This window comes from Microbacterium azadirachtae (genome assembly GCF_000956545.1).
In the GTDB taxonomy this organism is placed as follows: Bacteria; Actinomycetota; Actinomycetes; order Actinomycetales; family Microbacteriaceae; genus Microbacterium; species Microbacterium azadirachtae.
In genome coordinates this window covers 1-112,720 of record NZ_JYIT01000083.1, presented here as the reverse complement: position 1 = coordinate 112,720, position 112,720 = coordinate 1, and the positions used below count along the sequence as shown (strand labels likewise).

The window sequence follows — 112,720 nt, the reverse complement described above, 5'->3', positions numbered from 1 at the left end:
CATCGTCAGCCGACGAGGACACGGTCGCCCGCGGTGGCCGGGGTGCGCACGGCAAGGAACGTGGTGTGCCGGCGCAGCGTGAAGCCCAGTCGCTCGTAGACGCGGATGGCGCCGACGTTCGTCGCCGCCGCGTGCAGCAGCGCCCTGTCGCCGCGCCGCTGGATGTGGAACGCGACGTCGAGGACGAGACGCGAGGCGAGACCCTGACCCCGGTGCTCGACATCCGTCGAGACCGCGCTGATCTCGGTCCAGCCCTGCGGATGCAGCCGCTCCCCCGCCATCGCGATGAGGCGGCCGTCGCGCCGGATCCCGATGTAGCGGCCCAGCTCGACGGTGCGCGGCCGGAAGGGCCCCGGCTGGTTCCGTTCGACGAGGGCGAGCATCTCGGGCACGTCGGCGGCTCCCAGCTCGATCGCCTCGTCGAACGGCACGGGCTGCAGCGCATCGGTCTGCACCAGCTGCACCCCCTCGCCGCGGCCGAGCTCCTCCCATCCCTCCGGGAGGTCGGGGTCGGCGCCGGAGAGGCCGATCTCCTGCCCGGGTCCGACGAGGTCGACGAGGGCCTGCCACACGCCGGGGTCGTCCCAGGTGCGCACCGCCACGAAGGGGGCGACGTCGGCCGGATACCGGCGCACCAGGTCGCCCCCGAGCGCGAACGACGCGTGCGGGCCGGTCAGTGCATGCCACGCCGGGTTGTCGAGGACATCGTCGGTCGGGGATGTGGACGCCATGATGCGAACCCCTCTCGTCTCTCTGGGATGCGGACCGGGACACCTCACGCTACGGACTGCGCCGGCGCTCCGGGCGAGGGGCGGCGCGGACTGTGTCCTCCGGTGACACGGTGCGACGCCACGTGACGGAGCACGACGCTTCTTGACCGTCTGCATCAGCGCATGACCCCTGCCCGCGATCCCGGTCGCCGCCGATGGGAGCATCGCTCGAACGGAGCCCCTCGGGCACCGCGGAATCCCCCGATCCGTGCCGCGAAGAGCGAAAGGAGCACCCCATGTCGATGACGGACGCGTCTCGATCCCGCATCGCGCGCTACCTCGCGTCGAGGCTCGGCCAGGCGGTGATCGTGCTGTGGGCCGCGTACACGGTGTCGTTCCTCGTGCTCTACGCGCTGCCCAGCGATCCGGTGGCCCTCAAGACCGGCGGCGATGCCAGCGACGTCACCCCGGAGCAGCTCGCCGTCCTGAAGGCGAAGTACGGCCTGGACCAGCCCCTCCTCGTGCAGTACGTCCTGCGCCTGGGCGGCGTGCTCACCGGCGATCTCGGCACGTCGATCGACACCGGACGCCCGGTGTCGCAGGTGATCGGCGAGGCGATCCCCCCGACGCTCCTGCTCGCGGGCTTCGGCCTCCTGATCGCGGTGCTCACCGGCACCGCGCTCGCGGTCGTCGCGACGTACGTGCGCAGCCGCGCGCTCTCGACCTTCCTGCTCGGGCTCCCGCCGCTCGGCGTGGCGATCCCCTCCTTCTGGTTCGGGCTGATCCTCATCCAGCTGCTCTCGTTCCAGCTGCCGCTGTTCCCCGCGATGGGCGACCGCGGGTTCCCATCGCTCGTCCTCCCCGCCGTCGCCCTGGCGCTGCCGACCGGGGCGATGATCGCCCAGCTGCTGTCGAAGAGCCTCGCCGCCGCGCTGCGCGAGCCCTACATCGACACCGCTCTCGCCAAGGGTGCGGGCCGCGTGCGGATCCACCTGCGCCACGCGCTGCGCAACGCCGCGCTGCCCGCCCTGACGGTGACCGGGCTCATCGTCGGCCAGCTGCTCAGCGGCACGGTCGTCACCGAGACGGTCTTCTCCCGTCCGGGGATCGGCCGCGTCACGGCCACGGCCGTGCAGCAGCAGGACATCCCCGTGGTCCAGGGGGTCGTGCTCTTCGCCGCCCTCGTCTTCGTCGTCGTCAACCTCGCCGTAGATCTCGTCTATCCGCTCCTGGACCCGCGGATCGATCTGACCGCGACACCGCGGCCCCCGCGGCCCTCACGTCGCCCGCGCTCTGTGGACCGTACGGCGGTCCCGGCGCACGCGGACACCCCGCCCGTGATCGATGCCGTCCTGGAGGATGCCCGATGAGCGACACGATCGCCCTGCTGCCCGACGGCACGCAGCATCCCGCGGACGGCTTCGGCGGGACCGCCGCGAACCGCTTCGACGACGCGGTCGCCGAGCGGGCGTCGCGTCGCGAGCGCGACGCCCCCGCTCCCCGCGCGGTGACCTGGCTCGCACGACGGCCGGCGGCCGCCGTCTCCCTGATCTGGCTCGTCGTCGTGATCGTCGCCGCGCTCGCCCCGACCCTGCTCGCTCCCGGCGACCCGCTCGCGGGCGTGCCCGCCGAGCACCTGCAGGGGCCCTCCGCCGCGCACTGGTTCGGCACCGACCAGATCGGGCGCGACCTCTACACGAGGATCGTGCACGGCACCTCGCTGACGATCAGCGCCGCCTCGCTGGCCGTGGCCGTGGGCGTGATCGCGGGTTCCGCGATCGGCCTGCTGAGCGGATTCGCCGGTGGGCGGACCGACGCCGTCCTGATGCGGATCGCCGACGTGCTCCTGGCGATCCCGAGCCTGCTGCTCTCGCTCGCCGTCATCACCGCCCTGGGCTTCGGCACCGTGAACGTCGCGATCGCCGTCGGCACCGCCAGCGTCGCCTCCGTGTCGCGCATCATGCGCGCCGAGGTCATCAAGGTGCGCAGCTCCGCCTACGTCGAGGCCGCGCGCGCCTCGGGGAACAGCTGGATCCGGGTGCTCCTGCGGCACGTGCTGCCGAACTCGACCGGACCGGGCATCGCCCTCGGCGTGCTCGAGCTCGGGGGCGCGATCCTCGCCGTCTCCGCGCTGAGCTTCCTCGGTTACGGCGCGCCCGCGCCCGCCCCCGAATGGGGCGCCCTGGTGTCGGGCGGCCGCGACTTCCTCCGCAACGCCTGGTGGCTCACCACCTTCCCGGGGCTCGTGATCGCCCTGACCGTGCTGGCCGCGAACCGGCTCGCCCGGGCGCTCGACACCGAACGGACGGATGCCTCATGACCGCGCAGGCGCCTCTGCTCGAGATCGAGTCCCTCTCCGTGGCGTACCGCACGGCACGGGGCCGCGTGGACGCGGTGCGCGACGCGAGCCTGTCCGTCGCGCCCGGCGAGACCGTCGCGATCGTCGGCGAATCGGGATCCGGCAAGTCGACGACCGTGCACGCGGTGATCCGGCTGCTGCCGGGTGCGGCGCAGATCGCCTCGGGCGCCATCCGCTTCGACGGGATCGACCTGGCCACCGCGTCGACCTCCGCTCTGCGGTCGGTGCGCGGGCGCCGGATCGGGTTCGTGCCGCAGGACCCCACCGTGAGCCTCAACCCTGTGCAGCGGATCGGCACGCAGGTGGCAGAGGTGCTGCGCGTGCACGGGCTCGCCGACCGGCGCGACGCGGCACAGCGCGCCGTGCAGGCGCTGGAGCGCGCCGGCCTGCCGGACGCCGCCCTGCGCGCCCGGCAATATCCGCATGAGCTGTCCGGCGGGATGCGTCAGCGCGTCCTCATCGCGATCGCGATCGCCGCCGATCCGCAGCTGATCATCGCCGACGAGCCGACGAGCGCGCTCGACGTGACCGTGCAGCGGCAGATCCTGGACCATCTCGACGAGCTCAAGCGCGAACGCGGCGCGAGCCTCCTGCTCATCACGCACGACCTGGGCGTCGCCGCGGACCGGGCCGACCGCATCGTCGTGATGTCCCAGGGCCGGATCGTCGAGCAGGGCACGCCGGATCAGGTGCTACTCACCCCCGAGCACCCCTACACCCGCCAGCTCATCGCGGCCGCGCCCGGTCTGAACGCGCGCCACGAGCCGCTGGTCGCCGACACGTCGTCGCCGATCGTGCTGCGCGGGCGTCCCGGCGATCCGTTCGCTCCCCGCGACGTGGCCGCGCCTCCCGCCCCCGGCGACCCCGTCCTGGAGGTCGACGCGCTGGTGAAGGAGTTCGCGCTGCCCGGTTCGGGCGGCGCCGTCCAGCGCGCCGTCGACGGCGTCGGCTTCCGGATCGAGCGCGGCCGGACGCTCGCCCTCGTCGGCGAGTCGGGCTCGGGCAAGACGACCACCGCCCGGCTGGCGCTGCGCCTCACCGACCCGACCTCCGGCACCGTGCGATTCGACGGCGCCGACGTCACCGCCCTCCACGGCGCGGAGCTGCGACAGCTGCGCCGCCGGGTGCAGCTCGTGCAGCAGAACCCCTATGCCGCGCTGAACCCGCGGCTGACGATCGAGCAGATCATCAGCGACCCGCTCGTCGCCTACCGGCTCGGCGACCGGACGCGGCGCCGCGCCCGCGCCGCCGAGCTGACCGACGTCGTCGCGCTCCCGTCCTCGGTGCTGCAGCGCAGGCCGTCGGAGCTCTCCGGCGGGCAGCGGCAGCGCGTCGCGATCGCCCGCGCCCTCGCGATCTCGCCCGAGCTCATCGTGCTCGACGAGCCGGTCTCCGCCCTCGACGTGTCGATCCAGCACCAGATCCTCACCCTGCTCGGCACCATCCAGTGCGAGTTCGGCGTCAGCTACCTCTTCATCTCCCACGACCTCGCCGTGGTCCGCCAGATCGCGCACACCGTGGGCGTGATGCAGCGCGGTCGCCTCGTCGAGTCCGGCAGCGCCCAGGAGATCTTCGACCATCCGCGCACCGAGTACACCCGCACCCTGCTCGACGCGATCCCCGGCGGCCTGCGGATCCCCCGCTGACCGTCTCCTCTTCCCGAACCCCTTCCGTCCTGCACCGGACCGCACCCCCACCAAGGAGCCACCATGAACCCGACCCGAACGGCGTCGCGCCCCCGCGCCGCCCTGCGCCTGCGAACCACGGCGCTCGCCTCGATCGCCGTCGTCGCCGGCCTCGCCCTGAGCGCCTGCTCGGCCCCCGCGCCCGCGGGAGCCCCGACCGGCGACTCCGCGAAGCCCGTCGACGGCGGCGCGCTCACGTTCGCGATCGCCAACGACCCGATCTCGCTGAACCCGTCCGGGATCGGCTCCGGCAACGACACCTGGTACGTCACGCGGCAGCTGGTCGACTCCCTGCTCTACCAGGACCCCGACACCGGGAAGCTGGAGCCCTGGCTCGCCACCTCGTACAAGAGCAACGCCGACGCCACGTCGTTCACCTTCGAGCTGCGCCACGGCGTCACCTTCTCCGACGGCACGCCGTTCACCGCCGCCAACGTCAAGGCCACCTTCGACGACATCCAGACCGCGGGGGCGCTGACGCAGACCACCAGCAACTTCGTCGGGTACAAGGAGACCAAGGTCATCGACGACGACACCGTCGAGGTCGACTTCAGCACCCCGAACGCCGCGTTCCCCAACTCGACCGCGAGCGTCGGCCTCGGCATCGTCGGCAACGCCACCCTCGCCGTGCCGTTCGCGAACCGCGCCGACGGCAAGGCCATCGTCGGCACCGGCCCGTTCACGCTCGACAGCTACACCAAGAACGTCTCGACCGTGCTCGCCGCCCGCAAGAACTACGCCTGGGCGCCCCAGCCGCTCGGGAACACCGGGCGCGCCCACCTGGACACCGTGACCTTCCAGGTGGCGCCCGAGGCGGGCGTGCGCACCGGAAGCCTGACCAGCGGTCAGGTCGACGTCATCGGCGGCGTCCAGCCCACCGACGTGCAGACGCTTCAGGACGCGGGCTACCCCCTGATCTCCCGCGGCAATCCGGGCATCAGCTTCGGCCTCTCGTTCAACCTCGCCCGCCCCATCGTCTCGGACATCGCCGTGCGGGAGGCGATCGCCGCCGCGATCGACCCGACCGTCGTGCGGGACACGTCCCTGAACAAGCTCTTCGCGGTCGCCACGAGCACGCTGGCGAAGAACACGCCCTCCTGGGCCGACGAGAGCAAGCACTTCTCCTACGACCCGAAGCACGCCGCGGCGATCCTCGACAAGGCGGGCTGGACCAAGGGCTCCGACGGGATCCGCACGAAGGGCGGCACTCCGCTGACCCTGCAGCTGGCGTGGATCACGAACTTCGGGCCGAACCAGACCTCGCTCGAGCTGATCCAGCAGCAGCTCAAGCAGGTCGGGATCGGCGTGGTGCTCTCCGGCAGCACCGTACCCGAGTTCCTCGCGAAGCAGGCCTCGGGCGACTTCGACATCGTGTGGGGCAACCTCTCGCGCGCCGACGGAGACGTGCTGCGCACCCAGTACTCGAAGGCCACCACGAAGCTGCACATCGACGACCCCGAGCTCGAGACCCTGCTGCAGGGCCAGCTGGCCGCGGGGAACCCGGCCGCGCGCGACAAGATCCTCGCCGAGGCGCAGGCGCGCATCGCGGCGCAGTACTACCAGATCCCGGTGCACGAGCTGACGTCGATCCTCTCGACCCAGTCCACCGTGCACGGCATCAGGCTCGGCGCCGACTCGCGCCTGGACTCGCTGGTCTCCGCCTGGAAGGACGCCCGCTGATGAGCACCGCGACCATCGCCTCCGCCGGCTTCACCCTGGCCGGCAACTACCCGGAGACCGACCCCGCGGCGGGTCTGGAGGACACGCTGCGGCTGTTCGAGTTCGCCGAGGAGATCGGGCTCCAGGTGGCCGGGATCCGCCAGCGCCATCTCGAGCGCGGCGTCTCGTCGGCGCTAACCTTCCTCGCCGCGGCCACGCAGCGCACCCGGAGCATCCGCCTGGAGACGGCGGTGGTGCCGCTCGGCTACGAGACGCCGTTCCGCCTGGCCGAGGACTTCGGCACGGTCGACGCCCTCTCCGGCGGCCGGCTCAACGTCGGGATCAGCTCGTCGGCGCCGCACGGAGCGCTGCTGCGGGACCTCGGCCGGGTCGAGGACGGCGACATCGACCCCTACGTCCTGATCGGGCGCTTCCTGGAAGCCCTGGAGGGCCGCAGCCTCGGTGCGGACATCCCCACGCCCTACGGCCCGCAGACGCCACGGGTGCAGCCGCACATCGCCGGCCTCCGGGACAGGGTGTGGCTCGGCGGCGGCTCCGCCCGCTCGGTGCGCTGGGCCGCCGGCCAGGGGCTCAAGCTCCTGCTCGGGAACATCACCGCCGCGGCGGGAGCCGCCTCCTTCGAGGACGCGCAGCGCGCCCACATCGACGACTACCACGCGCACTTCGCCGGTCCCGGCACGGGATCGGTCGGCGTCGAGCGGGTGATCCTGCCGGTCGACAGCGCCACGGCCGACCAGCGCGCGCGGTACACGGCGTTCGCGGAGAGCAGGCAGGCGCGCACCGAGCAGCCCACGAACGGGCACGTGTTCCAGCGGGATCTGTTCGGCACCGCCGAGGAGATCGTCGAACGGCTCGCCTCCGACCCCGCGATCGACGGCCTCACCGAGCTGCGCATCGCCCTGCCGTACGCGCTGTCGCTCGACGACTACCGCCAGATCCTCTCCGACATCCGCCACGCGGTCCTGCCCCGCCTCGGCTGGGTGCCGGCAGCGGGAGCACTCGCCCCTGCCGCCGCCTAGCGGATCCCCTCGACCGTCCGCCTCGACCGCCCCAGACACATCGACCGTCCCAGACAAGGAGCACATCATGAGTTCACGACTTCGCGTCGGCGTCGCCCTCGAGGGCGCCGGCTGGCATCCTGCCGCATGGCGGGAGCCGTCCTCACGGCCCGCCGAGCTGTTCACCGCCCTGTACTGGACCGACCTCGTCCGCACGGCGGAGGAGGGGCTCCTCGACTTCGTCACCATCGAGGACTCGCTCGCGCTGCAGTCCTCGGATCCCGTCCGCGGGGACGATCGCACCGACGAGGTGCGCGGGCGCCTGGATGCGCTGCTGATCGCCTCCCGTGTGGCGCCGGTCACCTCCCGCATCGGGCTGATCCCGACGGTGACGACGACGCACACGGAGCCCTTCCACGTGTCCACCGGCATCGCGACGCTCGACTACACGAGCGAAGGACGAGCCGGGTGGCAGGTGAAGGTCTCGGGACGGGCCGATGAGGCCGCCCACTTCGGACGCCGGGCCCACCCCGGCGACCAGGTCGGCTGGGGCGATCCGGCCTTCGCCGCCCTGGTCGACGATCTCTTCGACGAGGCCGCCGACGCCGTCGAGGTCGTTCGCCGGCTCTGGGACAGCTGGGAGGACGACGCCGAGATCCGCGACGTCGCCACCGACAGGTTCCTCGACGCGGACAAGGTGCACGAGATCGACTTCGAGGGTCGCTGGTTCAGCGTCCGGGGCCCGTCGATCACGCCGCGCCCGCCCCAGGGCCAGCCGGTCGTCGCCGCCCTCGCGCACGCCGAGGTGCCCTACCGGCTCGCGGCCCGCTCGGCGGATCTCGTCTTCGTCACCCCGGCCGACGCCGTGCAGGCGGAGCGGATCCTGACCGACGTCGCCGACGCGGCGGAGGAGCGCGAGGGCGCCCCTCTGCAGGTCTTCGCCGACCTCGTCGTCTTCCTCGACGACCCGGACGGCGAGCGCGCGGCCGATCGGCTCCGACGTCTCGACGACCTCGGCCGGCCGCTCGTGAGCGATGCCCGCGTGTTCACCGGCTCCGCCTCCGAGCTCGCAGACCTCGTCGCCGAGCTCGGAGCCCTCGGATACGCCGGGGTGCGCCTGCGCCCCGGGGTGCTGACCGACGACCTGCCCCGCATCGCGGGCGCGTTCGCCGCCGAGCTGCGCGCCCGAGGCCTCTTCCACGACGCCTACGAGGCGGACACACTGCGCGGGCTGCTCGGCCTGCCGGAGCACGTTCCCAGTCGCTACGCCGGCGTCTGACCGATCTGAGGAGAACACCATGACCACGAGAGCACGCAAGCAGATCATCCTCGCCGCGTACGTCGGCGGAGTCAACGAGCACACGCTCTGGGAGCACCCGGATGCGGGCAGCCAGATCGACTTCTCCACCTTCCGTCACGTCGCGCAGACCGCCGAGCGCGGGCGCTTCGACTACTTCTTCCTCGCCGAGGGCCTCGCCCTGCGCGCCCGGGCCGGCCGGATCTTCGACCACGACATCGCCGGCCGCCCCGACACGCTAGCCGTGCTGGCCTCACTGGCCGCGGTGACCGACCACCTCGGCCTGGTGGGCACGCTGAACGCCACGTTCAACGAGCCGTACGAGCTCGCCCGTCAGATCGCCAGCCTGGACCACCTCTCCGGAGGCCGGGCGGGGTGGAACGTCGTCACCTCGTTCGACGCGTTCACCGGGGCGAACTTCCGCCGCGGCGGCTTCCTTCCGCACAGCGAGCGCTACGTGCGCGCCGAGGAGACCGTCGCGGCCGTCCGCCGGCTGTGGGACTCGTGGGCCGAGGAGGCGATCGTCGCGGACAAGGCGGCGGGGGTCTTCCGCGCCGACGCCGACGCCGGCGCGTTCGCCCAGTCCACCACGCAGTTCGACATCGCGGGCCGCTTCACCGTGCCGCGCAGCCCGCAGGGCCGCCCGGTCATCGTGCAGGCGGGGGTCTCCCCGCAGGGCCGCGACTTCGCGGCCGCGACCGCGGATGCGATCTTCTCGCCCTACTCGTCGCTGCCCGAGGGCAAGGCCTTCTCCGCGGACATCCGGGAGCGCGCCGCGCGCTTCGGTCGCGGACCGGACGAGATCAAGATCCTGCCGGCGGCGGGATTCGTGATCGGGGACTCGGCGAAGGACGCGGAGGAGAAGGCGCGCCACATCCTCGAGCAGCAGCTGACCGACAAGACCATCCAGGTGACGTTCGAGCAGGTGTGGAACCGCGACCTGTCGGCCTACGACCTCGACGGACCGGTTCCGGACGTGGATCCGGACCCCGAAGCGCCCTCGATCATCCAGGGTCGCGCGTTCGTGTTCCAGGACCGGTTCGAGACGGTGCGCACCTGGCGCGAACTCGCCGACGAGCGCGGTCTCACGTTCCGCGGGCTCGCGCGTGAGATCAGCCGTGGCCCCGGATACGTCGGCACCGCCGCGGAGATCGCGGATCAGCTCGACACGTTCGTGCAGGAGGACGGCGGCGACGGCGTGGTCCTCGGATCCCACCTCGTCCCCTCCGGCCTCGACGAGTTCGTCGACCAGGTCGTGCCGCTGCTGCAGGAGCGCGGTTCGCTGCGCAGCGAGTACGAGGGCACGACCCTGCGTGAGAACCTGGGCCTGCCCCTGCCGGCGCGTTCCGCGGAGCTCCTCTCCGCGGCGACGGAGACGGGCCGATGACGCTCCCGGCGCCGGTCGTGACGACGGACTCGCCGGCGCAGGATCCGTTCGCGCGCGAGTGGGACCGCTGGCACGACGCGCACGAGGAGCGCCGGGCGGATCCGCACGGCTTCCTCGCCGTCACCGGCCTGTTCTGGCTGACCGCCGAACCGCGCCGCTTCCCGGGACTCCCCGGGGAGTGGTTCACGGGGGTCACCGGGCCGGTCGTGGTGCTCGCGGAGGACGAGGCCCTGACGGTGGACGGCGCCGAGGCGACCGGGACCCATGCCTTCGGGCCCCTCGCCGAACGCGGCGGCGTGACGGTCGGGTTCGAGGGAGGCGTGGTCGAGGTCGCCAAGCGCGGCGGACGGGACCTCCTGCGACCGCGCCGCCCCGACTTCCCGTTCCTGTCGGCCTACACGGGGACGGCCGCGTTCCCACCGGATCCCCGCTGGCGGATCACGGGCCGGTTCGTCCGGTTCGTGGCGCCGCGGGCGATCGAGGTGGGCGCGGCCGTGGACGGCCTCAGCCACGTGTACGACTCCCCCGGCTACGTCGAGTTCGTCCTCGACGACGAGCCGTTCCGGCTGCTCGCGTTCCGCGGGCACGAGCCCGGGGCGCTGTTCGCCCTCTTCACGGATGCGACCAGCGGCGTCACCACGTACGCCGCGAACCGGACCGTGTCGTTCGAAGTGGACGAGGGATCCGATGCGGTGGTGATCGACTTCAACCGCGCGACGAACCTGCCGTGCGCGTACACCGACTTCGCCACCTGCCCGCTGCCGCCCGCGGAGAACCGGCTGGGCATCCCGGTGACGGCCGGGGAGCGCACGCCCGAGCGGCGCGTGCACGCGGAGGTCTCCGCCGAGGGGCTCGTCCCCCGCGCCTGAGGTCGTTGAGCGAGCACGATCGAACGAAACGCGGCATCTCTCAAGAGCGCCGCGTTTCGTCTCGGTCGCGCTGCGCGCGCCTCGCTCAACGACCGAAAGGGCCTCGGCGCCGTCCGCGATCGCGGATACGGCGCCGAGGCCCTTTCGTCGTCGCGCCTACGCCACGAGTGCACCCTCGAGAGACCGCGGCGCGTCGCTCGAGACGCCCCAGGCGTCGGCGAGCAGGGCGAACGAACGCGTGCGGTCCGCGGGGTCGTAGGCGATCGTGGTGAGCAGCAGTTCGTCCGCGCCCGTGACGCGCTGGAGGGTGTCGAGCCGCTCCACGACGGTCTCCGCATCGCCCGCGAAACGCGTGTCGAGGCGGTCGCCGACCACCTCAAGGAGGTCCGCCGGGTACGGTGCGGCGAGGGCGTCGTCGGGGTGCGGATAGGCGATCGCGCCCTGACCCGCGCGGATGCTGTGCACCCATTCGGCGTACCCGCGGCCGATGCGCTCCGCGTCCGCCGCCGTGTCCGCGACCAGCACGTCGGCCGAGACGATCACGTGCGGCTCGGCGAGCGCACCGGGACGGAACGCGCGCCGGTAGGCCTCCACGGCGTCGAGCACGAAGGTCCCCGCGACGTGGAAGTTGGCGCCGAACGGCAGCCCCAGCCGTCCCGCGAGCTCGGCGCTGATCCCCGCCGTGCTGCCGTGCAGCCACACCTGGATGTCCTGGCCTTCGGCCGGCGTCGCGTGGATCGGCACGCCCTCCGGCGCGACGTAGGTGCCCGCGACGAGGGCGAGGATGTCGTGCACGTCCTGCTCGAACCGGTCGGCGTCGCCGGCGGTGCGGCGCAGCAGTCTCGCCTGCGCGGCGAACCGGGCGGAGTCGAAGGCGAACGGCTTCGCGGCGGGCAGCAGGAGACCGTCGACGACCCGGGCCCCCGCCGGGGCCGGCCCGGCGGACGACGACGGACGCGACGTGGATCCGGACCGCCCGATCCCGAGGTCGAAGCGCCCGGGGTGGAGCGCGGCGACGACGCCGGCGGCCTCGACGACCTGGAGGGCGGCGTAGTTGCCGATGATGGTCGCGGCGGTGCCGATCCGGATGCGCTCGGTCGCAGCGGCGATGGCGGCGAGGAGCACGTGCGGGGCGGCGCCGGCGACACCGGGGTTCAGGTGGTGCTCGGCGAGCCAGAAGCGGCGGTAGCCGAGCCGTTCTGCGGTCTGCGCGAGCGCGATCGTGTCCCGGAGCCCCTGGGCCGCTGTCGACCCTTCGGAGAACGGGGAGAGTTCGAGGATGCTGAGCGGTGCACGGTTGGTCATGTGTTCGTCCTTCTCGTGTGCGGATGCGCGGAAGGGCGCGGACCGGCGCTCAGGCCGGCCCGCGCCCCGTGGGTTCAGGACTTGGGCAGTCCCGGCGGATTGATCTCCGAGGTCGTGACCCCCTCCGAGTCGAGCCCCCAGCCCTTGAGCACCTGGGCGTACTTGCCGTTCGCGATCAGTTCGTTCAGGACGATGTTGACCGGCTCGATGAGACCGTTGCCCTTCGCCGTCCCCGCCGCGATCGCCGCCGCCTGCGGCCACCCGCCGGGCACGATGCCGACGAGCTTGGTCGCGCCGGTCTCCCTGGCCGCCCACGCGTAGGCGGCGTTGGGGCCGAAGACCGCGTCGACGCGCCCCGACTGCAGCGCGAGCGTCGCGGCCGCGTTGTCGTCGTAGTACTGCAGGTCGGCCGGCGCCTTCCCCGCGGTCTTGAGCTCGTCGTTCCACTTCAGCAGCACCTGCTCCTGGTTGGTGCCGGATCCGACGACGATCTTCAGACCGGAGATGTCCGCGGCCTTCTCGATCTTGGTGATCCTGCTGTCGGACTTCACGTAGAAGCCGAGCAGATCCTGCCGGTAGCTGGCGAAGTCTAAGAGCTCCTTGCGCGCTTCGGTGACCGTCACGTTCGAGGTGATGAGGTCGTACTTGCCGGACTGGATCCCGAGGGGCCAATCGGCCCAGGCGACGACCACCGGGTTGTACTTCAGGCCCAGCCCCTGTGCGATCAGGCTGCCGATGTTCGGCTCGGTGCCCGCGGGCAGGGTCTTCCCGTCGGGGACGTAGCTGAGCGGCGGCACGAAGGCACCGACCGCGACGGTGAGCTTGCCGGGCTCGACGGGGGTGAAGCCGCTCTTCTTCAGGGCCTCGACCGCCTTCGGCACGACGTCGCCCTCGACCCAGGGGACGCTGTCGGCCGAGATCTTGGCCGCGCTCTTCGTGGGCTTCGGGGTGCTGTCGGCGGCCGTGGCGGCCGCCGGCTGGTTGAGGGCGACGACGGCGCCGACGGCGACGATCGCGGCGATCGCGGCGGCGGTGACGCCGACGACCACGCCCTGCTTCTTGCTGAGTGCCATGCTGTGTCTCTCCTTGTGCGGGTGCGGGCTTGTGCGGGTGCGGGCTTGTGCGGGTGCGGGTGGTGCGGGTGCGGGTGGAACGTGGGGTCAGTTCAGGACCTTGGCCAGGAACTCCCGGGTGCGAGGGTGCTTCGGGTGGTCCAGGACGTCGGCGGGACGTCCTTCCTCGATCACGGTCCCGTGGTCGAGGAAGACGACGCGGTCGGCGACCTGGCGGGCGAAGCCGATCTCGTGGGTGACGATGATGAGCGTGGTGCCGAACCGGGCGAGGTCGCTGATCACCTCGAGCACCTCGCCGACGAGCTCGGGATCCAGCGCGCTGGTCGGCTCGTCGAACAGCAGCACCTTGGGCTTCAGGGCGAGGGCGCGGGCGATCGCCACGCGCTGCTGCTGGCCGCCGGAGAGCTGCCGGGGGTAGGCGTCGGCCTTGTCGGCGAGGCCGACGCGGTCGAGCAGGCCGAGGGCGAGCTCCCTGGCGTCGGAGGCGCCCAGACGCTTGAGCGCGAGCGGCGCCTCGACGATGTTCTCGAGCGCGGTGAGATGCGGGAACAGGTTGAAGTGCTGGAAGACGATCCCCACCTGCGTGCGGCGCCGCAGGATCTCCCGCTCGTGCAGCTCGTGCAGCCTGCCGCCGCGCAGCTCGTAGCCGATCAGCTCGCCGTCGACGGTGACCGATCCGCGATCCACGCTCTCCAGATGGTTGATCGTGCGCAGCAGGGTCGACTTGCCCGAGCCGCTCGGGCCGAGCAGCGCGACGACCTCTCCCGGCTGCACCGTGAGGTCGATGCCGGACAGCACCTCGACCCCGCCGAAGCTCTTGTGGACGTTGTGGATCTCGACGAGTCCGCTGGTCGCGGTCTCTGCGATGACGGTGCTCATGCGCTCGCCTCCCCGGTGGTGCGGACCGCGCCGACGCCCGGTGCGGGATCATCGCCGAGCCGGTTCCATTGCTCCCGCGCCCAGCGCCTGGCGCGCTGCAGCGGGGTGGGCGGCAGCGCCCGTGCGGAGCCGCGGGCGAAGTGCCGCTCGATGTAGAACTGGGCGATGCTGAGGATCGTGGTGATGATCGTGTACCAGACGACCGCGACCAGGAGCAGGGGGATGACGCGGCTGTTGCGGTTGTAGATGACCTGCACCGCGTAGAACAGCTCAGGGATCGCGATCACGAAGACGACGGACGCGCCCTTGACGAGGCCGATGACCTCGTTCGTCGCGTTCGGGACGATCGAGCGCGCCGCCTGCGGGAGGATGATCCGGAACAGTCGCCGGCCCGCCGGGATGCCGAGGGCTGCCGCCGCCTCCGCCTGGCCCTGATCGACCGAGAGCAGGCCGCCGCGGATGATCTCCGCCGAGTACGCGGCCTGGTGCAGTCCGAGGCCCAGGATCGCCGCGGCGAACGCGCTGACCAGCTGGACGGTGGGGAACTCGACGATCCAGAAGTCGGTCGTGAACGGGGTGCCCAGACCCAGCGTCGGGTACAGGTAGCCGAGGTTGTACCAGACGATGATCTGCACGACCAGCGGCACCGAGCGGAAGAACCAGATGTACGCCCACGCGGCCGAGCTCAGCAGCGTCGACTTCGAGAGCCGTCCCAGCGCGATGATCGTGCCGAGCACGAAGCCGACGATCGCCGAGACGGCCGTGATCGCGAGCGTGTAGCCGATGCCGATGAGCACAGGTCCGGAAAAGAAGTACTCCGCGAACGTCCCCCACTCGTAGCGGCTGTTCGTGACGAGGCTCCAGCCGAACTGCGCCACGACGAAGAGGATGAGTGCCGCGAAGGTCCAGCGCCACCAGTGGCGGGTGTGCACCACGGGGACGGCACTGATGTCGACCCTGTTCCGGGCCGGATCCTTCGGACGGTCCGGAACGGTGTCGACCGAGCGGCCGAGAGGCGGTGCGGCGGTGTCGGTCATGATGCTCCCTCGTGATTCCCTCAGCACGGGGCGTGCTGCGTGAAGTCACGGTATGAGCACCCGTCGCGCCCTCCACAGCCGGGCATTCACACGCGGCAACCGGCTGATATGCGACGCAATCGGCTGATACGCGGCGTAACGGAGGGATTCCCCGCGTCACCGATGCACGGACGACGCCGGCGCCGGTCCTGGTCGGATCGGCGCCGGCGTCGTGTGGTCGCTCAGGCGTTCCCGGCGCTCAGGCGTTGCGGAGAATGTGATCCGTGACCCGCGTCGAGAAGTGCAGCGCGTCCACCGGGATGCGCTCGTCGGCGGCGTGGAACTCCCCGAACACGTCGAAGTCCGCGGGAACCCGCAGCGGCACGAAGCCGTACCCGTGGATGCCGAGCTGCGCCAGATGCTTGTTGTCGGTGCTCGCCGGCAGCAGGTAGGGGACGACGAGGCCGTCGGGATCCTCGGTCGTGATCGCGTCCTGGAGCACCTCCAGCAGCGGGGAGTCGATCGGCGACTCGATCGCGGGCACCGGCCGCCCCCATGAGAGGTCGACGTCGTCTCCGACGAGCGCGGCCAGCTCCTCCTGCAGGGAGACGTCCGCTCCCGGCAGCACGCGGATGTCCAGCCGTGCCGTGGCCTCGGCGGGGATCACGTTGGTCTTGCCGCCGGCGCTGAGCACCGTCGGCGAGACGGTGTTGCGCGCGGAGGACGAGACGATCGAGGAGACGAACCCGAGCCCGGCGAGCTGTCCGTCCAGGCCCTCGTCGGTGAACCGGATCCCGCGGTGCTCGCCGAACACCTGCAGGAACCGCGTCAGGGCGGGTGTCGCCACCATGGGGAAGCGGTGGGCGCCCACCGCCGCGACGGCGCGCGACAGGCGCACCACCGCGTTGTCCGGTGTCGGGCGCGAGCCGTGGGCGGCGTGCCCGCGGGCGGTGAGCGTCGCCCACGTGACGCCCTTCTCGGCGGTGGCCACCAGGTAGGCCCGCCGGTCGTCGGTGAGCGGGATGGAGAACCCGCCGACCTCGCTGATCGCCTCCGTGGCACCGGAGAAGAGGTCGGGCCGGTGGCGCACGATCCAGCGCGCTCCCCAGACGCCGCCCGCCTCCTCGTCCGCGAAGAACGCGAAGATGAGGTCCCGGCGGGGCACGACGCCCTCTCGGCGGTACGACCGCGCGAGGGCGAGGATGGTCCCCGCGTAGTTCTTCATGTCGACCGCGCCGCGTCCGTACAGGATCCCGTCGTGGATCTCCGCGCCGAACGGCGGATGGGTCCAGTCCGCCTCCACCACCGGAACGACGTCGAGGTGCGCGTGCACCACGAGCGCCCCGGCCTGCGGATCCGCGCCGGCCAGCCGCGCGACGACGCTCGCACGGCCGGGACGCGGCTCGACGAGGTCGACGCGGTAGCCGACCTCCTCGAGCTTGCGCTTCACGAAGAGCGCCGCGCGGGTCTCGCCGTCGCCGATCGTGGCGTCGTCGCCGGTGTTGACGCTCTCGATGCGGATGAGGTCGCGGATGAGCTCGAGGGCTTCGGCCTCGACGGGTGACGGGGTCGTCACCGCGCGCCCGCGTGCTCGTGCTCGATCCGCGCGTCACCCGCGAGCTTGAACGCGAGCCGGCCGTGCGCATAGCCCCCGCCGGCGCGGATGGCCGTCGCCACCCAGGCGGCCTCCGCGAGCTCCGCCTCGGTGGCGCCGGCGCGCACCGCGTTCTGCGCGTGCGCGTCGATGCAGTACGCGCACTGCGTGGTGATCCCCACCGCCAGGGCGATCAGCTCGCGGAACTTCAGCGGGATGGCACGCCCCTCCGCGGCGAAGACCGCCTGATCGAACGCGGCGAACGCGGCGAGGATGTCGGGCGTCTCGCTCTTGTAGACGCGGGTGAAGGTCTTGTCTGCGGTGCGATCGAAGTAGTCCGACACGTGCTCTCCTCGGAGTCCCGGCCGCGCAGGGGCACGGCGCGCCCTCACGCTAATCGGGGTGCGCGGCCGTTCCGAAGTACGCCGTCATCGGGCGTCTCACGGCGACTTCCACGACGGAATGTTCCGCCGGATGTCGCCGGGTTTCGCTCGCGGTCCCCTCCCTCCCGCGACCGAAGAGACTCGTCGCATGACGCCTCAGACCGCCCCCGGCGCCGCGCGTCGTCCGCCGGTGCTCGAGCAGAACTGGGGGCGGCTGCTGCCCGAGCTGTCCCGCCCCGTCTCCCCCGCGCGCACGCCCGATCCCCGGCTGATCGTGCTGAACGACGAGATCGCCGAAGAGCTCGGCCTCGACGCCGGCTGGCTGCGGTCGGACGACGGCGTGCGCTTCCTCACCGGTGAGCACCGGGCGGCGGGGACGAGCGCCGTGGCGCAGGTCTACGCGGGCCACCAGTGGGGCGAGTTCCGCCCGATCCTCGGCGACGGCCGTGCCGCTCTCCTCGGCGAGGGACGCGACCGCCGGGGCCGCCTGCGCGATGTGCACCTCAAGGGCATCGGGCCGACCTCGATGTCGCGCGTCGACGGCTTCGCCACGCTCGGGCCGATGCTGCGCGAGCATCTGATGGGCGAGGCGATGCAGGCGCTCGACGTGCCCACGACGAGAGCGCTCGCGGTCGTCTCGACCGGTGCCCCTCGCGACCGCGACGGGCAGGTGCTGCCGGGCGCGGTGCTCGCCCGCACCGCCGCGAGCCATGTGCGCTTCGGCTCGTTCGAGTACGCGCGCACGCACGAGGACCCCGGCCTGCTCCGGCGCCTCGCCGACCATGTCATCGCCCGGCACCACCCGCAGGCCGCGCGCGCGGAACATCCCTACCGCGCCCTGCTCGCGGAGATCGTGGAGGCGGTGGCGGCGCTCACCGCGCACTGGATGCAGATCGGCTTCGTCCACGGAGTGCTCAGCACCGACAACGTCCTGGTCTCCGCCGAGACGATCGACTACGGCCCCTGCGCGTTCCTGGACGCCTATGAGCCCGGCGCGCGCTTCAGCTCGCTCGACGCGCTCGGCCGCTACGCCTACGACCGGCAGCCGGCCATCATGCGCTGGAACCTCGAGCGCCTGGCGGAGGCGATCGCACCGCTGCTCGACGCCGACCCGGCGACCGCCGAGCGGACCGGGGCGGAGATCGCCGCCTCCTTCGACGACCGGTACCGCGCACACCGATCCCTGGCGTTCCGCCGCAAGCTCGGCCTCGGCCGCGGCGCCGATCGGGCGGAGGCCGATGAGCTGACCGATGCGGCCCTCGCGCTCCTCGCCGAGCACGCCGTCGACTTCACGGGATTCTGGCGGGATCTCGCGGCTGCCGCGTCCGGCGACGAGCGCCCGGTCCGCAGCCGCTTCCTCGGTACGGTCCCCGGCCTCGACGCCTGGCTGCGCCGCTGGCGCGCCCTCCGACCGGACGAGGACCGGATCCGCGCCACCAGCCCGGTCTACATCGCGCGCAACCACCTCGTGGAGGAGGCGCTCGCCGCCGCGGTCGACGGGGACATCGCGCCGTACACACAGCTGCTCGGCCTGCTCCGGACTCCCTTCGCCGAGCGCGCCGGGCGGGAGAACCGCCGCTTCGCCCTCCCTGCGCCCGGCGGCTCGCCGCGGCATGTCACCTCCTGCGGCACCTGACCGGCCGCCGTCACTCGATCCGGGACGGCTCGCCCAGGGCGTGCCAGGTGCGGCTCACGTAGACCAGCGGCGTTGCCGGCGCCTCGCTCCCGGACGGCTCGGGGAGCGCGGCGTCGAGCGCGTGCACGACCACCAGCGTGGACGTGCCCGCCCGCAGGCGGTGCAGGACGCGCCCGCGGATCCACGTGCGCGCTGCGGGGAAGTAGGGCTCTCCCGTGTCCAGGCGGCTCCAGCTGGCGCGGTCCGCGAACCGGTCGATGCCGCTCGTCGCGCCCAGCTTCGCAAGGCCCAGCTGCGCCGAGGACAGCAGATGGACCACCACCGTGTCGGCGCTGTTGATCGTGGACGACACCGAGGACTGATCGGAGATCGAGAACACCAGGAGCGGCGGATCGGCGCTGACCGACGAGACGCTGGTCGCGGTCAGCGCGACGGGTCCGCGTCCGGCGTCGGCCGTGACCAGAGCGACGCCCGCGGGATGCTCCCGGAACGCGCGGCGGAAGTCGTCGGCGGAGAGGGCCTCTGCCCGATCGAGGTCGCTGCTCTCCCGCCAGGGGCTCTCCACGCCTTTCGGCCGTTCGATCTGCTGAGTCGCCATGACGGATCCCTGCTCCTGCTCGAGTCGATGCGGGGACGCGCGGCGGATGCCGGCGTCGTGGCGCCCAGCCTGCCTCGGTGACGGCGCGCACACGCCTCTGTGTCGCCAGGTGCAGAACTGTTGCGCGCGATGACGTCGGGTGACGACATCCGAGGTGCGGCGCGGGACGGCGTCCTAGCGTCGCGGTGAGAAGAGCGCAGCAGTCGATCGCGGGAGGGGTCATGGTGACCGGTGAATGGTATTCGGAGCTGGCGGACGCCACCTTCGCAGGGCTCTCCTCCGCCTCGATGTCGCCCGATCCGCTGCTCTACGACCTCGGATCCGAGAGCTTCGGCTCGTACGTCTTCGCGCAGGACTGGCAGCGCTGGCACGAGGACCTCGACCAGCGGCGACGGGATCCGCTCGGGCCGCTCGCGTACACCGGGCTGCACTGGCTCGGTGCTCGCGCGCAGCGGGTGCCGAGGGTGCCCGGATCCTTCCGCGTGGTCCGCGGAGCCGTGATCCTCTCCCTCGATCCCGACGAGCGCGCACGTTACACCGGCGTCGAGCTCGCCGGCGAGACCCGCATCGACCCCGCCGAGAACGGCACCCTCGAGTTCGAGGGCGGAGCCGCGGAGTTCGCCCGGCTCGGCGGCCATGCGGTGCTGCGGAGCCGGCTGCGGCCGAGCCCGTTCCTGGAGGCGTTCGTGGGCACGCCCGCCTTCCCGCCGGACGAGGCGTGGGTGGTCCCCGCCGTGTTCCACGCCGATGCGCGCGAGTACGAGGTGGACGCCGCCGTCGGCGACTTCCTGCACCTGCTGCAGTCCCCCGGCACGCTGCGCTTCACCGTCGACGGGCGCGTGCACGAGCTCGCCGTCTTCGAGAGCGTGTCCGGCAACGGCTGGCGCCTGCCGTTCAGCGACGCCACCTCGGGGCGCGAGACCACCGTCTGGGGCCGCGACGTCGTGATCGATCCGGTGTCGGACGGCGAGTCCGTGAGGATCGACTTCACCCGCGCCAGCAATCTGCCCTGCGCCTACAGCGACATGACGACGTGCGCGCTGGCACCGCGCGAGAACCGGATCCGCACGCGGATCCTCGCCGGCGAGAAGACGCCCGGCCTGCGCCTCATCGCGGGGGTGGACGGGCCGGTCGTCGTCGCGCAGGCGTAGGACGGCGGCGTCTGATCCCCCGGGAACGCCGGACGCGACTAACGCCGGACGACGGGATCCGGATCGGGGTCCGCCCCTTCCTCGGACAACACGTCGAGCGCATCGGTGGGCAGCTTGTTGTAGCCGGTGACCGCGTCGTTCTCGTCGAAGGAGGCGACCTTGCGCCGGAAGCCGCGCGTGAGGACGACGAGATACACGATGCCGATGCCCAGCCAGACCGATCCTCCGATGAGGGCGTCGGCGCTGAGGTTGACCCAGAGCAGCCCCGTGAGCGCCATTCCGATCACCGGCATCACGATGTACCGGAACACGTCGCGCGGCGTGTGCCGCAGGTTCTTGCGCCAGGCGAACCAGGCGATCACCGAGATGTTCACGAAGGTGAACGCGATGAGCGCACCGAAGTTGATGAACGAGGCGATCAGATCCAGGCTGAACGACATCGCCAGCAAGCAGATCGCGCCGACCAGCACGACGTTGAAGGTCGGGGTGTGCGTGCGCGGGTTGATGTAGCCGAACACCTTCTTGGGCAGCACGTCGTTGCGCCCCATGACGAGCAGCATGCGCGAGACCGAGGCGTGCGAGGCGAGGCCCGAGGCGACGGTGGCCGCGAATCCGGCCGCGGTCAGGACGATCTGGAACACACGACCGCCGACGACGTCGCCGATCTGGGTCAGAGAACTGTCCGTCAGCGAGGCGTCGTCGAACTGGTGCCAGTCGGGGAACCGCAGCTGGGTGAAGTAGCTGGAGACGAGGAAGATCGCACCGCCCAGGATCACCGTGTAGAGGATCGCCTTGGGCATGATGCTCGGATGCTTCGCCTCCTCGGCGTACATCGTCACGGCGTCGAAGCCGATGAACGAGAAGCAGACGACGGTCGCACCGGCCAGCACGGCGCCGAAGTCGGCGCCGCCGTGGAAGAACGGCGTGACGGACACGACCGTCCCCGCGCCCGCGCCGCCGGCCAGCTGCACCCACACGAGCGCCACGAACGCGATGATCACGATGCCGGCGAACACGATCAGGATCATGTTCAGGTTCGACGTGCCGCGCATGGTCAGGTAGATGATCGACGTCACGACGACGCAGTACAGGATCACCCAGACGCCCGGCCAGATCCCCGGGATCAGCTGCTCCAGGTAGTTGCGGATGATGAGGCAGTTCACCATCGGCAGCAGGATGTAGTCGATGAGCGAGGTCCAGCCGACCAGGAAGCCCAGGTTGGGATGGATCGACTCCCGCACGTAGGTGTAGGCGGATCCGGCGCTCGGGATCGCGCCCGCGATCTTGCCGTAGCTGACCGCCGTGAACATCATCACGACGAGCGCCAGCACGTAGGCCAGCGGCACGAGGTTGTCGGTCTGCTGCGAGACGATGCCGAAGGTGTCGAAGACGATCGTCGGGGTCATGTAGCCGAGGCCGAGGCCGACGATGGCCCACAGCCCCAGAGTGCGTTTCAGCGTGGCGCCGCCCTGCGCGAGCGGTTGTACCTTGGGTGCCACAGTTCTCTCCTTCGGGAACGTTCTCGGGGTTCTCTCAGGATCGGGGGGAAGACAACTAATACCAGGTGCGGCTATGCGGTGCCACCCGCCCGAGCGATCGCTCTCGACCGATGCGTTTCACCCGCCTTCTCAGTGAGCGGGGCGGAGGATCCCCCCGGCTTCACGGATCGTGTAGGCGACGATCACGAGCCCGGCGAGCGGGTCGGCCCACCACCACCCCAGCCAGGTGTTCATCAAGACACCCACCAGCACCGCGCAGGCCAGCAGCCCGTCGATGAACGTCACACGCCCCTCGGTTTTCAGCACCGGATTGCCGAGCGCCTTTCCCGTCCGGGATTTCAGTGCCGCGAGCGTGAACATGCAGACGGCGGTGACGGCGGTCCAGATGATCCCGCCGATGCTTCCCTCCGGCCGGTGCTGAGTGGAGAACGCGAGCACGGACTCAGCCAGGAGATAGAGGGCGAGCAGCAGAAACGCCGCTCCGATGAATCGCAGGGCCCGCTTCTGCCGTTTCGCACCGCTGCCGGAGAGTTCCCACAGCACGACCGCGCTCGCCCCGATCTCGATGAACGAGTCCAGCCCGAACCCTGCCAGCGCCGTCGATGCGGACGTGATCGCCAGGAACGCGAGGACGACGACCCCGACGACGTTCCACGCGAGAGTGATCCACTCCAGCACGAACCCCGTCCGCAGCAACCGATCGTGATCGAGTTCGCTCACCGCAGCATCCCGCCCTCGCTCTGTGCCCGGTCAGTTCCGGACGCTGACGAGGAACTCGTCGACGTTGGGCAGATGCGCACGGACACTGGCCTCGGCCTGCTCCCGGATGCCGGTACGCTCGGCAGTCGCGGTGATGATCGCATCGCCTTCGAGGCGGTGCCCCACCCAGCGCAGCCGAACCCGATCCACGCGATCGATGCCGTCGACATGCGCGAGAGCATGCTCGGCGCGGCCGAGGAGATCCGGTTCGATCGCGTCCATGAGGCGTCGCCCGATGGAGCGGATCGTTCCGAGCAGCAGGATGAAGATCGCGATCGAGATGACGATGCCGACGATCGGGTCCGCGAGCAGGAAGCCGAGCAGGACCCCGGCCCCGCCGATCACGACCGCGAGGGAGGTGAACCCATCGGTTCGGGCATGGACCCCGTCCGCGACGAGAGCCGCGGATCCGATCCGACGACCGATCCGGATCCGATAGATCGCGACGACCTCGTTGCCGGCGAAGCCGATGATGCCTGCGACGATCACCCACCACACGTTCTGCAACGGCTGCGGATGAAGCAGCCTGTCGACGGACTGCCAGGCCGCGACCACCGCGGACAGCAGCACCACGAACACGATGAACAGGCCGGCGAGGTCCTCTGCACGGCCGAACCCGTACGTATACTGGCGGGTCGCAGCGCGACGACCGAGGAGGAACGCCACCCAGAGCGGTATCGCGGTGAGCGCGTCGGAGAAGTTGTGCACCGTGTCTGCCAGCAGGGCCACCGACCCGCTGAGGAAGAACACCACCGCCTGCAGGGTCGTCGTCACGAGCAGGATCACCATGCTGATGATCAGAGCACGCACGCCCTCGTGACTGGCTTCCATCGCATCGTCGATCGAGTCCGCCGCGTCATGGGTATGCGGCACGAACAACCCGTGAAGAAATCCCTTGAACCCGGTCGGATGATCATGATCATGACTATGACCGTGGCCATGTGGGTGGTCGTGGTCGTGAGCACGATGCTCGTGTGGGTGGCTCATCGGGCGTCCTGATCGGCGTGGTGGTGGCGGGGGGTCCCGCCGAGAGAGTGCTCGGCTTGGAAGATCGCGTCGGCGACGAGACGGGAGGCGTGCTCGTTCTCGAGCCGGTAGAACACCCGCTGCCCGTCCTGCCGCGTCGAGACGATCCGGGCCAGGCGCAGCTTCGCCAGGTGCTGCGAGACCGATGTGGGCGACTTGTCCACGATGTCGGCGAGATGATTCACCGACAGCTCCCCCGAATCCTGCAAGGCAAGGACGATCCGCACCCGGGTCGCATCGGCGAGCATCGCGAACACCTCGACCGCGAGCTCCACGTACGGACTCTCGGTCGAATATCCACATTGCTGCTTATCTGCACTCATACGCAGATATGTTACGCGTCCCGGGCCGGCACGCCGCGCTGCTCGCGGATCCGGGTGGATCCTCGTTCGCAACTTGTCTCATGGCAGGTGTCAGGATCGACTCGGCCCGTGCTCGAACACTCCGGAGCAACAACTCATGCTGCCGAGGTTCCCAGACACTCGCATGGTCTCTCGCACGAGCGCGGGCCAGTGCAACGGCGCTGCTCGCACACGCATTCAAGGACGTCCACCGCACCACCATGCGTCGTTGCACGCCCGTACGATGAACGTCCCACCGAACAGGAGCTCAGCCCTGCGTCCCCGGCCCCAAGTTGGTCGAGCTCCTGTCCGGAGTCTACGCGCACTTCACGCGAGAGGGGGGCCGCGCCCGATTCTCCCCTGCGGTTCGCCCCGCGACTCTGTGCACGCCAGGGCTTTCCCGCCCTCGCGGCGCTGCTGCGGCTGGCCGGGCTGCTCGCGGCGCCTGCCGCTGCGATGTGATCACGAGGGTGCGATATCGGGCACGACGACTCCGCCGGGTTCGTCGAGCGTCGACTCGAGGATCGCGAGAAAGCGATGGTCGAGGCTCACGGGGACGTCCGTGCCGAAATCGACGGGAAGTGGTGATGATGCGTCCGAAGGGGCGCTTCGGGTGGGCACGGATCGGGACTCGACTCGCGTTCCAGGGCATCGCGCGACGCTCGGGGTTCACCGGGAACGCTCACCGCACAAGGACCTCGCTCGCGCCCAGAGCCAAAGCACACCGGCAGGGGCCCACATCCTCCTTGGTGAGCTGGATGCCCCCTGGCGTACTCGCCGAGTACGCCAGGTCCTCGAGATACTGGCGGCTCAGCTCCGTCCCATCGGAGTCTTCGAACTCGAACCTCAGCGGGATGCCCGGGTGGAGCCAGATCGTGCTGCGCCCGGGCGGCTCATCGTCGCGATGCGGCCAGGACAGGGTGAAGCTCTCGCCGCGGCGCAGCTTCGTCGTGACCACGACGTGCACGTGGGCGAGAGTACGGCCTTCGATGTGAACGGCGAACGCCGACCCGCCGTAGTAGATCGTTCCCATGCGGGTACCACCTCGCTCCCCTCAACGGGGGCGTGCCCTGTTGCGCCCCCTGCCTGCCTCCGATCGCGCTGCGCACAGCCTCACGATGTCGCAGCGGGCTTCGGATCCGCACGCGATGGTGTGCGCCATACCCGGGAAGGCAGGGGGGTGATGTCGATCTGCTGAGTCCGCGGGAGTGCTATATCTGCGGGGCGGATCGTGGAGGCGTGCACCACGCCCGAGTGAAGGGGCTGCGGAACGTCCATCGGGTCTCCTGGTTCAGCGTCAGTGGACGCTGCCGGGGACTGGAGCAACGCGCCCAGAGTACGCGCACGCGGAGATCTCGGTCAAGACCTCGCGCCCGCGCGAGTGGGGACGAGTAGGGTGAGGGGACGCGTGATGGACGCTGCGCGTGCGATCGGCACGCGCGCAGCGTGCTGACTCCTTGGAGAGCGATGGCGAGCGGTTCATGACGGACGCGTTCTATACGGGGAGCGGCGCTCCCCCGGCGGGTATCCCCGGGTGGGAGTGGGGTGATGACCTCTGTGCGCCCTTCGTCGAGCTGCTGCCGGTCTCCGGTGCATCGATCTCCGTGCTTCGCCGTGACGGCGACGCGACGACGGTGTGCACGAGCGATGCCCTTGCGCAACGTCTCGACGCCATGCAATTCGCCCTCGGTGAGGGCCCGCGCTGGGTCGTGGCGCGCACGGCGAAGCCATCCTTCAGCACAGATGTCGCCCGGGAGAGCCACCCGGACTGGCCTGTCTTCGGCGCCGGCCTCCCGACGCTCGGCGTCGGTGCGTTGTTCGCCTTCCCGATTCTGACCGGCCCGGTGCTGCTGGGGGTCGTCGACCTGTATCGACGGTCACCAGGGGCGCTCGATCGCGATGCGACAGCTCGGGCACTCTCCCTCGCGAGACGCGTCGCGGCCCCGGCGGTGCGGGAGGCGATGCGCGCCGCCGCCGATGAAGGGAGCCCGGAGGCGAAGCGGCATAGCCTGCGCCGCGAGGTGCATCAGGCGGTCGGCATGGTCTTCGTCCAACTGGACGTGACCACGGCCGAGGCTCTCGAGCTTCTGCGGGCGTACGCGTTCTCGACGGGGCGTCCGCTCGAAGACGTCGCCCTCGACGTCGTCGACCGGGCGCTCGACTTCCGCGATCTGCCCGGCTGATCCCCGGCTTACCATGTCAGACAAGGAAGGGCGGCACATGACCAGCGCATCCAGAGAGCACCGTCTCAACGCCGCCTTCGTGATGGTCGCCGACTCGCTCACCGATGACTACGACGTCGTCGACCTGCTTCACACGCTCGTCAGCGAGTGCACGGAGATCGTGAACGTGCAGGCGGGCGGGCTCCTGCTCCTCGATGCCGACGGGGAGCTCCAGGTGGTCGCCTCGACCACGGAGAGCGCCGAACTCGTCGAGGTCCTGCAGCTCGCCGCCGGAGCCGGCCCGTGTCTGGACTGTTTCGCGACGGGCGAGCAGGTCTCCGTGCCCGATGTCGCCGCGGCCGCCCGATGGCCTGCGTTCCAGGAGGAGGCACTGCGGCGCGGCTTCCGTTCCGTGCACGCGATCCCCCTGCGGCTGCGCGGCGACACGATCGGGACGATGAACCTCTTCGGCACGTCGGTCGGCGCGTTGAGCGCCCGTGACGCGAGCGCGGCCCAAGCGCTCGCGGATGTCGCCACCATCAGCATCCTGCAGCAACGCATCTCCGCGCACGCGCAGCTCATCGCTGAACAACTGCAGAGGGCTCTCGACAGCCGGGTCCTCATCGAGCAGGCCAAGGGGGCGGTCGCCCAGGTCAACGGCACGTCCATGGACGAGTCCTTCACACTGCTGCGACGCTACGCCCGCGATCGGAACCTCTCCCTCCACGCCCTCGCGGAGGCGATCACGAACCGTTCCCTCCCGATCTCGGCCCTGACGACATCGCACGAGGACGAGCGTATGAGCTCTCGCCGACCCGCCGCGCGCAAACAGGAGTAGCCTGGGAAGCAGATCCGCTCGAGACCCCGGCGCGACGCCGAGAGGAGCGGGATCATGACAGTCCGGAACGCCGGTCGCCCTGCATCGAGAGTGGGCCCGGTTCGCCAGGCCGGCAACAGCGACTACACCGATCTGGCGCGAATGGTGAAGTCCGCGGGGCTGATGCGCCGCAGATACGGCTACTACTGGACGAAGCTGGTCTGCGTGCCCGTGGCGGTCGCCGCGGCCGTCGTGCTGTTCATCGTGATCGGCGACACCTGGTGGCAGATGTTCACCGGAGTGCTCTTCGCCGTCCTCTTCACGCAGATCGCCTTCCTCGGGCACGATGCCGCGCATCGCCAGATCTTCCGCTCCGGTCGCTGGAACGACTGGGTCAGCGTCATCCTCGGAGACCTGTTCGTCGGAATGAGCTACGGATGGTGGCAGCACAAGCACACCCGGCACCACGCCAACCCGAACATGATCGGATCCGACCCCGACATCGATCTTCCCGTGATCGCCTTCACCCCGGAACAGGCCGCGAGGGAGCGGCCGCCGTTCGCGCGCTGGGTCATCTCCCACCAGGGTGTCTTCTTCTACCCCGTCCTGCTGCTCGAAGGGGTGTCCTTGCATGCCTCGAGCGTGTACCGCGTCTTCCATCGGGAACCGCTCGCGCGGCGCCCGGTCGAGATCGCCCTTCTGTCGATCCGGATCCTGGGATACCTCACGCTCGTCTTCCTCGTGCTCTCTCCGGACAAGGGCGCCGTGTTCCTCGCCGTGCAGCTCGGAGTGTTCGGGTTCTACATGGGCGTCTCCTTCGCCCCGAACCACAAGGGCATGCCGCTCGTGCCGCATGACATGCGTCTCGACTTCCTCCGTCGTCAGGTGATGATGAGCCGGGACATCCGCGGGAACTGGTTCGTCGATGTCGCGATGGGCGGGCTGAACTACCAGATCGAGCACCACCTGTTCCCCTCGATGGCCCGGCCCTATCTGAAGCATGCCGCACCGATCATCGCCGCGTACTGCCGCGGTCACGACGTCCCGTACGTGCAGACGGGACTCTGGGCCTCCTACGGGATCGTCCTGCGTTACATCAACCGGGTGGGCCTCGGAGAGCACGATCCGTTCGCATGCCCCCTCCTGGAAATGAGGCAGAGCATATGACCGTCATCATCCTCCTCGCCGTGATCTGGGCGATCGTCGCGATCGTCGGGTTCGCGTTCAAGGGGCTCCTGTGGCTTGCCATCGTCGGCATCGTCCTCTTCATCGGCACCGTGGCCATCGGCATCACCCGTCGAGTGATCAACCGCAGCCAGAAACGGTGACCGGACGCGGGATCTGGTCGAACCGGTCTTTCTGCGGACCAGAAGTCGTTCGCGGAGGCCTTGGCATAGGTGCGGGCGTGTCGTCGGAGCCATCTCCATGGCGGAACCCGACGCGCAGTTCTCCTGCATCCGCGATCCGTCTCTGTGGACTGCCCTGACGACGAGGCGTGCCCCGGCACGCAAGACAGTCCGCGATGCAGTCAGATCGCGACGAACCGCCGCGCGCCGTCTGTCACGACGATGCGTCCGAAGCGCATCCCGGGAAGGTGCGCTGCGACGAGCAGGTCGCCGGTGACGGCGGCGTCGTCGGCGAGGCGATTGCGGACCGCGGAGGCCGCCTGAGGGTCGACGTCCCAGACGACGGTCCAGTCGGGTTCGCCGAACTGCACCGGCGAATGGACCACGTCGCCGAGCAGCACCGCCCGCTCGGAATCAGACGAGAGCACGAAGACCGTGGTGCCTGGCGTGTGCCCGGCGGCCCAGCGGGCATCGATGCCGGGAGCAACGACATGGTCGCCGTCGAAGAGCTCGAGCTGCTTCCGGAGCGGCGTCAGTTTCTGTGCGGCGGCGCCGACCGCGTGCGCACCTGTGACGAAATGCTCCCAGTCGGCGGCGTGCGCGCGATAGGTCGCGTTCACGAATGTCACCCGGTCCTCGACGGTGGCCCAGCCGATGTGGTCGAAGTGCAGGTGGGTGAAGAGGACGTCGGTGACGTCGGCCGGCGCGACCCCATGACTGCGGAGCTGGACGAGCAGATCGCCGCCACGATAGCCGTCCGCGTCGACGGGGCCCACGCCGGCGTCCACGAGCACGACGCGATCACCGGTGCGGACCAGGAAACCTCCGACGGGAAACTCCCAATGCCCATCGGACCCGAACGATTCCGGGTGACAGCGCCAGGCATCCGGAATGCCGAAGCGAGAGATGATCTCGCTCGCGTCCTCCTGCCCGGTGCCGTCGAAGAGGGGCTCGATGTCGATGTCGCCTATACGCACCGAACCACGCTACCGACGCCCATCGACACGCCGGCCTCATCGGCCGTAGGGAAGCGCCATCCGTTGACGAGCAGGCACGGCCCGACTGCTGGTGCTGTGCCGCCTGAATCGCGCTCGAACGATATCGTCGCACCGCCCCGCGGACAGCACGTCAGGCTCGGCGAGCGCCGCCGGCTCGAGCACGGTCTCCGTCGACTCGGGTCGAGCAGTCACTTTATGAATCCGCCCAGACCGTGACCAAACCGTTGCATTCGTTACCCCGCCGTTATACAGTGATCGCACGATGAAAGTTTGCTGTGGCTCTCATCGCATGTGATTGCAGGACACTCTTGGTGCAAGGGACAAAGGCCGGTCGGAAGCCTCTCCGACCGGCCTTTACTGCACTCGCGCCGGACGTCCCCGCCGGCGGATATCCTGAGGCGATGAGCGATCGGAAGCTTGCCCTCTCGGCATGGGAGAGCCTGTTCCGTGCCCAGCACGAGATCTTCGCCGAGATGTCGAACGACTTCGACGGCGCCGAGCTGTCCGCCGCCGAGTACGACGTGCTGCTCACCGTGACGCGCTGCGCCAGCCACACGGCCCGCCTGCGCGAGGTCACCGCGAACATGCTCATCAGCCAGCCCAGCGTCTCCCGCCTGGTCGACCGGATGGTCGCCCGCGGCCTGCTCGAGAAGTGCCCGGATCCGGAGGACGGCCGCGGCGCCCTCGTGCACGCGACCGAGGCCGGCACGCGCGCCTTCCGCCAGCTCGCCACGGTCCACGGACGCTCGATCGCGCAGCGCATGTCCACGCTCGACGACGACGAGCTGCGCACGCTGACGACCCTCGCGGAGAAGTTGCGCGCACGCTGATCGGCGACGCCGGTCATGCCATTCCTCCCGCCTGATCGGCGACACCGGGCGGCCGTCGGCGGCGCCTGATCCACACATCGGATCGAGGCGAGAACTTCTCCACAGATATCGAATATCTGTACGAATGTCTGCTCGATCCGCCGTAGAGTCGAGGAATGACCGGACATCTCCACCCGCTGCACGAGGCGCTCGAACGCCTCGATGAGGCATGGGGCGATGCCGACGACGCGGGGCAGCTGTCGCGCCGTCAGCTGATCGCGGTCACGGAGGCCCTCGGGCTGCTGCATCGCCGTTCCGGGGCGATGCTCGCGGAGGTCGCGGCGTGCGTCGCGCACGAGTCCCGCACCGAGCTGGGCGCCGCGTCGCTCGCCAAGGAGCAGGGGTTCCGCAACGCCGCGCAGCTGATCGCGACGACGACCGGCGCGACCGCGGGCGATGCGTCGCGATTGGTGAAGGTCGGGGAGGCGACGGCACCGCGGAGGAACCTCCTGGGTGAGGCCACGCCGCCGAAGTACCCCGCAGCGCAGCAGGCTCTCGCCGCAGGCCGGTTGAGCGCCCCGGCGGTCGCGGCGATCATCGCACTGCTCGACCGGGTGCGACTGACGCTCGGTGCGACCGAGACCGCCGAGGCCGAGCGCCTGCTGGTGGAGCGGGCTCAGGGCCTGTCGCTCGATGACGTGCGACGCCTGGTCACCCGCGCCGAGGCCTGGCTCGATCCCGACGGCGTCGCGCCGCGCGAACAGGAGCAGCGCGATCGCACGTCGTTGTCGATCTTCGAGCGCGACGGCCGGATCCATCTCGACGGAGACTTCGATGCCGCGCGCGGAGCCCCGATCGTCGCCGCCGTGAACGGCTACGTGTCGGCGCTGTTCGCCGCACAGAAGGAGCAGATCGATCCGGAAGCGCCCGACGCGGCGCGACGCTCGGTCGCCGCGCTCCGCGCCGAAGCGCTCAGCGTCCTCTGCGCCCACGCGCTCGGCTGCGAGGACGAAGCGCCCGCACTCGCCGGCGCGAGCGTGGTGGTGCGCATCGACGTGAGCGACCTCGCCGACGGCACCGGCTACGCCACGATCGACGGATCGGACCTCCCGATCAGCGTCAGCACCGCTCGCCGGCTCGCCGCCGGCGGAGGCGTCATCCCCTGCGTGCTGGGCACTGATCGCGAGATCCTCGACTACGGACGCGAACGCCGGTTCTTCACCAGGGCGCAGCGTCTCGCCCTCGCCGAACGCGACGGCGGCTGCGCGATGTGCGGCCTCCCGCCCTCGATGACCCGCGCCCATCACATCCGCTGGTGGAAGCGCGACGCGGGGCCGACCGACCTCGAGAACGGCGTGCTGCTGTGCGAGAGCTGTCACCATCGGATCCACGACAACGACTGGGAGATCCGGATCGAGGGCACGGGGCGCCAGAGCCGGGTCTGGTTCATCCCACCCCCGCACGTGGATCCGGACCGGACGCCCCGGCTCGGCGGAAGAGCCCGATACGACGTGGTCGCATGAGCTGCGGCGACCCTCTCGACCGGCCCTCGTCTGAGTCGACCAGAGCGACGGCATCCCCTCGGGGAACCGCACGGCAGACTGGACAGGTGACCTCCGCCGCCTTCGATCTCCGCGCGATCGGCGCAGGACTGTCGTTCGCCGCGGCGCTCGACGACGTCTCCGCCGCACTCGACCGAAGCGGGGCGCTCGTCATCACCGCGCCGCCGGGCACCGGCAAGACGACGCTCGTCCCGCCACTGCTCGCCTCCCGCACGACGGGGCGCGTGATCGTCACGCAGCCGCGCCGGGTCGCCGCCCGCGCCGCCGCACGTCGCCTCGCGCAGCTCGACGGCTCCTCCCTGGGCGACCGGGTCGGCTTCACGGTGCGCGGCGAGCGCGCGGTCGGTCGCGACACCCGCGTCGAGTTCGTGACCGCGGGCGTGCTGCTGCGCCGGATGCTGGACGACCCCGGTCTGGACGGCGTCGACGCGGTCGTCATCGACGAGGTGCACGAGCGCGCCCTCGAGACCGACCTGCTGATCGGCCTCCTCGGCGAGGTCCGAGAGTTGCGCGACGACCTGACCCTGGTCGCGATGTCCGCGACGCTCGACGCCGCGCGGATCGCCGCCGTGCTCGGATCCGCCGATGCGCCGGCGCCGATCATCGAGCACACCGTGCCCGCACACCCGCTGACCGAGCTCTGGGCGCCGAGCCCCGTGCCGCGGCTGGACGAGCGCGGCGTCACGTTCGGCTTCCTCGACCACGTCGCCCGCACAGCCGGATCCGCCGCCCGCGACCTCAGGCGCGACGACCCCTCCGCCGACGTGCTGGTCTTCGCGCCGGGGGCGCGCGAAGTCTCCGAGATCGCCCGACGACTCCGCGACGAGGTGAGCGGGTTCGACGTCCGCGAACTGCACGGGCAGATCCCGGCCCGAGAGCAGGATGCCGTGATCCGTGGCCGGGACGCGCACGACGCCCCTCGCATCATCGTCACCACGTCCCTCGCCGAGTCGTCGCTCACCGTGCCGGGCGTGCGGCTCGTGATCGACAGCGGGCTCTCGCGCCATCCGCAGCGCGACGCCGCGCGTGGCATGAGCGGGCTCGTCACGACCGCCGCCGCCCGATCGTCGGCCGTGCAGCGCGCCGGCCGCGCCACCCGACAGGGCCCGGGAACCGTGATCCGCTGCCTCGACGAGCGCACCTTCGCCGCGGCCCCCGCACGTCCCGCCCCGGAGCTCGCGACGGCGGACCTGGCCGACGCGGCGCTGCTGCTGGCCTGCTGGGGCGCCCCGGGCGGGACGGGTCTCCGGCTGATCGATCCGCTGCCGACCGACGCCCTCGCCGAGGCACGGGCCGTGCTGCACGACCTGGGCGCGATCGACGCCGACGGCCGCGCGACCGCGGAGGGCCGGGCGCTCGCCCGCATACCCGTCGACCCCCGCCTCGCGCGGGCTCTGATCGAAGGCAGCGCGCTCGTCGGATCCCAGCTGGCGGCCGAGGTCGTGGCACTGCTCGGCGGAGACCTGCGTGTCCCCGACGCAGACGTCGCCGCGGCGATCGTCGCGCTGCGCCACGGCCGCGGACCGGACGCGCGCCGGTGGGCGCAGGAGACCGAGCGCCTGCGCCGCTTCACCCCGTCCGCCACGCACTCGGCCCGCGCGGCGAGCGCCGCAGACGACGCGGGTCTCGTGGTCGCCCTCGCCCACCCCTCCCGGATCGCACGTCGGGTCGAGCGGACCGCCGACGGCGCGACGTTCCTGCTCGCCTCCGGCACGCGCGCCGGCGTGCGCGGAACGCTCGCCGGTGCCGAGTGGCTGGCGGTCGCCGACGTGGCGCGCGCCTCCGGCCGCGCGGCTGCGGGATCCGGAGCCGTCATACGCGCGGCCGCCGCGATCACCGAAGCGCAGGTGGAGCGCGCCGCCGATCACCTCGTCACCGACCGTGTCGAGGCCGAGTTCGCGGGCACCCGCGTCACCGCCCGCCGGGAACGCCGCGTCGGGGCGATCGTGCGCTCCTCCGTGCCGGTGCGGCCCACCGCCGAGGAGGGCAGGGACGCGGTGCGGCGGGCGCTGCAGGCGCGCGGGCTCGAGGTGTTCACGTGGTCGGACGCGGCCGACGCGCTGCGCCGCCGGCTCGCGCTGCTGCACCACGCCCTCGGCGCCCCGTGGCCAGATGTGTCGGACGAAGCGTTGACGGCGACGCTCGACGACTGGCTCGCACCGGAGATCGACGCCCTCGCGACGGGGACCTCGACGACGGCGATCGACCTCGCGTCCGCCCTGCGCCGGGTGCTCCCGTGGCCGGCCGCGACGGAGTTCGACGCCCTGGCCCCCGAACGTCTCGAGGTGCCCACCGGCTCACGGATCCGGATCACCTACCCGCCGCACGACGACCCCGCGGCGCGTCCCGTGGTGGCCGTCAAACTGCAGGAGTGCTTCGGCTGGGCCGAGACGCCGCGCCTCGCGGGCGGCCGCGTGCCGGTGCTGTTCCACCTGCTCTCCCCCGCCGGGCGCCCGCTCGCGGTCACCGACGACCTCGCCTCGTTCTGGTCCGGCCCCTACCGGCAGGTGCGCGCCGAGATGCGCGGACGCTACCCGAAGCACCCGTGGCCCGAGGATCCGTGGCAGGCGGCGCCCACCCGGCACACCTCCCGGCGCGCCGCCCGCGACGAGGACGTCTAGGAGTGGCGGCTTATCCGTCAGGCCTGAAGACGACCGTCAGGATTGACTCCTCGACGACGATCTGGGACCGTGCCGTGCCCCTCTGAATCGGTCAGACTGGTCGAGCCAGTACCAGCGATCACGCCATCAGTGGCCGACATTGGTCGCGGTGCACGAAACAACAGCAGCCTGTCCGCTCGCGGTCTGCTCTGAGACGACCTTGCCATCGACCGTGATCTTGCAACTGATGTCGCCGCTCTCGATGCCGCCGACCGCGCTCACCGAGAAGACGTTCACGTCGAGAAGGCCATCTTTCTTGGCCGTCAGTGTCTTGGTCCAGGGCAGCGCCTGACCAGAAGCTGACGCAGACTGTACGTTGCCATTGTCCAACGTCGAGTACGTGACCGTTGCGTCCGGGACCGTGCCGGTGATCTCGTAGACGATCGTCACGTCACCGGCAAGCGGAGCAGCCGGCGTGCTGTCGGCGCTGGACAACGGGGCGGAACTCGGCCCGGCGCTGGCGGCCGCGGACTCCATGGCATCGCTGACTGCGCTGGCGAATGCAGCGGTGTACACCATCGCCAGCACGATCGAGAGAATGATCGCCACACCGGAGATGATCGTCCCCGCGACGGCGACGCCCTTGCGCCGGTTCTTCTGGACAAGAGCAACGATGCCGAGAATAAGGCCGACCAAACCCAAAATCCACGCGACGTAGTTCAGGAAAGGGATGACCGCACCGACCAGCGCGAGGATGCCCAGGATCAGAGCCGCGATACCCAGACCACTACCCGTCTTCTGTGGTGGCTGCGGCACGTAGGGCTGCTGCTCGGGCGTCATGGGCGGCTGAAAAGTCATAGTTCGGCACCGGCTTCCTGTGTGGGGGACCTGTCACGTCTTACGGGAGATTCAAAGAATATTTGACGCTACCACACAGGTTCTAAGTCATCGAGGCACAGAAATCAGGGACGAAAGTCGCTCAGGACGTGCGCCGGCGCAGCGTGAGCGGCGCGAGCACCAGGAACGCCACGGCGAAGGCCGCGACGATCAGCACCGGACGCCAGAGATCCCCGTCCCCGGTCCCCGCCGTGACCGCCTGGATCGCGTCGATCGCGTGGCTGAGGGGGAGCCAGTCCGAGATCGCGTAGAGCACGTCGGGCATCTTGTCGCGCGGCATGAACAGACCGCCGAGGATGATCTGCGGGAACACCAGCAGCGGCATGAACTGCACGGCCTGGAACTCGGTCTGGGCGAAGGCGCTCGCGAGCAGCCCGAGCGAGGTGCCCAGCAGCGCGTCCACGACGGCGACGAGCCCGAGCTGCCCCAGCGGCCCGTCGACGGTCAGGCCGCACACGTACACCGCGAACGCGACTGTCACCACGGCCTGCAGCACCGCCATGACCCCGAACGCCAGCGCGTAGCCGAGCACGAAGTCCGCCTTGCCGAGCGGGGTCGTCATGAGTCGCTCCAGCGTGCCCGAGCGGCGCTCGCGCAGCGTCGTGATCGAGCTCACGAGGAACATCACGATGAACGGGAACAGCGCCAGGATCGCGCCGCCGAAGGTGTCGAACACGCCGCTCGAGTCGGTGAAGAGCCAGGCGAACAGCCCGACCAGCAGGCTCGGCGCGACCACCATGAGCGCGATCGAGCGCGGGTCGTGCCGAAGCTGCGTGAGCACCCGGCCCGCCGTCGCGAACAGCCGTCGCCCGTTCATGATCCGACCTCCTCGCGCCGCGCCCGGCGGGTATGCGGCTGCGCGGCGGCCTCGTCGGCCGCGTCGCGCGCGATGAGCACGAGGAACGCCTGCTCCGGGTCGGTCTTGCCGGTGTCCGCCAGCAGCTCGGCCGGCGTCGTGTCGGACACGATCCGCCCCTCGCGCATCAGCAGCAGCCGATCGCAGCGCAGCGCCTCGTCCATCACGTGACTGGAGACGACCATCGTCGTGCCGGCCTCGGCGATCCGCCGGAAGAGATCCCACAGCTCGGCACGCAGCACCGGATCCAGCCCCACCGTCGGCTCGTCCAGCACGACGAGCTCGGGCGAGCCGAGCAGCGCCACCCCGAGCGACACGCGGTTCGCCTGCCCGCCGCTGAGCGCCGCGACCTCCTGCCCGGCGTACGGCGTCAGCCCGACCTGCTCCATGACGCGGTCGGCATCGGCGCGGCCCACCCCGAGCACCGACGCGAAGTAGCGCAGGTTCTGCCGCACGGTGAGGTCGGAGTAGACCGCCGCGCCCTGCGTGCCGTAGGCGACGCGGTGGCGCAGCGCTGCGGATCCCGCCGGCTCCCCGAGCACCTGGACGGATCCGGACCGGATCCGCTGCACGCCGACGATCGCGCGCATGAGAGTCGTCTTTCCGCAGCCCGAGGGCCCCAGCAGCCCGGTCACCTCGCCCCGGGGGATGCTCAGCGACAGGCCGTCGAACACGTCGTGGCGGCCGCGCCGCACCCGCAGTCCGTCGATCACCACCGCGTTATTCATCATGTGATGAATTATGGATCCGGGAGCGCGACGGGTCAAGGGATCCGTTCCGAGAACGGTCACGACCTCCGGGAGTCAGTCGAACAGGTACCGCTGGAGCGTCGGCCCCACGCGCGCCACGAGCTCCTCGACGGGGGCGTCGGCGATCGGCGGCAGCTTCGCGACGTACCGCGTGACGAGCATGCCCGCGATCTGCGAGGCGACGAGCGTCGCGCGGAGGGCGGCGTCGGGGGTGTCCAGCCGTGCCGTGATCCGCCCGATCAGCTCGCGGGAGAGGAAGCCGACCAGAGGCGGCGACATCACCTTGGAGCCGAGAGCGACCCGGATCATCGTCACGCCGCGCCGGCGCACCTCCGGGCGCTCGAACGCCTCCAGCACGTAGCGCACGACGCGCTCGCCGACCTGGTCGCGCGGCCCTTCGAGGATCGCGGGCACATCGACGTCGGGACGCAGCGGGATGCCGATCACCTCGGCGAACAGATCCGCCTTGGTGCCGAAGTAGTGGTGCACGAGCGCGGAGTCGACGCCCGCGCGGCCCGCGATCGCGCGAATGGTCGCGCCGTCATAGCCGTTCTCGCCGAACTCGTGCTCGGCGGCGGTCACGATCCGGCCGCGTGATCCGGACTCGCCCCTGGGGCGTCCCCTGCGCCGTGTCGTGGTCATGCGCCCATCTCAGCACTCGATGACGTTGACCGCGAGACCGCCCTCGCTCGTCTCCTTGTACTTCGTGGACATGTCGAGACCGGTCTGGCGCATGGTCTCGACGACGGCGTCGAGCGAGACGTAGTGCTCGCCGTCGCCGCGCAGCGCGAGCCGCGCGGCGGTCACCGCGGTCGAGGCGGCGATGGCGTTGCGCTCGATGCACGGGATCTGCACGAGACCGCCGATGGGATCGCAGGTCAGCCCGAGGTGGTGCTCCATCGCGATCTCGGCGGCGTTCTCGATCTGCCGGTTGGTGCCGCCCATCACCGCGGTGAGGCCGCCGGCCGCCATCGCGCACGCGGACCCGACCTCGGCCTGGCAGCCGCCCTCCGCGCCCGAGATCGAGGCATTGGCCTTGAACAGGGATCCGAGCGCGGTCGCCGTGAGCAGGAAGCGGCGGATGCCGCGGCGCCGGTTCGCCTCGCTCAGCGCATCGGGGTCCTCGATCGCGCCGACGGCGACGAGCGAGGCCTCGGCCCCGAAGCCCAGCAGGGCGCTGCCGACCAGCTCGCCGTACGGGGTGACGGCGTTGCCTGCGCCGAGGCCCGAGTCGGCGAGGAACCTCCACCAGTACATCGCCACGGCGGGCAGGATCCCGGCGGCGCCGTTGGTGGGGGCGGTCACGACACGGCCGCCGGCGGCGTTCTCCTCGTTCACGGCGAGCGCGAACGCGCCGAGCCATTCGCCCGGCACGGCGGGGTGCCCCTCGGCCTCGACCTCGTCGAGCTGCGCACGGATCGCCCCCGCACGGCGCTTGACCTTGAGGATCCCGGGCAGGGTGCCCTCCGCGTGCAGACCCGCGTCGACGCAGGCGGCCATGGCGTCCCAGATGGCGTCGAGCCCGGCGGCGACGTCCTCCTCGCTGCGCAGCGCCGTCTCATTGAGGCGCGCGAGCTCGGCGATCGTGAGCCCGTTCTCGTCGCACAGCTCGAGCAGCGACGCCGCGTCGCGGTATGCGAACGGGAAGCCCGCCGTCGCCAGGGTGCGCGTGTCGTCCTCGCCGTCGCGGCGGATGAACCCGCCTCCGATCGAGTAGTACGTCTCCTGTGCGACATGGATTCCGTCGGCGTCGAGAGCGCGCAGCGTCATCGCGTTCGGGTGGCCGGGCAGGCGGGTGCGCGGCTCGAAGGTGATGTCGTCCTTCGCGAAGACCACGTCGTGGGTGCCGTCGATCGCCAGCGCGGAGCCGTCTGTCCAGTCCGCCCAGGCGCGGCGCACATCGGCCGGATCGCACGTCTCCGGGGTGAGCCCGCGCAGGCCCGCGACGACCGCATCGGGCGTGCCGTGGCCGAGACCCGTGGCGCCCAGGGAGCCGTACAGCGAGCAGGTGACGCGAGCGACGCGGTCGAGCACCCCGTCGGCCGCGAGCCGCGCGGCGAAGTCGACGCCGGCGCGCATCGGCCCCACCGTATGCGAACTCGAAGGTCCTACACCGATGGAGAACAGATCGAAGGCCGAGACGTACGCAGTCACCCCTCCAGGGTAGTCCGCACGGAAGGACCGCGCAGGGATCAGGCGGCGGGCAGCGTCACCACGAACGTCGCGCCCGGCCCCGGCGCGACGGCGATCGTGCCGCCGTGCGCTTCGACCACGGCGCGGGCGATCGCCATGCCGAGGCCAGTGCCGCCGCCCTCCCGCGAGCGCGACGTCTCGCCCCGGGCGAAGCGCTCGAACACGGCCTCCCGCACCGCATCGGGAAGGCCCGGGCCGTCATCGGAGACGGTGAGTCGCACGGACCCGACCGTCTCTCCGGTGCGCACCTCGTCGAGCCGCACCCGCACGGTCGTTCCGGCCGGGGTGTGCACGCGGGCGTTGGCGAGGAGGTTGTCGACGACGCGGCGCAGATCCGCCGCGTCGCCGAGCACGAGAGCCGGATCCTCCCCGAGCTCCATGACCCAGACGTGGTCGGGGCCCGCGAGGCGAGCGGCGAGCACCGCCTCGGCGACGAGCAATCGGACGTCGACCTCGTCTCGCGCCAGCTCGGGCAGCGCGTCGAGGCGCGCGAGCAGCAGCAGCTGATCGATGAGCGCACCCATCCGCACCCCCTCGACGTCGATGAGCGCCGCGTTGCCGCGGATCTCCCGCTCCTCGGCGTCCGATCGACCCGAGAGCTGGGCGTACGCGCGGATCGTCGCGAGCGGGGTGCGCAGCTCGTGGCTCGCATCGGCGACGAAGCGCCGCATGGTCGACTCGCTGGCCTCGCGTTGGGCGAGGGCGTCCTCGACGTGGTCGAGCAGGTCGTTCAGGGCGGCACCGACCTGGCCGACCTCGGCGGTCGAGGCGATGTCGCGCGCCTCGACGCGCTCTGCGAGCCGCACCTCGCCCCGGTCCAGCGGCACCGCCGTCACCGCGGCGGCGGTGTGTGCGACGCGACGCAGCGGGCGCAGCGCCCGGCCCATCGCGACCGCCGCGGCGGCGAGCGCGAGCACGATGCAGGCGACCCCCACCAGTGCCACCACGAGCGTCAGCCGCCCGGTCACGGCGGTGACCGATTCCAACGGCAGCGCCGTGACCACGCCCGCGCCGGTCGGCGTGGTGCGCCCGGCCACCCGGTACTCGCCGAGGGAGCCGCCGAGGTCGACGGTGACCGGTGCGGTGCGGTCCGCGGATCCGGTGGGCAGGCGCGTGGCGAGGAGCTTCTTCTGTGCGGCGGTGAGGTCGTGCCGCACGCCGTCCGACCCGATCCAGCCGCCGATCTCGAACGTGCCGTCGCGGAAGATCGCCGTGATCGTGCCGCCGGACTGGCCCGGGGCGCCGACCACGTCGTCGCGGTTGGGGCGCGTGGCCGGCGGCGTCGAGGTGGGCCCTGGGCTGATCTGAGGAGTAGAGCCCGGCGTCGAGCCGGGCCCCCGGCCCCCGGCGATGTCGGCCCCCCGCGCGGCGGCGCCGTTCAGGCGGGCATCCACCTGACCCAGCATGTAGTCGTGCAGCGACAGCACCGCGACCACGCCGACGACGATGCTCACCGCCGCGACCAGGGCAGAGGCGATGAGCACCACTTGCAGACGGAGACTGCGAGGACGTCTCATGCGCCTCCCCCGGAGCCAGATCCAGCGCCGTCCGCCACGCGCATCACATAGCCCACCAGCCGCACCGTCTCGAGGTTCAGCGCCGTCGATGCGGCGAGTTTGCGGCGCAGGCTCGACACGTAGACCTCGACGAGGTTCGACTCGGTACCGAAGTCGTACCCCCAGACCGCCTCGAGGATCTGCGCCCGGCGCAGCACCCGCCCGGCGTTGTTGGCGAGCAGGAGCAGCAGCTCGAACTCGGTGGGCGTCAGCTCGAGCGGCGATCCGGCGAGCTCGGCCGTGGATTCGCCCGTGTCCACCGCGAGGTCGCCGACCCGCAGTCGCGACTCGGCGGGCCGGGCGATCGCCACGGCGGAGCGGGCCAGAACGCGCACCCTCGCCTGCAGCTCGGCGATCGCGAAGGGCTTGGTGAGGTAGTCGTCCCCGCCGGCGCGGAGCCCCGCGATGCGATCGTCGTGGCTGTCCAGCGCCGTGAGGAACAGCACCCGGATCTCCGGCCGGATCGCCCGGATGCGCTCGAGGGTGTCGAGCCCGTCGATGTCGGGCATCATGATGTCGAGCACGACCACGTCGGGCTGGAACTCGCGCACCGCGATGAGCGCACTCCGCCCTCGGTGCTCGATCCGCACCTCCCAGCCGTCGGCCACCAGAGACCCGCCCACCGCCGCGGCGAGCGCCTGCTCATCGTCGACCACCAGCGCCCGCGCCGGTGATCCGTCCGCACGCACCACCGGCGGCAGCCCGAGCGGCATCGGGGCAGCGGCGGATCCGGACTCGGTCGTGGCATCAGCCATGATCTGCTCCCCTCGCCCGTGCCGGTTCAATTCTGCGCCGTCAGGTCGTACACCGTCACGCCGTCGACGGTCTTCGCCGTGAAGTTCGCCTCGACCCACTGCTGGATGCGGGAGGACACGTCGCTGCCGCCGTTCGATCCTCCCATCCGCCCGCCGGCGATGAAGTAGTGGATCCGTCCCGCCGTGACGTAGGCATGGAACTGGGCGAGCGTCGGCGACGGGTCGCTGCCGTTGAATCCGCCGATCGGCATCACGGCCACCCCCGTACCCAGCTGATAGCCGGCCGCGGTCTGCGACCCGATCGTCGCGGCCGCCCAGGTGTAGGTCGAGGCGTCGGCGGTGAGGAGCGTCTTCATGGCGGAACCGACGGTGGAGGCCTCGAGCAGTCCGCCCGCGCCGCCCATCCCGCCACGACCAGCGCCTCCGGCGCCGGTGCCGCGGGGGGTCGCCGCACCGGGCTGGCCTCCGGGGAAGCCGCCGTTCCCGCCGGGCGCGCCGCCGCCGAAGCCTCCGAAGCCGCCGTTTCCACCCGGCGTCCCGCCGGCGAAGCCGCGCCCGCCGAATCCACCCATGCCGCCCTGGACCGTCGGCCCCGCCGTCACGATGGAGCCGGAGTGGGCCGCGCCGACCGTTTCGATCGTGTACGCGGCAGGGGCCAGCAGCGCGCCCACGAGCAGCGCGGACAGGGTCGAGGCGGTGAGGATCCGCGACCGCGGCGGGATGAGGACGAGCAGGGCACCGGCGGCCGAGACGATCAGCACGACGACCTTCAGCCAGGGCAGCCAGGACCCCGCGCGGTCCAGCAGCACCCAGGCCCAGGCGGCCGTGATGACCGCCGACACCGCGAGCAGGACGCGCGCCCACAGCCGTTCCCGGTGCCGGAACAGGACGGCACCGGATGCCCCGAGGAGCCCGGCGAGCGGCGCGGCCAGCGCGACCGTGTAGTACGCGTGGAAGATCCCGGCCATGAAGCTGAACGCGAGCATCGTGACGAGGAGCCAGCTCGCGAACGCGACGATCAGGATGCGGCGAGGATCCCGTCGCGGCGCCCGGCCGATGAGCACGAGGGCGCCGACGCAGAGGATCAGGGCCGCGGGGATCAGCCAGGAGATCTGCCCGCCGATCTCGTTCTCGAAGAGGCGGAACAGGCCCGTGGATCCCCACATCCCGCCACCGCCGGCGGCGGCCGCGCCACCACCTCCGGTGACGCTTCCGGTCTCGTTCCCGGTGAGCCGTCCCAGGCCGTTGTAGCCGAAGGTGAGCTCGAGGAAGCTGTTCGTCTGCGAGCCGCCGATGTAGGGCCGCGCCGATGCCGGCACCAGTTCGACCACGGCGACCCACCAGCCGGCCGAGACGATCACGGCGCCCAGCGCGGCCAGCAGATGCCAGAGCCTCTTCAGGATCGGGACACCCGCGAACGCGGCGTACAGACCGGCGAGCACCGGCAGCACGAGGAACGCCTGCAGCTGCTTGGTCAAGAACCCGAAGCCGACAGCGACCCCGGCGAGCAGCAGCCAGCGCAGCCGATTCCGGTCGATCGCGCGCGAGGTCATCGCCACCGATGCGGTCAGCAGCAGCAGGAGCAGCGCGTCGGGGTTGTTGAACCGGAACATCAGCGCGGCGACGGGGGTCAGCGCGAACACGCCCGTCGAGACCAGCGCCGCGGCCGCGCCGAAACGCCGCCGCACGGTGAACAGGATGATCGCGGCCGTCGCCACGCCCATGAGCGCCTCGGGAACCAGGATGCTCCACGAACTGAGCCCGAAGATCCTCGCCGACAGCTCCATCACCCACAGGCTCGCCGGCGGCTTGTCCACCGTGATGGAGTTGCCGGCGTCGCTGGATCCGTAGAAGAACGCGACCCAGTTCTGCGTGCCGGCCTGCACGGCGGCCGAGTAGAACGCGTTGGCCCAGCCGCTCGCGGCGAGATTCCAGACATACAGGATCCCGGTGAGCAGGAGCGCGCCGGCGAAGGCCGGCGCCTCCCACCGCGCCTTCGGGATCGCGGCTGCGACGGAGTTCGCGGCGGCGGGATCCGGTCCGGTCACCGAAGGGGCGGGCAGGGCGGGCGCGACAGCCACGGATGCGTTCATGATCGGTTCGCCTCCTGAGCGAGCAGGGTGAGGTGGTGACGGGTGGACAGCGGTTCGACGGGCTCGTCGGGCGCGGGTTCGCCCCTGCGGCGCCCGGGATCGCGGAACACCCAGATCTTCAGCAGCGCGAACCGCAGCAGCGTGGCGACGAGGTTCGCGATGGTGAGCACGCCCACCTCCACGAAGGCTCCCGGATGCGGATCCGCCGCGTGCAGGAGGACGAGGGATCCGCTCGTGAGCGCCCAGGCGATCCCGAAGACCACGAGCCCCTGCAGATGGTGCGTCGTGGCGCCCGTTCTGCCTCGGATGCCGAAGGTGAAGCGGCGGTTGGCGGCGGTGTTGGCGATCGCGGTGACCAGCAGTGCCAGGAAGTTCGCGGTCTGCGCCGGCATCACGACCTGGAGCACCAGATAGACCAGCGCATAGGCGATCGTGGACAGCGCGCCGATGACGCCGAAGCGCACGACCTGGGCGATCAGGGGAGTCCGGGGCTGCGCGAACGGGTGCCGCCCGATGTCCCGGTAGAGGTCGTCGACGGGGATCCGCCCGCGCGCGAGGCCCGTGCCGACGCGCACCATGCCCTTGAGATCGGCGGTCGCGGTCGCGACGATGTCGACCGAGCTGTGCGGATCGTCGACCCAGTCGACGGGCACCTCGTGGATGCGCAGCCCCGCGCGCTCCGCGAGGATCAGCAGTTCGGTGTCGAAGAACCACCCGGTGTCCTCGACATACGGCAGCAGGCGGCGGGCCACGTCGGCCCTGATCGCCTTGAACCCGCACTGCGCATCGCTGAACCGCGCGCCGAACGTGCCGCGCAGCAGCGCGTTGTAGGAGCGCGAGACGAACTCGCGCTTGCCGCCGCGCACGATGCGCGAGGCGCTCGCCAGGCGGGATCCGATCGCCAGGTCGGAATGGCCGCTGAGCAACGGCGCGACCAGCGGCTGCAGCGCACGCAGATCCGTGGACAGGTCCTCGTCGAGGTAGACGAGCACCCGGGCCGGCGATGCCGACCAGGCCGCCTTGAGCGCGCGACCCCGCCCCTTCTCCGCCAGGTGCACCACCACCACGCGGTCGAGCCGGGCGGCCAGCCCCTCGGCGATCGCCGCCGTGCCGTCGGTGCTGGCGTTGTCGGCGATCGTGATCCGCCAGGAGCCCGGTGCCTCGGCCCTGAGATGCGCGTGCAGCAGCGCGATGCTCTGCTCGAGCGTCTCGTGCTCGTTGTGCACGGGGACGACGACGTCGAGGTCGAGGTCGGGAGCGGGATCCTGGGTCATGGGATCCATGCTCGGCACCGCCCCGGGACGAGCCCTTTGGCGACCCTATGGACGGGCTAAGACGCGACCGACGGCGCCGTCACGCGCCGGGAGAGTGCGGCGATGTCGGCCGGGCCGAAGCCGCAGCAGCCGCCGATGTAGCGGGCACCGGCGGCGATCCAGGCGTCCACGAGGTCGATGTCGAGCGGTCGCGCGTGCGACCAGGTCTTGGTGGTGCTGTCCCAGACGCCGCCGTGGTTCGGGTAGGCGATCGCGGGAAGCCCGGTCTCCGCCACGGCAGCCTCCACCGCGCCGAGCACGTCGCCCTCATCCGAGCAGTTGACGCCGGCAGCCACCAGCGAGCGGCCGCCGGCGAGCACGGCGAACGCCTCGGCCAGCGGCTGTCCGGCGCAGGTCTCCTCGCCGCGCACGGAATAGCTGAACCACGCCGGAACGCCGAGCTCGTCCAGCAGCGCCGCGATCACCACCGCCTCCTCGAGGTCTGGGATGGTCTCCACGGCGAGCAGATCCGGGCCTGCCTCGGCGAGCGCCTCCAGCCGCGGGCCGTGGAAGTCGCGCAGCCGCGACGGGGCCACTCCGTATCGCCCCCGGTACTCGGAGCCGTCCCCGAGCACAGCGCCGTAGGGGCCCACCGACGCCGCCACGAGCAGCCCCGGCCTCGACGCGGCGCACTCGTCGCGCACCTCCCGCGCGATGGTCACCCCGCGGCCGATGAGCGTCCTCGCCTCGGCGGCGTCCAGGCCCGCCGCGGTGAAGCCGCGCTCGCTCGCCTGGTAGGTGGCGGTGGTCGCGACGTGGGCTCCGGCCTCGAAGAAGGCGCGGTGGGCGCGTGCGATGCGCTCCGGCTCGTCGGCCAGCAGGCGTGCCGTCCACAGCGCGCCGCCCACCTCGATCCCCTGCTGCTCCAGGGCGGTCGACATCCCGCCGTCCAGGATCGTGAGCGGGAGGATCCCGCCCTCCGCGCCCGTCGTCTTCGTCCCGGTCATCGCTCCGCCTTCCCTCCGCCCGAGCCGCCGGACGCGCGCCGGCGGTCGAGTACGCTCATGCCATGCCGTTCGCCGAGGATCCCGACCTGCCCCGGACGAGCATGGGCCGCGGCCTGGACGTGCTCTCGGAGCTCGCGGCGCTGTCGGCCGCTGCTCCGCACGGCGTGGCGGTCCGGGACGTCGCCCTCGCGCTCGACCGGGAACGCTCGCAGGTGTCCCGCACCCTCTCCGCGCTCGCCGATCGGGGCCTCGTCGTGCGCGGCGACGACCACCGCTACCGCCTCGCGTGGAGCTGGTACGCGACGGCGCAGGAGCTGACGGAGCGACGGCTGCACACCGCCGGACTGCCGGTGCTCGACGCGCTCGCCGAGGCCACAGGCGAGGCGTGCTTCCTCGGAGTCCTGCAGGGCGACAGCACGCTGACCGTCGTGGAGAGCATCCCCGGCGGATCCCGCATGATCGGGTCGTGGGTGGGCCGCGCCTATCCCGCGTTCTGCAGCGACGCGGGGCGTGCGGTGCTGTGGGACGCGTCCGACGAGGAGGTGCGCGCCGTGTTCGCCCGGACCTCGTTCTCGAGCCCGGGACCGAACGCCCCCGCCTCCGTCGACGACTTCCTCGATCGGCTGCGCGCCTCGCGTGCGCTCGGATACGCGGTCGTCGACCAGGAGGCCGAGCCGGAGCTGTACTCGGTCTCGGCGCCGGTCTGGGACTTCCGGGACGAGGTGGCCGCGGGCGTGCAGATCGTCGGCGAGCGACGCGCTCTGCGTCCGCGCACAGCGGAGCTCGCGGAGGCGTGCGTCGCGGCCGCGGAGGCGCTGTCGAAAGCGCTCGGCGCCCCCGAGGAGCGCCGCGGGAGCCACACCGCTCACTGAGCGGTCGCCAGCGCGCTCAGCCGATCGCGGGCCTCCGCCAGCGCCACGCGGGCGGCACGGACGGGCCCTCGGCCGTGGCGTGCACCGCTCAGGGCGATCGAGGCGACGATCCCGTCCCGCCCGCGGATCGGCAGGGCGATCTCGGCCACCCCCTCCGCATACTCGTCGGAGGCCACGATCAGCCCGTCCGCCCGGTCGCGCTCCATGAGGTCGTGCACCTGGCCGGCGGTCCGCGCGGCGGCCGGACCGCCGATGCCGACGAACTGCACCTCCCGCAGCCGCTCCTCCAGCTCCGAGCGGGAGTCGTCCCAGAGCAGGGCCCGGCCGGCGGCCGTGCACCAGATCGGGGCGATGCCGTAGGGCACGGCGACGTCGGTCGACCCCGCTCCCGCCGCGGAGCGCAGCAGCAGTGCGCGCGGGCCGTCCGCCGCGGCGAGGAGGGCGGTCATCCTCAGCGTCGAGGCCAGGATCCGCAGCTCCTGTCGCGCGGCGCGCAGCCAGGGCTGGTCGAGGGCACGCGCCGTGCGGAAGTAGGCATCCCCGGCGCTGAGCACGCCGGCCTCGTCGCGATCGAGGAAGCGCAGCGCCCGCAGTTCGGCGGTCAGCCGCGACACCCTGCTGCGCTCGATCCCGGTCGTCTCCGCGAGCCGGGAGGCGTTGTGCCCGGCACGGCCCGAGCGCTCCCGCTCAGCCGCCGATTCGAGCAGCGTCAGTCCCTGCGACAGGGACGAGGGAGCAGACACCCCGCCTCCCTTCGTCGCCCGGCCGCGGCGCGGCGAGCCGGATCCGGCCAGCCTACCCGGCGCCTGCGCGCTCCTCACGTCGGTCCTCCGCGCCGCGCCAGGCGGGGCAGCAGGCGCCCCCACGCGGTGTAGAGGTCGGCCGCGATCTGGCCTGAGGCGCGCTCCAGATCCTGCATCGTGATCGCGTCGCCGCCCTGGGCGCCCGCGAGCGTCACCTCGTCCCCGACCTGCACGGCGGGGTGGTCGGTCACGTCGACGAGCAGGGTGTTCATCGCGTGCCTGTCGACCACGGGAGCCCGCCGCCCGCCCACCAGCACCTCGGCGCGGCCGCCGAGGACACGGTGGAATCCGTCGGCGTATCCGAGCGGCACGACGGCGAGGCGCGACGTGCGGGCGGTGCGGTGCGTACGGTCGTATCCGGCCGTGCGTCCGGGCGGATAGACGTTGATCGCGGCGACCCGCGAGAGCAGGCGCATCGCGGGCCGGAGGAGCCCGGGCGCGGCGGACGTGTCGCCGTAGAGCGCGGCGCCCACGCGCACGAGGTCGAACCGCGAGGCGGGCACCGACAGCGCCGCGAACGAGGTCGCGCAGTGCCGCTCGAGCCGCCGTCCTACGCCGGCGGCCAGCAGCGCCGCGGCCTCCGCCGACTGGGAGCGGAACTCCTCGGCCCCCTCGGCGACGTCGTGCTCATCCTCGCAGGGGAAGTGCGCGCAGACGCCGATCGCATGCACGCCCGGCAGGGCGCCGACCGCGGCGACCTCCTCGGGGCCGCCCGCACGGCGCAGGTCGATGCCGTCCCGGCTGAGCCCCGTCGCGTTGATCGAGACGTGCGCCCCGATGCGGCGACCGATCGCGCGCGCCGCCGCGTCGACCTCACGCGCGTGGGCGAGTCCGCCGATCCACTCCTCGACGTGCGCCGGGGCCGCGTCCTCGATCTCGTCGCGCAGCGCGGTGCGCACGCGCACGATCCGCCCGCGGAACCCGAGCCGCCTCGCCGCGTGCGCCTCGTCGTTCGCGGTGACGCCGATCATGCCGACCCCCGCCGCCATGAGGACCGGGAGGACGAGGTCGACGCCGTGGCCGTAGGCGTCCGCCTTGACCACTCCGCAGAGCGGCGTGGTGCCGAGCTCTCGCTGCACGGCCGCGACGTTGTGCGCGATGGCGTCGACGTCGACCTCGATCCATCCCGGCCCGCGGGTCATCGTCCGATGCCGGCGATGGGCTCCTCGGCCGCCGGGTCCTCCGCGCGATCGACCGGGGCCTCCTCGGAGACCGTCTGGACGCGTGCGGCGCCGCGCCGTCCGTACCGCCACCAGAAGTACAGGTAGCAGAGGCCTACGAACGGCAGGCCGAAGTACAGCGCGGCGATCTGGTTCGGGTCGAACGCGATCGCGACGACCGAGACCAGCAGCAGCACGAACGCGACGATCGGCACGATCGGGTACAGCGGCGTGCGGTAGGGCAGCGTCGAGACATCCCCGCCCCGGCGCAGGAACGCCCTGCGGTGGAAGAACTGCGCGGCGACGATCGACATCCACACGGCGACGACCGCGAAGCCCGCGATCGACACCAGCGCGAGGTAGACCGTCTCCGCGGCGATCACGCTGGACAGCAGCGAGACGAGCCCCAGCACCATGCTCACGCTGAGGGCGACGATCGGGATGCCGCGGCGGGTGAGCCGGGTGAAGGCCTTCGGCGCATGGCCCTCCTCGGCGAGCGAGAAGAGCATGCGCGCGCACGAGAACAGGCCGCTGTTGCCCGCCGACAGCAGGGCGGTGATGATGACGAAGTTCATGATGTCGGGTGCGAACGGCACGCCGACGTACTGGAACACGTCCACGAACGGGCTGCTCGTCACGCTGGCCTTGTCGTAGGGCAGGATCGCGGCGATCACCGTGATGGATCCCACGAACAGCACCAGCAGGCGCAGCACCGTGGAGCGCAGCGCGCGAGGGATGTTGCGCCCCGGATCCTTCGTCTCGCCGGCGGCGACGCCGATGAGCTCGGATCCGCTGAACGCGTAGAACACGGCGAGCGAGGTCATCAGCACGCCGCCGACCCCGCCGGGGAAGAGCCCGTGCGGCGTCTCGAAGTTGCGGAACAGCAGCGCCGCGGGGTGCTCGTCGGACAGCGGCGTGAAGCCGAAGATGGCGGCGGCGCCGAGCACGATCAGCACGACGATCGCGAGCACCTTGATGAGCGAGAACCAGAACTCGGTCTCACCGAACACGCGTGCGGAGATCGCGTTGATCGAGAACAGCGCGGCCGCGAACACGAGGCACCACACCCACACCGGCACTCCGGGGAACCAGCGCTGCATGAGGATGCCGGCGGCGGTGAACTCGGATCCGAGCGCGACCACCCAGCACAGCCAGTACAGCCAGGCCGTGGTGAAGCCGGTGGCCGGGCCGATCGAACGGGCCGCGTAGATGTGGAAGGCGCCGGAGACCGGGTAGGCCGTGGCGAGTTCGCCGAGGCACGCCATCACGAGGTAGACGACGAGGGCGCCGATCAGGTACGCGATGATCGCGCCCAGCGGTCCCGCCTGGCTGATCGTGTAGCCGGAGCTGAGGAACAGCCCGGATCCGATCACCCCGCCCAGGGCGATCATGATGAGGTGGCGTGCGTCCATCGACCGCTGTAGTCGGCGCAGCGGCACCTGGGTGGCCGTGGTGCGGGGCAGCGCGTTGGGGAGTTCCTTCTCCCCGGGCAATGGGCTCATGAGGTCTCGCATTCAAGGTCGGGAGGGGCTGAGACGAAAGGATCGTGCCATATCACCACACCAGTGTGCTGATGTCGCACGAATTGTTTCCGGACATTACCCGGCGTCCCGGCGCCGCACAAGCGTTCCCGCCCCTCGGATCGGCTCCGGCGGAAGGTCGGGGCACATCGTCACCCGCACTGCCGCATCGGCAGCGCGCACGCCCACTCCGGCAGGCGCGGCCTGCCCGTACGCGCACCGAGGATGGGGGCCGCAGTATCCATCCACTCTCGAAGGAGTCCGCCGTGCATCGTCACGACCTCGCCCTCATCGGCTTCGGCGGCGTCAATCGCGCCCTCGCCGAGATCATCCACTCCCGGGGAACGGCGCTCGCCGACGACCTGGGCTTCGAGCTCCGCGTCGTGGCCATCACCGACCTTCGGCTCGGATCGCTCATGCAGGCAGACGGCATCGATCTCGAAGCGGTGTTCGCGATGGCCGAGGGCGCCACGTTCGCCGGGATGCCGGGAGGCGCCGCCGTTCCGCAGAACGACTTCGTCATCCGCAGCACCACGGCGGACATCGTCGTCGAGGCCACCTTCACCAATCCCGTCGACGGCGAGCCTGCGGTGTCGCACGTGCGCGCGGCGCTGGAGAGCGGCAAGAGCGTGACCACGACCAACAAGGGGCCGGTCGCGCTCGCGGGCGCCGAGCTGCGCCGCATCGCCGAGGAGCACGGCGCGCGCTTCGAGCACGAAGGCGCCGTGATGAGCGGCACGCCCGTGCTGCGCTTCGCCTCCGACATGCTCCGCGGCACCCGGATCTCCGGGGTCGAGGGGATCCTGAACGGCACGAGCAACTTCGTGCTCGGCCGGATGGAGGCCGGCGCCACGCTCGCGGAGGCCGTCGCCGAGGCGCAGGCGCTGGGGTACGCCGAGGCCGACCCGACCGCCGACATCGAAGGCTCCGACGTGCAGCTCAAGGTCGTGATCCTCGCCAACGAGATCCTGGGTGCCGGGATCACGACCGCCGACGTCGTGCGTCGCGGGATCTCCGCCATCTCGCCGGAGGACATCGCCGCCGCCGCGGCGGAGGGACGGCGCTGGAAGCTCATCGGCTCCGCGGTCCGCACGCCCGACGGCGGCGTGGCCGCATCGGTCGAGCCCGTGGCGCTGCCGCTCGCGCACCCGCTGGCCGGCGTGTCCGGTGCCACCAACGCGGTCTCGTTCGACACCGACCTCCTCGGCACGGTGACCGTGTCGGGTCCCGGCGCCGGCCGCATGGAGACGGCGTATGCGCTGCTGTCCGACATCATCGCGATCGACGCGCACCAGCGCGCCGGCGTGGAGGCCGCGCGATGAGCGCTCCCGCCGCGCTGGGTACGGACGCGTCCGCCGACGAGCTGCTCGTCCACGACCCCTACACCGGCCAGGTGATCGGCGCCGTGCCCTGCCGCTCCGCCGAAGACGTCGAGCTCGTCCTCGCGGGCGCCCGGGTGGGCTTCGAGATCGCGCGAGGCCTCACCCGGTTCGAGCGCCACGGCATCCTCGAGCGCGCCGCCGCCCTGCTGCGCGCCCGCGCCGATGAGGCGGCGGGGCTGATCGTGCGCGAGGCGGGCAAGACCATCCGGCAGGCGCGCAAGGAGGTGCGCCGTGCCGTGACGACCCTGTCGCTGTCCGCAGAGGCGGCGCGCTCGAACGCGGGCGAGGTCATCCCGTTCGACGCCTTCGAGGGCTCGGCGAACCGGCGCGGCTGGTTCACCCGCGAGCCGCTCGGCGTGGTCGTCGCGATCACCCCGTACAACGACGCCCTCAACCTCGTCGCCCACAAGCTGGGTCCCGCCGTGGCGGCGGGTGACTCCGTGATCCTCAAGCCCTCTCCGTTCACGCCGCTCACCGCCCGGTTCCTCGTCGAGGTGCTCGTCGACGCCGGGATGCCGCCCGAGATCGTCACCGTCGTGCACGGGGCCCGCGAGCTCGGCCAGCGCCTCGTCGCCGCGCGCGATGTGCGCCTGGTGTCCTTCACGGGCGGCTTCGCCACGGGCGAGGCGATCGCCCGCGGCGCCGGACTCAAGCGGCTCGCGATGGAGCTCGGCGGCAATGCGCCCGTCGTCGTGTTCTCGGACGCCGACATCACCGCCGCCGTCGACGCCTGCGTCTCGGGAGCCTTCTGGGCCGCGGGCCAGAACTGCGTCGGAGCGCAGCGGATCCTGGTCCAACGGGACGTGTACGAGCAGTTCCGGGCGGACTTCACGGCGCGGACTCGCGAGCTCGTCGCCGGGGATCCGTCCGACGAGCGCACCGATGTCGGCCCGATGATCTCGCCCGAGGCCGCCGCACGCGCCGAGAGTCTCGTCGAGGACGCCGTCTCCGCCGGGGCGAGGGTGCTCGCTGGGCACCGCAGGGAGGGCTCGGTGTACTGGCCGACCGTCGTCGAGGACGTGCCCTCCTCCTGCGCGCTGTGGTGCGACGAGGCGTTCGCGCCGATCGCCGTGCTGTCGCCGTTCGACACCGAGGAGGAGGCCGTCGCGCGGGCCAACGAGATCGAGTACGCGCTGCACGCGGGGATCTTCACGTCGGATCTGTCCCGATCGCTGCGGGTGTCGGAGCAGATCGAGGCCGGCGGCGTGATGATCAACGACTCGTCGGACTACCGCATCGACAGCATGCCGTTCGGCGGCGCCAAGTACGGGAGCATGGGCCGCGAGGGCGTGCGCTTCGCGTTCGAGGAGATGACGCAGCCCAAGGTGGTCTGCCTCACCGCCTGACCGTTCGCCGTGGCGACGCGGGGAACCGCGTCGTCACGGGCGGTCGATGACCTGCGCGAGCGACACCGACGTCACCGTGTTCGCCACTCCCGGGAGGGCGGCGATGTGCTCCCAGATCTCGCCGACGCGGTCCATCCCCTCGGCCTGCACGATGGCGAGCAGATCGAACTCCCCGGACAGGACGTCGCAGCGCACGATCTCCGGGATCCGGGAGAGCTCGGTCACCACATGCGCGCCTCGCATGCGGTCCTCCCGGTAGACCAGCACGATCGCGGTCACGCGTCGCGGAGATCCCGCCCCCGAGACGACGGTGTAGCCGCCGATGACGCCGTCGCGCTCCATCCGCTCGATGCGCTGCTTCACCGCGTTGCGGGACAGGTGCACCCGCGCTGCGAGGGTCACCAGCGGCGTGCGCGCGTCCGCCGTCAGTTCGGACAGGATCCTGTGGTCCGTGCCGTCCATCTTGCCCCTGCTCGTGTCGTGCAATATAAACAACTGAAGATGCAGATATAACACACTCGATGCCGCGGACGCCACCGTGCCCGCCCCAGCCCAGGAGGATCCCATGTCCGAACGCCCCGACCGCACCCGGCCCGGCACCCTGTCCGATTCGAGCCTCGCCGTGCACGGCGGGATCCAACTCGACTCGACCCTGGCGCTGCGCACGCCGCTCGTGATGGCGAACTCGTACCAGCTTCCGGACGACCCGAGCGAGATCAGCTGGTCGGCGAATGCGCCGGGGCTCTACACGCGCAACACGGGTGTGAACCAGCAGGCCCTGCAGGAGAAGCTCGCCGCCCTGGACGACGGGGAGGACGCGGTGGCGCTCGCCTCGGGCGTGGCGGCGCTTCACGCCGTGTTCTTCACCTACGTCCACGCCGGAGACCACGTCGTCGTCAGCGACGTCACCTACGAGGCGACGTGGCGTCTGTGGTCGGAGCTGCTGCCCCAGCGCTACGGCATCGAGGCGACGTTCGTCGACATCACCGACCACGACGCGGTCCGCGCGGCCATGCGCCCGAACACCCGCCTGGTGTGCGTCGAGACGATCGCGAACCCCACGACCCAGGTCACCGACGTCGCGGCGATCGCCGCCATCGCGCACGAGGCCGGAGCGATCCTCATGGTCGACTCCACCTACACGCCGCCGCCCGTCTACCGGCCCCTGCGCGACGGCGCCGACCTCGTCGTGCACTCGCTCAGCAAGTACGTCAACGGTCACGGCGATGCGATGGCCGGAGCGGTCGTCGGCAGCCGCGCGCTCATCGACCCGATCAAGGCCGACGCGATGATCGACGTCGGCGGCATCATCTCCCCGTTCAACGCATGGCAGATCCAGCGCGGCTCGGTGACGCTGCCGATGCGCATGCGCCAGCACAGCGAGTCCGCGCAGGCGATCGCCGAGCTCCTGGACGCGGATCCGCGCGTCGCGTACGTCTCCTACCCCGGGCTGCCGTCGCACCCGCAGCATGAGCTGGCCGTGCGCCAGTTCGGCCGCAGCTTCAGCGGGATGATGTCCTTCGCCGTCGACGGCGACCCGGACACGCAGAACCGGTTCGTCGCGAACCTGCGCCTGATCACGTCGGGCTTCTCGCTCGGCCACGACGACTCGCTGATCGTGCACACCGGCACGGAGGGCGGGCGGGTGGCCGCGTACCCGGAGCCGTTCCGCCGGCTCGGGCACCTGCGCCTCTCGGTGGGCCTCGAGGACACGGCGGATCTCCTGGCCGACCTGCGGGCGGCCCTCGACGAGACGTTCGCCTGAGGATCCGGCTCGGCCGGCGCGGGGACCCCGTGCCGGCCGAGCCGCTCGCGCATACCCTCGGAAACAGCGAAACGGCCCGCCGAAGCGGGCCGTTTCTTACTGTCTCAACACAGTGTGCGCCTGGAGGGACTCGAACCCCCAACCTTCTGATCCGTAGTCAGATGCTCTATCCATTGAGCTACAGGCGCATCCGGTCTTTCACAAGACCGCCCGCTCTCGCGGGCCTCGTCAACAATACCCCAGAGGCGGCCCCGAACGCGAATCGAGAGGCCCGCGCGCGGATCCCCCGGGCGTGGCGGAGGTCAGCGCAGCTGCTTGGCGGCGCGCTTCTCCTCACGCTCGGCGGCCTTCGCCGCGGCCTTGTCCGCCTTTTCCGCCGCCTTGTCCGCCTTCTCGCGGTTCTTCTTCCTCGCGCGCTGCTCCGACGCGAGCGCCTGCAGGTCGACCAGACGCAGAGCCTGCATCCGCGCCTCGCGCATGGTGTCGTAGTCGGGATCCTCGTCCGGCCTCATCGCCTCGACGGTGAGCCGGCTCTGCAGGTTGCCCGCCACGTCGCCCCACGCGGCCGCCCGCGCCGCCTCCACGAGGAACCGCAGCGTCTCGGGGTCGTCGGCCATCTCCCGCAGCCGGTCGGCCACGGCGGAGGACTGCTTGGCCCGCTTCTTGAGGTTGCGCACGTCGCGGTCGCGGTAGTCGTGGGTGCCGTGCGGATCGGAGTACCGTCCGTGGGCGCGCTTGCGCAGCTTGTTGGCCAGCTCCGCCGCGTCCTCCGACTCCGCGGCGAGCGCGAGCAGCGCCTCGTGGGCGTCGTTCATGTACTTGGCGACGTCGAAGGAGCCGCCCTGCGCGATCGTGCCCACCAGGATGTGGTTCTTGACGGTCAGTCGGGCGGCCGACGTGGCGATCGCCACGCCCTCGGCGATGGCGTCAGCGCTCTTTCCCACTCCGACCTCCCTCTGCATCGAGCGTACCGGTTCCCGTTCCGCAACAGCAGGGCGATGGGGCAGGATGGGGACCAGCGTTGCGCCCACCCGACGCCCGCGACGACGCGTGCGAGGGCGCAGCCGTAGGAGGAGCGTTGCCCGTTCTCGACGCAGCAGGGCGCAGCAGTGCCATCACCGGTGCCGCCAACGGCATCGGTGCCGAGGTCGCGCGTGCCCTCGCCCGCCGCGGAGCCCGCCTCGCCCTGATCGACCGCGATCGCGCGGGCCTGAACCGGCTCGCCGAGGAGCTGCGCGCATCGGGAGCCGAAGTGACCGTGCACCCCGTCGATCTGCGCGACGACGCCGCCGTGGCGGCCGCCGGGGCCGAGATCGAGGCGGCCCACCCTCAGCTGCAGACGCTCATCACCTGCGCCGGATCCTCGATGCTCGGATCCCTCGATCAGCTCACGATGGAGGAGATGCGCTGGCTGATGGACATCAACCTGTGGGGCACGGTGTCGATCACCAAGGCTCTGCTCCCGTCGCTGCGGCGCTCTCCCGCAGCGCACATCACGCACATCGCCAGCATCTACGCCCTCGCCTCGCCGGGCGGCCGGATCCCCTACGCGATGACGAAGTTCGCGGTGCGCGCCTTCTCGGAAGCGCTCATGCACGAGCTCGAGGGCTCGTCCGTCAGCGTCGGCGCGGTGTATCCCGCCGGGGTGCGCACGGGCATCATCCTGCACGGACGCTACGCGGCGGCGATCGATCCGGGCGTCGCGGGGCGTGCCGCCGCGGCACAGGCCGCGATGTACCACATGGAGCCCTCCGAGGCCGCGGAGCGCATCGTGCGGGCGACCCTCCGGCGTCGCCCCCGCACCCTCATCGGGCGCGAGACCCGCCTGGTCGACGCTCTCGTGCGGCTCGCCCCGGTGCGCTACTGGGGGCCGATGCGCCGACCGCTGCGCGAGGCGATCGACACCACCACTCCGATGTCGCCGCGCCGATCGGAGGCCGTCACTCCCCCGCGACGGGGATCTGCTCCGACGCCGGGATAGACTCGGCGTCCACCCGCTCGGCGACGCCGCGTTCGGCCGCCGCCTGCTCCCGGATCGCCGCCGTCTCCGCGTTGTACTCGGCGAGCTTGCGCAGCGCGTTCTCCGTGCCCGCCCTCAGGTGCCGCTGCACGCGCAGGCGCAGCGTGGCCGTGTCGCGGGCGGCGAACGACTCGAAGATGCGCGCGTGGTCCTCGGCCATCCCGACCAGGTCGTCGTGCTCGCGGAACAGCAGCAGGAGGCGTCCGCGCATCATGCCGAGGATCTCGTTGACGGTCGCGTTCTCGGCGAGCTCCGCCATCACCAGGTGGAACTCCGCGCCCGCCGTGTGCGCCGCAGCCGCGTCGCCCATCCCGGCCGCGGCGAACTCCCGCTTCAGCGCCGCCTCGACCTTGGCCAGGCCTTCCGAGTCGTGACGGACCGCGGCGAGCTCGAAGACGAGGACCTCGAGCACGTCGCGCACCTGGGCGATGTCGCGCACGTCGTCTTCGGTGAACCGCCGCACCACGGCCCACGATCGCGGTCGGGCGGTGAGCAGCCCTTCGCTCAGCAGCTGGCGGATCGCCTCCCGCACCGGCAGCCGGCTCACGGCGAGCTCGTCGGCGATGTCGCGCTCGATCAGGCGATCGCCGGAACGGCGCTGCCCGGAGAGGATGGACTCGCGCAGCAGTCGCACCACCCTCGCCGACTCCAGCTCCACGCTCGCCGCGTTCCCCATGGGGACATTGTGGCACCGTCGCCGGAGGCTGCAACCTGTCGCACCGCGTCCGGCTCCGCGGGGCTGCGGGGCGCCGCGCGTCGGCGGCGCCCCGCGGTGGTCGTCAGCGCCCGGTCGGCGTGCCGTGCGCGTCGAGCCAGTTCAGCACCTGCTGCACCGCTTCCTGGGCGGGCAGGGCCGCATCCACGACGAAGCCCGCCTCGTCGGGTCCGAGCGGCTCCAAGGTCTCCAGCTGCGAGTCCAGCAGCGAGGCCGGCATGAAGTGGCCGAGCCGCCGGCCCAGCCGCTCGGCGAGGTCGTGGCGGGTGCCCTCGAGATGAACGAACTCCACGCCCGGGAGCGCCAGGATCTCGCGGTAGCTGCGCCGCAGCGCGGAGCAGGTGACGATCGCGGACTCGCCGGCGTCGATCCGGGCCGAGATCCAGTCGCGGATCAGTGCGAGCCAGGGCCAGCGGTCCTCGTCGGTGAGCGGGATCCCCGCCTCCATCTTGGCGACGTTCGCCGCCGGGTGCAGGTCGTCCCCCTCCTGCAGCGGCCAGCCCAGCCGGCCGGCCAGCAGGCCGGCGAGCGTGCTCTTGCCCGATCCGGAGACCCCCATGACCACGAGGATCCGGGGCGGCGTCTTCTGCGTCGTCATCGTCCGCTCCCTTCGATCAACCGACGAACACGCCGAGGATCATCGCTCCCGCGAGGCCGACGATCGAGATGAGGCACTCCATGATCGACCACGTCTTCAGCGTCTGCGGGATGCTCAGGCCGAAGTACTCCTTGATGAGCCAGAAGCCGGCGTCGTTGACGTGCGAGAGGAACACGGATCCCGCGCCGATCGCCAGCACCAGCAGGGCGGATCCCGCGGACGAGAGGCCCAGGTCGTGCACGAGCGGCTGCAGGATGCCGGCTGCCGTGATGGTCGCGACGGTGGCGGATCCGGTGGCGACACGGATCAGCACCGCGACGAGCCAGGCGAAGAACAGCACGATGGGCAGCGCGCCGCCGATGCCGGAGATCGCGTGCGCGATGACCGTGCCGATCGTGGAGTCGACGAGCACCTGCTTGAAGCCACCGCCGGCGCCGACGATGAGCAGGATCCCGGCGATCGCGGGCAGCGAGGAGGACACCGAGGCGCCGACCTGCTTCGCGCTCATCCCGCCGCCGCGGCCCAGCACGACCATGCCCACGAGCACGGCGATGAGCAGCGCGATCATCGGCTTGCCGAGGAAGTCGACGATGCCCTTGAGCACCGAGGTGTCGGTGGGCGCGACGATGTCGACGATCGCGGCGAGCAGCATGAGGAACACCGGCAGCAGGATGCTGAAGAGGGTGGCCCCGAAGCCGGGGCGCTTGCGCGCCTGGACCGTCGCGGTCTCACCCGCCTGCGCCGTATCCTCGGCGGTCTGGAACAGGGCCGGGACCGGCACGTCCACCCAGCGCGCAGCGAGGCGGCCGAACAGCGGACCGGCGATGATGACGGTCGGGATCGCGATGAGCACGCCGAAGGCGAGCGTGAGGCCGAGGTTCGCGCCGATCAGGCCGATGGCGGCGAGCGGTCCGGGGTGCGGCGGCACGAGGCCGTGCATGGCGGAGAGTCCGGCGAGCGTCGGGATGGCGATCTTGATGAGCGAGACCCCGGAACGACGGGCGACGAGGATGATCACCGGGACGAGCAGCACGAGGCCGACCTCGAAGAACATCGGCAAGCCGATGAGCGCGCCGACGAGGCCCATCACCCAGGGCAGCGCCGCGGTGCTCGCCTTGGAGATCAGGGTGTCGACGACCCGGTCGGCGCCGCCGGAGTCGGCGAGCAGCTTCCCGTAGATGGCGCCGAGGGCGATGAGCACTCCGACGCCGCCGGCGGTGGAGCCGAACCCGTTGGAGAAGCTCGTGACGGTCTGCGTCGCGGACATCCCGGCGACGAGGCCGGTCACGATCGCGCCGATCACGAGCGAGAGGAACGGATGCAGCTTCACCCAGGTGATGAGCACCACGATCGTCGCGATGCCGATGAGAGCGGCGAGGATCAGCACCCATTCGGGGGCGGTCGTCGTGGGCGGCACCGGATCGGCGGCGGACACGAGCATTCCGGGAACGGAGGCGAGCAGGTTCGACATGGCCATGAGCTTCCTTGGTCTGGCGGAGAGATTTCGCCTCAGCGTAAATCATAAGTAGGACTTAATCAAGATCGAATGTCGGATATGCCTGATGTCCTAAGAGACATCCGAGGTTTTGCCCGACGATCGCCATAATGGACATATGAGTGAGGGAACTCGCGACGCCGCGTCGGCGCAGCATCGACGGCTGCTCGACACGATCGGCATGCGGATCGTCGAGGGCGAGCTCGCGCCCGGGGCACGACTGCTCACCGCCGACGTCGCCGCCGAACTCGGCGCCTCCCGCTCCGCGATGCGCGAGGTGGTGCGCGTGCTCGAGACCATGGGCATGGTCGAGGTGCGCCGCCGCGCCGGCGTGGAGGTGCTGCCCGCCGACCGCTGGAGCGCCTACGCCCCCGAGGTGCTGCGCTGGCGACTGGACGGATCCGGTCGGCTGCACGCGCTGCACGAGCTGAGCCAGCTGCGCTCCGCGATCGAGCCCCTCGCCGCCCGACTGGCCGCCGCCCACGCCACCCCGCAACAACGCGCCGCCCTCGTGAAGGCCGTGCTCGGCATGGTCGAGCACGGCGACTGCGCGGACGAGCCCGAATACCTCCAGCACGACGTCGACTTCCACGCCGCCGTGCTGCGCGGCTCCGGCAATCCCTACCTCGCCGGCCTCGCCGACGCCGTCGCCGCGCTGCTGCACGGCCGGACCGCGCACGCCCTCATGCCGAAGCGCGCCGACGAGACCGCGCTCCGCCTGCACCAGGAGGTCGCCTCCGCGATCACGGCGCGCGACCCCGAAGCCGCCGCCGCCGCGATGGCCGCCATCGTCGCCGAGGCCGACGACGCCGTCGAGGCGATGGCGTCTTCCGCGTCGTCGGATCGCTGAGCCTACGGCCGGCGACGGCTCGCGCGGCCTTTCTTCATCCGGCTGATAGGCGCCCGCCAGCGCCCGCCTACCGGCGCGCGCGCATAATCGAGCCATGAGCAGAGCGACCGGCACCCCGCGTCAGCACGCCCCGAGCGCGCTGCCACGCCTGCTCGCGGCGAGGATCAAGGGCGTCCGCCGTGTGCGACGCCCCGCCTCGCCCACCTCGCCCGCGTTCGATCTCTCGTATGTGCGCAGCGGACCCAGAGCCGCCGTGCCGATCGTCGTGATCCCGGGCGGACCCGGGCTCGGCTCCGTCCTCCCCTACCGGAGGTTCCGGCGCGAGGCAGCGGCGCGCGGACTCGACGTGATCATGATGGAGCACCGCGGCGTCGGCCTGTCCCGCGCCGACCTCGACGGTCGGAGCCTGCCGCTGTCGGCGATGCGCGTGGTCGACGTCGTCGACGATCTCGCCGCCGTGCTGGATCAGGAGGGCGTCGAGCGCGCCTACATCAGCGGCTCCTCGTACGGCAGTTACCTCGCGGCCGCGTTCGGCGCCCGCCACCCCGAGCGCGTCGCCGGCATGCTGCTCGACTCCGCCCTGCAGTCGGTCGCCGATCGCGACGCGGAACGCGCGATGATCCAGGAGCTGTTCGTCGACGCGGACACCCGCATCGCCGCGGCCGTGCGGGAGCTGCTCGAAGAGGGGTCGGATCCGCGCATCCTCCTGGGCGTGCTCCGCGCCGCCTACGAGCTGGGCGGCGAGGATCTGCTGGAGCGCCTCCTGCGCCAGCGACTGCACGACTCGCACCGTTCGACCCACGACGACGGAGCACGCCGGGGCGGATCCCACGGATCGGTGTGGACCGCGCTCGAGGCGTACGTGGACAAGGCGGAGTCCGAGGCGCACGTGCCGGGGTTCTACGAGTTCGACCTCGTCGGCGCGATCGCCTTCCGGGAGCTCGGCTTCGGCCCGGATCCCGACGGCTCGCCGCTCGACCCGTCGCTCACCTACGCCCCGGTGGCCGACCGGTTCCCCCGCTTCGCCGGAGAGTCGTTCGACCTGACCTCCGCGGCCGCCGGTTTCGACTGGCCGATCGTGCTGCTCACCGGCACGAGGGACCTGCGCACTCCCGCCGCGGTCGCGCAGCGGGTGGCGGCGACGGCTCCCGACACCGTGCTCGTCGAGATCGAGAACGGGCACAGCGCCCTCGAGTCGCACCCGCTCGCCCTCCTGCACGCGCTCGAGCGGCTCGCGCACGGGGAGCAGGAACGGCTGCTCGCCGAACGCGATCTGATGAACACGCTGCCCCGACGCGGGCTCGTCGCCGGCCTGCCCCGGCTGCTGCACGCCGGCGCTCGCTGGGAGGCGGCTCTGCGCTCCTGACACGGCCGGGTTGCCCCGCCGGGGCACGGCACGGGACGGCCGGCGCGGAATGGATCCCGTGTCCATGCGGTTGCATATACGGTGAGACTCTCCGCCGACCTCCTCGCCGCCGACACCGCGATGGGCGCGGTCACGCTGCTCGTCGCCGACCTCGACGCCATGACCGCGTACTACCGCGACGCCGTGACGCTGCGGGTGCTGTCCGCCGAGGGCGACCGCGTGGTCCTCGGCCGCGGCACCACCCCCGTCGTGATCCTGCAGCACAGCCCGGAACTGGCGCACGCCGCACCCCGCGCCGCGGGACTGTTCCACACCGCGATCCTCTTCGAGACGCAGGAGGCGCTCGCGGCCGCGCTGTACTCCGTGGCGCGCCGCGCACCCGGGACCTTCACCGGCAGCGCCGATCACCTCGTCAGCCAGGCGTTCTACTTCACCGACCCCGAGGGCAACGGCGTCGAGCTGTACTGGGATCGCGACCGCACGCAGTGGAGCTGGACCCACGGGCGGATCGAGATGGACACGCTGTCCCTGGATCCGAACGCCTTCCTCGCCGAGCACCTCCCCGAGACCGCGGGCGAGGATCCCGTGATCGGCGGAGCGAGTGTGGGACATGTGCACCTCTCGGTGGGGGATGTCGCAACCGCCCGGGAGTTCTACGTGCACCGTCTCGGCTTCGAGACCACGGCCGAGCTCGGCGGATCCGCGCTCTTCGTCAGCGCGGGCGGCTACCACCACCACATGGCGATGAACACCTGGAACAGTGCCGGCGCCGGCCGCCGCAGCCCCGCACTGGGGCTCGGACTCGTCGACATCGTGCTGCCGGGCGCAGACGACCTCGGCGCCGTCGCCGAGCGCATGACGCACTACGGCGTCACCGTGCGCGACGACGGCCGCACGCTCGCGTTCGAGGATCCCTGGGCGAACGCGATCCGCCTGACCGCCGCGGTCTGAGCCCCGGCGCGGCGGATGCGCCGCGCGCCGACGTGCACGCGAGCGCGGGCGCCCCGGCCGCGCTGGCGGGCATGCGCCCTCACGCGAGATGGAAAAGGCTGCTCCGAAGGCACCGCGAGCGACGTTTTCCGTCCCGTGCGATCACGCCGGTCCCCGACGAGATGGATAACGCCGCTCTGCTGACGCTCCGAGCCACGTTTTCCATCTCGCGCCGCTCGGTGAGCCCGCGTCGCGCGGCGCCACGTGCGCAGGCGCCGGAGCCCGGAGCCCTCAGCCGATCCGCACGGTGCTGAGCGCCCCGTCCGGCCAGGTGACCTGGAGGATCGCGACGTCGTCTCGCGTCACGACGACCCGCGACGACGGCGCCTCCTCCGCCCCGCGCCCGAGGCGCACCGCCGCGACCACCACGTCGCCCTCGGCCACCTCCGCGAACTCCAGCCGCGGGATCGCGGTGATCCTCCCGATCGGCGAGACGCCCGTCTCGGTGCGCACCGACGCAGCGATCTCCCCGCCGCCGATGCCCGGCAGGGCGCGCAGCTCGGAGCGCAGCCCGTCGGCCTGGATCGCGACCATGCCGTGCCCCGTCTCCGTCACGGCTTCGGCGTCGTCGGTCAGCGGCCAGCCGCTCACCCGCACCGGCAGCGGATCCGCGACCGTGCCGACACGGGGCAGGCGCCGGGTCGCGCGAACCTCCCACGAGCCGCGCACGACGCTCGCCGTCGCGAGAAGCGGGCCGTCGGTCACGCGGCCGGTCCGACCGGCGCCGTGGTCGTACGCGGGGCCGTCGACGCTCGAGTCCACCCAGTGGGCGTCGGCCACCGAGACGGCATAGGCGGCCCCGCCGTCGTCGCCGATCGCGCCGCGCGCGAACCCCGTGCGGTGCGTGGAGCGTCCTGCCGCGTCGACCGCTCCGACCATGCTGTCCGCCGGGTCGTCGATCGCGTCCCCGGTGAGCGGCGGCAGGGTGACGCTGGAGTAGCCGAACCGGCCGTACAGCGCCGAATCACCGGTGCGGTCGCCCTCCAGGGCGTGGTCCGAGCCGTGGTTGATCACCCGTACGATGCCATCCGCCGCGGTGCCGCTGACGAGCCAGCCGGCAGGCCGGATCACCCGTCGCACATCGCCCTGCTCGATCGGCAGGGGCTCCTCGACGGCGGTCCACACGGGATGGTCCGCGGGCAGCAGCAGTCCGAGGAAGCCCTTCGACGCCCAGTACGGCGATCCCGCCCCCGAGTACGTCTGCGCCATCGCGGGCCACTCCCCGTACAGCCCCATCGTGAGCAGACCGCGCGCGTCGACGGCTCCCCGTTCGAGGAAGGCGCGCAGCTCGCCCGAGGCGGCCCGGCGCAGCAGCCCGGGCGACTGCCGGGACGCCCCCGAGAGGGCGCCCATCCACAGCGGCGCCGCGGTCGCGAACCGGTAGATCAGACTGCGCCCCTGCAGCACGGGCATGCCGTCCGCTCCGATGAGGGCCGTGAAGTCGTCGAGGAAGTCGGCGAGCCTCGCCCGGAAGACCGGGGCGAGCGACGCGGACCCGAACGCCGTCGATCCCTCGGATCCCGCCCACAGCAGCGGATACAGGTGCATCGCCCAGCCGCAGTAGTAGTCGTAGTTGCGCAGCGCTCCGTCGGCCCACCACCCGTCGCCCTGGTAGTAGTCCTCGATGCGGGCGAGGTCGGCGGCGATCCGGGCGGGATCGTGCGGACCGCCGACCGAGGCGAGGAACGTCTCGACCGTGATCCGGAACCACAGCCAGTTGTTGTCGGGGTACCACCCGACGGGGTTCAGGGCGAGCCAGTCCACCACCCGCTGCCGGGCCTCGTCGTCGAGCGAGTCCCACAGCCACGGCCGGGTGAGCTGCAGCCCGAGCGCGATCGACGCGGCCTCCACCTCCGCCTGCGCCTGCTCCGCAGGCAGGACCCAGCGCTCGGGGTTCCGCGGATCCGTGCCGGCCACGAGCCCGTCCCGATACCCGTCGAGGAAGCCGTGCGGATCCGCCCCCCGCTCGCCGGCGAGACGGAACGCGAACAGCAGGAAGGAGCGCGCGAAGCCCTCGAGCCCGTCGCTGTCGGCACCGCTGCTGCTCACCGGACCCGGCAGGCGCACCTGGCTGCGCGTCGACGTGAAGAAAGGCCGCAGGGACAGCAGCAGGTGGTCGGCCACGGCCGCCCAGTGCGCGCGCGTCCACCCGGTGTGCGGGGAGAGGGCGCGATCCTCGGGAGGAAGGGTGAGACGGGCAGGGTCGAAGGCGGTCACGAGGCTCAGGGTATACGCTTTCCCGAGCACCACGACAGCCCAGAGGATGGATCCCGGATGACCGACGCCCCCGTGCCCGAAGCGCTCGTCGTCATGTCGCGCGAGGCCTTCCGCAACCAGTTCGACTCCGAGCGGATCTCCCGGCTGCGCGCCCTTGCCCGCGTGCCGGATCCGGTCTTCGTGGACGACCTGGACGACCCGGCCGTCGCCGACCGCCTCGCATCGGTCGAGGTGCTGATCACCGGCTGGGGCGCCCCGCAGCTCACGCAGCGGCGACTGGAGCAGATGCCGCGGCTGCAGGCGATGCTGCACAGCGCCGGATCCGTCCGCCCGCACGTCACCGACGAGCTCTGGGACCGCGGCATCCGCGTCGCCGCGGTCGCCGAGGTCAACGCGGTGCCGGTCGCGGAGTTCACGCTGGCCGCGATCATCCTTGCCGGGAAGAAGGCCCCCTTCCTCGCGGCGGATCGCGACCCGCGGCGGGACGGCGAGGCCGGCACCGCCCGCTTCGGGCGACTCGGAAACTTCGGGGTGACGATCGGCGTCGTGGGGTTCAGCCGCATCGGCCGCCGCGTCGTCGCCCTCGTCCAGCAGCTCAGCTCCGTCACGGTTCTCGTGGCGGATCCGTTCGCGGATCCGGACGAGGTCCGCGCCGCGGGCGGCATCCCGACGCCCTTGGAGCAGCTGCTCCCGCGCGTCGACGTGCTCTCGCTGCATGCCCCTGCCCTGCCGTCGACGCGGCACATGATCGGGGCCCGCGAACTCGCGGCGCTGCCCGACCACGCCACGGTGATCAACACCGCGCGCGGCAGCCTCATCGACAACGATGCGCTGGTGCGCGAATGCACCGCCGGGCGCCTCAACGCGATCCTGGACGTGACCGATCCGGAGCCGCTCCCCGAGGACTCGCCGCTGTACGGCCTTCCCAACGTCATGATCACACCGCATCTGGCCGGATCCCTCGGCAATGAGCTGCATCGGATGACCGATGCGGCTCTCGACGAGCTCGAGCGCTTCGCCGCGGGCGCGCCGCTGCACGAGGAGGTCACCGCCGAGTCCCTCCGGCTGAGCGCCTGACCCGGCTCAGCCGCGCCGGGCGTCGGCCCGCGGGTGCACGAACCCGGAGAGCGCACCGAGCGTCGCGCCCACGAGCGTGTCCACCACCCGCTCCGCGATGAGCGCTCCTGGCGCGGCGCCGCCGCCCGCGGGCGAGGTCGACACGATCAGCAGCAGCACGAGCGGCGTGATGAAGACGAGGGCGAGCGCATAGTTGCGGATCACGAAGAGCTCGGCGCCGAACTGGAGCGCCCCGAACAGGACGGGCAGCGCGAATCCGGGCAGCGGCAGCGCGGCGAGGGCCGCGAAGAGGCCCGCCCCCACCACCGTGCCGACCAGGCGCTGACTTCCGCGGATGAACGCCACCCGGCGTCCTGCGTTCACCCCGATCACCGCCACCCCGGCGCACACCGCCCAGTACGCGCGCTCCGCATCCACGAGCAGCAGGCTGAGCAGCGTCCCGATCGCGGCGACCACGACCACGCGCACCAGCAGGGCCCGCGAGTCGGGCCCCAGGGCGAAGCGGCGCTCGATCGACTGCCCGATCCTCTCGGAGCCCGGCCGCACGACGCGTCGCACCAGCACGAATACGCCCGCCGTGGCGCAGGTGATCGCGACGCCCGCCGTCAGGGCGACGAGGAACAGCACCGGATCCGCGTGCCTGCGCCCGTCGACCACCGCCGTCACGTGCGTGGCGATGCCGTAGGCGAGCACGAAGAAGACCGGACCGGGGGCGCCGAGGCGGAAGCCGAAGTGCAGCACCGCGATCACGAGGGTCACCACGACCAGCCCGAGCGCGGCGAGCAGCGGAAAGGGGGCGAGGGCGACGCCCGCGGCGGCGCAGGCCACCAGCGCGGCGCCGAGGACAGGGAGCGCACGCGCCCTCGTCGCCGGGCGACCGCGGTGAGGTACGTCGCCACGAACGCCCCGCCCGCCGCCTGCAGGCCGAGGTCGCCGCGGCCCAGCGCGGTGAACAGCCCGAGCGGCAGGAACATCGACAGCGCGGCCTGCAAGGCGATGGACCAGCGCGGGGAGGGCGCGGGCGCGAGCGTCATGAGGCTCCGGAACCAGACGCGCAGGTGCCCGCCGTCGTCGACCGGCTCCTCGCGCCCCGCGTGATCGGGGTCCTCTGCCCGCGCGGCCGATCCTCCCGAAGTCACAGACGACACGGTACTGGACCGGATCCGCCCCATGAGACTCTGGTGGTCTCATCCCACTCTCCGGAGGTCCTCGTGCCGCTGCCCTCGCCCCGCCCGATCGACCCCTCCTCCGCGCCCGCACTGCGCTGGGGCGTGATCGGCACGGGCTGGATCGCGGGTCGCTTCGCCGACGCGCTGCACCGGCACACCGCGCAGCGCGTGGTCGCCGTGGCCGCACGCGATCTCCCGCGCACCCTCGCGTTCGCCGCCGCGCACGGCATCGAGACGGCCGTCACGGACCGGAGGGCGCTGCTGGACGCGGTCGACGCGGTCTACATCGCGGTGCCGCACAGCGCGCACGCCGCCGTCGCCCGGGAGGCGATCGCCGCCGGCCGCCACGTGCTCGTCGAGAAGCCCTTCGCCACGAGCGCCGCCGAGGCGCGCGAGGTCGTCGATGACGCACGCGCCGCGGGCGTGCTCGCGATGGAGGCGATGTGGACCCGGTATCTGCCGCAGAGCGACGTGCTGCGGCAGCTGATCTCCGACGGCGCGCTCGGCGAGATCCACCAGGTCGTCGCCGATTTCGGCTCGGTGGCGCCCTACGACCCGACCGGCCGGATGTGGGATCCCGCTCTCGCCGGCGGAGCCCTGCTCGACCTCGGCGTGTATCCGGTCTCGTTCGCCTCGTCGATCCTGGGCGTGCCGGAACGGATCCAGGCGTCGGGGCTCGTCACCCCCGACGGCATCGACCTGCGCGCCACCGCGCTGCTGGGCTACGCGAACGGCGCGGATGCCGTGGTGTCGACGTCGATGGTCTCGCGCACCGCGGAGCGCGCCGAGGTGATCGGCGCGGCCGCGCGGGTCGACGTGCTGCCGTCCTTCTTCGCGCCGACCGGGCTGCGCGTGACGCGCCGGATCGGCGGCAGGAACGAGGTCGAGGAGTGGCGCGACGAGGCCTTCACCGAGCGCTACGACGGGCTCGGCTACCAGGCCAGCGCGCTCGCCCGGTACGTGGGAGAAGGGCGCACGGAATCGCCGCTGCATCCGCTGGACGAGGTCGTCGCGGTGCTCGACGTGATCGACCGGATCCGGCCCCAGCTGACGGTGGTGGATCCGGCGCGCTTCCAGGACGCCTGAGCGGCGGGCTGCCGGCCCCGGGCCTGGACGCAGGGCCCGGCCGGGCGCATGCTGGAGCCATGACCGGCTTCCAGACCACGCATGCCTTCAGCGGCTTCAGCGTCGACGACATCGATGCGGCCCGCACGTTCTACGGCGACACCCTCGGTCTCGAGGTGAGCACCAACGCGATGGGCTTCCTCGACATCCGGCTGCCCCAGGGCGGATCCGTCCTCGTCTACGCCAAGCCGAACCACACCCCGGCGAGCTTCACGATCCTGAACTTCCCGGTCGAGGACGTCGAGGCGGCCGTCGACGACCTCAACGCCCGCGGGGTCGTCACCAAGATCTACACGGATCCGGATTTCGGCACCGATGAGAAGGGCATCGCCCACGGCGCACCGGGGCGCGGCCCGGACATCGCCTGGTTCACCGACCCGGCCGGCAACGTGCTGTCGGTGCTCGCCGCCGTCTGATCCGGATGCCGCCTTGACTTCGAGTGCGCTCGAAGTCGTAGCGTGAGGCACATGCCGGAAACCACCACGACGCGCTCGATCTCCGAGGCGGCGCACGAGCTCGGGCTGACCGCGCACACCCTGCGCTACTACGAGCGCGAGGGGCTCCTGCTCGCGCCCGTGGACCGCGAATCGTCCGATCGCCGGCGCTACACCGACGACGACATCGCGTGGCTCGGGTTCCTGCGCAAGGTCCGCTCCACCGCCATGCCGATCGCCACGCTCCGGCGCTATGTCGAGCTCGCCCGTGCCGGAGACGGCACGAGCGCTGCCCGTCTCGCCCTGCTGCGCGAGCACCGCGAGACGGTGCTGGCCCGGCGGGCGGAGCTGGACGACGCCCTCGGCGCCATCGACATCAAGATCGCCCTCTACTCCGAAAGGCTCTCATGAAGAACGCGACTCTCGGCACCCTCTCCGTCGGCCGGCTCGGCCTCGGCTGCATGGGGATGTCGGCCTTCTACTCCGGTGCGAACACGGACGAGGCCGAGTCCATCCGCACGATCCATCGCGCGCTCGACCTCGGCGTCACCATGCTCGACACCGCCGAGATGTACGGCCCGCACACGAACGAGGAGCTCGTCGGCCGAGCTCTCGCCGGGCGACGCGACGGCGTCGTGATCGCGACCAAGTTCGGCGTCCTGCCGGGAACGGACGGCGGCCGCCGGCTCGACGGCTCCCCCGAGAACGTGCGCCGCTCGGTCGAGGGGTCGCTGCGCCGCCTGGGCACCGACCGGATCGATCTCTACTACCAGCATCGGATGGATCCCCAGACGCCGATCGAGGACACCGTGGGCGCCCTGGCCGAGCTGGTCGCCGAGGGGAAGATCCTGCACTACGGGCTCTCGGAGGCCGGTGAGGAGACCCTGCGCCGTGCGCACGCGGTGCATCCGGTGACCGCGCTGGAGACCGAGTACTCGCTGTGGACCCGGGATCCTGCGGAGCAGCTGCTGCCGGTGCTGCGCGAGCTGGGCATCGGCCTCGTGCCGTACTCCCCGCTCGGGCGAGGCTTCCTCACCGGCGCCATCCGCTCCGCCGACACCCTCGACGCCGGCGACTTCCGCCGGAGCAACCCGCGCTTCGTCGGCGAGAACCTCGACGCGAACCTGCGCATCGTCGATGCCGTCGAAGAGGTCGCCGCCGAGCTCGACGCGACCCCTGCCCAGGTCGCCCTCGCGTGGGTGCTCGCACAGGGCGACGACATCGCACCGATCCCGGGCACGAAGCGGGTCTCCCGTCTCGAGGAGAACGTCGCCGCGGATGCGCTCGTGCTCTCGGAGGAGCAGCTCGCCGCGCTCGGGGCGCTGCCCTCGGCCGCGGGCGACCGCTACGCCGACATGTCGAGCATCGGCCGCTGAGGTCGGCGGCGCCGGTTCACACTCCGTCGGCGAACCGGCGCTGCACCTCTGCGTACGGAAGGGCCCCGTCGAGGAAGCCCAGCGTGCCGCTCTCGAGCAGCTCGCGCCCCGCGCGCTCGACGGCGGTGAGAGCGACTCGTGCAATGCTCCCACCCAGGCTCACCCGTCTCACGCCGAGGGCGAAGAGCTCGGGCACGGGGATGAGGTGCGCGGCGAGTCCCGCCACGATGTTCAGCGGGGCCGGGATCTCCGCGGCGAGGCGCCGAACGGTCTCCTCGTCGTTCACACCGGGCACGAACACGCAGTCCGCTCCGGCCTCGACGAAGCGCTGCGCCCGCGCGACGGTCTCGTCGAACGGATCGTGGACGCCGGACCGGAAGTACGCATCGGTGCGCGCGTTGATCACGAACGTGCTGCGGGGTGCCGCGTCGCGGGCCGCCGCGATCCGCTCGGCCGCCTCATCGATGCCGAACAGCACGCCGTCCACCGCGTCCTCGAGGTTGGCCCCGACCACGCCGACGTCGGTTGCGCGCAGGACGGTGCGCGCGACGTCCTGCGGATCGTCGCCGTAGCCCGCCTCGAGATCCGCGGTCACCGGCACGTCGACCGCCGCGACGATCGCCGCGACCTTCTCGAGCATCGTGTCGAGGTCGAGGGCCCCGCCGTCGGGCACGCCCAGGGACCACGCGATCCCGGCGCTCGTGGTCGCGATCGCGGGGAAGCCGAGCTGGGCGAGGATCCGCGCGGATCCCGGATCCCAGGCGTTGGGCAGCACGAACCCGGTGCCCTGGTGCAGGGCGAGGAAGGCGGCGGCACGGTCATCGGTCATGGCTTCAGCGCTCCGGGTCGTCGTCGCGATCCCAGGCGATCGCGATCAGCCGCCGCAGCACGCCGAGATCGATGTCGTCGAGCTTGCGCACGTAGACGCACCCGCGCCCCTCGGTGAACGTCCCGAGGCTGGGGAGGAGCGCGGCACCCTCGGGCAGATCCTTCAGCCCGTACAGCGAGAGCTGCGCCTTGCGGGGCGAGAAGGCCACCCTGGGCCAGTCCCCCTCGCTGCTCGCGCCGCGGTAGCGGTACGTGCCGTAGCCGACCATGCTCGGCCCCCACATCACGGGCTCGGCACCGGTCACCTCGCCGAAGATCCCGGCGAGCGCGAGTCCGTCGATCCTGCGACGCTCCGGAGTCGCCGCCTCGAGGAACGCCGAGACGTCGGCGGCCGTGGGCTGGGTCTTGATCTCGGCCATGCAGCCATCATGGCGCACCGCACGGACACCGCGCAGGGGGTCGCAGCCGATTCGGCGCTCGGCACGCGGTGGCGGCTCAGGCGATGCGCGTGAACCGGGGGCCGCGGTAGCCGTCGCGGTCGACGTGCTCCTCGAACATCGCGAGCGGCCGCGCCCAGTGGCTGTAGTCGTCGTAGAGCTTGCGGTAGAACACCAGCTGCTCCTCCGTCTCGCTGTGCCGTCCGACGGCGATCACCTCGTAGCGGGCGCCCTTGAAGTGCTGATAGATCCCCGGCTCGACCGCCATGCGCTGCATCCTCTCCTGCGATCCTCCGCCGTCCGCGCGGCTCGGATCCCGGCGCCCGTCGGCGCCCCGATCAGAGAGCCTTCCATGCCGCCGTCTTGCCCGCCAGCCCGCACGACGCCCTCGGTATCATCGGGTGATGGCCGAATCCTCCGCAGCGCCCCGCAGCACCGGCCGCTACCGCAAGGGCATCGCCCGCCGCCAGGAGATCCTGGACAAGGCCATCGAGGTGTTCGCCCGGCGGGGCTCGCAGAAGACGAGCCTGCGCGCGATCGCCCAGGAGGTCGGCGTCACGCACGCGGCCCTGACGCACTACTTCGGGTCGCTCGAGGAGCTACTCGTCGAGGTCTACCGCGCGTCGGAGAGCGCGACGGACGCGGCGCATCCGCTCCCCGAAGACGTCCGTCCCGCCCTGTCGATGCGCACGGCGGCGGAGCGCAACCGCCGCATCCCCGGCCTCGTGCAGCTGTACTCGACCCTGGTGTCGACCGCCCTGGAGGATTCGCACCAGGCCGCGCAGGAGTTCATCACGCAGCGCTTCACCCGGATCCGCACCACGATGGCCGCCCAGGTGCGGCGGCTGCAGGCCTCGGGAGAGCTGCGCGCCGACCTGGATCCGGAGCTCGTCGCCGCGCTGGTCATCGCCGCGTCGGACGGACTGCAGACGCAGTGGCTGCTCGACGACACGGTCGACCACGAGGCCGCGCTCGAGATGCTGGACCGGCTGCTCTCCGGCGGCGCCACCGACTGAGCGGCGATCCAGGATCCTGTCTCCCTCCCCGCACCACCTTTCCCTCCCCGCAAACGCGCGAACACGGGGAGGGAAACATGACCAGGGGAGGGAATCGTTCCTCCCCTGGCCATCACCGTGCTCCGGTTCAGAGCGTGGCGACGAAGGGGTCGAAGCCCTCGGGCAGCAGCGGGACGGGGCCGACGGTGCTCTCGACCGCGACGGCGCGTCCGGTGCGGGCCGACTCCTGGGCGGACAGCAGCACGTCGAGCACGTGGAAGCCCAGCTCGCCGGAGGCGACGTGCGGCCTGTCCGCGGCGATGGCGCGCACCATGTCGAGGGCGCCGAGGCCGCGGCCGATCTCGATGTCCTCGTGGGAGATCTCCACCCACTCCTGCTCGAACGACATGCCGTCGCGCAGCACGCCGAGCGGCTTCACGTACGCGATCCGCCCCGCGAACATGTTGGGGTCGGGGATCACGATCGTGCCCTCGGTGCCGTGGATCTCCACGATGCCGTGGCGCTCCAGCGCGGAGTCGAAGCTCAGCAGGCTCTGCGCCTGGGCGCCCTGCTCGAAGGCCGTGACGATCTGGATCGTCGAGGGCACCTCGACCGGGAACAGGGTTCCGGCGTTCGGACCCGTGCGGATCTCGCGCTCCTCGCGCGCCTTGCTGCCGACGGCCGCGACGCTCGCGACGGGGCCGAGCAGGCTCACGAGCGCGGAGAAGTAGTACGGCCCCATGTCGAGCAGCGGGCCCGCGCCCTCGGCGAAGAGGAACGCGGGGCTCGGGTGCCACAGGTCGGGGCCCTGGGTCTGGAAAGCGGTCTGCGCGAACAGCGGGCGCCCGATCACGCCGCTCTCGATTGCCCTGCGCGCGGCCTGGAACCCCGGGCCCAGCAGGGTGTCGGGGGCGGATCCGACGCGCAGCCCCGCCGCGTCGGCCTCGCGCAGCAGCGCGGCCGCGCCGTCGCGGTCGAGTCCGAGCGGCTTCTCCGTCCAGACGTGCTTGCCCGCGGCGATCGCGGCACGCGACACCTCCACGTGCACGGCCGGGATGGTGAGGTTGATCACGAGGTCCACGCCGGGGTGCGCCAGCACGTCGTCGGCGGATCCGAACGCCGGCACGCCGTACTTCTCGGCCTGCGCCTGCGCGCGGTCGAGCAGCAGGTCGCCGACGATGAGCACCTCGGTGTCGGGGAACCGTGCGAGGTTCTGCAGGTAGGTGTCGCTGATGACGCCGACGCCGATGACGCCGATCCCGACCGCGCTCATCGGGCGAGACCGCCGTCGGTGAGGAAGGCGTAGCTCGCGGCGATGTCCGCGAAGACGTCACCCGGCGCGTTGTCGTACTCGATGACGGCGTACTGCACCGCCGACGCCGCGCGCAGGGCATCGGCGAGCGGCACGTCGCCGTCGCCCGCGTGGCGCTGGTCGAGGCTGTCCGAGCCGAACTCGGCGGCGCCCGGGGCGAACGGGTTGCTGTCGGGGGCGATGCCGTCCTTGACGTGCACGGCGACGAGACGGTCGCCCAGGCGGGAGACGAGGGCGGTGACGTCCTGCCCGCCGACGAGCGCCCAGTACAGGTCGAGCTCGAGTGCGACCCGCGCGTCGGTGAGCGACACGAAGCGCTCGTAGGCGCTCTGCCCGTCGAAGTCGGCCACGAACTCCTGCGCGTGGTTGTGGTAGCCGACGGCGAGGCCGAAGCCGGCCGCCGTGTCGGCCAGGGCGTTGAGACGGTCGGCGATCTCGGTGACGCCGTCGAGCGTGAACCAGCGCTCCGGCGCGACGAACGGGTCGATGACGGTGGTCATACCGAGCTTCGCGGCGGCCTCGAAGACGACCTCGGGAGCGGGCGTGGGGATGGATCCGTCCGGCGTCCACAGCTCGTCCGAGAGCAGCGGCGCGTGCCCGGTCGGCGAGGCGAGCCCCGACGCGTCCAGGGCGGCGCGGATCTCGTCCGGGCGGCGCACGAAGTCGAACGCCTCGACGTTGCGCAGCCCGATGGCCGCGAGCTTGTCGAGCGAGCCCGCCATGTCGGCGGAGAACTCCGCCGCGAGCGTGTAGAGCTGAACCGAGGTTTCCGGCAGGGCCACGGTGACCTTCCTTCTCTGCAAGGGCACGGGCACTCCCTGCCCGTGCGGCCAGAGTATCAGAAACCTCCACTTGGAGGTATATGTTCCTTCCCCGCAGGACGCGAGAGCCGCAATCACCCGAGGACCGACCGAGATCCGGGACGACTCCGTTCGTGTCCGAGGGGGCGCCTAGTCTCGACGCATGGCCACGCTCGATGATCTGCGTCGTGTCGCCGCCCGCCTGCCCGGGAGCGAGGAGCGCGCGATGACCGGCGGTGCCGCCTGGTTCGTCCGGAACAAGCTCTTCACCTGGGAATGCTCGCCCTGGCCGAGCATCCCGGAAGACCTCCGTGAGGTCATCGCGTCCGAGCTCGTGGTCGGCGTGAAGGTCGCCGACGAGCTCGATGCGCTCGCGTTGCGCGAAATGGCGCCCGACGTGTTCCTCCGCCGGACGACACGGTGGGGCGAGCCGAAGATCGCGTTCCGGATGCGGGCCATCGACGACGATCATCTCATCGAGCTCGTGACCGAGGCATGGCGGGTGCAGGCGCCCCAGTATCTGCGCCGCGAGTTCGACGCCAGGTAGATCGCGTCGGGCGGCCGGCCCTCGGGTTCCTGCCCGCACACCCGACGCGGCGCGGATCAACGCGAAAACCCCCGGATCGACCGGGGGTTTCATGGCGGAGACGGAGGGATTTGAACCCTCGGTCCCCTTGCGAGGACTCCACCTTAGCAGTGCCTTGTCAGACACTCACGCTGCGTGATTCTGCGAGTGAATGCAGGTCATGCACCCGGCTTTTCGGCGTGCTCAGAGGATCCACTCCCCTGACGCTCCCCAGTTCGGCCGTACGGTCGATGGACCTACTGATCGTGGGTCGCGAGTTCTACAAGCCAGATCCGAGCCATTATTATGCCCGACCTCCAGAACGCCCAACACCAGCGCGGCTCGCGCAGTCGTTTGCCGCGGCGACACCGACGTGGCGCTTGTTCACCGACGCACCCCCATCACGTCCGTGGCCCGCTCCACCATGGGGACTGTCGCGGCGATCATCGTCGGCGACGCGGCGCGGCCGGATCCGGCACGCCTGGATTCCGCGTTCGAGGTCTGCCGGGTGGTCGCCGCGCACACCGAAGGCGCGCAGCGCGCGGCGGCGTTGACCGTGTGCGGGTGGCTGTCGTGGGCACTGGGACGATCCACCCGGGCCGCGTTCTTCACCGAGCAGGCGACTCGGACGCTCGGAGCACCGACGTTCACGGCCACACTCGCGGAGATCATCGACCGCGGTCCGGTCCCGGCCTGGGCTTTCGCCGGTTGAGCACCCGGTGCCCCGGGCCCAGCCCGGGGCACCAGCGCTGCTGCGAGCGCGAGCGGGCAGGATGTCCAATCCGGCTCGCCGCGGGCACCCCTTGTAGGTGAGACGATCGGCACGCTGGCTGTAGGAACCGTTCAGAGATGTCCGCCGGGCCCGCTGAAATCCGCTTCTCGACAGAGAAATGTCCGCGCTCAGATGTGCCTTCTCGATATGAATTTGTCCGGCGAGCGTCGTTCGTCGATCCGGTGGGCGATCGTGATCAGAGTCCGAATCCCCCGTCCGTTGTGAGCACCTGACCGACGACCCAGCTTCCTGCTGAGGACAACCACCCGATGAGTTCGGCTGGGTCTTCCGGTGTGCCGACTCTGCCAAAGGGCGTGCTCTGGATGTAGCGGTCGAGTTCGTCGAGTGAGCGATCTGTGGTCTCCGGATCCATATAGCCGGTGTTAACCGGGCCGGGGTTGACGGTGTTGAGGATGATTCCGAGCTCCAGAAGCTCAGCCGCGACGGTGGCTGTGACGCCAGCCAGCGCCGCCTTGCTGGTCGCGTAGGCGACCTCTCCGCGCATGGCTCCATGAATCTGCCCGGATGTCATCCAGAACACTCGCCCCTGGGGCTGCAGATAAGGTCCGGACCCGACGATGCGGTCTCCAGGCCTCCTCGGCTCGTTACCTTTCGGCGCATAACCGTGCGAACTCGGCAGTGAGCAGCATCGTCGAGCGGGTGTTGACCTCCCAGAACGCACTGAGCCGGTCCGCGGTCATGTCGAGGATGCTGCCGTCGTCGCCGCTCTTCGCGTGATTGCAGACAAGGATGTCGACGCGCCCGGAGAGAGACAAGGCGGTGCGGATGACGTCCGGGATCGCATCAGGGTCCGACAGGTCCGCTGAGACGTCGGCGAACAGTGCACCATCGGCCAGATGCTGCCGGACCCCGGCGCGAACGTTGTCCAGGTCGTCGCCGCCCCAGGGCAGATCGAGGTCATCCGGACGGAAGTGATGGATGACGACATTCGCGCCCAGAGACGCGAGCTTGTTGGCGACGGCGAACCCGATCCCGCGGCGTCGCGAGACGCCGGTGACAAGAGCCGTCCGACCGCGGAGGGGCAGAAACGAGGACATGGTGAACCTTTCGATTGCGCGCGTAATCGCGGCGCGGAAATGAGTACTGGGATCGAATGGCTCACCGGCATTGCATAGACGAACCGTAGCAGGCGCCGCTTACTGCGCCCAGCCCTACAACGTCCGCCAACAAGCGCAGCGCACGGCCGCCAGGTGCCACTCGTACTGACCGCCCGGGGCCCCGAAATGTCCAGTTGGACACACTGCGGACACGTCAGGGACTGCTGAGGGTTTGGGTGACTCCTGATCTGTGGTGATTCGTCACCGCTGGAAGGATGTCCTCATGCCAAAGCCGTTCCCCAAGGAGTTCCGGGACGATGTCGTTGCGATCGCACTCAGGCGGGAGTCGTCGTTCGCGCAGATCGCGAAAGACCTCGAGATCTCCGAGTCGTGCGTGCAGCGCTGGGTGAAGATTGCCGAGGTCGACGGCGGTCGCCGTCCCGGTGTCAGCTCGAGCGAAGCGGCCGAGAATCGTGAGCTGCGCAAGCGGGTGAAGCTGCTCGAGCAGGAGGTCGAGATCCTCCGGCGTGCGGCGGCGTATCTGTCGCAGGCGAACCTGTCCGGCCCAAAAGGCTCTACCCGCTCGTGAGTGAACTCGCCGCCGACGGGATCCCTGTCGCGGTGACGTGTCGGGTGCTGAAGTTCGCGAAGCAGCCTTACTACCGGTGGCTGCAGGATCCCGTCTCGCGACGGGACTGGGACGATGCGCATCTGATCAACGCGGCCATCGACGTGCATGCCGACGACCCCGCGTTCGGATACCGGCTCATCGCCGACGAGCTCGCGGAGGCCGGGTTCACCGCGTCGGAGCGGCGGGTGTGGCGGGTGTGGCGGGTGTGTTCAGAGAATGAGATCTTCAGTGCGTTCGTCCGCAAACGGCGTGGCAAGGGTCGTTTGGTCGGCCCGCCGGTGCGTGACGATCTTGTCCGGCGCGAGTTCACTGCGGCCGGCCCTGACCGGCTCTGGCTCACCGATATCTCGGAGCATCCCACCGGTGAGGGGAAGGTCTATCTCTGCGCCGTGAAAGACGTCTGGTCGAACCGGATCGTGGGGTACTCGATCAACGAGCGGATGACCTCGGAGCTGGCCGTCTCGGCCCTGCGGAGGGCCATCCAGCGCCGCAGCCCGAACGGGACCACCGTTCACAGCGATCGCGGCAGTCAGTTTCGTTCGCGGCGCTTCCAAGCCGAACTGGACCGGAGCGGACTCGTCGGCTCCACGGGCCGGGTCGGCGCTGCCGGCGACAACGCGGCGATGGAATCGTTCTTCGCACTCCTGCAAAAGAACGTGCTCAACCGCCGACGCTGGACCACCCGCGATGACCTCCGCCACGCGATCGTGACCTGGATCGAACGGACCTACCACCGCCGTCGCCGGCAACGCATCCTCGGCAAGTTGACGCCCGTCGAATTCGAAGCAATCATGACCACACAGGCCGCGTCCGCCGCCCAACAAGAAGAGTCACCAAGACCCTCAGCAGTCCCGTCATACAGACGACGTGCGCGGTACTCCGCAAGCAAACAGCAGCTCGATGCAGCGCCCAAAACTACGACGCGAATATCCTCACGAACTGGCTACCCTGCGCTTCGGGTTTCCTGCTCATTGCGTCTTCACCCGTCGTCGTTGCTCAGCCTTGCCTAAGACGTCCTCAACCGAGCAGGTCCAGGTCGACGCGCAACGAGGCCACATCGTTCAACGCCGTCCTAGCTGCCCACCAACCGCCCATCCCGTGCACTCCAGGCCCTGGAACTGCCGACGCCGAACAGATGTAGAGGCCTCGAATCTTGGTTCGCCAAGGGGCTGAGGACAAGCGAGGACGCGCCACCAGGCGGTACAGAGAAGTGCTGCCTCCAGTGATGTCGCCATGCCGAAGGTTCGAGTTCGCGTCACCGAGAGACGCCGCGGGGGTAGCGAGAGAATCTTCGACTAGATCCCTGACGCCTGGGGCATGTCGTTCAAGTTCCGCAAGTATCTGGGAGCGAGGATCGAGAGTTGAGCCGGCTGGGACGTGCGCATACGCCCAGACGACGGAGCGACCTGTCGTCGCGCGATCCGGGTCCAATGCAGTCGGTTGCGCAAGCAGTATGTATGGCCGCTCAGCGTGGGTTCCGGCATGGACGGCCCTCTCCGCAGCAGCGATGTCTTCCCAACGCCCACCCAGGTGTACCGTCCCAGCCTCGAGAACTCGTGTGTCCGTCCAGGGGATCTCCTGCGACAGGACGAAGTCGGCACGTGCGACGCCGATCCCGCTGGCCAGTGCTTTTGGCACCCTGGACCGTAGATCGTTCGGCAGCATTTCCCGAAGCGCTTGCGTAGACACGTCAGCGATGACTATCCGGGCGTCGGTTAGGTCGGTCACATCGGTAACGGGGCGGCCGGTCTCTATGGTCCCGCCATGGTCCAGGATGTCCTTCACCATTTCATCCGCGAGATGTTGCGCGCCTCCGCGCGGGATCCCCCAGCCACGCACGTGTGCGTGTGCCCCTAGGACGATTCCTGACGCCGCAGCGGCGAAGGACCCAATCGGCTGGCCGGCGTGCGCGACAAGGCCAGCGAGCAGCGCCCGCCCATCAACCCCATCGATTCCAACTCGCGCTCCTGGCCAGCTCGACAGCAATGTTGCACGGCCGAGGAGCGGCAGAGCTTTGAGGTTCGCCGGGGTCCTGACCATTGGCGACAGCGCCGCATCTGTGATCTCTCTTTCGTTCCGGACGAGAGATGCAAAAATCCTCGCCCACCCAGCGCCGGCATTGCCAAGTTCGTCCACCGTGCGTTCGAGATCGCGATACGCGATGGCCGCGCGATCGCCGAGCGGATGAGCAAACGACACGCTCGGTCGGATATACGGGACGCGGGACTCGACGCCCCAGGCCTGGAAGAAAGGCGATGCCAGCGCTAGCGGATGAACGGCTGAGTACCGGTCAATGACGCTCCCGTTGTGCAGGTAGGACCGGACCCCACCGCCAACCTCGTTCTGCGCCTCGAGCACGGTGACCCGCAAGCCTGCCCGGGCGAGAGTCATCGCTGCTGCCAGGCCGTTAGGGCCTGACCCGACGACGTATGCGTCGGGTGTCACGCGGCGCCCCAGGCCGTGAGGGCGTCGGCGGCGCTTCTCCCGGTCGCGCACTCGCGCCTGCGGGCTTTACGGCCCGACAGCGCCGCCGTTACGTTACAGAACATCCGTAAATCTCCGCTCTTCGACCTCGTCAAAAACAGCTCAACTGGCTGTTGGTCAGGCGCATGACGGCCTCATCTTTGTCGCTTGACTTACGGTACAGTCCCGTATGTAATGATACCGAATCGACCACGAATGGAGATCAACATGAGCACGACACTCACTGCCTCGCGTGCCCTCGAAGCCGAGGTCAACGCAATCTTCGGAGACGTCGAGGCGGGCTTCGCCGAGACCTCTGAGATGCCCGTCATGACGACGCCGATGATCGTCCCCGCAGCAACGATGGTGATCCAGGGCAGCACGATCTGCCTCGTCTGCTAAGCGCGCCTTGGGACGGAAACACTCCAGCCGGTCGTCCGTGGGACCCAGGGGGGCCTCCACGGACGACCGTGTGTTCTGGACACTCGCGCCCGTAGCAGCCGGGCAGGTACTAAGTGCATGCGAAGGCTTGTACTCGATCAAGGACTACGAGCCCGACGGACTCCTGCGAGGCCGAAGCCAAACGACTTCCTCTAGTTGGCTGCCGCTGGCGTTGCGTCGCCGCCTCGACACCCGAGGTGGAGCACTCCTGGTCCATGGGATGAACCTGTTGGGTGGCCTACTGACTCTCACGGCGAGGCGAAGCCATGCGCGACAGACCGCCGGGGCAGCCCTCATGGCGACTTCTGCCCTTCTCTTCGAGCACCGCAATCCCTACGGACGCGATGGCTCGGATCAAATGAGCGGCGTAATCAACAGCTACAGAGTCGTTACAGCCTTCATCCCCGATCGAAATGCCAGTAACGACGTGTTCTTGAGAGCTGTCAACGTTCAAACGACGGTCTCCTACGTGGCCTCGGGCCTGGCAAAGGCGATCTCACACACATGGCGTTCCGGTCGGGCACTCGAGATGGTCCTCGAGACCGATATGTACGGGCACACCCCAGCTGCGAAGTTCTTCGTACGTCATCCGATGCTGTCGCGGTTGCTCACGTGGTCGACGATCGCGTGGGAGAGCGGATACCCACTCATCTACTTCCTCCCCAGACCGCTCACACGCCTTGCGTTGTTGGGCGTAAAGGCCTTCCATCTCGGCATCGCCGTGACGATGGGGCTGCCGCGGTTCCTATGGGGTTTCAGCGGCGCGCACAGCGCCGTCGAGTACGTTCTCGACCATCGTGGAGGCCGGAGATGAAGCTGGAACAAGCGGTCTCGATCGGTGTGACGGCTGCTTTGGGTGTCAGCGCCGCTTTGGCCTTCGTCCGGCATGAGGAAGAGTTCGCTCGCCGACTAGGACTCAAGGGAACGAGCGTGGTCGACGATCACGTTGGAAAGCACATCGAGTATGACGTGTCTATCAAGTCCGGCGCGGTAACTATCATCTTCGAAAGCGGGCTGGGCTCTCCCCTCGAAAGTTGGGACTGGATCTGGCAGAACCTGCGTCCCCACTTCACGCTCCTTCGGTATCACCGCTCGGGCATCGGACGGTCAACCAGTCGGCTACGTCCCGCTCAGATGATCGAACTGCTCCTGTCTCGCTTCGCCGCGGAGGGTCCGGTTTTGATCGTTTCGCATTCGATTGGTGCTGTGATTGCGGCGAATGTGGTCGCCGAGAGCGACGTCCTCCGATCACGGCTTGAGGGCATCTATATGGTCGACGCCACCGACGCCGACCTCCTGGGTCGTGAGCGAAACACCCCCGCGAGCGTCGGCCAGTACCATCAGATGACGCTGCAGGAGCTGCTCTCCGCCTTCCTTGGCACGAACCGCTGGACAGTGAACAAGATCGAACGCGACGTCGCCTACCTACCTGACCCACAACGTGCGTACGTGGTGACCAGCGCGATGCCCAGGACGCTCCTTGCGGCCCAACGCGAATACGATCTCGAGGCTGTCGACAACCAATCGTCCCTGGCCAGCCTTCCAATCGCTCGGCATGTGCTCGCGGCCTCCGACAACGTAAAACAGCAACAGGCGCTCGCGAGCAGGCTCGATGCAAGTTTCCATGTGATCGCGGGCTCCAGCCACCGCTCCATCCTGGGCAAGCCGGCGCCGGCAGCGATCGTCTCGCAGATCATTCGACAGACCGGTATCCCATCGTGATCAAGAGAGCCCTGCCAACGATCGTCTCGAGCGCCCTCGCGATTCACATCATCTTGACGGCGTTGGACAATCTGCCTGATGGTCGCGCGTCGATCGGGACACGCCTACCTTTCTTCCGCTCTCTCCCCCAGTGGCGCTTCTTCGCGCCCAACCCCGGTGTCGAGAACGTCCATCTTTTCTATCGCACCCGAGCAGCCTCCGATGAGTGGGCCCCGTGGCGCGAGATCTCGTTCCGCAACCCCTTGCGGTGGTACTCGTTGGCCTGGAATCCGCGCAGCCGCGCCCCGAAGGCCTTGTTCGACACTGCCCAGCAGCTGCGCGTTCTGGCAGGCTATGGCGCTTCATACGAGTGGGCGGTCGAGAGCAACGCGTACAAGCTCGTCGAATCGGTGGTCGCTACCCGCGTCGCTGCTGAGCGCAAGTCGGCCGTGCCGTTCCAGTTCATGATCATGATCTCGGCGCCCGGAAAGGGCCGCGACGGGCTCCAGCCCATCCTGGTCTCTCAGGAAACGTCGAAGGCGCCGGACGAATGACCGCTGCTGATCCCGGCGCGGCTATGGCGCCGCCAGTTTTCACGTGCCGACGGCTGACGTTGTTGGTGACGGGTTCCGTGAACGCCGCGCTGGTTCCTTACTGGCTTCATTGGCTCAGGCAGATGTACCCGGACCTCACGGTCTCCGTGGGAGTGAGTCCAATGGCGCAGCGGTTCGTTCAACTCGATGCGCTCCGCGCGCTAGCTTCTGGAGCGGTCTGGGCGGACTCTTGGGAGTCGACGGATCTCCCTGAGGGCGCCCACATCGGAATCGAAAGCCAAGCAGAGTGCTTCGGCGTCTTCCCTGCAACGATCAACACGACCATGAGGCTGGCCGCGGGGTTCACGGACACACCGACCATGATGGCTCTCCAGCTCACTAAGAAGCCGATTGCTATCGCGTCGACGTTCCCCGGCACCAACGAGATCGTGAAACGTCGGTGCGCTGAACTTGAGCGGCGACCAAATCTCCGATTCACGGGCACGCTCCCGGCGTTCAGCGTGAGCGCGGGAGACTGGAGCGGAACCACGGGTTTCTTCATGCCGCTCCTGCTCACGGTGCTCGAGGAGTTGCGTACGGCGTCCAACGAAGTGCCCTCGCCGACGGAGACGAAGTAAATTGCGCAGCCGAGCTCACAGGGCCGCCCACGCGAGGACGGGCGAGCGACACCAGACCATGCAGTTCGATGTCGAATCAGCGACAGTCGCCGTTGGCGGGGTCTCGCTACTTCGAGCAACCTCCGTGAGCGTTTCGTCTGGAGAGGCACTGGTGGTTCGGGGGCCCAACGGCGCCGGGAAGTCGACGCTCCTCAGGTTGCTGGCGGGCATCCACCGGCCCACCGATGGCACGGTGCGGTTCAATGGGCGCGAGGTCGACGAACGGGATCGCGTCTTCCGTCGCGAAGTCGCGTCGATGATCGGGTTGCCGCCGATGGCGCCCGATCTCACGCTTCGCGATCACATCGAACTGGTGGCTTCGACTTGGTTCGTCTCGCTCGGGGAATGCCGCGCTCTGGCCGAATCGCTCCTTGCGGAATTCGGCCTGACGGCATTGAGCCAGCGATTCCCGCACGAGCTTTCATCGGGGCAAACTCAACTCTTCGGTCTTGCGATGGTCCTCGCCCGCCCGTATAGCTTTGCGCTTCTGGATGAGCCGGAGCAACGCCTTGATGGACATCACCTCCAGGCGGTTGGCGCTGCCCTTCGGCGGCGAACTGACAGCGGTGTGGGGCTGGTCGTCGCAACTCACAGTGATGAGCTGGCGTCGACGATTGGCGGGACGATCCATCACCTTGGTGGCGAGGCGTGAGCTCCGCGTCGAGTCGATCCCTCACAATCTGGCGCGCTCGTGCTAGCGGTGAGCGCGAGGGGCTCGGCTACTTGATCTACATCGTCGCGATCGTTGCCTTCGCGGTAGTCGTTCCGTTGCTGATGCTGCTTTGGTCGTGGTTGGTTACTCCCGTTGTGATCTCAGCGCTCCTGAGCGGCGGGGCCCCAAAGTCAACGACGATCGTGTGCGTCCTGTTGTGCGCCGCGGGGTTCTTTGTCGGTCGGCTTCGTGGACCCGCGGTGCGACCGCCGTTCTTGACGTTCGCGTTCTCGACCTCTCCGCTGCGGCGGAACCTGGCGTTCGGGGGGCCGGTCGCCCGCGCGGTAGGACTCGTCGTGGCGGTCGTCATTTTCGCGGGTGCGATACTCAGCGCTGCGATGTGGAGCACAGGTCACGTCGAACCGGTATCAGGCGCAGCGTTCGTGGTGGCGTCAGTTGCCAGCGGCCTCTTGGTTGGGAGCACCTGGCTCTTGGGCCAGATCTTTCCGCGATTTTCGCTTGCTGCGGGTGTTGCGCTTGCCTGCTTAGGGGCGACCTCCACGATCTTCGGCCCTATCGTTCCTTACCTGCCGTGGTACTGGGTCGCGAACGCGTATCCCGTGGAAGGGTCAGTCTTCTCTGCGTTCAGTCTCTTACTCCTCGCTGCCGGATTTATGGCCTTCGCGGTCGCGCAAATGGAAAAGCTGAATCGCGATGGTCTCTTGGCGCAAGCACAGCTCTGGGACACAGCCCAGGTGTTCGCGTCGACGTTCGACCTCGAGTCCGCATCTGCCGTCTACCGCGCCCGCCCTAAGCGGTTTCGGACCGTCTCCGCAGTGCGGAGCTATTCCTCGCAATGGCTGAGGTTCGTTGTTAGAGACGCGCTGGGCGCGGCGCGAACGCCGTTGCGGGCGACGACGGGTGCAGTGTTGTTGGCCGGTGCGGGAGCCGTGATCGGCCTGGGGCCGGCGCCCATGCCTTTCTGGGGGGGCGCCGCTGGTTTGCTCGCGTATCTCGGAGTGGGGCCGTTGTCTGACGGGCTTCGCCATGCAGTTGCGATGTCAGCGGATTTGCCGTTGTACGGGGTCTCTGACCGGGCTCTCGTTAGCTATCACGCTGCGTTTCCAGCCATCGGGACCGCGATCTTTCTGGGAGTGGGCAGCGTCATCACGAGCACTTGGGGAAGCGGCCTATTCAACTTGCAGCTGACTGCCACGACCGCCGTCCTCGTGCTGTTGACCGTGGCCGTGCGGGTCTGCGCTTCTGTGAAGGGGCCGATGCCGGTGAGCCTGTTGGCGCCAGTGTCAACGCCTATGGGCGATCTTGGCGCCATCGTTCGACTGCTGTGGCTATTCGATGCTGTTGTTCTCGCCGCGTTGGGTGGGGCGTTCGCCGCAACCGCTGCCTGGTACCCGGCCTGTGTCGAATTGGTGCTCGTCGTCCTCCTCATCATGTGGCGCTGGTCAAAGCGCCGTCACGGCTAGCCGACGCCTCTCCCCCCGACTGGGACTAGATCACGTTCTCCCGCCAAGGCCCGAGATTCGTCGCGAGGCCGCGAAATGTACTGCCACCGCTCACGTCCAGACGTGTGCCTGTGCTTCTTCGCGCCTGTTCCGATACAAGGTAGGACACCGCATGCGCCACATCCGTCACCTCCCCCAGTTCGCCGAATGCAGCGATGCTGGCCAGATGCTGGCGCACAGCCGGCACCTCGAGCGCTGGGTGTGCAGTGTCCGTGGGGCCGGGGATGACGGTGTTCACGCGAATGCCACGTTCGGCGAGTAGAGCCGCGGATTGATCCGTCAGAGCTTCGAGCGCCGCCTTGCTGATCGCGTAGACGGTGTCGCTCCGGCTCGGAAAATGGGCGCCTGCAGATGAGATGTTCACGATGCTTGCACCGGGTCCCATTCGGTCCGCAGCAAGCTGGGTTAGAAAGAACGGAGCGCGCAAGTTGATGGCCAGGTAGCGATCAAACTCCGCTGGAGTCGCATCCGCAAGCGTGGGGCCCAGCAACAATGCTGCGTTGTTGACGACCACAGTTAGAGGCGCTGACGTGTCTGCGACGATACGATCGACCGCTTCGATGAGAACGCGCGGCCCTTCGCGCGCTTCGAGGTCTGCATGCGCGGCCGTGCACTCGTGGCCTCCGGAGAGAATCTGGCGACAGAGCTTCTCGGCCTGGTACTTGTTCTGCCGATAGTGGACGACGACGTGGTAGCCGTCGTTTGCCAGCGTCCTGGCGATGGACGCCCCGATGCTGCCACTCGCTCCTGTCACCAGGGCGATACCCTTCGTGCCTGCGTCGGCGCTGCTCACGTGGATGGCCCAGAAATCAAGTTGAGGACGGTGGAGATCATCTCGTCGAAACGGGACTCGGCCTCCGACCAAGTCCCGTGCACGGCGAGAAGGTCCTTGGTCCCCATCCCGCCCGCAACGATCAGTCTCACGATCGCCTCGATGTCGGCCGTATCGTGCAGCTGCCCCATCTCGTGGGCACTCCGAAGTCTCTCGCCCACGAAGTTCTGCCATGTCCGGAATGGATCGAGTCGGCGCTCTGGAAACTGATGCCGAGCCTCGGCCGCGAGCTTCACGCCCGCGCGGACGACTACGTCTGCTGCGAGCAACTGGCCGACCGACCTGAATGCGTCACGCAGATCGGCAAGTGGCGCGCTGGGGTCCCCCTTGACTTTCGTTTGCATGTTGCTCATAGCGGTCCGTTCGTGGTCCAGGATCGCGGCCCCCAGGGCGTGCATGTCCTCGAAGTGACGTTCGACCTGGGCTAACGGCAGACCCGCCGCAACGCTCAGGTCAGCCAGACTCACTTCGGCGAATGGATGGACTGCCAGGAGCGAGGCACCCGCTTGCAGGATGCTTTTGATTTCAGGTGACTCACGCAAGGTTCCCCCGTGGCTCGTGTATTCAGTCATGAGCTCGCCCCTTTCGTGTACGCGAGGGACGCGCGCACGCTCACGCCCGTGCTGGCTGTCGATTGAACACGGACGTCATGGAGACCATCCGAACGCAACTCGCGGTCTCGCAGGAGCGTCATTCGAGATGTCCAGGTCGCCGGAGCGACAGTCGGCTCTTCAGCTGCATCGATGTCTATCGCCCGCATCCACAACGTCCCCATGCTCTCCCGGCTGGCGTCGGTAGAGAGGGCGATCACGGATTGCGCCATCTGTCCCATGACTGCGAGGTGGTCGATCACCGTGAGCGCTGGACGCCACGCGCTCTCTACTCCTTCAGCTTCGGTGCGGATGCGCTTCGCGTCCCACTTTGTGCGATGCTCGCCGATCAGCGTTCTGCTTTCAGGCTCGAACCTCATCAATCGTGATGAAGTCGTTGTCTGCCTGAACGCTCCGCCGTAGACGGTCGCTGCCGGTGCCAGCGAAGCCACGGTGTGCCGCTTGTGTGGGTCCAGCGCTCCCTCGAGCCGAACAAACACTCTCATGTTGCCGACGGTGCCGGTCAGTTCCCAGGGTCCTGCTTCGTCGCCGTTGACCGATACAGCCACGGGCACGCTGGCAAGGTCAGTCCAGGCCACTGCCCCCGAACGAAGCCGGGCAGCGGCCACGCGAACCCTTCCCGGAGAGCTTCCCAGCTCGGAAATCACGCGGTCGAAGACGATGATCGGCAGAACCACCGCATCCAGGGTGCTCAGGTGCGGGTTCCGAAGGGCCCCGTCGGCGCCGGTGGACCAACCCGCGGGATAGCGCACCGCTACGTTCGCGCGGAGCGTTCCGTCGCGCCAAAATTCGACGTCGTCTGGACTCCCGTAGCGGACTCGACGGTACCCAGAGCCGAAATATCGACCACCAGCCTCGCCCAGCAGTACGTCCAACTCGACAGGCCAGACGGAACCAGGTTGCTGAATCGGCTGCAGTACGTCACGCATGGACTTACGATACAGAATTATCTGTATTGCCTAATTCCGGCCACCTCACCTGACTGAAGTTATCGCGGTCGGTTAGTATTACATGATGTCTAGTAATCGCGCCGGACGCCCGCCGGTCGCCAACATCACGGACGCGCTTCGGAAGGCCGCAGAGCGAGCGATGGTTGCCGTTGGATACTCAGGCATGAGCGTCGACGGCTTGGTCACGGAAGCAGGCACTACCCGCCCTGCGTTTTACCGGCGATATCCGTCGCTGGCCCATCTCGTGTTCGAGGTCATTCGCGACCAGTTCGGTCAAGGGCAACCCGTCGACGCCGGTTCGCTCCGAGACGACCTGCTCACTCTTCAACGTGCCGACATTACGATGTTCGCCTCTCCCCTGATCCACAAGAACCTCCCCGGCCTGCTCGAGGTAATGAGCGTCAACGAGTCGATCGGCAAGCTCTATCACGACGAGTTCGTCGCCCCACGTCGAGCCAACGTCGCCCGAATCCTCGACCTTGCTGCCCAACGAGGAGAGGTGGATCCATCGCGGGTTGACGTTGACTTGATTTGCGATGTCCTGGTCGGCCCCATCCTGAGTCGGACACTGTTGCCGATCCAGGCAGGCTTGAATGATCGGCTAGCGCGCGATCTTGTCGAGATCGTGCTCCAAATGGTCCAAGCCGACAAGGTCACGCCCTCGCGTTAGCATCCGCGCAGTTGGTGTTTCTACACAGGTGCGCATCGCGATTCACATGTCGTCGCTCAGGCCTCCGCGGCGACGATCCACACCATGTGCCGGCGCAGCGAGCTCGCCGCACAGCATGCCGATAGCATCGCGATCATGATCCCCGGCAACGCTGAAACCCTCGCCCCGGAGGGTGATGGTTCCCCAGTTCGATGGCTGGTCGACGACCCTGACCCGCTTACTGCGCTTTCTCTTGGACGCAGGAGCTTCGTCGAATCCATGTGGGCGACAGTCGATCGCACGAAGTCGGTGGAGTCTTCGATCGTCTTCGGACTCGTCGGTCCATGGGGCTCTGGGAAGTCCTCGATCCTCGGGTGGATCAAGGACCATGCTTCAGCATCCGAAATCAGTTCGCCCTGGTCCGTCGTGTCGTTCAACCCATGGGACTACTCGGACCCGACGAGCGCCCAGCTGGGTTTCTTTGCCGAGCTGGCATCAGCATTCGGCAGACACCGGGGACGGAAGGTCCGGGCGAGTATCGCCAAGTTCGGGAGGGCATTGTCGCCGCTGCTTTCTGTCGGTTCGCTCCTGGGCCTCGACCCGGGCCGAGCTGTCGATGGGCTCGCGAACATCATCGAAGGTGAGCAGAGCGTCAATCGAACGCGTTCGCAGTTGATCCGGGAACTTTCCGCGCTACGACGACCCGTCCTCGTCATCATCGACGACATCGATCGGATCTCAGGAGACGAACTGCTTCAGACGCTCAAGATCGTGCGGCAGTTGGGGCGCCTCCCCTACGTGCACTACCTGCTGTCATTCGACGAAAGCACCGTCTTCGACGCGATCAGCGGAAGCTCACTGGTCGGAAACGGCGGCAGGTCACGCGCCCGGGAGTACATGGACAAGGTCGTTCAAGTCCGTTTCGACCTGCCAAGGATCCGCCCTGTCGATAGTCTTGAGCTCCTGAACCGTGGCCTCAACGAGATCGGAGAGGCCACGGCGTTCTTGCTCGACGAGCGTGGCACGAACCGATTCAGCGAGGCCTACGGGCGCTTCCTGACGCTGCGCCTCGACACCCCTCGCGCAATCCGTCGCTTCCTCACCCAAGTGCGAATGTATGCGCCCATGCTTGCTGGCGAAGTGGACGCGGCTGATTTCTTGGTGCTGACTTGGCTTCGAACCGCCGAGCCTGGCGTCTACGCGATGCTGCAGGCGCACAGGGATTCGTTTGTCGGGTCCGCCGAACGCCTGCTTTACGTGCCGACGACAACGCAAGGCGATGAGCGACGGAAGATCCGAGACGAATGGAGCATGAGGATTCGCGACGCTGGGACACGCGGCAGCGACGTGGACGGTGTGATCGAGGCGCTGTCGTTCTTGTTTCCGGTGTTCGCGAGCAAGTGCGGGACCGAGTTTAGGGACGACGATGTGTCGTTCAGCTCGCGGGTTGCAAACAGCGACTACTTCGACCGCTATTTCAGCTTCGGGGTGCTGGACGACGACATCTCTGACGTAGTCGTGGAGCGTGCTCTGACAGTGGTCGCCTCGGACCCGTTGGCCGAAGGCGAATCAGTGGCCCAAGTACGTGCCGCGCTCGGCTTCAACCCTGCACTGACCGTCGACAAGATCACGCGCGTGATTGCGCAGAAGCAGTTGACCGCCCCGAACGTCTATCGCTGGCTTACGCCGGTCTACATCCAGTTGCGCAGACGTCAAGGTGTTGTTTCCCCGGACCATACGATCGAACGAACCGTCGCCAGCAGGCTCGCTCAGATGACGTCCAAGCAACAGACAGACGCGCTGTTGGCAATCCTCGAGCAAGGCGGGGCACCGCTCGCCGTTTCAGCGTTGGACCGCGCCCGGGGGTTAGGAAGGTACGGAGGCCGGACCTTCAGTGCGGATGAAACTCAGTTGAAGCCCATCCGGATGGCGTTCGCGTCGATGCTCCGAGCATCTGAGTCCACACCTCTTCAGATGGACCAACTGACAAGAAGCGACGCATGGTCATGGCTCCGGGTCGATCCAGCAGGCTTCGCCGACTGGATCCACGACTGGAGCGAGCGCATCGGGGACCTGGACTCGATCGCATTCTTCGTTGTCTCCGCTACGTCCCACGGCTCTTACGGGACCACGGTGCGGCTCTCATCGTTCGACGCTGAGACAGCGTCGACTTTCTTCTCCCTCGAGAACGTCTGCGCTCAGCATGAGGAGGAGATTGCGTCAGCGGATCTCGTTGTGAATGATCCGTTTGACGGCCTCGATGACACCCCCGATAACCGTCGCAGGACACTGCTGTCGGCATTGCAGCAGTGGCGTCAGAAGCCGTAGCTCGCAGCAACAGTCCGAAAGGAGCCTGAGAGCAGCCTCCTCAAACCTGAGACCTCGGATACGCGCCAACGGGTGTACAGCGAACGCACTGGAGCAACCGATGTGCGTGGTCATCAATCAAGAGTCGATCGGAGGCAGAGTTGCCCCTAGTCAGCCAGCTTGGTCATGCAACCGCATTGAGTCAGCGGGACGGGGCTGCTCAAAACCGTCTTCTGAATCGGCCTGATGGGACTGCTGCACGGATAGGTGACATCTTGACCTGCCCCACGGATTTGGTGCCAGTCGCGGTCGCTAACTCGCGGCGGGGATGTCGTTGATTTCGAGTGTCTCGTATTCGATCGGCGTGCGGTAGCCGAGGGCGGAGTGACGGCGCTGACGGTTGTGGAATATCTCGATGTACTCGAAGATCGCGTTCGCGAGTTCGACTCTGGTTTTCCACTTCTTCCGATTCAGGAGCTCGATCTGCATCGATGACCAGAAGCTCTCCATCATCGCGTTGTCCAGCCCGTCACCGACGGACCCGAACGAAGGCAGCAGCCCGGCAGAGCGGATCTTCTCCCCGAAGAACCACGAGGTGAATTGCGTTCCGTGATCCGCGTGAACGATCCCACCCGGTCTAGGGCGACGGTTCCGGATGGCCATGTCGAGCGCGTTGATGACGAGTGTCGTGTCCTGCTTCGAGTCGATCGACCAGCCGACGATGCGGCGACTGTAGGTGTCGAGGACTGCGGCGCAGTAGACCCAGCCTGCTCGCGTGCGGTGCTGCGTGATGTCCGTGACCCAGAGCTCGTTCGGACGGGGGCGCGAGAACTTGCGGTTCACGAGGTCATCGGAGGTGACGACGCCGCGGAGTCGTTTGGTGCGGATCGGGCCGGGGAGCCCGTAGATCCCGGCCAGGCGCATCAGCTTGTGCACCGTCCGTTCGCTGACGCTCACTCCCATCGCCATGGTCAGCTCGGCGTGGACGCGGCGATATCCGTAAGTGCCTCGCGAGGTGACGTGCACTTCCCGGATCAGACCGGTCAGCCATTGCCTGCGCAGCTCGGACTGGGTGAGGGGTTTGCGTTTGACGCGGTAGTAGTGCTGCCTGGCGACCCCGAGGACGCGGCAGCAGCGGTCGATCGGGATCCCGGCGTCGGCGAGTCGGTCGATCACCGGGAAGAGTCTTTTGAGCGGGGACGCTCCTCGTCGAGGAACTTCGCCGCTTGCCGGACGATCAGCAGCTCGGTCTCAAGCTCTCGAATGCGGCGTCTCGCTGCACGCAGCTCCGCCGATTCCGATGACGGGACGCCGGGCCGGCGGCCGTTGTCGATGTCGTCCTGGCGGATCCAGTTCGAGAGCGTGACGGGGTGGATGCCGAGTTCAACGGCGGTCTGTTTGGCCTGCTTGCCGGCACGCACGAGCGCGACAGCGCGAGCACGAAACTCCGGCGGGTAAGGACGGGGCATGATGGTGAGCTTTCCGGATCGGGCCACTAATTAGCCACCGAAACTGGAACCTTTTCCGTGGGGCAGGTCACCCTGTCACCTATCCGTGCAGCAGTCCCCTTTGCCCCAGGGCACGCTGACTTGCGCGCCCGAGCTGACGCCCGCCATCCCTCAACAGCGATGCGGAACGCGGCGATCTCAGCCGGCGATCTCTGTCGCGATCGGGACACGCAGCTGGTTCGCAATCGGTGTGTAGAGGTCGATGTCTTGCTCGCCGGTTTGCAGCGAAAGGAGCAGTGCGTATCGGACGGGGAGGTTCTGTCGGTCCTGCCGCCCGTTGTTCTTCCACCAGCCGCCGACCGGGTACACGGCGACGGAGTTGCACCGCGCCAATTCAGCGCCGCTCCCCCACCATTCGTCTTGATGGAGTGATCCGAGACTGCGCTGGTTCTGGCCCACGAGCCACCGATCGGTCGTGGTCGCGGTGCGAGACGACCCGTCTTCATCAACTTGCGCGTCCCGGTTGATCCGCGCGATGAATTGCTGCTGGGTCTCCAGCGCCCCTTGGAGGTCGAAGCGGAGCGCGTGCGACGCGTAGGCGTACCGCTGCCGCCAGCCGCGGCGCGAGGCCGAGGGCTCGATGAAGTACGACAACGTCAGACGCAGGCGCACGTCGGTGGCGCCGAGCTGCTCGAGAACCGCGGAAGGCCACGGGAGGGTGTGCAGCCGGAAGCGGCGCATGCGATAGTCGTCGCCTTCAAACGGCGTGAACTGGTCCTGGGACACCAGGGTGACCGCCTGGCGGGAGGAGTTCAGCACGGCGTCTTCCGTGGGTACGCCCCATCCATAGCGGCGGAGAAGCTGGAGGCGACCGCGCTTCGACTGTTCGGAGGTGATCTCGCGCGCCATCGAGGGTGTCCACTCGGCGGAGTGCGTCAGCAAACCGCGAATCGTCTCCGGCCAGTAGATCGGATATCGATCCATCGCGAGCGCCGCGAGTCTGGCCGCCTGGGCGGTCGCCGCGCTCGTGGCGTTGGCAGAGGTGAGCGCGAGATCGTTCGACGTCGCGGTCGATCTCAGCGAGAGCAGTGGATGCTTCGGCTCAAACCCCTGGGCGCCGTCGCTGAGGACGTTGCCACCTTCGAGGCAGATGTCGGGCTTGATCGGCCACTTGCGCTGGTTGAACATCACTGACGTTCTGCTGTGGGGCGACAGTTCGCCGGCAGCGGCGAGTACGTCCCAGCCAGCGTACTGCGGATCTTGTGGAGCATCGGTCATCTCGGTGTAGGCGCCGACGGTCAACGCGTTCCATGCCTGCGCGGGGTCTTCGACAGCAGACGTGTCTGATTCCGTGCGATGGTCGAGCGTGTACTGGTCGACGTTTCCGGCCGCGACGACAATGAGTCTGGCCGAGTCCGAGTCTGGCGCGGAGACGAGTTGGAACTCGTCTCCGACGCGCACGGAATCGGTTCCGGCCGCGAGCGCGTCGACGGCGGCGGACCAGAGGGTCGGCTCGCCGGGGTTGTCAGGCCGCGTGCTCAACGTCAGACAGAAGACTCGACGCCGCGGGTTGGCAATCTCTGGTGTTGAGACTGCTTGGACGGTTGCCGTGCCGTAGTCGACGGGGTCAATGTGCGCTTCGCCATGGCCCGGAGTCATCCGTACGGACTCGAGGCGGTGCCGGAGTTGTATGGTGTCGCGGCTGAGCAGGTGCGGATCGAGGTTGCCGTAGAGGGCGAGTCCGGCCATTGACGTGCCGTGTCCCTGCGGATGGACGTCGTTGCCTGAGGCGCCAAGGATCGTGTGGTGGTCGGTTTCAGCGAGGGAGTCCCTCAGGAGGAGGTGAGCGCGGAAGACGCCGGTGTCGAGGTGGCAGACGGCGGGAGCGTGATCGGGTGCGGGCTCGATCCGGTCCGCGAGGTCTTTGACGTACTCGATCTGTTCGGTGACGGGGAGGTCCTCGACGGTGTCGATAAACTCGGGGCGACGAATCTCGGCGATCGGCACGCTCGTGAACGGGAGCACTTCGAGCTGCTTCCAGGTCGCCTCGACCCACACGACGATACGATCGCGCATGACGATCTTACGCGGGAGGGAGCGCAGGTCGTAGGCGGTCAAGAAGCCCTGCAACGTGTCGACATGCGGGTTCGTGGAGTCCAGCCACAGTTCCCACCAGTGCACTGCGGAGTTGGAGTCCGGGTCACCGTCCGAAGTCCACAGGTCCGCGAGGATTGCCGAGCGGATGCGGGAGATGTTCGCGATCAAGGACTGATTGGCGGGGTTGCCCTCTGCGGTGCTCCATCGTGCGGAGTCTGCTCGGGTCGAGAGCTTGGTGAGGTAGTCCTCGAAGAGCTTGAGGAACTGCGCGCGATATGCGTCCGCGACCCAGATCGTCGCCTGCTCCGGAGTTGTCTCAGTCGCGGGTCGGACGGACAGCAAGAGCCACTTGGGACGCTTGGGCGTCGTGCGGTGACGGCTCATGCTGCTCAGCCGGTCGACCTCGATCGGGTACGCGGCGTCCGTTCCTTCGAGCACGATGACACTGCCCAGGGCGCGCAGTTCTTCCTCGCTCACGCTGACCGAGGCGCGTTCGCGGTCGATCTCCGACAGTGTGCGGTCGAGTTCGCCGCGTAGTTGCAGCCCATGGGCGCGATGCTCGACAGGTCGAACCTTGGGGTTGCCTTGGCCTCCGCGATTGAAGTCCGTGCTCGCGGCACGCTCGACGACGAAAAGGTGATCGAGGTGCGGCAGCGCGTTAGCCAATGCTGGCCGTCCGACGGGCCTGGAGCGCGGCAACCAGATCCTCACGAGTCACGTGAGGCTCGCCTCGCATCAGTGCAGCTTTCGCCGCGCCTTCCGCAGCTTTGACCAAGTCGGCGTGGCTCAGTCCGTCGGTAAGCGCGTTGAGCTTGGCCAGACTCGTTCCGGCGAGCAGGCTGCCGAGGCGCGCTCGGATGACCGTGCCGGCCTGGCGGGCGTCGGGTAGCGAGTACGTCAGGATCGCATCGAACCGGCGGAACAGGGCGCGGTCGAGGATCGAACGGTGGTTGGTCGCGGCGACGACGATAGATTCTGGGCTCGCATCTTCGAGGAAGACAAGGAAGGAGTTCAGGATGCGTCGCGCCTCGCCGACATCGTTGCCCGACCGGTCGGCGCCCAACGCGTCGAACTCATCGAAGAGGTACACGCCGCGGCGTTCCGCAACGGATTCGAACACGGTTCGTAGTTTGCTCGCCGTCTCGCCCATGAACTTGCTGAGGAGGCCGTCCAAGCGGATCGTGAACATCGGCAACGCCAACTCGGTCGCCAAGACCGACGCAGTCATTGTCTTCCCGGTCCCTGGCGGTCCTTCCAGGAGAAGCCGGTGCGCGGGGGCGAACCCGTGGTCGAGTAGCGCCTTCCGTTGCCGTTGCTCAGCGATGACCTGCTTGATCTGGTCCACGATCCCTTGCGGAGCGACCAGTTCCCTCAGACGCACGTTCGGTTGCGTCGCCTCGACGAGTTCAGCCAGATCACCGCGGGCTTGCGGCAGGGCCGTCAAATTACTCGTGGCCGACCGCGATTGCCGCGACGAGTCGACGGCCTTCTTGATGTCGTCCGCGAGGACATGATGCCCCTGACGCGCCTCACGAGCAGCTATCTGCAATGCGACCGAATAGAAGGAGGCATCGTCGCCCGACGCATGGCTACGCACCATCGCAGTGATGTGTTCACCCAGTCCAGCCATGTCTCCTCCTTCCACCCACGATAATCGGCCGCCGCCTGCGTGAGCCGGAGGCTTGTTCCTTCATCGTAGGGTGCCACGGACCTCCGACGCCGCCAAGCTCGCGGAGACCGCCAGGCTCTGGCAGGAGCCGATCTCAGCGCCGGGAGGTAGTAGGCCGCACAGCTGCCGGGTGCAGTCCCTAAGCCCCTCAGGTTTGACACCTCGGAGGACACCACCCCTGCGGCGAGGTGCGCGGTGCCGCGAACCATGTATCGAAACCGCATGAATACGCAGCCAATCGCCAATGCAGCGCGAGCCCACACTCCCCCGCGGTCACCCCAGGGGAGTCTGCGTGACCATTTCTCACGCCAAATGACGGCTTGGCAGAGCCGGACAGAAGGGAAGAAAAACCTCACTGACCAGGGAATTCATGGCGGAGACGGAGGGATTTGAACCCTCGGTCCCCTTGCGAGGACTCCACCTTAGCAGGGTGGTGCACTAGGCCTGACTATGCGACGTCTCCAGATGTCCGGCTCGCCGAACACCAGGGACCATCCTAACGGACGCTTCGGGATGCTGCGAACCGACCGCCGAGTCGTGGCCAACCGGGCAGCGGCGTGCAGGGGCGCCCCGGTAGACGTCAGCCGGAGAAGCCGTTGCCGTTCGAGCAGGTCTGCTGCGCGGCGGACTGGCCCGAGATGTTCTTCGACAGCTCGACGGGGCCCGAGGTGGCGCCCGGGGTGGGCGTCGCGGACGGGTCGGTCGTCGCGCCCTGGCCCGCGCTCGGGTCCGTCGCCGGATCCGTCGGCGCGGGAGTCGCGGAGACGACCGCATCGCTGCGCTGTCCGGTGACCTGGATCGGCTCATTCGCGGCGAGTGCGGCCCAGAGCTGGTCGGCGCTGTCGTAGTCCGGGACGACCTTGTTCGGGTCGTCGGGGTCGGTGAACACCGGGTAGTTGACGAAGTTGATCTGGTCCAGCGGCACGTCCTTCATCGCCAGGGCGATCTGCACGAGCAGCGTCGGGCTGGTCAGGGTGGTGCTGGGCGTGACGTTCGACATCACGGTGTTCGCGAGCTTCAGCAGCGTGCCGGGGTTTCCGAGCACCTTCGCGGAGACCATCTTGCGCGCGAGCGACGACATGTACACCTGCTGGTTGCTGCCGCGACCGAGGTCGCTGCCGTCGCCGACGCCGTGCCGCGTGCGCAGGAACTGCAGCGCCCAGTAGCCCTGCAGCGTGTGGGTGCCCGCCTCCAGGTTCAGCCCGGTGTCGGGGTCGGTGATGCCGTTGGCGACGCACACGTCGACGCCGCCGATCGCGTCGGTGACCTTCATCACGCCGCCCCAGGTGATCTTCGCCGCGAACTGGATGTCGAGGCCGGAGAGCTTGCTGATGGTGCGGGCCACGCAGGCGAGGCCGTTCTTGGGCCCGCCGGTCTCCAGGGTCGTGTTGATCGCCTGCTTCGAGGCCGGGCTCGTGTCGTTCCCGTCGGAGTCGATGCACGACGGGATCGGAACCATCAGGTCGCGCGGGAACGTGATGACGGTCACGCGTCGCGGGCTGTCCGAGATGTGCAGCAGCAGGTTCGTGTCGTTGCGCTCGCCAGCGTTCTCGGGATCGGAGCAGCGGTCGCCGAACTCGGCCGCGAACTCCGGCTCGCAGGCGTCGCTGCCGACGAGCAGCATGTTCACGCCGCCCTTGATCGCGCCGATGTCCGGCGGCACCGACGACTCGCCGTCGAGCGTCACCGCCTTCGCGACGTAGGTGTGCGTGAGGTCGTAGCCCACATAGGCCGCGACGCCGACGCCGGACACCAGCACCACGGCCATCGCGATGCCGAGGACTTTGAGGAGCTGGCTCCACGCACTCGGGCGGCTCAGCTGCCCATGCGCCGCGACCGGGCGCCGGGTTCGGGACGTCACGCTCACTCGATGCCTTTCACGGATCTGCGGGGGAATCGCGCCACCCTGCGCTCACTCGCGGAGAGTGTGGGATTCGAACCCACGGAGTATTGCTACTCACTGGTTTTCAAGACCAGGTCCTTCGGCCGCTCGGACAACTCTCCCTCGGTGTGCCTGCGCACGCCGATCAGGCGTCGAGTCTAACGGAGAACACGGTCGCGCCCGGTGAGCGCTCCCCCATTGTGCCGCGACCGCCTGGGCGACCCCTGAGTGAATGCCCAGGTCACCCCTGGGAACGGGTCAGCCCGCCGCGGGCACCGAGAGCACGATGCGCTCGATCGCGGCCGCGAGTCCGCCGTCCTCGACGTCGTCCGTGACCTCGCTCGCCGCCGCGATGACCTCGTCGGGCGCCTGTCCCATGGCCACCGCCCGGCCGCCGATCCCGCGTGCCCAGGAGAACATCCCCAGGTCGTTGCGGCCGTCTCCGGCGACGAACACCCGGTCTCCCGCATCGCCGCGCGCCTCCTGAACCCGCGCGAGCGCGGTGCCCTTGTCGACGCCCCGCGGGGCGATGTCGAGCCATGCGGTCCAGCCGATCGCATACGACACCTCGTTGAGGCCCGCGTCCTGCACGAGCCGGTGGAAGTCGTCCTCGTCGTGCCCCGGGGAGACGACGACCACGCGCGACACCTCCTGGGCGCCGAGCTCGGCGAACTCGACCTCGCGTCCGCCGTCCAGCGTCCAGTCGTCCAGCTCCGCCGTGTACAGGCGCTGACCTGATCCGAGCTCCACCATGTACCGCGCATCGGGCAGACGCTCGTGCAGCAGCTCCAGCACCGCGGTCGGGTCGAACGTCTCGACGTTCCAGCGCTCGTAGCCCTCCGCGGCCGGGCCGCCGGTCACGTCGTCCTTCCGGCGCATCGTGACCGCGCCGTTGGAGCACACGACGTACTCCGGCCGGATCGCGAGGGCGTCGAGGAAGCGGTGCGTCCCCATCCAGCTGCGCCCGGTGGCCAGCATGACCTCGTGCCCGGCGTCGCGAGCGCGGGCCACGGCGTCGACCACGCCCGGGCTCATCGTCTCGTCCTGCAGCAGGATCGTGCCGTCGATGTCGAGGGCGATGAGCCAGGGCGACGTCATGCGTCCGCGCCCGCGGTCTCCGCGCCGAGCGGCCGCAGCACCTCGAGCCCGCCGAGGTACGGCCTCAGCACCTCCGGCACGCGGACGGATCCGTCGGCCTTCTGATGCGTCTCGAGGATCGCCACGATCCATCGGGTGGTCGCGAGGGTTCCGTTCAGCGTGGCCACGTGCTGCGTCTTCGCGGCTCCCTCGGCCGCCTCCGGACGATGCCGGATGTCGAGCCGCCGCGCCTGATACGTGGTGCAGTTCGACGTGGAGGTCAGCTCGCGGAACGCGCCCTGGGTGGGCACCCACGCCTCGATGTCGTACTTCCGCGCCGCACTGGATCCGAGATCCCCGGCGGCGACGTCGATCACCCGGTACGACAGGCCGAGCGCAGTGAGCATCTCCTCCTGCAGCGCGACGAGGCGCAGGTGCTCCGCCTCCGCGTCCTCCGGAGTCGTGTAGACGAACATCTCCAGCTTGTTGAACTGGTGCACGCGGATGATCCCGCGGGTGTCCTTGCCGTAGGAGCCGGCCTCGCGGCGGTAGCAGGTCGACCAGCCCGCGTAACGCAGCGCACCGCGCGACAGATCGACGATCTCGCCCATGTGGTAGCCCGCGAGGGCGACCTCGCTCGTGCCGACCAGGTAGAGGTCGTCGTCCTTGTCCAGGTGGTAGACCTCGTCGGCGTGCTTGCCGAGGAAGCCCGTGCCCTGCATGACCTCCGGCCGCACCAGCGTGGGCACGATCATCGGGGTGAAGCCGGCGGAGAGCGCCTTGTCGAGGGCGAGGTTCATGAGGGCGATCTCGAGGCGCGCACCGATGCCGGTGAGGAAGTAGAAGCGGGCGCCGGAGACCTTCGCCCCGCGCTCCATGTCGATCGCGCCCAGCAGCTCGCCGATCGCGAGGTGGTCCCGCGGCTCGAAGTCGAACGTGGGGGTCTCGCCGACGCGGCGCAGCTCGACGAAGTCGTCCTCGCCGCCGGCGGGAACGCCGTCGATGACGATGTTCTCGATCTGGGCGAGCGCCTCGGCGGCGGCCTCGGAAGCCTCGTTCGACGCGGCCTGCGCCTGCTTCACGCGCTCGGCGAGGTCCTTCGCCTGAGCGACGAGGGCGGCCTTCTCCTCCTTCGGCGCCTTCGCGACCTCCTTGCCGAACGCGTTCTGCTCGGCGCGCAGCTCCTCGAACGCGGAGAGCGCCGCACGACGCGATCGGTCGGCCTCGATCGCCGCGTCGACGGTGTCCGGCGCGTTGCCGCGCGCGGCCTGGGACTGACGGACGAGCTCGGGCTCGTCGCGGAGAAGGGCGAGGTCGATCACCCGTCAAGTCTAGGGCGTCGCACGGCGGGCCCCCGTGGGCCGCGGACTAGGCTGAGCGCATGGATGACGACGCCGGACGCCCGCGCGCCGCGCTCGTCGTCAACCCGGTGAAGGCCGATGCCCCACGGCTCGTCGGCCTGCTGCGCTCGCTGTCCGCCGACGCCGGCTGGGACGAGCCCCTGGTCCTCGAGACGACGGTGCAGGATCCCGGTCAGAGCGCGACGCGCTCCGCGCTGGACCAGGGCGCCGCGGCCGTGCTCGTCGCGGGCGGGGACGGCACCGTGCGCGCCGTGTCCGAGACGATGGCCGGCACCGGCGTCCCCCTCGCGATCGTGCCCAGCGGCACCGGCAACCTGCTCGCACGCAACCTGGGCCTCGCCCTCGACGCCCCGTCCGCCGTGATCGACGCCGTGTTCCGCGGCGACCGCCATCCGGTCGACATCGGCTGGGCCGAACTGACGCGTGCCGACGGCGAGGTGAAAGAGCACGGCTTCGTCGTGCTCGCCGGCATCGGCCTCGATGCGCACATGATCGCGAACACCCGCCCGGGGCTGAAGAAGTCGGTCGGGTGGGTCGCCTACGTCGACGGCGCAGCGCGCTCCCTGCCCGGCGCCAAGCCGTTCCGCATCATGTATGCGGTCGAGGACCGCCGGCTGCACTCCGTCAAGGTGCACAGCATGCTGTTCGCCAACTGCGGCGCCCTTCCCGCCGGCATCGCGCTCATCCCCGACGCGTCGATCACCGACGGCGACCTCGACGTGGCGGTCATCCAGGCGCGCGGACCCTTCGGTTGGCTGGCGGTGTGGCGCACCGTCTGGTGGCAGAACTCGGTGCTGCGCCGCAGCAAGGCCGGCCGGCGGATGATCGAGCTCACCGGATCCGGCAGCTCGATCCATTATCTGCGCGGGCGCGATGCCGAGGCCGCGACCACCGAGCCCGCGCCGGTCGAGCTCGACGGCGACGAGTTCGGCGAGGCGGTGCGGATCCGCTGCCGCATCGACCCCGGCGCGCTGCTCATCGCGGTGCCGCCGGGGCACGTGATCAGCCCGGCGTGAGCCGGGTCAGCCCAGGACCTTCACCTCGCCGTCCAGGTTCCCGCCCTTGAGCGTGAGCGTGTAGTCCGACGGGTCCGTCGGCGGGTTCACGCCGAGCACGGTGAGCCGGGGCACGTAGTCCATGGTGCAGGGCTTGGTCGCGTCCGCCTGGAACGTCACCGTCGCGCCGGCCTTCTCCTCCGCGAGGTCGGAGACGACGGGAGGGCAGGTCGAGGATCCCCAGGTCAGCAGCACGATCCCGGTCGACGAGAACCAGCCGGCGCTGGGCTTGCCCTGCGTCGATGCGCCGAGCGCGCTGCTTCCCGCCAGCGTCAGCCGCCCCTGTGCGCCCGCGCCGTCGAACGCCACCGTCACGTCCTTGGACGCGTCGATGCCCTCGGGCACCGCGACGTACGTCGCCCGTGGCGCGAAGTCGGCCGTGCACACCGCGTTCGGGTCCTGCTCGGCGAGCGTCACGGTGACCGTCTGCCCTTCGGCCTTCACGTCCTGCACGGCCGGCGTGCAGGCGAGCGAGGAGGAGCCGAACGTCACCAGGCCGATCCCGTGGCCGCCGTCGAGCCAGGCCGCGGAGGGGTCGGTGGACGGCTCCGGCGCCGAAGTCGCCTGATCCGTCGGGATCGGCGCGTTCACGGGTTCGAGCTGCGCGCACGCGGCCAGCACGAGGGACATCGAGGCGGCGAGCGCCGCGGCGGTCAGAGCGGTGCGGATCCTCATGGGCTCATGCTATCCAGGCGCGCGCGTCCGGGCTATGGGCCGCGCACCCGCCCTCCTGACCACTGCAGCGAGCCTCCTGACTACTGCAGCGAGCCTCCTGACTACTGCAGCGAGGAAGTGAGGCGGGCCAGGTTGTCGAGCACGGTCGACCGCAGCGGCTGCTGCAGCCACTCCTCGAGGGTGAGCTCGCGGCTCAGCGCCCGGTAGTGGTCCTCCACCGCGCGCACCTCCTGCACGAACTCCTCGCCGCGCACGAGCATCGAGATCTCGAGGTTGAGACCGAACGAGCGCATGTCCATGTTGCTGGATCCGATGACGGCGATGTCGTCGTCGATCGTCAGGCTCTTGGTGTGCAGGATGTAGGGCTTCCGGTACATCCAGATCCGCACGCCCGCGCGCAGCAGCGCCTCGTAGTAGCTGCGCTGCGCGTGGTACACGACGGCCTGGTCGCCCTCCTCCGAGACGAACAGCTCGACCTGCAGACCGCGGTCGCAGGCCGTGGACACCGCGAGCAGCAGCGCCTCATCGGGCACGAAGTACGGACTCACGATCATGATCTTGCGCCGTGCGCCGTAGAGCAGGCCGAGGAAGAGCCGCAGGTTGTTCTCCGCCTCGAAGCCGGGGCCGGAGGGCACGATCTGGCAGTCGAGGTCTCCGGATCCTCTGCCCAGGGGGATGAAGTCGACGGTCTCGGGCACGGTGTCGGTCTCGCTGTACCAGTCGGAGAGGAACACCGCGTTGACGCTGGCGACGACCGGGCCGTCGACGCGGACCATGAGGTCGACCCAGTGCAGCCCGCGCTTGATGTTCTTGGGCAGGTTGTAGGTCGAGTCGGTCACGTTCTGCGACCCGAGGAAGGCGACCTCGCTGTCGACGACGAGGAGCTTGCGGTGGTTGCGCAGGTCAGGGCGCTGGGTGCGCCCCTTCAGCGGCTGCACCGGGAGCATCAGATGCCAGTCGGCGCCCATCGCGTCGAGGCGGCGGATGGTCTGCTTGTACCGCGGCTTCCAGCGGTTCGCCCAGTGGTCCAGCAGCACGCGCACCGGCACGCCCCGCGCGGCGGTCTCCTCCATCGCACGGAAGAAGTTGTCAGTGGAGGCGTCCGACTGCAGGATGTAGAACTCCACGTGCACGTACTTCTGTGCACTGCGGATCGCGTCGGCCATCGTGTCGAGCGAGGTCTGGTAGTCGGAGATGAGGTGCGCGCCGTTGTCGCCGGACAGGGGCAGTGCGCCGAGACGCTGGTTCATCCCGATGAGCGATCCCAGCCACTCCGGGGTGCCGGGACGCGGGGTGCCGAGATGCAGATCCTTGGTGACCTCTGCGATCGTCTCGTTGATGAGCTCCTGCTTCTTGCGCCGTGCGCGCGGCAGGCGCGGATTCCCGATCAACAGGAACAGCAGCACCCCGATGTAGGGGATGAAGTAGATGGCCAGGAGCCAGGCCGTCGCGGCGGTGGGACGACGGTTGCGGGGCACCACGATGATCGCGATCACGCGGATCGTGATGTCGACCGCGATGCCGAAGGCGACGATCCACCAGGGCCACGCATCGGGCGTCATGCACGTACTCCTGAGCCGGGGTGCGCCGCCGATCGGCGACTTCGTCCCACAGTAGCGGCTGACGCGGACAACGCCCGGAGGCGGCTCATCGCCGGACGATCGGTCGGCGGCGCTCCCGGACGCGCTCAGCGGCGCGTCAGGAGGCGCGGGGCGGAAGGCCGCGGGCGGCGCGCTCCTCGGCCTCGATGCGCGCGTGCGTCTGCCGCTCGGTGCGGTCGAAGCGCAGGATCCCCCGCAGCACGAACCAGAACACGACGCAGACGACGATCGTGGGAATCACCGACCAGGCGGCCGCCACCCAGAACTCGTCCATGCCTCGATCCTACCCGCGGGTCCGGTGCGCCGGCTGAGAGCGGCGGCCGCCGCCCTGCTCCCGGGCGCACCGGCGGTCGGATGCGGCGTGGGGCTAGACCATCTCTTCGGCGTGCTCGGCGACCCAGGCGACGAGCGGGAGCATCCTCTCCATGAGGTCGCGCCCGAGCGGGGTCAGGCTGTACTCGACGTGGGGCGGGACGGCGGGGAGCGACTCGCGGTGCACGAGGCCGTCCGAGGCGAGCGTGCGCAAGGTCGACGCGAGCATCTTCTCGCTGATGCCGTCGACCTGACGGCGCAGCTCGCCCCAGCGCAGGGTGTCGTCCGACAGCGCCGAGAGCACCAGGACGCCCCACTTGCTCATGATGTGGTCCAGGACGACGCGGGTCTGGCAGCCCTCTTCGAAAAGCCGGTCCTGAGACGACCGGATCTGCGCAAAACTAACCGTCATGTGGGTACCTTACCGGAAAGTGGGTACCTCTCTTCGGGAAGGTGACGGATCCACGAGGCGTTGCGAGGAGCGAACCCTCTAGGAAAGGAACGCCATGACCATCCTCGTCACCGGTGCCACCGGCAACCTCGGCCGCCTCATCATCGACCGCCTCCTCGCCCGCGGCGTCGAAGCGTCGAGCATCCGAGCGGGCGCGCGCGACATCGCCAAGGCGTCCGACCTCGCGGCGCAGGGCGTGCAGGTCGTCGCACTCGACTACGACGCGCCGGAGACCGTCGCGGCGGCGGCCGCCGGGGCGGATGCCGTGATGCTCGTCTCGGGCAGCGAGGTGGGCAAGCGCGCCCCGCAGCACCAGGCCGTGATCGACGCTGCGAAGAACGCGGGCGTCGCGAAGCTCGTCTACACGAGCGCCCCGAAGGCGACGACCAGCGATCTGGTGCTCGCGCCGGAGCACAAGGCCACCGAGGAGGCGATCGCCGCCTCCGGGATCCCCGCCGTCATCCTCCGCAACAACTGGTACACCGAGAACTACGCCGCGGACGTCGCGCGGGCGAAGGAGACCGGCGTCATCGCGGCCAGCGTCGGCGACGGTCGGATCGCCTCGGCCAGCCGCGTCGACTTCGCGGAGGCGGCCGCCGTGGTGCTCACGGAGGACGGCCACCTCGGCCAGGTCTACGAGCTCGGCGGCGATGTCGCCTGGACTTTCGACGAGCTCGCCGCCGCGGCAGCCGAGGTCACCGGTCGCGACGTGCGGTACACGCCGCTGAGCACCGAGGAGCACGCGGCCGCGCTGGAGGGCGCGGGGCTGGACTCCGGGACGATCTGGTTCGTGACCACGCTCGACGCGGACATCCGCCGCGGCGACCTCGCCGAGACCGACGGCACGCTCGCGCGCCTGATCGGGCGCCCCACCACGACGCTCGTCGACGGGCTGCGCGCCGCCGCCTGAACGCCCGCGGGGGCCGGCGCAGCCCGGCCCCCGCGGCACCGTACGCCGCGCCACGGCCCGGGCGACTCCCGATCGGTCCGCACAATCGGATCCGGGAGGGTTCTTTCCCCCGTTCCGTTCCTGACGCGGAATCGGATCCGACGGGGTGCCGATCGTGGATCCATGACAACGATCGTCCACGCCGCGGGCGCCGCCGAGCTGCTCGCCGCCATCCCCGTCCTCACCGGCTTCACGCCCCGCGATTCCGTGGTGCTGCTGCCGTTCCGCCGCTCGCGCACCGCGGGCGCGCTGCGCTTCGACCTCCCTCCGACCGGCGACTCGGACGCCGGGGGCGTGCCGTCCCCCACCGTCGAGCAGTTCGCCGCGACCGCCCTCGGGCTCGTGCGCCGGATCCCCGAGGCGGACGGCCTCGCGATCGCCGTCTATGCCGACAGCACCGAGCAGGCGGCGACCGGTGAGGGCCCGCCGGTCCCCGACCTGGTCGGTGCACTCCTCCGCGAGGCGGTCGCCCGCGGGCTTCACGTCGTCGAGGCGCTGCACGTCGGCGCGAGCGCCTGGCGCGACTACCGGGATCCGCTGGCGCCTCCGCATCCGCTCGCCGAGGTCCCCGCGCCTCCCCCTGTCCCGGGGTTCGCCGGCCCTGCGCCGGATCAGTTCAGCGGCACGGACCTCCCCGAGCCCGGACTGTTCGCCACGGAGTCGGTCGGGAGGGCGCTGATCTCGCTGGAGCGGGTGCTGGGCCCGGCCGGACCCCGGCGCACACTCCCGACCGCCGTCGACCGCGTCGATCCGCGAGCACAGGAGACGGCCGCCCTGCTCGACGATCTGCCGTCCTTCCTGGAGGAGCTGCTCGACGCGCCCGAGACGCCGTCGCCGTTCGCGGCCGCCGCGCTGATCTGGATCCTGAACCGTCCCGCTCTGCGCGACGTCGCCCTCGTGCAGTGGGCGAGCAGCATCGAGCACGGCGACCGGGCGCTGGCGGCGCAGCTGTGCCACACGGCCACCGGCCGCGAGGTTCCCGTCGACGTCGGAGGGATCCTGATCGGGCACGGACCGCGCCCCGACCTCGACCGGCTGGGGGTGGCGCTGACCCTGCTGCGCCGTACGGTCGCGCTCGCGCCGCGGCAGGCCCGGGGCGGCCCGCTCGCGGCGGTCGCGTGGCTGTCGTGGGCGACCGGTCGCTCGACCCACGCCGTCCGATACCTGGATCAGGCACAGGAGGTCGAGCCGGGGCTCACGTTCGCGCAGCTGCTGCGCGCCGTCATCGACGCCGGCGTGCTGCCCGACTGGGCGTTCCGCACCGCCGCATCATGAGAGCGCGACGGCGCAGCGCGTCACTTCACGAGCGGGAAGAGGATGGTCTCGCGGATGCCGAGGCCGGTCACGGCCATGAGCAGGCGGTCGATGCCCATCCCCATGCCGCCGGTCGGCGGCATGCCGTGCTCGAGGGCACGCAGGAACTCCTCGTCGACCCGCATGGCCTCGAGGTCGCCGCCCGCGGCGAGCTTGGCCTGCTCGATGAAGCGCTCACGCTGGATGACCGGGTCGACGAGCTCCGAGTAGCCGGTGGCGAGCTCGAAGCCGCGCACGTAGAGATCCCACTTCTCCACCACGCCCGGGATCGAGCGGTGATCGCGCACGAGCGGCGAGGTGTCGACCGGGAAGTCCATGACGAAGGTCGGCCGCTCCAGGCCGCCCTTGACGAAGTGCTCCCACAGCTCCTCGATGAGCTTGCCGTGGGTGGCATGCGGCGGGACCTCGACGCCGTTCGCCTCCGCGAAAGCGATGAGCTCGGCCACCGGGTCGGACGGCGTGAACGTGCGCCCCGCGGCCTCGGACAGCGAGCCGTACATGGAGATCCGGTCCCACTGGCCGCCCAGGTCGTACTCGGTGCCGTCGGCCCAGGTGACGAGCGTGGAGCCGGCGACGGCGATCGCGGCGTTCTGGATCAGCTCCTGCGTGAGATCTGCGATCCCGTTGTAGTCGGAGTAGGCCTGGTAGGCCTCGAGCATCGCGAACTCGGGGCTGTGCGTGGAGTCGGCGCCCTCGTTGCGGAAGTTGCGGTTGATCTCGTAGACGCGCTCGATCCCGCCGACGACGGCGCGCTTGAGGTAGAGCTCCGGCGCGATGCGCAGGTACAGCTCCGTGTCGAAGGCGTTCGAGTGCGTGATGAACGGGCGTGCCGAGGCACCGCCGTGCTGCACCTGCAGCATCGGGGTCTCCACCTCGAGGAAGCCGTGGCTCGTGAAGGTCTGGCGCAGGCTCGCGTTCACCGCGGCGCGGGCGCGCACGGTGCTCCGCGCCTGGTCGCGCAGGATCAGGTCGAGGAAGCGGCTGCGCACGCGGCCCTCCTCGCTGAGCTCGCCGTAGGCGTTGGGCAGCGGGAGGATCGCCTTGGAGGCGATCGCCCAGTCGTCGGCCATGATCGACAGCTCGCCGCGCCGGCTGGAGATGACCTCGCCGTGCACGAACACGTGGTCGCCCAGGTCGACGAGCTCCTTCCAGCGTGCGAGGGACTCCTCCCCCACGTTGGCGAGCGAGATCATCGCCTGGATCCGGGATCCGTCGCCGGCCTGCAGCGAGGCGAAGCAGAGCTTGCCGGTGTTCCGGCTGAAGACCACGCGTCCGGCGACGCCGACGGTGACGCCCGTCTCGGCGCCCGGCTCGAGCTCGCCGTACTCGGCGCGCAGCTGCGGGATCGTGTGCGTCACCGGCACGGCCACCGGGAACGCGCCGCCGGCGGCGTCGGCGCGATCGGCGATCAGGCGCTCGCGCTTGGCCAGTCGCACCGCCCGCTGCTCGAAGGTGTCCTCCGCGGTGGGACCCTCCGCGGGGTCGCTGCTGTCGGGGGTCGGCGCCGGCGCGTCAGTCATGGGTGGGGCTCCTCGGAAGTCGCCGACAAGTCTACCGGCGCGCGCCTGCGCTCCCGCTGCGCCGAGATCGCGCCGGGAGCCCCGCACCCGACAGCCCGGTCAGCCCAGGTCCGGAGGGGAGAGCGGATCCGGCGAGGACGCCTCGCGCAGCGCACGATCGAACGTCGACGAGACGAGCGCCGACAGGTAGCCACCGGGGTTCTCCACCCCGATGCCGCGCAAGATCCCGGTCGCCTGCCCGACGATCGATCGCGCGAACTCCGACGCGGTCGCGATCGCCTCCGCGTAGGCCGGGCGATCCGCCTCCTCGATCACCACGGGCTCGCACCCGAGCTCCACGGCGAGCGCCTGTGCGATCGGCAGCACCATCGCGGGCGCCGTCACCGCCGCGTACGACGCCTGCAGCTGCCGGAGGTCGAGCGTGGTGCCGGTGAAGGAGATCGCCGGATGCACCGCGAGGGGGATCGCCCCGCTCCGCACCGCCGGCTCCAGCACATCGGTGCCGTACGCGGGATCGGTGTGCAGCACGAGCTGCCCCGGCTGCCAGGCGCCCAGCTCGGCGAGCCCCGACACGAGCCCGGGGAGCTGGTCGTGCGGCACCGCGATCACCACGAGCTGCGCGGCGCGGACGAGCTCGGGCGGCTCCATCACCGCGACCCCGGGCAGCACGGCGGCCGTGCGGTCGGGGTCCGAGCCCGCCGTCACCCCGACGAGCGCATGCCCGGCACCGGCGAGCGCCGCACCGATCACCGGTCCCACATGTCCGGCGCCGACGATGCCGACGCTGAGCCGTCCCGCCCGGGTCACGAGGCGCGCTCCCCGGTTCCGCCGAGGCCGTTCGGAAGGCCGTGGCCCGCGGCGTCCGTGGTCACGTCCGGGACGGGGCCGCCCGGAGCGGGGACCGCCTCGGGCCCCTCCGCCCAGCGGTGCGCGCGATCGGCGGCGGCCGCCCGGGCCGCAGCTGCCGGCAGCGTGTTCAGCATGCCGAGCAGAACCTCGGCGTCCAGCCCGGAGACGCCGCCGCGCACCGGACCGATCGCGGAGTGCGCCTGCGCCTTGGCCACGCCCTGGACACGATCGATCGGGCCCTGATGCAGCGAGAAGCCCTGGATCCGCGCGAGGGGGAACACGGCCAGCTGCCGCCAGATGCGCCCGCGCCGCAGCAGCAGGGCGAAGTCCGTCAGCGCAGCGCCCTGGCGCCGCCAGGACAGCGGCCGGCGCCACCAGGCTCGGGGCGGGATCGTGGCGTACGGGTCGTCGGCCACCGGGCCGAGCACGCCCTGCTCCCAGATCAGGGGCAGCACGTCGGCAGGGACATCCGGCAGGATGAGGCCCAGCACCCGCTCCACATCGGCACGGACACCGACCGGCAGCACGATGTTGAACTGCTGCGCCTGGCTGGACTGCTGCTGCGACGCGGTCTTGCCGCTCATCCGGTTGATCCGCACCGACCACCAGCCGAAGGGGCGCCACAGCAGCGGCTGCATCACCTCGACCGCGAAGATGCGCCCGGGCGGGATCGTCTCGGTCACGGTCGTGAACAGGCCGAACGTGATCCGCACCCCGTCCGGCGTCGGCGCGATCGAATAGCGCAGCGCCCGCGCGATCCGGCTCCAGGTGACGGCGATCGACGCGAGCAGCAGCGGGATCCCCATCGCCAGCGCGATCCCGCCGGCGATCGCGCCCGCGGCCGGACCCGCATCGGCGATGACCCCGGGCAGGATCCCGATCATCGCGGCGACGAAGATCGCCCCGAACACCGCGAGCCAGACGAGGCCCGACAGCACGTGCGAGCCGACAAGGCGGCCCGCGGGGATCCGCAGCACGTGCTCGGGCGCGATGTCGTCGAGGTCAACCCCGGCGATGAGCCCGGTGACGCCTGCGTCCATCGAGGCCGCGAGCTGGGCGCGCATGGTGCGCGCCGCCGCCGGATCGGCCGCGCCCCTGGTCGCCTCCCGCGCGTGCCGCGCCCCCGAGGCCAGGCGGAGGATGTCGCTGCGCACCGACTCGGCCTTGGCGGTGGAGAGGTACTCCAGCGGGACGTTGGCGTCGTTTCCCGCGCCGTCGACCTCGAGCTTCGCCAGCCCGATGAGACGCGCGGGGAACGGACGGGTCAGGTTCACGCCCTGCACCCGGTCGAGCGGAGCTCGGCGGTGAGCGCGGAAGATCACGCCCTTGCGCACCTCGACGTGGGCGTCGGTGATGCGGAACTGGTGGAAGCGCCACGACAGCCAGAACAGCGCCACGAGCAGCACGGCGAGTCCGAGGACGCCGAGCAGCACCACGATCACGAGGTTGTTGTCGACCACCCAGTCGACGGGGTCTCCCCCGAAGGTCGGCACGTGTGCCGGCGTGACCACCGAGATGAACCACTCCAGGATCCGCTCGCGCAGGTTCGCGATCAGGTAGCCGAGCACGATGACCAGCACCAGCCCGCCCTTCATGAGCGGCGTGAGCGGGTGCATCCGGTGCCATTCGCCGTCCGCGAGCGTCGTCGCCGTGGCGGGCGACCACGACCCGGGCGGGGTCTGCGGAACGGGCGCCGCGGCGCCGGGTCCGTGCGCGCCGTGCGGCTGCTCCTCCGGCATGCTCACAGGCCCGTCCGGCGCATCTCTGCGACGTCGATCAGGGTGTCGCGCAGGGCCTCGGCCGCGTCCTCCGTCATGCCCGGGATCTCGACGCCGGTGGTCGCGGCGGCGGTGACGAGCTTGAGCTTCGCGATCCCGAACGCACGGTCGACCGGCCCGCGGGTGATGTCGACGAGCTGCATCCGGCCGTAGGGCACGGCGATCATGCGCTGCCACAGGATCCCGCGCCGGAACACGATGTCGTCAGCGCGCAGCATGTAGCCGATCGCGCGCGCCTGGCGCGGCAGGATCACCAGTTCGATGAGGATCGCGACCGCGATCACGCCGGCGGCGGTCCACGCCCACGGCCACGGCTGCGCCAGGAGCGTCGTCGCCGCGTAGGCGCCGACGGCGATGATGACGAGCAGGATCAGGCGCAGCAGCACCTCGGCGACCACGTACTTCGGCGAGATCTGGTGCCACGCCCCGTCCAGCGCCAGTGCGCCGCGCCCCGTCGGGGTGCGCAGCGCGGGATAGGTGTCCTCGTCGAGGACCGGAGCGCCGGCCGGCGCGGTGTGCGCCGACGGCGCAGTGTGCGCGGCCCCTGCGGTGTCCGCAGACGGCGCGGGGTGTGCGGACGGCGGCAGGAAAGCCGGTCCGGCGTTCTCCGTCTTCGGCGTCGCCTCAGTGCCCGGTGTCTGCGGCGGCTCGGGAATCGTCATCGTCGTCCTCCAGGCGCGGCCCGTTCTGGCCGTCGGGGTCGGGGGGCCCGTCTCCGGGCAGCAGGCAGAAGCTCTCGGCGATCACCGCCGCGATGGTCAGCACCAGCGCGGCGACGGCGGTCGCGATGATCGAGCCTATCGGCGGCGTGATCGGCCGCGAGAGCAGGTACGCGCCGAGCCCCGCGCCGAAGCCGGTGATCACGGCGCCGACCAGGCTCGAGGCGCGCGCCAGCATCGCGATCCGCACCGCGCGGAACGGATCGACCCGACGGCTCGTGGCGGAGCGGGTGCTGCGACGGATCGGCCAGGCGAGCGCGAGCACCGCGACGGCGAGCAGGACGAGGAAGATCGGCAGCACGATCGACGGCGTGAAGGTCGGCCGTCCCGCGGTGGTCAGCGCGTGGTCGATGAGGAAGCCCGCCGCCGCGCCGGCGAGCGCCAGCACGAGCAGCAGCACGGGGGAGATCCGCCTCATGAGCCGTCCTCGAGGGCGGCGAGCAGGTCGGCGACCCGACCCCGTCCCGGCAGCTCGGCATCCGGATCCACGTCGAGCCAGGGCTCCAGCACGAAGGAGCGCTCGAACGCGCGCGGATGCGGCAGCAGCAGATGCTCGTCGTCGCTGCGCGCATCGCCGTAGGCGATCAGGTCGAGGTCGAGGGTGCGGTCGCCCCAGCGCTCGGCGCGGACGCGCCCGTGCTCCTCCTCGATCGCGTGCAGCATGCCGAGCAGCACCTGCGGCGCGAGACGGGTGGTGACGATCGCGACCGCGTTGGCGAACGCCGGCGCGTCGGGATCGGGCCCGTCCGGCCGCAGGGCGACCGTGGTGAAGGTTCGGGAGACGCGCACGTCGTCGACGAGCGGCAGCCGGCGGATCGCGCGCACGGCCTCGTCGATGGTGCCGGCCGTGTCGCCGAGGTTCGAGCCGAGCGCCACGACGGCCTCGACCGGCTCCTCCTCGGGGCGCGGGTCGAGCGCCGGCAGCCGACGGCCGCGGGGCACGGCGTGTACGACCACGAGCGTGAGGACGGTCAGGACTTCGTCGTGGATCTGCGCCTGCACCTCGCGCTGCGCGCCGCCGCGGCGAGCGATGACGTCGCCGACACGG

General features: G+C 70.1%; 107 protein-coding genes, 3 tRNA genes and 2 pseudogenes. 47 read left to right on the top strand and 65 right to left on the bottom strand.

Annotated elements, in window-relative coordinates; translation table 11 throughout:
• Window positions 1-5: 5 nt before the first annotated feature.
• Entirely contained in the window at window positions 6-731 is a 726-nt protein-coding gene (locus tag RL72_RS14515; protein WP_045251564.1) for a GNAT family N-acetyltransferase, read from the bottom strand.
• A 275-nt stretch (window positions 732-1,006) separates the two neighbouring features.
• Here RL72_RS14515 and RL72_RS14510 point away from each other — a divergent pair, with 275 nt between their 5' ends.
• The 8 genes from RL72_RS14510 to RL72_RS14475 all read left to right on the top strand — a co-directional run bounded on the left by RL72_RS14510 (window position 1,007) and on the right by RL72_RS14475 (window position 10,985).
• Window positions 1,007-2,080: an ABC transporter permease gene (locus RL72_RS14510; protein WP_052674440.1), complete on the top strand. Its 1,074-nt coding sequence runs from the start codon at window positions 1,007-1,009 to the stop codon at window positions 2,078-2,080.
• Window positions 2,077-3,030, top strand: a complete 954-nt coding sequence (locus RL72_RS14505) for an ABC transporter permease (RefSeq protein WP_045251563.1) — start codon at window positions 2,077-2,079, stop codon at window positions 3,028-3,030. Before RL72_RS14510 ends, RL72_RS14505 begins: the two co-directional genes overlap by 4 nt.
• On the top strand, window positions 3,027-4,715 hold the full coding sequence (locus RL72_RS14500) for a dipeptide ABC transporter ATP-binding protein (protein WP_045251562.1): 1,689 nt from the start codon (window positions 3,027-3,029) through the stop codon (window positions 4,713-4,715). Before RL72_RS14505 ends, RL72_RS14500 begins: the two co-directional genes overlap by 4 nt.
• Window positions 4,716-4,778: 63 nt before the next feature.
• Window positions 4,779-6,434 carry an ABC transporter substrate-binding protein gene (locus RL72_RS14495; RefSeq protein WP_045251561.1) on the top strand — a complete coding sequence of 552 codons (1,656 nt, stop codon included), beginning with the start codon at window positions 4,779-4,781 and terminating at the stop codon, window positions 6,432-6,434.
• Window positions 6,434-7,453 (top strand): LLM class flavin-dependent oxidoreductase, encoded by a 1,020-nt coding sequence (locus RL72_RS14490; RefSeq protein WP_045251560.1) that lies wholly within the window; start codon window positions 6,434-6,436, stop codon window positions 7,451-7,453. Before RL72_RS14495 ends, RL72_RS14490 begins: the two co-directional genes overlap by 1 nt.
• A gap of 67 nt (window positions 7,454-7,520) precedes the next feature.
• Window positions 7,521-8,711 (top strand): LLM class flavin-dependent oxidoreductase, encoded by a 1,191-nt coding sequence (locus RL72_RS14485; RefSeq protein WP_045251559.1) that lies wholly within the window; start codon window positions 7,521-7,523, stop codon window positions 8,709-8,711.
• A gap of 19 nt (window positions 8,712-8,730) precedes the next feature.
• Window positions 8,731-10,116, top strand: a complete 1,386-nt coding sequence (locus tag RL72_RS14480) for an NtaA/DmoA family FMN-dependent monooxygenase (protein ID WP_045251558.1) — start codon at window positions 8,731-8,733, stop codon at window positions 10,114-10,116.
• A complete protein-coding gene (locus RL72_RS14475) occupies window positions 10,113-10,985 on the top strand; it encodes a DUF1684 domain-containing protein (RefSeq protein WP_156156808.1) in 873 nt (290 codons plus the stop codon). Before RL72_RS14480 ends, RL72_RS14475 begins: the two co-directional genes overlap by 4 nt.
• Window positions 10,986-11,141: 156 nt before the next feature.
• Here the strand turns inward: RL72_RS14475 and RL72_RS14470 are convergent, their stop codons facing one another.
• The 6 genes from RL72_RS14470 to RL72_RS14445 form a co-directional block, all read right to left on the bottom strand.
• The gene (locus RL72_RS14470; RefSeq protein WP_045251557.1) at window positions 11,142-12,290 is read right to left on the bottom strand and encodes an LLM class flavin-dependent oxidoreductase; all 1,149 of its coding nucleotides are present in this window, start codon (window positions 12,288-12,290) and stop codon (window positions 11,142-11,144) included.
• A 74-nt stretch (window positions 12,291-12,364) separates the two neighbouring features.
• Entirely contained in the window at window positions 12,365-13,363 is a 999-nt protein-coding gene (locus tag RL72_RS14465; RefSeq protein ID WP_052674439.1) for an ABC transporter substrate-binding protein, read from the bottom strand.
• An 87-nt stretch (window positions 13,364-13,450) separates the two neighbouring features.
• On the bottom strand, window positions 13,451-14,242 hold the full coding sequence (locus RL72_RS14460) for an amino acid ABC transporter ATP-binding protein (RefSeq protein ID WP_045251556.1): 792 nt from the start codon (window positions 14,240-14,242) through the stop codon (window positions 13,451-13,453).
• Window positions 14,239-15,279 carry an amino acid ABC transporter permease gene (locus RL72_RS14455; protein ID WP_045251555.1) on the bottom strand — a complete coding sequence of 347 codons (1,041 nt, stop codon included), beginning with the start codon at window positions 15,277-15,279 and terminating at the stop codon, window positions 14,239-14,241. The genes RL72_RS14460 and RL72_RS14455 overlap by 4 nt, the downstream gene beginning before the upstream one ends.
• A 238-nt stretch (window positions 15,280-15,517) precedes the next feature.
• Complete coding sequence (locus RL72_RS14450; protein ID WP_045251554.1) at window positions 15,518-16,834, bottom strand: M20/M25/M40 family metallo-hydrolase; 1,317 nt, start codon at window positions 16,832-16,834, stop codon at window positions 15,518-15,520.
• Complete coding sequence (locus RL72_RS14445) at window positions 16,831-17,196, bottom strand: carboxymuconolactone decarboxylase family protein (protein WP_045251553.1); 366 nt, start codon at window positions 17,194-17,196, stop codon at window positions 16,831-16,833. The genes RL72_RS14450 and RL72_RS14445 overlap by 4 nt, the downstream gene beginning before the upstream one ends.
• A gap of 187 nt (window positions 17,197-17,383) precedes the next feature.
• On the opposite strand from RL72_RS14445, the gene RL72_RS14440 reads away from it, so the two are divergent.
• Entirely contained in the window at window positions 17,384-18,871 is a 1,488-nt protein-coding gene (locus RL72_RS14440) for a protein adenylyltransferase SelO (protein ID WP_045251552.1), read from the top strand.
• A 10-nt stretch (window positions 18,872-18,881) separates the two neighbouring features.
• Here RL72_RS14440 and RL72_RS14435 read toward each other — a convergent pair whose 3' ends face one another.
• The gene (locus RL72_RS14435; protein ID WP_082072420.1) at window positions 18,882-19,469 is read right to left on the bottom strand and encodes a flavin reductase family protein; all 588 of its coding nucleotides are present in this window, start codon (window positions 19,467-19,469) and stop codon (window positions 18,882-18,884) included.
• Between the two features lie 221 nt (window positions 19,470-19,690).
• Here RL72_RS14435 and RL72_RS14430 point away from each other — a divergent pair, with 221 nt between their 5' ends.
• Window positions 19,691-20,620 (top strand): DUF1684 domain-containing protein, encoded by a 930-nt coding sequence (locus RL72_RS14430; RefSeq protein WP_052674437.1) that lies wholly within the window; start codon window positions 19,691-19,693, stop codon window positions 20,618-20,620.
• A gap of 38 nt (window positions 20,621-20,658) precedes the next feature.
• On the opposite strand, the gene RL72_RS14425 is transcribed toward RL72_RS14430, so the two are convergent.
• The 5 genes from RL72_RS14425 to RL72_RS14405 form a co-directional block, all read right to left on the bottom strand.
• Window positions 20,659-22,059, bottom strand: a complete 1,401-nt coding sequence (locus RL72_RS14425) for an APC family permease (RefSeq protein WP_045251663.1) — start codon at window positions 22,057-22,059, stop codon at window positions 20,659-20,661.
• Window positions 22,060-22,248: 189 nt separating this feature from the next.
• Window positions 22,249-22,839, bottom strand: a complete 591-nt coding sequence (locus RL72_RS14420; protein WP_045251551.1) for a cation efflux transmembrane domain-containing protein — start codon at window positions 22,837-22,839, stop codon at window positions 22,249-22,251.
• 30 nt (window positions 22,840-22,869) lie between these two features.
• Complete coding sequence (locus RL72_RS14415) at window positions 22,870-23,709, bottom strand: cation diffusion facilitator family transporter (RefSeq protein ID WP_428838628.1); 840 nt, start codon at window positions 23,707-23,709, stop codon at window positions 22,870-22,872.
• A 152-nt stretch (window positions 23,710-23,861) separates the two neighbouring features.
• The gene (locus tag RL72_RS14410) at window positions 23,862-24,227 is read right to left on the bottom strand and encodes an ArsR/SmtB family transcription factor (protein ID WP_156156807.1); all 366 of its coding nucleotides are present in this window, start codon (window positions 24,225-24,227) and stop codon (window positions 23,862-23,864) included.
• 700 nt (window positions 24,228-24,927) lie between these two features.
• Window positions 24,928-25,278 carry a DUF7882 family protein gene (locus RL72_RS14405; RefSeq protein ID WP_045251548.1) on the bottom strand — a complete coding sequence of 117 codons (351 nt, stop codon included), beginning with the start codon at window positions 25,276-25,278 and terminating at the stop codon, window positions 24,928-24,930.
• Between the two features lie 448 nt (window positions 25,279-25,726).
• Here RL72_RS14405 and RL72_RS14400 point away from each other — a divergent pair, with 448 nt between their 5' ends.
• Genes RL72_RS14400 through RL72_RS20145 form a run of 4 tightly spaced genes read left to right on the top strand, consistent with a single transcriptional unit; the run spans window position 25,727 to window position 28,552 of the window.
• Entirely contained in the window at window positions 25,727-26,428 is a 702-nt protein-coding gene (locus RL72_RS14400; protein WP_052674436.1) for a GAF and ANTAR domain-containing protein, read from the top strand.
• Between the two features lie 37 nt (window positions 26,429-26,465).
• Window positions 26,466-27,245 carry a GAF and ANTAR domain-containing protein gene (locus tag RL72_RS14395; RefSeq protein WP_082072419.1) on the top strand — a complete coding sequence of 260 codons (780 nt, stop codon included), beginning with the start codon at window positions 26,466-26,468 and terminating at the stop codon, window positions 27,243-27,245.
• Between the two features lie 54 nt (window positions 27,246-27,299).
• Window positions 27,300-28,391 (top strand): fatty acid desaturase family protein, encoded by a 1,092-nt coding sequence (locus RL72_RS14390; RefSeq protein WP_045251547.1) that lies wholly within the window; start codon window positions 27,300-27,302, stop codon window positions 28,389-28,391.
• Window positions 28,388-28,552 (top strand): hypothetical protein, encoded by a 165-nt coding sequence (locus RL72_RS20145; protein ID WP_045251546.1) that lies wholly within the window; start codon window positions 28,388-28,390, stop codon window positions 28,550-28,552. Before RL72_RS14390 ends, RL72_RS20145 begins: the two co-directional genes overlap by 4 nt.
• Window positions 28,553-28,752: 200 nt before the next feature.
• Here RL72_RS20145 and RL72_RS14380 read toward each other — a convergent pair whose 3' ends face one another.
• Window positions 28,753-29,547, bottom strand: a complete 795-nt coding sequence (locus RL72_RS14380) for an MBL fold metallo-hydrolase (RefSeq protein ID WP_045251545.1) — start codon at window positions 29,545-29,547, stop codon at window positions 28,753-28,755.
• 422 nt (window positions 29,548-29,969) lie between these two features.
• On the opposite strand from RL72_RS14380, the gene RL72_RS14375 reads away from it, so the two are divergent.
• The 3 genes from RL72_RS14375 to hrpB all read left to right on the top strand — a co-directional run bounded on the left by RL72_RS14375 (window position 29,970) and on the right by hrpB (window position 34,560).
• Window positions 29,970-30,398, top strand: a complete 429-nt coding sequence (locus tag RL72_RS14375; RefSeq protein WP_045251544.1) for a MarR family winged helix-turn-helix transcriptional regulator — start codon at window positions 29,970-29,972, stop codon at window positions 30,396-30,398.
• A gap of 155 nt (window positions 30,399-30,553) precedes the next feature.
• Window positions 30,554-31,900, top strand: coding sequence for an HNH endonuclease (locus RL72_RS14370; protein WP_045251543.1), 1,347 nt, complete (start codon window positions 30,554-30,556; stop codon window positions 31,898-31,900).
• An 86-nt stretch (window positions 31,901-31,986) separates the two neighbouring features.
• Entirely contained in the window at window positions 31,987-34,560 is a 2,574-nt protein-coding gene (hrpB, locus tag RL72_RS14365; RefSeq protein ID WP_045251542.1) for an ATP-dependent helicase HrpB, read from the top strand.
• Between the two features lie 126 nt (window positions 34,561-34,686).
• On the opposite strand, the gene RL72_RS14360 is transcribed toward hrpB, so the two are convergent.
• The 10 genes from RL72_RS14360 to mmuM form a co-directional block, all read right to left on the bottom strand.
• On the bottom strand, window positions 34,687-35,379 hold the full coding sequence (locus RL72_RS14360) for an MmpS family transport accessory protein (RefSeq protein WP_052674434.1): 693 nt from the start codon (window positions 35,377-35,379) through the stop codon (window positions 34,687-34,689).
• A gap of 139 nt (window positions 35,380-35,518) precedes the next feature.
• On the bottom strand, window positions 35,519-36,253 hold the full coding sequence (locus RL72_RS14355; RefSeq protein ID WP_045251540.1) for an ABC transporter permease: 735 nt from the start codon (window positions 36,251-36,253) through the stop codon (window positions 35,519-35,521).
• Entirely contained in the window at window positions 36,250-37,023 is a 774-nt protein-coding gene (locus RL72_RS14350) for an ABC transporter ATP-binding protein (RefSeq protein WP_045251539.1), read from the bottom strand. The genes RL72_RS14355 and RL72_RS14350 overlap by 4 nt, the downstream gene beginning before the upstream one ends.
• 72 nt (window positions 37,024-37,095) lie before the next feature.
• Entirely contained in the window at window positions 37,096-37,683 is a 588-nt protein-coding gene (locus RL72_RS14345; RefSeq protein WP_045251538.1) for a TetR/AcrR family transcriptional regulator, read from the bottom strand.
• 9 nt (window positions 37,684-37,692) lie between these two features.
• Window positions 37,693-39,195 (bottom strand): L-serine ammonia-lyase, iron-sulfur-dependent, subunit alpha, encoded by a 1,503-nt coding sequence (locus RL72_RS14340; RefSeq protein ID WP_045251537.1) that lies wholly within the window; start codon window positions 39,193-39,195, stop codon window positions 37,693-37,695.
• A gap of 38 nt (window positions 39,196-39,233) precedes the next feature.
• On the bottom strand, window positions 39,234-40,751 hold the full coding sequence (locus RL72_RS14335; protein WP_052674432.1) for a sensor histidine kinase: 1,518 nt from the start codon (window positions 40,749-40,751) through the stop codon (window positions 39,234-39,236).
• Window positions 40,748-41,545: a response regulator transcription factor gene (locus RL72_RS14330; RefSeq protein ID WP_045251535.1), complete on the bottom strand. Its 798-nt coding sequence runs from the start codon at window positions 41,543-41,545 to the stop codon at window positions 40,748-40,750. Before RL72_RS14330 ends, RL72_RS14335 begins: the two co-directional genes overlap by 4 nt.
• A 26-nt stretch (window positions 41,546-41,571) precedes the next feature.
• The gene (locus tag RL72_RS14325) at window positions 41,572-43,638 is read right to left on the bottom strand and encodes a glycosyltransferase family 39 protein (RefSeq protein WP_082072417.1); all 2,067 of its coding nucleotides are present in this window, start codon (window positions 43,636-43,638) and stop codon (window positions 41,572-41,574) included.
• Complete coding sequence (locus tag RL72_RS14320; protein WP_082072416.1) at window positions 43,635-44,912, bottom strand: bifunctional glycosyltransferase family 2/GtrA family protein; 1,278 nt, start codon at window positions 44,910-44,912, stop codon at window positions 43,635-43,637. The genes RL72_RS14325 and RL72_RS14320 overlap by 4 nt, the downstream gene beginning before the upstream one ends.
• Window positions 44,913-44,968: 56 nt before the next feature.
• Window positions 44,969-45,898, bottom strand: a complete 930-nt coding sequence (gene mmuM / locus RL72_RS14315; RefSeq protein WP_045251534.1) for a homocysteine S-methyltransferase — start codon at window positions 45,896-45,898, stop codon at window positions 44,969-44,971.
• A gap of 62 nt (window positions 45,899-45,960) precedes the next feature.
• Here mmuM and RL72_RS14310 point away from each other — a divergent pair, with 62 nt between their 5' ends.
• Window positions 45,961-46,770 carry an IclR family transcriptional regulator gene (locus RL72_RS14310; RefSeq protein ID WP_045251533.1) on the top strand — a complete coding sequence of 270 codons (810 nt, stop codon included), beginning with the start codon at window positions 45,961-45,963 and terminating at the stop codon, window positions 46,768-46,770.
• On the opposite strand, the gene RL72_RS14305 is transcribed toward RL72_RS14310, so the two are convergent.
• From RL72_RS14305 to RL72_RS14295, 3 genes are all read right to left on the bottom strand, one after another.
• Window positions 46,764-47,513 (bottom strand): IclR family transcriptional regulator domain-containing protein, encoded by a 750-nt coding sequence (locus RL72_RS14305; RefSeq protein ID WP_045251532.1) that lies wholly within the window; start codon window positions 47,511-47,513, stop codon window positions 46,764-46,766. The genes RL72_RS14310 and RL72_RS14305 overlap by 7 nt on opposite strands.
• 74 nt (window positions 47,514-47,587) lie before the next feature.
• Entirely contained in the window at window positions 47,588-48,715 is a 1,128-nt protein-coding gene (alr, locus tag RL72_RS14300) for an alanine racemase (RefSeq protein WP_045251531.1), read from the bottom strand.
• The gene (locus RL72_RS14295) at window positions 48,712-50,235 is read right to left on the bottom strand and encodes an amino acid permease (RefSeq protein WP_045251658.1); all 1,524 of its coding nucleotides are present in this window, start codon (window positions 50,233-50,235) and stop codon (window positions 48,712-48,714) included. The genes alr and RL72_RS14295 overlap by 4 nt, the downstream gene beginning before the upstream one ends.
• A gap of 284 nt (window positions 50,236-50,519) precedes the next feature.
• Here RL72_RS14295 and RL72_RS14290 point away from each other — a divergent pair, with 284 nt between their 5' ends.
• Window positions 50,520-51,575: a homoserine dehydrogenase gene (locus RL72_RS14290; RefSeq protein ID WP_045251530.1), complete on the top strand. Its 1,056-nt coding sequence runs from the start codon at window positions 50,520-50,522 to the stop codon at window positions 51,573-51,575.
• A complete protein-coding gene (locus RL72_RS14285; RefSeq protein ID WP_045251529.1) occupies window positions 51,572-52,981 on the top strand; it encodes an aldehyde dehydrogenase family protein in 1,410 nt (469 codons plus the stop codon). The genes RL72_RS14290 and RL72_RS14285 overlap by 4 nt, the downstream gene beginning before the upstream one ends.
• A gap of 33 nt (window positions 52,982-53,014) precedes the next feature.
• Here the strand turns inward: RL72_RS14285 and RL72_RS14280 are convergent, their stop codons facing one another.
• Window positions 53,015-53,443: an Lrp/AsnC family transcriptional regulator gene (locus RL72_RS14280; protein ID WP_045251528.1), complete on the bottom strand. Its 429-nt coding sequence runs from the start codon at window positions 53,441-53,443 to the stop codon at window positions 53,015-53,017.
• A gap of 103 nt (window positions 53,444-53,546) precedes the next feature.
• On the opposite strand from RL72_RS14280, the gene RL72_RS14275 reads away from it, so the two are divergent.
• Window positions 53,547-54,746 carry a trans-sulfuration enzyme family protein gene (locus RL72_RS14275; protein ID WP_045251527.1) on the top strand — a complete coding sequence of 400 codons (1,200 nt, stop codon included), beginning with the start codon at window positions 53,547-53,549 and terminating at the stop codon, window positions 54,744-54,746.
• 115 nt (window positions 54,747-54,861) lie between these two features.
• On the opposite strand, the gene RL72_RS14270 is transcribed toward RL72_RS14275, so the two are convergent.
• A tRNA-Arg gene (locus tag RL72_RS14270) sits at window positions 54,862-54,934 on the bottom strand.
• A gap of 114 nt (window positions 54,935-55,048) precedes the next feature.
• Complete coding sequence (locus RL72_RS14265; RefSeq protein ID WP_052674430.1) at window positions 55,049-55,690, bottom strand: hypothetical protein; 642 nt, start codon at window positions 55,688-55,690, stop codon at window positions 55,049-55,051.
• 134 nt (window positions 55,691-55,824) lie between these two features.
• On the opposite strand from RL72_RS14265, the gene RL72_RS14260 reads away from it, so the two are divergent.
• The gene (locus tag RL72_RS14260) at window positions 55,825-56,727 is read left to right on the top strand and encodes an SDR family NAD(P)-dependent oxidoreductase (RefSeq protein WP_045251525.1); all 903 of its coding nucleotides are present in this window, start codon (window positions 55,825-55,827) and stop codon (window positions 56,725-56,727) included.
• Here the strand turns inward: RL72_RS14260 and RL72_RS14255 are convergent.
• The 3 genes from RL72_RS14255 to RL72_RS14245 form a co-directional block, all read right to left on the bottom strand.
• Window positions 56,687-57,442, bottom strand: a complete 756-nt coding sequence (locus tag RL72_RS14255) for a GntR family transcriptional regulator (RefSeq protein ID WP_082072414.1) — start codon at window positions 57,440-57,442, stop codon at window positions 56,687-56,689. The genes RL72_RS14260 and RL72_RS14255 overlap by 41 nt on opposite strands.
• A 103-nt stretch (window positions 57,443-57,545) precedes the next feature.
• A complete protein-coding gene (locus RL72_RS14250) occupies window positions 57,546-58,079 on the bottom strand; it encodes a gluconokinase (protein WP_045251524.1) in 534 nt (177 codons plus the stop codon).
• A 16-nt stretch (window positions 58,080-58,095) separates the two neighbouring features.
• Window positions 58,096-59,556, bottom strand: a complete 1,461-nt coding sequence (locus RL72_RS14245) for a GntP family permease (protein WP_374700560.1) — start codon at window positions 59,554-59,556, stop codon at window positions 58,096-58,098.
• A gap of 136 nt (window positions 59,557-59,692) precedes the next feature.
• Between RL72_RS14245 and RL72_RS14240 the strand changes: the two genes are divergently transcribed.
• The 3 genes from RL72_RS14240 (at window position 59,693) to RL72_RS14230 (ending at window position 62,741) form a co-directional block, all read left to right on the top strand.
• Window positions 59,693-60,424: a FadR/GntR family transcriptional regulator gene (locus RL72_RS14240; RefSeq protein WP_045251523.1), complete on the top strand. Its 732-nt coding sequence runs from the start codon at window positions 59,693-59,695 to the stop codon at window positions 60,422-60,424.
• Window positions 60,425-60,518: 94 nt separating this feature from the next.
• Window positions 60,519-61,790, top strand: coding sequence for an alpha/beta hydrolase (locus tag RL72_RS14235; protein ID WP_082072413.1), 1,272 nt, complete (start codon window positions 60,519-60,521; stop codon window positions 61,788-61,790).
• Window positions 61,791-61,910: 120 nt separating this feature from the next.
• Window positions 61,911-62,741 (top strand): VOC family protein, encoded by an 831-nt coding sequence (locus tag RL72_RS14230; RefSeq protein ID WP_045251654.1) that lies wholly within the window; start codon window positions 61,911-61,913, stop codon window positions 62,739-62,741.
• 270 nt (window positions 62,742-63,011) lie between these two features.
• Here the strand turns inward: RL72_RS14230 and RL72_RS14225 are convergent, their stop codons facing one another.
• Window positions 63,012-64,997 (bottom strand): DUF2264 domain-containing protein, encoded by a 1,986-nt coding sequence (locus tag RL72_RS14225; protein ID WP_045251653.1) that lies wholly within the window; start codon window positions 64,995-64,997, stop codon window positions 63,012-63,014.
• A gap of 57 nt (window positions 64,998-65,054) precedes the next feature.
• Here RL72_RS14225 and RL72_RS14220 point away from each other — a divergent pair, with 57 nt between their 5' ends.
• On the top strand, window positions 65,055-66,074 hold the full coding sequence (locus tag RL72_RS14220; RefSeq protein WP_045251522.1) for a hydroxyacid dehydrogenase: 1,020 nt from the start codon (window positions 65,055-65,057) through the stop codon (window positions 66,072-66,074).
• 6 nt (window positions 66,075-66,080) lie between these two features.
• Here the strand turns inward: RL72_RS14220 and RL72_RS14215 are convergent, their stop codons facing one another.
• Window positions 66,081-66,902 (bottom strand): FUSC family protein, encoded by an 822-nt coding sequence (locus RL72_RS14215; RefSeq protein ID WP_052674428.1) that lies wholly within the window; start codon window positions 66,900-66,902, stop codon window positions 66,081-66,083.
• Window positions 66,830-67,213, bottom strand: coding sequence for a hypothetical protein (locus RL72_RS20140; RefSeq protein WP_052674426.1), 384 nt, complete (start codon window positions 67,211-67,213; stop codon window positions 66,830-66,832). The genes RL72_RS14215 and RL72_RS20140 overlap by 73 nt, the downstream gene beginning before the upstream one ends.
• A 42-nt stretch (window positions 67,214-67,255) precedes the next feature.
• Here RL72_RS20140 and RL72_RS14210 point away from each other — a divergent pair, with 42 nt between their 5' ends.
• From RL72_RS14210 to RL72_RS14195, 4 genes are read left to right on the top strand one after another with little or no spacing between them, the layout of a single operon-like run.
• Complete coding sequence (locus tag RL72_RS14210; RefSeq protein WP_045251521.1) at window positions 67,256-68,329, top strand: Gfo/Idh/MocA family protein; 1,074 nt, start codon at window positions 67,256-67,258, stop codon at window positions 68,327-68,329.
• A gap of 59 nt (window positions 68,330-68,388) precedes the next feature.
• A complete protein-coding gene (locus tag RL72_RS14205) occupies window positions 68,389-68,784 on the top strand; it encodes a VOC family protein (RefSeq protein ID WP_045251520.1) in 396 nt (131 codons plus the stop codon).
• A 51-nt stretch (window positions 68,785-68,835) separates the two neighbouring features.
• On the top strand, window positions 68,836-69,213 hold the full coding sequence (locus RL72_RS14200) for a MerR family transcriptional regulator (protein ID WP_045251519.1): 378 nt from the start codon (window positions 68,836-68,838) through the stop codon (window positions 69,211-69,213).
• Entirely contained in the window at window positions 69,210-70,178 is a 969-nt protein-coding gene (locus tag RL72_RS14195) for an aldo/keto reductase (RefSeq protein ID WP_045251518.1), read from the top strand. The genes RL72_RS14200 and RL72_RS14195 overlap by 4 nt, the downstream gene beginning before the upstream one ends.
• A 16-nt stretch (window positions 70,179-70,194) precedes the next feature.
• On the opposite strand, the gene RL72_RS14190 is transcribed toward RL72_RS14195, so the two are convergent.
• From RL72_RS14190 to RL72_RS14180, 3 genes are all read right to left on the bottom strand, one after another.
• A complete protein-coding gene (locus tag RL72_RS14190; RefSeq protein ID WP_045251517.1) occupies window positions 70,195-71,007 on the bottom strand; it encodes an isocitrate lyase/PEP mutase family protein in 813 nt (270 codons plus the stop codon).
• A gap of 4 nt (window positions 71,008-71,011) precedes the next feature.
• On the bottom strand, window positions 71,012-71,425 hold the full coding sequence (locus RL72_RS14185) for a DUF1801 domain-containing protein (protein WP_045251516.1): 414 nt from the start codon (window positions 71,423-71,425) through the stop codon (window positions 71,012-71,014).
• A 76-nt stretch (window positions 71,426-71,501) separates the two neighbouring features.
• Window positions 71,502-71,711, bottom strand: a complete 210-nt coding sequence (locus RL72_RS14180; RefSeq protein ID WP_045251515.1) for a DUF1653 domain-containing protein — start codon at window positions 71,709-71,711, stop codon at window positions 71,502-71,504.
• A 136-nt stretch (window positions 71,712-71,847) separates the two neighbouring features.
• Here RL72_RS14180 and RL72_RS14175 point away from each other — a divergent pair, with 136 nt between their 5' ends.
• Entirely contained in the window at window positions 71,848-72,459 is a 612-nt protein-coding gene (locus RL72_RS14175; RefSeq protein WP_045251514.1) for a TetR/AcrR family transcriptional regulator, read from the top strand.
• A gap of 127 nt (window positions 72,460-72,586) precedes the next feature.
• Here the strand turns inward: RL72_RS14175 and RL72_RS14170 are convergent, their stop codons facing one another.
• Window positions 72,587-73,711 carry a Gfo/Idh/MocA family protein gene (locus RL72_RS14170; protein WP_045251513.1) on the bottom strand — a complete coding sequence of 375 codons (1,125 nt, stop codon included), beginning with the start codon at window positions 73,709-73,711 and terminating at the stop codon, window positions 72,587-72,589.
• Window positions 73,708-74,532, bottom strand: a complete 825-nt coding sequence (locus RL72_RS14165) for a sugar phosphate isomerase/epimerase family protein (protein WP_045251512.1) — start codon at window positions 74,530-74,532, stop codon at window positions 73,708-73,710. The genes RL72_RS14170 and RL72_RS14165 overlap by 4 nt, the downstream gene beginning before the upstream one ends.
• A gap of 181 nt (window positions 74,533-74,713) precedes the next feature.
• Between RL72_RS14165 and RL72_RS14160 the strand changes: the two genes are divergently transcribed.
• Both RL72_RS14160 and RL72_RS14155 read left to right on the top strand, forming a co-directional pair.
• On the top strand, window positions 74,714-75,097 hold the full coding sequence (locus RL72_RS14160; protein ID WP_045251511.1) for an MmcQ/YjbR family DNA-binding protein: 384 nt from the start codon (window positions 74,714-74,716) through the stop codon (window positions 75,095-75,097).
• Between the two features lie 427 nt (window positions 75,098-75,524).
• Complete coding sequence (locus tag RL72_RS14155) at window positions 75,525-75,827, top strand: hypothetical protein (RefSeq protein ID WP_156156806.1); 303 nt, start codon at window positions 75,525-75,527, stop codon at window positions 75,825-75,827.
• A 256-nt stretch (window positions 75,828-76,083) separates the two neighbouring features.
• On the opposite strand, the gene RL72_RS20595 is transcribed toward RL72_RS14155, so the two are convergent.
• Both RL72_RS20595 and RL72_RS20590 read right to left on the bottom strand, forming a co-directional pair.
• Complete coding sequence (locus RL72_RS20595; protein WP_282955665.1) at window positions 76,084-76,392, bottom strand: SDR family oxidoreductase; 309 nt, start codon at window positions 76,390-76,392, stop codon at window positions 76,084-76,086.
• Between the two features lie 100 nt (window positions 76,393-76,492).
• Window positions 76,493-76,945 carry an SDR family oxidoreductase gene (locus RL72_RS20590; protein ID WP_282955664.1) on the bottom strand — a complete coding sequence of 151 codons (453 nt, stop codon included), beginning with the start codon at window positions 76,943-76,945 and terminating at the stop codon, window positions 76,493-76,495.
• A 283-nt stretch (window positions 76,946-77,228) separates the two neighbouring features.
• Between RL72_RS20590 and RL72_RS14140 the strand changes: the two are divergent.
• Window positions 77,229-78,391 (top strand): annotated as a pseudogene (locus tag RL72_RS14140) (IS3 family transposase); the annotation flags it as partial.
• A 202-nt stretch (window positions 78,392-78,593) separates the two neighbouring features.
• Here the strand turns inward: RL72_RS14140 and RL72_RS20645 are convergent.
• Window positions 78,594-80,021 carry a phytoene desaturase family protein gene (locus RL72_RS20645; protein ID WP_211256062.1) on the bottom strand — a complete coding sequence of 476 codons (1,428 nt, stop codon included), beginning with the start codon at window positions 80,019-80,021 and terminating at the stop codon, window positions 78,594-78,596.
• Between the two features lie 246 nt (window positions 80,022-80,267).
• On the opposite strand from RL72_RS20645, the gene RL72_RS14135 reads away from it, so the two are divergent.
• The 7 genes from RL72_RS14135 (at window position 80,268) to RL72_RS14105 (ending at window position 85,527) form a co-directional block, all read left to right on the top strand.
• Window positions 80,268-80,441 carry a cypemycin family RiPP gene (locus RL72_RS14135; RefSeq protein ID WP_169748244.1) on the top strand — a complete coding sequence of 58 codons (174 nt, stop codon included), beginning with the start codon at window positions 80,268-80,270 and terminating at the stop codon, window positions 80,439-80,441.
• 397 nt (window positions 80,442-80,838) lie between these two features.
• Window positions 80,839-81,294: an HTTM domain-containing protein gene (locus RL72_RS14130; protein ID WP_052674424.1), complete on the top strand. Its 456-nt coding sequence runs from the start codon at window positions 80,839-80,841 to the stop codon at window positions 81,292-81,294.
• Window positions 81,291-82,202 (top strand): alpha/beta hydrolase, encoded by a 912-nt coding sequence (locus tag RL72_RS14125; RefSeq protein WP_045251507.1) that lies wholly within the window; start codon window positions 81,291-81,293, stop codon window positions 82,200-82,202. Before RL72_RS14130 ends, RL72_RS14125 begins: the two co-directional genes overlap by 4 nt.
• Window positions 82,199-82,735 (top strand): hypothetical protein, encoded by a 537-nt coding sequence (locus RL72_RS14120; RefSeq protein ID WP_045251506.1) that lies wholly within the window; start codon window positions 82,199-82,201, stop codon window positions 82,733-82,735. Before RL72_RS14125 ends, RL72_RS14120 begins: the two co-directional genes overlap by 4 nt.
• A complete protein-coding gene (locus RL72_RS14115) occupies window positions 82,732-83,352 on the top strand; it encodes a flavoprotein (protein WP_082072410.1) in 621 nt (206 codons plus the stop codon). The genes RL72_RS14120 and RL72_RS14115 overlap by 4 nt, the downstream gene beginning before the upstream one ends.
• Window positions 83,353-83,476: 124 nt before the next feature.
• On the top strand, window positions 83,477-84,043 hold the full coding sequence (locus RL72_RS14110; protein WP_428838627.1) for an ABC transporter ATP-binding protein: 567 nt from the start codon (window positions 83,477-83,479) through the stop codon (window positions 84,041-84,043).
• Between the two features lie 71 nt (window positions 84,044-84,114).
• The gene (locus RL72_RS14105) at window positions 84,115-85,527 is read left to right on the top strand and encodes a hypothetical protein (RefSeq protein WP_156156804.1); all 1,413 of its coding nucleotides are present in this window, start codon (window positions 84,115-84,117) and stop codon (window positions 85,525-85,527) included.
• A gap of 25 nt (window positions 85,528-85,552) precedes the next feature.
• On the opposite strand, the gene RL72_RS19590 is transcribed toward RL72_RS14105, so the two are convergent.
• Genes RL72_RS19590 through RL72_RS19580 form a run of 3 tightly spaced genes read right to left on the bottom strand, consistent with a single transcriptional unit; the run spans window position 85,553 to window position 87,938 of the window.
• Window positions 85,553-86,359: an SDR family NAD(P)-dependent oxidoreductase gene (locus tag RL72_RS19590; RefSeq protein ID WP_169748243.1), complete on the bottom strand. Its 807-nt coding sequence runs from the start codon at window positions 86,357-86,359 to the stop codon at window positions 85,553-85,555.
• Entirely contained in the window at window positions 86,356-86,970 is a 615-nt protein-coding gene (locus RL72_RS20135) for a TetR/AcrR family transcriptional regulator (protein ID WP_045251504.1), read from the bottom strand. Before RL72_RS20135 ends, RL72_RS19590 begins: the two co-directional genes overlap by 4 nt.
• Window positions 86,967-87,938, bottom strand: coding sequence for an AvrD family protein (locus tag RL72_RS19580; RefSeq protein ID WP_082072407.1), 972 nt, complete (start codon window positions 87,936-87,938; stop codon window positions 86,967-86,969). The genes RL72_RS20135 and RL72_RS19580 overlap by 4 nt, the downstream gene beginning before the upstream one ends.
• Window positions 87,939-88,020: 82 nt before the next feature.
• Here RL72_RS19580 and RL72_RS19250 point away from each other — a divergent pair, with 82 nt between their 5' ends.
• Together RL72_RS19250 and RL72_RS14085 are read left to right on the top strand one after the other, a co-directional pair.
• Window positions 88,021-88,629 carry a TetR/AcrR family transcriptional regulator gene (locus RL72_RS19250; RefSeq protein ID WP_082072406.1) on the top strand — a complete coding sequence of 203 codons (609 nt, stop codon included), beginning with the start codon at window positions 88,021-88,023 and terminating at the stop codon, window positions 88,627-88,629.
• Window positions 88,630-88,764: 135 nt separating this feature from the next.
• Window positions 88,765-90,936, top strand: coding sequence for a KAP family P-loop NTPase fold protein (locus RL72_RS14085; protein ID WP_169748241.1), 2,172 nt, complete (start codon window positions 88,765-88,767; stop codon window positions 90,934-90,936).
• Window positions 90,937-91,227: 291 nt separating this feature from the next.
• On the opposite strand, the pseudogene RL72_RS14080 reads toward RL72_RS14085, so the two are convergent.
• From RL72_RS14080 to serS, 8 genes and pseudogenes are all read right to left on the bottom strand, one after another.
• Window positions 91,228-92,384: pseudogene (locus tag RL72_RS14080) on the bottom strand (IS3 family transposase).
• A 177-nt stretch (window positions 92,385-92,561) separates the two neighbouring features.
• Complete coding sequence (locus RL72_RS14070; protein WP_045251646.1) at window positions 92,562-95,126, bottom strand: S8 family peptidase; 2,565 nt, start codon at window positions 95,124-95,126, stop codon at window positions 92,562-92,564.
• Window positions 95,119-96,090, bottom strand: a complete 972-nt coding sequence (locus tag RL72_RS14065; RefSeq protein WP_045251500.1) for an AAA family ATPase — start codon at window positions 96,088-96,090, stop codon at window positions 95,119-95,121. Before RL72_RS14065 ends, RL72_RS14070 begins: the two co-directional genes overlap by 8 nt.
• Window positions 96,091-96,500: 410 nt before the next feature.
• Window positions 96,501-96,592: transfer RNA gene (locus tag RL72_RS14060), tRNA-Ser, on the bottom strand.
• Window positions 96,593-96,709: 117 nt separating this feature from the next.
• Window positions 96,710-97,990, bottom strand: coding sequence for an LCP family protein (locus tag RL72_RS14055; protein ID WP_346218195.1), 1,281 nt, complete (start codon window positions 97,988-97,990; stop codon window positions 96,710-96,712).
• Window positions 97,991-98,048: 58 nt separating this feature from the next.
• A tRNA-Ser gene (locus RL72_RS14050) sits at window positions 98,049-98,133 on the bottom strand.
• Between the two features lie 136 nt (window positions 98,134-98,269).
• On the bottom strand, window positions 98,270-99,109 hold the full coding sequence (locus RL72_RS14045) for an HAD family hydrolase (protein WP_045251498.1): 840 nt from the start codon (window positions 99,107-99,109) through the stop codon (window positions 98,270-98,272).
• A complete protein-coding gene (serS, locus tag RL72_RS14040; protein WP_045251497.1) occupies window positions 99,106-100,410 on the bottom strand; it encodes a serine--tRNA ligase in 1,305 nt (434 codons plus the stop codon). Before serS ends, RL72_RS14045 begins: the two co-directional genes overlap by 4 nt.
• Window positions 100,411-100,469: 59 nt before the next feature.
• Between serS and RL72_RS14035 the strand changes: the two genes are divergently transcribed.
• Window positions 100,470-101,465 (top strand): diacylglycerol/lipid kinase family protein, encoded by a 996-nt coding sequence (locus tag RL72_RS14035; protein WP_045251496.1) that lies wholly within the window; start codon window positions 100,470-100,472, stop codon window positions 101,463-101,465.
• A gap of 6 nt (window positions 101,466-101,471) precedes the next feature.
• Here the strand turns inward: RL72_RS14035 and RL72_RS14030 are convergent, their stop codons facing one another.
• From RL72_RS14030 to RL72_RS14020, 4 genes are all read right to left on the bottom strand, one after another.
• Window positions 101,472-102,179 (bottom strand): hypothetical protein, encoded by a 708-nt coding sequence (locus RL72_RS14030; RefSeq protein ID WP_045251495.1) that lies wholly within the window; start codon window positions 102,177-102,179, stop codon window positions 101,472-101,474.
• Between the two features lie 101 nt (window positions 102,180-102,280).
• Window positions 102,281-103,741 carry a cardiolipin synthase gene (cls, locus tag RL72_RS14025; protein WP_045251494.1) on the bottom strand — a complete coding sequence of 487 codons (1,461 nt, stop codon included), beginning with the start codon at window positions 103,739-103,741 and terminating at the stop codon, window positions 102,281-102,283.
• Window positions 103,742-103,877: 136 nt separating this feature from the next.
• Window positions 103,878-104,054, bottom strand: a complete 177-nt coding sequence (locus RL72_RS20130) for a hypothetical protein (RefSeq protein WP_169748240.1) — start codon at window positions 104,052-104,054, stop codon at window positions 103,878-103,880.
• Window positions 104,055-104,147: 93 nt separating this feature from the next.
• Complete coding sequence (locus tag RL72_RS14020) at window positions 104,148-104,504, bottom strand: winged helix-turn-helix transcriptional regulator (RefSeq protein WP_045251493.1); 357 nt, start codon at window positions 104,502-104,504, stop codon at window positions 104,148-104,150.
• 94 nt (window positions 104,505-104,598) lie between these two features.
• Between RL72_RS14020 and RL72_RS14015 the strand changes: the two genes are divergently transcribed.
• Together RL72_RS14015 and RL72_RS14010 are read left to right on the top strand one after the other, a co-directional pair.
• Entirely contained in the window at window positions 104,599-105,453 is an 855-nt protein-coding gene (locus RL72_RS14015) for an SDR family oxidoreductase (protein WP_045251492.1), read from the top strand.
• Between the two features lie 162 nt (window positions 105,454-105,615).
• Entirely contained in the window at window positions 105,616-106,767 is a 1,152-nt protein-coding gene (locus RL72_RS14010) for a DUF4192 family protein (protein ID WP_045251491.1), read from the top strand.
• A gap of 20 nt (window positions 106,768-106,787) precedes the next feature.
• Here RL72_RS14010 and lysS read toward each other — a convergent pair whose 3' ends face one another.
• The 6 genes from lysS to folK all read right to left on the bottom strand — a co-directional run bounded on the left by lysS (window position 106,788) and on the right by folK (window position 112,497).
• Window positions 106,788-108,326, bottom strand: a complete 1,539-nt coding sequence (lysS, locus tag RL72_RS14005; RefSeq protein WP_045251490.1) for a lysine--tRNA ligase — start codon at window positions 108,324-108,326, stop codon at window positions 106,788-106,790.
• 99 nt (window positions 108,327-108,425) lie between these two features.
• On the bottom strand, window positions 108,426-109,133 hold the full coding sequence (locus RL72_RS14000; RefSeq protein ID WP_045251489.1) for a DUF2520 domain-containing protein: 708 nt from the start codon (window positions 109,131-109,133) through the stop codon (window positions 108,426-108,428).
• Window positions 109,130-110,914: a PH domain-containing protein gene (locus RL72_RS13995; RefSeq protein WP_082072405.1), complete on the bottom strand. Its 1,785-nt coding sequence runs from the start codon at window positions 110,912-110,914 to the stop codon at window positions 109,130-109,132. The genes RL72_RS14000 and RL72_RS13995 overlap by 4 nt, the downstream gene beginning before the upstream one ends.
• A 2-nt stretch (window positions 110,915-110,916) precedes the next feature.
• Window positions 110,917-111,615, bottom strand: coding sequence for a PH domain-containing protein (locus RL72_RS13990; RefSeq protein WP_082072404.1), 699 nt, complete (start codon window positions 111,613-111,615; stop codon window positions 110,917-110,919).
• Complete coding sequence (locus RL72_RS13985; protein ID WP_045251488.1) at window positions 111,578-112,090, bottom strand: DUF3180 domain-containing protein; 513 nt, start codon at window positions 112,088-112,090, stop codon at window positions 111,578-111,580. The genes RL72_RS13990 and RL72_RS13985 overlap by 38 nt, the downstream gene beginning before the upstream one ends.
• A complete protein-coding gene (folK, locus tag RL72_RS13980; protein ID WP_428838629.1) occupies window positions 112,087-112,497 on the bottom strand; it encodes a 2-amino-4-hydroxy-6-hydroxymethyldihydropteridine diphosphokinase in 411 nt (136 codons plus the stop codon). The genes RL72_RS13985 and folK overlap by 4 nt, the downstream gene beginning before the upstream one ends.
• 120 nt (window positions 112,498-112,617) lie before the next feature.
• Here folK and RL72_RS19575 point away from each other — a divergent pair.
• Window positions 112,618-112,720, top strand: a 103-nt coding sequence (locus RL72_RS19575) for a dihydroneopterin aldolase (protein WP_346218196.1), incomplete at its 3' end; no start/stop codon positions are given.

Bases quoted from the DNA above. Each gene is read 5' to 3' on its own strand.
- RL72_RS14515 (WP_045251564.1), bottom strand. From the start codon at position 731: ATGGCGTCCACATCCCCGACCGACGATGTCCTCGACAACCCGGCGTGG.
- RL72_RS14510 (WP_052674440.1), top strand. From the start codon at position 1,007: ATGTCGATGACGGACGCGTCTCGATCCCGCATCGCGCGCTACCTCGCG.
- RL72_RS14505 (WP_045251563.1), top strand. From the start codon at position 2,077: ATGAGCGACACGATCGCCCTGCTGCCCGACGGCACGCAGCATCCCGCG.
- RL72_RS14500 (WP_045251562.1), top strand. From the start codon at position 3,027: ATGACCGCGCAGGCGCCTCTGCTCGAGATCGAGTCCCTCTCCGTGGCG.
- RL72_RS14495 (WP_045251561.1), top strand. From the start codon at position 4,779: ATGAACCCGACCCGAACGGCGTCGCGCCCCCGCGCCGCCCTGCGCCTG.
- RL72_RS14490 (WP_045251560.1), top strand. From the start codon at position 6,434: ATGAGCACCGCGACCATCGCCTCCGCCGGCTTCACCCTGGCCGGCAAC.
- RL72_RS14485 (WP_045251559.1), top strand. From the start codon at position 7,521: ATGAGTTCACGACTTCGCGTCGGCGTCGCCCTCGAGGGCGCCGGCTGG.
- RL72_RS14480 (WP_045251558.1), top strand. From the start codon at position 8,731: ATGACCACGAGAGCACGCAAGCAGATCATCCTCGCCGCGTACGTCGGC.
- RL72_RS14475 (WP_156156808.1), top strand. From the start codon at position 10,113: ATGACGCTCCCGGCGCCGGTCGTGACGACGGACTCGCCGGCGCAGGAT.
- RL72_RS14470 (WP_045251557.1), bottom strand. From the start codon at position 12,290: ATGACCAACCGTGCACCGCTCAGCATCCTCGAACTCTCCCCGTTCTCC.
- RL72_RS14465 (WP_052674439.1), bottom strand. From the start codon at position 13,363: ATGGCACTCAGCAAGAAGCAGGGCGTGGTCGTCGGCGTCACCGCCGCC.
- RL72_RS14460 (WP_045251556.1), bottom strand. From the start codon at position 14,242: ATGAGCACCGTCATCGCAGAGACCGCGACCAGCGGACTCGTCGAGATC.
- RL72_RS14455 (WP_045251555.1), bottom strand. From the start codon at position 15,279: ATGACCGACACCGCCGCACCGCCTCTCGGCCGCTCGGTCGACACCGTT.
- RL72_RS14440 (WP_045251552.1), top strand. From the start codon at position 17,384: ATGACGCCTCAGACCGCCCCCGGCGCCGCGCGTCGTCCGCCGGTGCTC.
- RL72_RS14435 (WP_082072420.1), bottom strand. From the start codon at position 19,469: ATGGCGACTCAGCAGATCGAACGGCCGAAAGGCGTGGAGAGCCCCTGG.
- RL72_RS14430 (WP_052674437.1), top strand. From the start codon at position 19,691: ATGGTGACCGGTGAATGGTATTCGGAGCTGGCGGACGCCACCTTCGCA.
- RL72_RS14415 (WP_428838628.1), bottom strand. From the start codon at position 23,709: ATGGAAGCCAGTCACGAGGGCGTGCGTGCTCTGATCATCAGCATGGTG.
- RL72_RS14410 (WP_156156807.1), bottom strand. From the start codon at position 24,227: ATGAGTGCAGATAAGCAGCAATGTGGATATTCGACCGAGAGTCCGTAC.
- RL72_RS14405 (WP_045251548.1), bottom strand. From the start codon at position 25,278: ATGGGAACGATCTACTACGGCGGGTCGGCGTTCGCCGTTCACATCGAA.
- RL72_RS14400 (WP_052674436.1), top strand. From the start codon at position 25,727: ATGACGGACGCGTTCTATACGGGGAGCGGCGCTCCCCCGGCGGGTATC.
- RL72_RS14395 (WP_082072419.1), top strand. From the start codon at position 26,466: ATGACCAGCGCATCCAGAGAGCACCGTCTCAACGCCGCCTTCGTGATG.
- RL72_RS14390 (WP_045251547.1), top strand. From the start codon at position 27,300: ATGACAGTCCGGAACGCCGGTCGCCCTGCATCGAGAGTGGGCCCGGTT.
- RL72_RS20145 (WP_045251546.1), top strand. From the start codon at position 28,388: ATGACCGTCATCATCCTCCTCGCCGTGATCTGGGCGATCGTCGCGATC.
- RL72_RS14375 (WP_045251544.1), top strand. From the start codon at position 29,970: ATGAGCGATCGGAAGCTTGCCCTCTCGGCATGGGAGAGCCTGTTCCGT.
- RL72_RS14370 (WP_045251543.1), top strand. From the start codon at position 30,554: ATGACCGGACATCTCCACCCGCTGCACGAGGCGCTCGAACGCCTCGAT.
- RL72_RS14360 (WP_052674434.1), bottom strand. From the start codon at position 35,379: ATGACGCCCGAGCAGCAGCCCTACGTGCCGCAGCCACCACAGAAGACG.
- RL72_RS14355 (WP_045251540.1), bottom strand. From the start codon at position 36,253: ATGAACGGGCGACGGCTGTTCGCGACGGCGGGCCGGGTGCTCACGCAG.
- RL72_RS14350 (WP_045251539.1), bottom strand. From the start codon at position 37,023: ATGATGAATAACGCGGTGGTGATCGACGGACTGCGGGTGCGGCGCGGC.
- RL72_RS14345 (WP_045251538.1), bottom strand. From the start codon at position 37,683: ATGACCACGACACGGCGCAGGGGACGCCCCAGGGGCGAGTCCGGATCA.
- RL72_RS14335 (WP_052674432.1), bottom strand. From the start codon at position 40,751: ATGAGACGTCCTCGCAGTCTCCGTCTGCAAGTGGTGCTCATCGCCTCT.
- RL72_RS14330 (WP_045251535.1), bottom strand. From the start codon at position 41,545: ATGGCTGATGCCACGACCGAGTCCGGATCCGCCGCTGCCCCGATGCCG.
- RL72_RS14325 (WP_082072417.1), bottom strand. From the start codon at position 43,638: ATGAACGCATCCGTGGCTGTCGCGCCCGCCCTGCCCGCCCCTTCGGTG.
- RL72_RS14320 (WP_082072416.1), bottom strand. From the start codon at position 44,912: ATGACCCAGGATCCCGCTCCCGACCTCGACCTCGACGTCGTCGTCCCC.
- mmuM (WP_045251534.1), bottom strand. From the start codon at position 45,898: ATGACCGGGACGAAGACGACGGGCGCGGAGGGCGGGATCCTCCCGCTC.
- RL72_RS14310 (WP_045251533.1), top strand. From the start codon at position 45,961: ATGCCGTTCGCCGAGGATCCCGACCTGCCCCGGACGAGCATGGGCCGC.
- alr (WP_045251531.1), bottom strand. From the start codon at position 48,715: ATGACCCGCGGGCCGGGATGGATCGAGGTCGACGTCGACGCCATCGCG.
- RL72_RS14295 (WP_045251658.1), bottom strand. From the start codon at position 50,235: ATGAGCCCATTGCCCGGGGAGAAGGAACTCCCCAACGCGCTGCCCCGC.
- RL72_RS14285 (WP_045251529.1), top strand. From the start codon at position 51,572: ATGAGCGCTCCCGCCGCGCTGGGTACGGACGCGTCCGCCGACGAGCTG.
- RL72_RS14280 (WP_045251528.1), bottom strand. From the start codon at position 53,443: ATGGACGGCACGGACCACAGGATCCTGTCCGAACTGACGGCGGACGCG.
- RL72_RS14275 (WP_045251527.1), top strand. From the start codon at position 53,547: ATGTCCGAACGCCCCGACCGCACCCGGCCCGGCACCCTGTCCGATTCG.
- RL72_RS14255 (WP_082072414.1), bottom strand. From the start codon at position 57,442: ATGGGGAACGCGGCGAGCGTGGAGCTGGAGTCGGCGAGGGTGGTGCGA.
- RL72_RS14250 (WP_045251524.1), bottom strand. From the start codon at position 58,079: ATGACGACGCAGAAGACGCCGCCCCGGATCCTCGTGGTCATGGGGGTC.
- RL72_RS14245 (WP_374700560.1), bottom strand. From the start codon at position 59,556: ATGGCCATGTCGAACCTGCTCGCCTCCGTTCCCGGAATGCTCGTGTCC.
- RL72_RS14240 (WP_045251523.1), top strand. From the start codon at position 59,693: ATGAGTGAGGGAACTCGCGACGCCGCGTCGGCGCAGCATCGACGGCTG.
- RL72_RS14235 (WP_082072413.1), top strand. From the start codon at position 60,519: ATGAGCAGAGCGACCGGCACCCCGCGTCAGCACGCCCCGAGCGCGCTG.
- RL72_RS14230 (WP_045251654.1), top strand. From the start codon at position 61,911: ATGGGCGCGGTCACGCTGCTCGTCGCCGACCTCGACGCCATGACCGCG.
- RL72_RS14220 (WP_045251522.1), top strand. From the start codon at position 65,055: ATGACCGACGCCCCCGTGCCCGAAGCGCTCGTCGTCATGTCGCGCGAG.
- RL72_RS14205 (WP_045251520.1), top strand. From the start codon at position 68,389: ATGACCGGCTTCCAGACCACGCATGCCTTCAGCGGCTTCAGCGTCGAC.
- RL72_RS14200 (WP_045251519.1), top strand. From the start codon at position 68,836: ATGCCGGAAACCACCACGACGCGCTCGATCTCCGAGGCGGCGCACGAG.
- RL72_RS14195 (WP_045251518.1), top strand. From the start codon at position 69,210: ATGAAGAACGCGACTCTCGGCACCCTCTCCGTCGGCCGGCTCGGCCTC.
- RL72_RS14190 (WP_045251517.1), bottom strand. From the start codon at position 71,007: ATGACCGATGACCGTGCCGCCGCCTTCCTCGCCCTGCACCAGGGCACC.
- RL72_RS14185 (WP_045251516.1), bottom strand. From the start codon at position 71,425: ATGGCCGAGATCAAGACCCAGCCCACGGCCGCCGACGTCTCGGCGTTC.
- RL72_RS14180 (WP_045251515.1), bottom strand. From the start codon at position 71,711: ATGGCGGTCGAGCCGGGGATCTATCAGCACTTCAAGGGCGCCCGCTAC.
- RL72_RS14175 (WP_045251514.1), top strand. From the start codon at position 71,848: ATGGCCGAATCCTCCGCAGCGCCCCGCAGCACCGGCCGCTACCGCAAG.
- RL72_RS14170 (WP_045251513.1), bottom strand. From the start codon at position 73,711: ATGAGCGCGGTCGGGATCGGCGTCATCGGCGTCGGCGTCATCAGCGAC.
- RL72_RS14160 (WP_045251511.1), top strand. From the start codon at position 74,714: ATGGCCACGCTCGATGATCTGCGTCGTGTCGCCGCCCGCCTGCCCGGG.
- RL72_RS20595 (WP_282955665.1), bottom strand. From the start codon at position 76,392: ATGCGCGGAGAGGTCGCCTACGCGACCAGCAAGGCGGCGCTGGCTGGC.
- RL72_RS20590 (WP_282955664.1), bottom strand. From the start codon at position 76,945: ATGTCCTCGTTTCTGCCCCTCCGCGGTCGGACGGCTCTTGTCACCGGC.
- RL72_RS14135 (WP_169748244.1), top strand. From the start codon at position 80,268: ATGAGCACGACACTCACTGCCTCGCGTGCCCTCGAAGCCGAGGTCAAC.
- RL72_RS14130 (WP_052674424.1), top strand. From the start codon at position 80,839: ATGAGCGGCGTAATCAACAGCTACAGAGTCGTTACAGCCTTCATCCCC.
- RL72_RS14125 (WP_045251507.1), top strand. From the start codon at position 81,291: ATGAAGCTGGAACAAGCGGTCTCGATCGGTGTGACGGCTGCTTTGGGT.
- RL72_RS14115 (WP_082072410.1), top strand. From the start codon at position 82,732: ATGACCGCTGCTGATCCCGGCGCGGCTATGGCGCCGCCAGTTTTCACG.
- RL72_RS20135 (WP_045251504.1), bottom strand. From the start codon at position 86,970: ATGACTGAATACACGAGCCACGGGGGAACCTTGCGTGAGTCACCTGAA.
- RL72_RS19580 (WP_082072407.1), bottom strand. From the start codon at position 87,938: ATGCGTGACGTACTGCAGCCGATTCAGCAACCTGGTTCCGTCTGGCCT.
- RL72_RS19250 (WP_082072406.1), top strand. From the start codon at position 88,021: ATGATGTCTAGTAATCGCGCCGGACGCCCGCCGGTCGCCAACATCACG.
- RL72_RS14085 (WP_169748241.1), top strand. From the start codon at position 88,765: ATGATCCCCGGCAACGCTGAAACCCTCGCCCCGGAGGGTGATGGTTCC.
- RL72_RS14065 (WP_045251500.1), bottom strand. From the start codon at position 96,090: ATGGCTGGACTGGGTGAACACATCACTGCGATGGTGCGTAGCCATGCG.
- RL72_RS14045 (WP_045251498.1), bottom strand. From the start codon at position 99,109: ATGACGTCGCCCTGGCTCATCGCCCTCGACATCGACGGCACGATCCTG.
- RL72_RS14035 (WP_045251496.1), top strand. From the start codon at position 100,470: ATGGATGACGACGCCGGACGCCCGCGCGCCGCGCTCGTCGTCAACCCG.
- RL72_RS14030 (WP_045251495.1), bottom strand. From the start codon at position 102,179: ATGAGGATCCGCACCGCTCTGACCGCCGCGGCGCTCGCCGCCTCGATG.
- cls (WP_045251494.1), bottom strand. From the start codon at position 103,741: ATGACGCCCGATGCGTGGCCCTGGTGGATCGTCGCCTTCGGCATCGCG.
- RL72_RS20130 (WP_169748240.1), bottom strand. From the start codon at position 104,054: ATGGACGAGTTCTGGGTGGCGGCCGCCTGGTCGGTGATTCCCACGATC.
- RL72_RS14020 (WP_045251493.1), bottom strand. From the start codon at position 104,504: ATGACGGTTAGTTTTGCGCAGATCCGGTCGTCTCAGGACCGGCTTTTC.
- RL72_RS14015 (WP_045251492.1), top strand. From the start codon at position 104,599: ATGACCATCCTCGTCACCGGTGCCACCGGCAACCTCGGCCGCCTCATC.
- RL72_RS14010 (WP_045251491.1), top strand. From the start codon at position 105,616: ATGACAACGATCGTCCACGCCGCGGGCGCCGCCGAGCTGCTCGCCGCC.
- lysS (WP_045251490.1), bottom strand. From the start codon at position 108,326: ATGACTGACGCGCCGGCGCCGACCCCCGACAGCAGCGACCCCGCGGAG.
- RL72_RS13995 (WP_082072405.1), bottom strand. From the start codon at position 110,914: ATGCCGGAGGAGCAGCCGCACGGCGCGCACGGACCCGGCGCCGCGGCG.
- RL72_RS13990 (WP_082072404.1), bottom strand. From the start codon at position 111,615: ATGACGATTCCCGAGCCGCCGCAGACACCGGGCACTGAGGCGACGCCG.
- RL72_RS13985 (WP_045251488.1), bottom strand. From the start codon at position 112,090: ATGAGGCGGATCTCCCCCGTGCTGCTGCTCGTGCTGGCGCTCGCCGGC.